Annotated in this window: 61 protein-coding genes and 2 tRNA genes (2 of these 63 cut by a window edge); 34 read left to right on the forward strand and 29 right to left on the reverse strand. The window is 56.1% G+C overall.

Annotated elements, in window-relative coordinates:
- The 6 genes from Poly41_RS08700 to Poly41_RS08725 all read right to left on the reverse strand — a co-directional run.
- A protein-coding gene (locus tag Poly41_RS08700) for a diguanylate cyclase (RefSeq protein WP_231615521.1) crosses the window boundary here: on the reverse strand, window positions 1–1,873 show its 5' portion. It extends 509 nt beyond the left edge of the window; only the first 1,873 of its 2,382 coding nucleotides appear in the window; it begins with the start codon at window positions 1,871–1,873; its stop codon lies beyond the left edge, outside the window.
- Window positions 1,874–2,158: 285 nt separating this feature from the next.
- Complete coding sequence (locus Poly41_RS08705) at window positions 2,159–2,419, reverse strand: hypothetical protein (protein ID WP_146525502.1); 261 nt, start codon at window positions 2,417–2,419, stop codon at window positions 2,159–2,161.
- Window positions 2,420–2,449: 30 nt separating this feature from the next.
- Entirely contained in the window at window positions 2,450–4,618 is a 2,169-nt protein-coding gene (locus tag Poly41_RS08710; RefSeq protein ID WP_197231164.1) for a glycoside hydrolase family 172 protein, read from the reverse strand.
- Between the two features lie 85 nt (window positions 4,619–4,703).
- On the reverse strand, window positions 4,704–5,576 hold the full coding sequence (locus Poly41_RS08715) for a DUF6159 family protein (RefSeq protein WP_231615522.1): 873 nt from the start codon (window positions 5,574–5,576) through the stop codon (window positions 4,704–4,706).
- A gap of 603 nt (window positions 5,577–6,179) precedes the next feature.
- Window positions 6,180–41,036 carry a VCBS domain-containing protein gene (locus tag Poly41_RS08720; RefSeq protein ID WP_197231165.1) on the reverse strand — a complete coding sequence of 11,619 codons (34,857 nt, stop codon included), beginning with the start codon at window positions 41,034–41,036 and terminating at the stop codon, window positions 6,180–6,182.
- Window positions 41,037–41,538: 502 nt separating this feature from the next.
- The gene (locus Poly41_RS08725) at window positions 41,539–42,168 is read right to left on the reverse strand and encodes a transposase (RefSeq protein ID WP_146525505.1); all 630 of its coding nucleotides are present in this window, start codon (window positions 42,166–42,168) and stop codon (window positions 41,539–41,541) included.
- 495 nt (window positions 42,169–42,663) lie between these two features.
- Between Poly41_RS08725 and Poly41_RS08730 the strand changes: the two genes are divergently transcribed.
- On the forward strand, window positions 42,664–43,143 hold the full coding sequence (locus Poly41_RS08730; RefSeq protein ID WP_146525506.1) for a hypothetical protein: 480 nt from the start codon (window positions 42,664–42,666) through the stop codon (window positions 43,141–43,143).
- Window positions 43,140–43,706: an AsmA-like C-terminal region-containing protein gene (locus Poly41_RS08735; protein ID WP_197231166.1), complete on the forward strand. Its 567-nt coding sequence runs from the start codon at window positions 43,140–43,142 to the stop codon at window positions 43,704–43,706. The genes Poly41_RS08730 and Poly41_RS08735 overlap by 4 nt, the downstream gene beginning before the upstream one ends.
- A gap of 228 nt (window positions 43,707–43,934) precedes the next feature.
- Here the strand turns inward: Poly41_RS08735 and Poly41_RS08740 are convergent, their stop codons facing one another.
- Window positions 43,935–44,165, reverse strand: a complete 231-nt coding sequence (locus tag Poly41_RS08740) for a hypothetical protein (protein WP_146525508.1) — start codon at window positions 44,163–44,165, stop codon at window positions 43,935–43,937.
- 1,146 nt (window positions 44,166–45,311) lie between these two features.
- Here Poly41_RS08740 and Poly41_RS08745 point away from each other — a divergent pair.
- Genes Poly41_RS08745 through Poly41_RS08760 form a run of 4 tightly spaced genes read left to right on the forward strand, consistent with a single transcriptional unit; the run spans window position 45,312 to window position 51,748 of the window.
- Entirely contained in the window at window positions 45,312–47,036 is a 1,725-nt protein-coding gene (locus Poly41_RS08745; protein ID WP_197231167.1) for a TolC family protein, read from the forward strand.
- 2 nt (window positions 47,037–47,038) lie between these two features.
- Window positions 47,039–47,983, forward strand: coding sequence for an efflux RND transporter periplasmic adaptor subunit (locus Poly41_RS08750; protein ID WP_146525510.1), 945 nt, complete (start codon window positions 47,039–47,041; stop codon window positions 47,981–47,983).
- Window positions 47,950–49,401: an efflux RND transporter periplasmic adaptor subunit gene (locus Poly41_RS08755; protein WP_146525511.1), complete on the forward strand. Its 1,452-nt coding sequence runs from the start codon at window positions 47,950–47,952 to the stop codon at window positions 49,399–49,401. The genes Poly41_RS08750 and Poly41_RS08755 overlap by 34 nt, the downstream gene beginning before the upstream one ends.
- A gap of 46 nt (window positions 49,402–49,447) precedes the next feature.
- Window positions 49,448–51,748, forward strand: a complete 2,301-nt coding sequence (locus tag Poly41_RS08760) for an HlyD family efflux transporter periplasmic adaptor subunit (protein WP_146525512.1) — start codon at window positions 49,448–49,450, stop codon at window positions 51,746–51,748.
- A 153-nt stretch (window positions 51,749–51,901) separates the two neighbouring features.
- On the opposite strand, the gene cdd is transcribed toward Poly41_RS08760, so the two are convergent.
- Both cdd and Poly41_RS08770 read right to left on the reverse strand, forming a co-directional pair.
- Window positions 51,902–52,321 carry a cytidine deaminase gene (gene cdd / locus Poly41_RS08765; RefSeq protein ID WP_146525513.1) on the reverse strand — a complete coding sequence of 140 codons (420 nt, stop codon included), beginning with the start codon at window positions 52,319–52,321 and terminating at the stop codon, window positions 51,902–51,904.
- 329 nt (window positions 52,322–52,650) lie between these two features.
- Window positions 52,651–53,952, reverse strand: a complete 1,302-nt coding sequence (locus tag Poly41_RS08770; protein ID WP_146525514.1) for a thymidine phosphorylase — start codon at window positions 53,950–53,952, stop codon at window positions 52,651–52,653.
- A 139-nt stretch (window positions 53,953–54,091) separates the two neighbouring features.
- On the opposite strand from Poly41_RS08770, the gene Poly41_RS08775 reads away from it, so the two are divergent.
- Complete coding sequence (locus tag Poly41_RS08775) at window positions 54,092–55,342, forward strand: S1C family serine protease (protein WP_146525515.1); 1,251 nt, start codon at window positions 54,092–54,094, stop codon at window positions 55,340–55,342.
- Between the two features lie 270 nt (window positions 55,343–55,612).
- Here the strand turns inward: Poly41_RS08775 and Poly41_RS08780 are convergent, their stop codons facing one another.
- The 4 genes from Poly41_RS08780 to Poly41_RS08795 form a co-directional block, all read right to left on the reverse strand.
- Entirely contained in the window at window positions 55,613–57,049 is a 1,437-nt protein-coding gene (locus tag Poly41_RS08780; RefSeq protein ID WP_146525516.1) for an ankyrin repeat domain-containing protein, read from the reverse strand.
- A gap of 68 nt (window positions 57,050–57,117) precedes the next feature.
- Window positions 57,118–58,488: a DUF1552 domain-containing protein gene (locus tag Poly41_RS08785; protein ID WP_146525517.1), complete on the reverse strand. Its 1,371-nt coding sequence runs from the start codon at window positions 58,486–58,488 to the stop codon at window positions 57,118–57,120.
- Window positions 58,485–60,866: a DUF1592 domain-containing protein gene (locus Poly41_RS08790; RefSeq protein WP_197231168.1), complete on the reverse strand. Its 2,382-nt coding sequence runs from the start codon at window positions 60,864–60,866 to the stop codon at window positions 58,485–58,487. The genes Poly41_RS08785 and Poly41_RS08790 overlap by 4 nt, the downstream gene beginning before the upstream one ends.
- 172 nt (window positions 60,867–61,038) lie before the next feature.
- Window positions 61,039–62,412, reverse strand: a complete 1,374-nt coding sequence (locus Poly41_RS08795; RefSeq protein WP_146525519.1) for a leucine-rich repeat domain-containing protein — start codon at window positions 62,410–62,412, stop codon at window positions 61,039–61,041.
- Between the two features lie 237 nt (window positions 62,413–62,649).
- On the opposite strand from Poly41_RS08795, the gene Poly41_RS08800 reads away from it, so the two are divergent.
- The 3 genes from Poly41_RS08800 to Poly41_RS08810 all read left to right on the forward strand — a co-directional run bounded on the left by Poly41_RS08800 (window position 62,650) and on the right by Poly41_RS08810 (window position 66,036).
- Window positions 62,650–64,056, forward strand: a complete 1,407-nt coding sequence (locus tag Poly41_RS08800) for a Gfo/Idh/MocA family protein (protein ID WP_146525520.1) — start codon at window positions 62,650–62,652, stop codon at window positions 64,054–64,056.
- Between the two features lie 416 nt (window positions 64,057–64,472).
- Complete coding sequence (locus Poly41_RS08805; RefSeq protein WP_146525521.1) at window positions 64,473–64,685, forward strand: hypothetical protein; 213 nt, start codon at window positions 64,473–64,475, stop codon at window positions 64,683–64,685.
- Window positions 64,686–64,800: 115 nt separating this feature from the next.
- Entirely contained in the window at window positions 64,801–66,036 is a 1,236-nt protein-coding gene (locus Poly41_RS08810) for a DUF1559 family PulG-like putative transporter (protein WP_146525522.1), read from the forward strand.
- Window positions 66,037–66,274: 238 nt separating this feature from the next.
- Here Poly41_RS08810 and Poly41_RS08815 read toward each other — a convergent pair whose 3' ends face one another.
- Window positions 66,275–67,456, reverse strand: a complete 1,182-nt coding sequence (locus Poly41_RS08815) for a serine/threonine protein kinase (RefSeq protein WP_231615523.1) — start codon at window positions 67,454–67,456, stop codon at window positions 66,275–66,277.
- Between the two features lie 332 nt (window positions 67,457–67,788).
- Here Poly41_RS08815 and Poly41_RS08820 point away from each other — a divergent pair, with 332 nt between their 5' ends.
- The 7 genes from Poly41_RS08820 (at window position 67,789) to Poly41_RS08850 (ending at window position 74,348) form a co-directional block, all read left to right on the forward strand.
- Window positions 67,789–68,775, forward strand: coding sequence for a hypothetical protein (locus Poly41_RS08820; RefSeq protein WP_146525523.1), 987 nt, complete (start codon window positions 67,789–67,791; stop codon window positions 68,773–68,775).
- A gap of 192 nt (window positions 68,776–68,967) precedes the next feature.
- Window positions 68,968–69,936 carry an AEC family transporter gene (locus Poly41_RS08825; RefSeq protein ID WP_146525524.1) on the forward strand — a complete coding sequence of 323 codons (969 nt, stop codon included), beginning with the start codon at window positions 68,968–68,970 and terminating at the stop codon, window positions 69,934–69,936.
- A gap of 518 nt (window positions 69,937–70,454) precedes the next feature.
- Window positions 70,455–71,267 carry a DUF6655 family protein gene (locus Poly41_RS08830; RefSeq protein ID WP_146525525.1) on the forward strand — a complete coding sequence of 271 codons (813 nt, stop codon included), beginning with the start codon at window positions 70,455–70,457 and terminating at the stop codon, window positions 71,265–71,267.
- 239 nt (window positions 71,268–71,506) lie between these two features.
- Window positions 71,507–72,241 carry an SDR family oxidoreductase gene (locus tag Poly41_RS08835; RefSeq protein WP_146525526.1) on the forward strand — a complete coding sequence of 245 codons (735 nt, stop codon included), beginning with the start codon at window positions 71,507–71,509 and terminating at the stop codon, window positions 72,239–72,241.
- Window positions 72,242–72,245: 4 nt separating this feature from the next.
- Window positions 72,246–72,992 (forward strand): SMC-Scp complex subunit ScpB, encoded by a 747-nt coding sequence (locus tag Poly41_RS08840; RefSeq protein WP_146525527.1) that lies wholly within the window; start codon window positions 72,246–72,248, stop codon window positions 72,990–72,992.
- Window positions 72,993–73,005: 13 nt separating this feature from the next.
- Window positions 73,006–73,683 carry an HAD family hydrolase gene (locus tag Poly41_RS08845; protein ID WP_146525528.1) on the forward strand — a complete coding sequence of 226 codons (678 nt, stop codon included), beginning with the start codon at window positions 73,006–73,008 and terminating at the stop codon, window positions 73,681–73,683.
- Between the two features lie 395 nt (window positions 73,684–74,078).
- The gene (locus Poly41_RS08850; RefSeq protein ID WP_146525529.1) at window positions 74,079–74,348 is read left to right on the forward strand and encodes a WXG100 family type VII secretion target; all 270 of its coding nucleotides are present in this window, start codon (window positions 74,079–74,081) and stop codon (window positions 74,346–74,348) included.
- Window positions 74,349–74,394: 46 nt separating this feature from the next.
- On the opposite strand, the gene yidC is transcribed toward Poly41_RS08850, so the two are convergent.
- The 4 genes from yidC to Poly41_RS08870 form a co-directional block, all read right to left on the reverse strand.
- Window positions 74,395–76,833 (reverse strand): membrane protein insertase YidC, encoded by a 2,439-nt coding sequence (gene yidC / locus Poly41_RS08855; RefSeq protein WP_146525530.1) that lies wholly within the window; start codon window positions 76,831–76,833, stop codon window positions 74,395–74,397.
- A gap of 313 nt (window positions 76,834–77,146) precedes the next feature.
- Window positions 77,147–78,238: a glycoside hydrolase family protein gene (locus Poly41_RS08860; protein WP_146525531.1), complete on the reverse strand. Its 1,092-nt coding sequence runs from the start codon at window positions 78,236–78,238 to the stop codon at window positions 77,147–77,149.
- A 715-nt stretch (window positions 78,239–78,953) separates the two neighbouring features.
- Complete coding sequence (locus tag Poly41_RS08865) at window positions 78,954–79,850, reverse strand: hypothetical protein (protein ID WP_146525532.1); 897 nt, start codon at window positions 79,848–79,850, stop codon at window positions 78,954–78,956.
- Between the two features lie 138 nt (window positions 79,851–79,988).
- The gene (locus Poly41_RS08870; protein WP_146525533.1) at window positions 79,989–82,121 is read right to left on the reverse strand and encodes a right-handed parallel beta-helix repeat-containing protein; all 2,133 of its coding nucleotides are present in this window, start codon (window positions 82,119–82,121) and stop codon (window positions 79,989–79,991) included.
- 586 nt (window positions 82,122–82,707) lie between these two features.
- On the opposite strand from Poly41_RS08870, the gene Poly41_RS08875 reads away from it, so the two are divergent.
- The 4 genes from Poly41_RS08875 (at window position 82,708) to Poly41_RS08890 (ending at window position 86,337) form a co-directional block, all read left to right on the forward strand.
- Window positions 82,708–83,718: a rhomboid family intramembrane serine protease gene (locus tag Poly41_RS08875; RefSeq protein WP_146525534.1), complete on the forward strand. Its 1,011-nt coding sequence runs from the start codon at window positions 82,708–82,710 to the stop codon at window positions 83,716–83,718.
- A gap of 83 nt (window positions 83,719–83,801) precedes the next feature.
- On the forward strand, window positions 83,802–84,773 hold the full coding sequence (locus tag Poly41_RS08880; protein WP_146525535.1) for a hypothetical protein: 972 nt from the start codon (window positions 83,802–83,804) through the stop codon (window positions 84,771–84,773).
- 45 nt (window positions 84,774–84,818) lie between these two features.
- Window positions 84,819–84,892: transfer RNA gene (locus Poly41_RS08885), tRNA-Thr, on the forward strand.
- Window positions 84,893–85,005: 113 nt separating this feature from the next.
- Window positions 85,006–86,337: a DNA-directed RNA polymerase subunit alpha C-terminal domain-containing protein gene (locus Poly41_RS08890; protein WP_146525536.1), complete on the forward strand. Its 1,332-nt coding sequence runs from the start codon at window positions 85,006–85,008 to the stop codon at window positions 86,335–86,337.
- 87 nt (window positions 86,338–86,424) lie between these two features.
- Here Poly41_RS08890 and Poly41_RS08895 read toward each other — a convergent pair whose 3' ends face one another.
- The 6 genes from Poly41_RS08895 to Poly41_RS08920 all read right to left on the reverse strand — a co-directional run bounded on the left by Poly41_RS08895 (window position 86,425) and on the right by Poly41_RS08920 (window position 95,396).
- Window positions 86,425–87,741, reverse strand: a complete 1,317-nt coding sequence (locus Poly41_RS08895) for a 3-deoxy-D-manno-octulosonic acid transferase (protein WP_146525537.1) — start codon at window positions 87,739–87,741, stop codon at window positions 86,425–86,427.
- 68 nt (window positions 87,742–87,809) lie between these two features.
- Window positions 87,810–91,523 (reverse strand): preprotein translocase subunit SecA, encoded by a 3,714-nt coding sequence (secA, locus tag Poly41_RS08900; protein WP_146525538.1) that lies wholly within the window; start codon window positions 91,521–91,523, stop codon window positions 87,810–87,812.
- Between the two features lie 452 nt (window positions 91,524–91,975).
- Window positions 91,976–92,326 carry a tetratricopeptide repeat protein gene (locus tag Poly41_RS08905; protein WP_146525539.1) on the reverse strand — a complete coding sequence of 117 codons (351 nt, stop codon included), beginning with the start codon at window positions 92,324–92,326 and terminating at the stop codon, window positions 91,976–91,978.
- A 478-nt stretch (window positions 92,327–92,804) separates the two neighbouring features.
- Window positions 92,805–93,596 (reverse strand): metallophosphoesterase family protein, encoded by a 792-nt coding sequence (locus Poly41_RS08910; protein ID WP_146525540.1) that lies wholly within the window; start codon window positions 93,594–93,596, stop codon window positions 92,805–92,807.
- Between the two features lie 39 nt (window positions 93,597–93,635).
- Complete coding sequence (locus Poly41_RS08915; protein ID WP_146525541.1) at window positions 93,636–94,313, reverse strand: YqgE/AlgH family protein; 678 nt, start codon at window positions 94,311–94,313, stop codon at window positions 93,636–93,638.
- A gap of 57 nt (window positions 94,314–94,370) precedes the next feature.
- A complete protein-coding gene (locus Poly41_RS08920; RefSeq protein WP_146525542.1) occupies window positions 94,371–95,396 on the reverse strand; it encodes a ketoacyl-ACP synthase III in 1,026 nt (341 codons plus the stop codon).
- Between the two features lie 295 nt (window positions 95,397–95,691).
- Between Poly41_RS08920 and Poly41_RS08925 the strand changes: the two genes are divergently transcribed.
- From Poly41_RS08925 to Poly41_RS08940, 4 genes are all read left to right on the forward strand, one after another.
- Window positions 95,692–95,764 (forward strand) — tRNA-Gly (locus tag Poly41_RS08925).
- Between the two features lie 314 nt (window positions 95,765–96,078).
- Window positions 96,079–97,575, forward strand: coding sequence for a trigger factor (tig, locus tag Poly41_RS08930; RefSeq protein WP_146525543.1), 1,497 nt, complete (start codon window positions 96,079–96,081; stop codon window positions 97,573–97,575).
- A 192-nt stretch (window positions 97,576–97,767) separates the two neighbouring features.
- The gene (gene eda / locus Poly41_RS08935) at window positions 97,768–98,376 is read left to right on the forward strand and encodes a bifunctional 4-hydroxy-2-oxoglutarate aldolase/2-dehydro-3-deoxy-phosphogluconate aldolase (protein ID WP_146525544.1); all 609 of its coding nucleotides are present in this window, start codon (window positions 97,768–97,770) and stop codon (window positions 98,374–98,376) included.
- Between the two features lie 183 nt (window positions 98,377–98,559).
- The gene (locus Poly41_RS08940) at window positions 98,560–99,663 is read left to right on the forward strand and encodes a sugar kinase (RefSeq protein WP_146525545.1); all 1,104 of its coding nucleotides are present in this window, start codon (window positions 98,560–98,562) and stop codon (window positions 99,661–99,663) included.
- An 87-nt stretch (window positions 99,664–99,750) separates the two neighbouring features.
- Here Poly41_RS08940 and Poly41_RS08945 read toward each other — a convergent pair whose 3' ends face one another.
- Window positions 99,751–100,575 carry a hypothetical protein gene (locus tag Poly41_RS08945; protein ID WP_146525546.1) on the reverse strand — a complete coding sequence of 275 codons (825 nt, stop codon included), beginning with the start codon at window positions 100,573–100,575 and terminating at the stop codon, window positions 99,751–99,753.
- Between the two features lie 144 nt (window positions 100,576–100,719).
- Between Poly41_RS08945 and Poly41_RS08950 the strand changes: the two genes are divergently transcribed.
- Window positions 100,720–100,968, forward strand: a complete 249-nt coding sequence (locus Poly41_RS08950; protein ID WP_146525547.1) for a Trm112 family protein — start codon at window positions 100,720–100,722, stop codon at window positions 100,966–100,968.
- A 91-nt stretch (window positions 100,969–101,059) separates the two neighbouring features.
- Here the strand turns inward: Poly41_RS08950 and Poly41_RS08955 are convergent, their stop codons facing one another.
- Together Poly41_RS08955 and proC are read right to left on the reverse strand one after the other, a co-directional pair.
- A complete protein-coding gene (locus Poly41_RS08955; protein ID WP_146525548.1) occupies window positions 101,060–101,305 on the reverse strand; it encodes a hypothetical protein in 246 nt (81 codons plus the stop codon).
- 37 nt (window positions 101,306–101,342) lie between these two features.
- Entirely contained in the window at window positions 101,343–102,146 is an 804-nt protein-coding gene (gene proC / locus Poly41_RS08960; protein WP_146525805.1) for a pyrroline-5-carboxylate reductase, read from the reverse strand.
- A gap of 186 nt (window positions 102,147–102,332) precedes the next feature.
- On the opposite strand from proC, the gene argB reads away from it, so the two are divergent.
- The 3 genes from argB (at window position 102,333) to argF (ending at window position 105,437) form a co-directional block, all read left to right on the forward strand.
- Window positions 102,333–103,196, forward strand: coding sequence for an acetylglutamate kinase (argB, locus tag Poly41_RS08965; protein WP_146525549.1), 864 nt, complete (start codon window positions 102,333–102,335; stop codon window positions 103,194–103,196).
- A 69-nt stretch (window positions 103,197–103,265) separates the two neighbouring features.
- Window positions 103,266–104,474: an aminotransferase class III-fold pyridoxal phosphate-dependent enzyme gene (locus Poly41_RS08970; protein WP_146525550.1), complete on the forward strand. Its 1,209-nt coding sequence runs from the start codon at window positions 103,266–103,268 to the stop codon at window positions 104,472–104,474.
- A 27-nt stretch (window positions 104,475–104,501) separates the two neighbouring features.
- The gene (gene argF, locus Poly41_RS08975) at window positions 104,502–105,437 is read left to right on the forward strand and encodes an ornithine carbamoyltransferase (RefSeq protein WP_146525551.1); all 936 of its coding nucleotides are present in this window, start codon (window positions 104,502–104,504) and stop codon (window positions 105,435–105,437) included.
- Here argF and Poly41_RS08980 read toward each other — a convergent pair.
- Window positions 105,434–106,513, reverse strand: a complete 1,080-nt coding sequence (locus Poly41_RS08980; protein ID WP_146525552.1) for an acyl-CoA dehydrogenase family protein — start codon at window positions 106,511–106,513, stop codon at window positions 105,434–105,436. The two genes, argF and Poly41_RS08980, sit on opposite strands and share 4 nt — an antisense overlap.
- A gap of 238 nt (window positions 106,514–106,751) precedes the next feature.
- Between Poly41_RS08980 and glgP the strand changes: the two genes are divergently transcribed.
- The 3 genes from glgP to Poly41_RS08995 all read left to right on the forward strand — a co-directional run bounded on the left by glgP (window position 106,752) and on the right by Poly41_RS08995 (window position 110,312).
- Window positions 106,752–108,962 carry an alpha-glucan family phosphorylase gene (gene glgP / locus Poly41_RS08985; protein WP_146525553.1) on the forward strand — a complete coding sequence of 737 codons (2,211 nt, stop codon included), beginning with the start codon at window positions 106,752–106,754 and terminating at the stop codon, window positions 108,960–108,962.
- Between the two features lie 57 nt (window positions 108,963–109,019).
- Window positions 109,020–109,277, forward strand: a complete 258-nt coding sequence (locus Poly41_RS08990; RefSeq protein ID WP_146525554.1) for a YecH family metal-binding protein — start codon at window positions 109,020–109,022, stop codon at window positions 109,275–109,277.
- A 417-nt stretch (window positions 109,278–109,694) separates the two neighbouring features.
- On the forward strand, window positions 109,695–110,312 hold the full coding sequence (locus tag Poly41_RS08995) for a response regulator transcription factor (protein ID WP_197231169.1): 618 nt from the start codon (window positions 109,695–109,697) through the stop codon (window positions 110,310–110,312).
- On the opposite strand, the gene Poly41_RS09000 is transcribed toward Poly41_RS08995, so the two are convergent.
- Window positions 110,271–111,452 carry a PAS domain-containing hybrid sensor histidine kinase/response regulator gene (locus tag Poly41_RS09000; RefSeq protein ID WP_146525556.1) on the reverse strand — a complete coding sequence of 394 codons (1,182 nt, stop codon included), beginning with the start codon at window positions 111,450–111,452 and terminating at the stop codon, window positions 110,271–110,273. The two genes, Poly41_RS08995 and Poly41_RS09000, sit on opposite strands and share 42 nt — an antisense overlap.
- A gap of 275 nt (window positions 111,453–111,727) precedes the next feature.
- On the opposite strand from Poly41_RS09000, the gene Poly41_RS09005 reads away from it, so the two are divergent.
- Complete coding sequence (locus Poly41_RS09005) at window positions 111,728–112,762, forward strand: hypothetical protein (RefSeq protein WP_146525557.1); 1,035 nt, start codon at window positions 111,728–111,730, stop codon at window positions 112,760–112,762.
- A gap of 152 nt (window positions 112,763–112,914) precedes the next feature.
- A protein-coding gene (locus tag Poly41_RS09010; protein ID WP_231615524.1) for a hypothetical protein crosses the window boundary here: on the forward strand, window positions 112,915–115,343 show its 5' portion. It continues 742 nt past the right edge of the window; the window shows 2,429 of its 3,171 coding nt (coding positions 1–2,429); its start codon is at window positions 112,915–112,917; its stop codon lies beyond the right edge, outside the window.

The following is a 115,343-nucleotide window of genomic DNA, read 5'->3' on the forward strand; positions in this document are numbered from 1 at the left end:
GCGTGTGCTCATCGCTCGGGAGTTCGGCGGAGTCCGTCGCGCTGCGACCGAGCAGTTGATGTGCCGAGATGATCGCGGTCAATTCAGGACAATCGAACGCACCGGCAACGATTTCGACGCCAATCCGATCATGTCGGGCCATGACTTCCCATTCTTGCTCGGTCAATGCGCCCGGCTTCAAAAGGATATGGTCGGGAACCCCTACTTTGCCAATGTCGTGCAGCAATGCTGCGATTTCGAGCAGGTAGATTTGTGCTGGATCGAGAGTCAGTGCGGACGCTCGTGCACAGAGGTCTGCAACGCGCCGGCTGTGCTCGGCGGTCTTAGCATCACGGTACGAGAGCGCAGACATCAACGCGGTGACCGCTTGGTACGAGATCTCGAGTCGTTTTGCCTTCTTGGGCATTCGTTGTTCGGACGTGTTCTCGATTTCCGATGCCATGTTGATGTTGTAGGCAATCACGCGGTTTCGGCCTTCGCGTTTTGCTACGTACAAACAAGCGTCTGCTTGATTGATCAGCTCTTGCGTATCGACCGGATTGAATCGCAATTCCGAAACGCCAATGCTGGCGGTGAGCCGCAACTCGGCAGGATCTGCGAAGGTGATGCTGGCGATCGCCTCGCGCGTCCTTTCCGCCTCCGTGATCGCTTGACGCAGACTGAGTCCTGGCAACACGACACAGAATTCCTCGCCGCCGTACCGGCAAACCAATCCATGATGTTGGTGCATGTCACGAATGGTCTTCGAGACGCGGCGCAGGACTTCGTCGCCGACATGATGTCCATAGGTGTCGTTGACGTTTTTGAAATGGTCGTTATCGATCATGATGCATGCCAATGGCGATTCCTCGGCTTTCGCCTCACGCCACAGCTTCTCAAACCGTTCAAAGAACGCACGACGATTTAGGCATCCCGTCAAGGCGTCTTGAGTGGCCAAAATTTCCAGTTCACCGTTTTTGCGTTCGATCTCGTCGCGGCTGCTGCGGAGCATGCCAAGCATTCTTTCGAGTTCTTCGCGGTGTTCTTCGACGTGGGTAACGTCGCGGAAGGTTGCCAAGGCACCTCGCTGTTGATCATCGCCTCCGAGCGGGGCTGCGTTGACCGAGAAGATTCGGTTTCGCCCGTCCGCTAACCGGTACCGCAACATCTGCTCGCTTTGCAACTCGCCATTTTCAATCGCTGCCATCCAGGGATAGACCTCGGGATGTTCGCTGCCCGTCGGCAGCGACCACGCCATTTCGGATGCGCTTTGCAAGGCCAATTCTTCGGAACTCATCCCGACCGTATCGGCAAATGCTCGGTTGGCTAAGACGATGCGTCCCTTCTCGTCGAGTACCAACAACCCTTCCGCCAGCGTATCGAGTGCCTGACGCACACGATCCGGCACCACTTGGGTTTTGCTGAACACGCCCATGATTTTCGCCACAAACAAGGTATACGAGGCAAGTCCTGCGAGTACGAAGAACCCAACCAGCCGATAGATGGAATGTTCGGTGAGCGGTGCTAGCTTGGAGGTCTCTGGCTTGTGAAAACAAAACTCAACGGTGCCCCAAGGACGTCGGTTGAGGGTGATCGGTACCTTGACGATCTCGACCCGTGGCTCAAGTTCGGGGTCCGATGGCCACATCTCTGCGTGGTGGCCGGTGTCGAGTCGAAGGGTGCCCATCTCGCTGCGAAGGCCGATCGACAGCAAGTCCTCATTCCGTTCGACCTGCGTTCGCAGGATCGTGGTCAGGTCGACCCATTGTTGTCGGCGAACGTGCGCAGACGAATTGATCGCAATGGATTCGCACAGCGATTGCCTGCCTTGTAGCTGAATTCTCTCCGTATCGGGCAGCATTCCGAGCCACTGTGCACCCAAAATAAGACTCACGCCCACGCACACCAGTGCAAAAGCAAGTCTTAACGATGCGATGAACTCTCGTAGCAAAACGCGAAGTTCCCGTTGAATTGGGATGCGAAAACGATGGACCCTCCCCAAGGAATAGGGGCTACGCTGAAGTGTTGATCACCACTGAGCGCAAGCGGGTTGAATCAAATTGATAAACCCTGGACCCAAAAAAAGTGATGCCGGATTCTCCGGAAATCCCAGTTGCAAGGATTCTGCTGGCCTCGTTCTTGCATCAATCTCGTTCGATGCTATTTGGAGGAGTTGATGTCAATAGTGTGCCGTCTTCGCACGTTCATGCTGTGCTGATTCGCCCATTGGCGGCGATTCCTTCGTGTCGCGTTCCCTGTCCGTTTTCTTCTCCGGAAAAAGTGCGATGTCATTCCGTAGCCCCGCCCCATCCATTGCCCGCGGTGCCTCCCGATCACGTCGTCGCCTGCGAAGGCGTATCCGTCGATCGGCCATGATTGAAAAGCTCGACAGCCGGATCTGCTTGGCGTCGGAAAGGGATGCGGATGACTGGTTCGCCATGGTCGAGCTTCTTGGCTCAAGCAGTCCGGCCTACTCAGCCGGTTCGAGCAATAGGTAATCGAGCCCGACCATGTGCCGCTTGATGGCTTTGGGGTTCGCGCCAGCAATCGTAAACGACATCTTGTTCGATATTGCGTCGAGCTCAAACGTGCCAAGCACAGTTGGCTCGTTGACCACTCGTGGCGCATACAAGTCATGCGTTCCGCCATCGGAAGTGTTCAGCGAAACTTTCACAATGGCGTAATCGGGAGCGTGTACGAAACCGGCGGTTATTTTGTAGGTTCCCGACTTGGGCGCTGGAAAATCAAGGGTCAAACGATCACCCGCCTTGCCATCGATCCACCAGAGTTGAGCGTCGTTGCTCCAATGGTACCCGCTGATCCTTTGGATTTGGAAGTTCCCTCCTGTCTTCTCAATGACTCTTATCGTTTCTGCCTCGATCGCGCCTTCAACGAAGACAGGCTTCACGATTTGTGAGACGTGGAGAGTTACTTTTCGTGTTGCCGACTCGATATTGGGTTCAACATTGCTCGTGGCATTTGGCATGGCGTACCAGAAGGTGGTTGGAGCGTAATCGACCTTGGTATCACGCCAGTGCCAAAGTTCCATGTCAAACGTGAGCAAACGGTCGAACGGAATCGCATCGAGACTTCGGTATCGACTGTTCACGGAAAAGCCACCGGCCAGGTTTCCGCCACCTTCGGGTTGCGAGTGAAACGGGGCGCTGAACGACTCGGGCCGACACCAAGCATATCCGTAGTAGTCTTCGGTGCCGGTTCCGAAATGGGACGGAAATGCTTCGCCATCGACGTAAATCTTTTCGTCGCCTTCGCCCCACCACGCAGCGGTTCCATTGAACACGGTCAGTGTATCACCAACGTAGATACCGCGGCCCTTGATCGAGATGTAGTTGACATCCCTCGCTCCCTCACGTTTCTCCATCTTCTTGTCAATCCCGGTCGAGATCTCCGAATACTGTCTCCAGCACGTATGAAAGTGCATCGAGTGATCGTCCCACACCCATGGGCCAGCAAGCACCGTGCATCGGTCGATCGTCACCGGTTGATCCCCTAGGTTGTGCACCGTGATTTCGCAAGATTCCCCGAATGGCATCCGCCACCAACAGGTCATCAGTCCGTCCGGGGTAACTTCGGTATACCAAGTCTTGTACGGCTTGACCTGGTAGCCAATGCCAAAGAAATCGCCAACGGGACACCAGACTGTGGACTCGTCATCGAATTTGATTTGCAGCACCGTGCTGCGTAGTGCTTGTGGCAAATCTGCAGCCGACACCTTGAGCGACAATTCGTTGATCGCCGCAGGCCCGTCGAGCGAAATCGTTTCGGTGCCCTCGGGTTGTAGCGTCTTCTTGCTTAGGGTTGTCGTCTTAAGGCCTGCGGCGGTCACCCCCGATTCAAGCAATCGACTTTGAACCGTCTTGATCTTCGCTTGCATTCGTTCGAGCTGGGAGGTATCAAATGTTTCGACCTGGGTGTCTTGGTCGTAGGTTCGATAGTTGATTTGGTAGTAGAGCGCTTCGCCCTTGCGGCCCCCCCGGTCGATCAAAACATCGGCCGAATAGGTGATCTTACAGTGCTTGGCATAGGGAATGGGCAAGTAGAGGTTGTGGCCGCGCTGTGCATACTTTGTTTTTGGCGAGACGCCTTGCGACAGCGGGGCACCGACAAGGCCATGGGTTGCCGCTTCGCCTCCATCGATAAACTCGCTCATCCTACGTTCAAGGGTTGGCGTTTCTTCACCGTCTAAGTACACGCGCAGCGTGCCATCGGAAAACGCCGTGCCACCCGGCCCATGCCAAGTCGCCCAGAAGCGAACCACGGCACCAGGACCTTCCGCATCCAGCAGTACATGTTCGGAACGCCCGTCTTTTTCCTCTGTCCGAATGAACTGGCTTCGATCCCAGTTTGCGAACCAGCCTTCGTCGTCAGCCGAAACCGAATCACGATCATAGCTGCTCGCCTGGCGGCAGCTGTATTTAGCGCCTGGCCAGCGGGCAATCACGCTTCGATCAATCATTTCATCGAGTAGGGAACCGAGGGAGATCGTTGCAGGTTTTTCGGCGGAAGATTCCGCGTTGGAACCGTTAAGGAAGGCAAGAGCGATCAGCGACAGGAATGATAGGTGAGCGAGACGGAGGGGACGGGCGAAGGAGCGAGCGGGTTTCGGGTTGAGGTTCACAGGGGTGCTCCGTGGGCGCGGGTGGGAAACGGTTGGACGGGGGTCATCCATCATACCAAAGTCGTCACTTGTTGTTCACGCGATGCTACGCACGCGAAAACGCACTGCGAAGAGTGGAGGCGTCGAAACCGGTCGGAGCATCGCCACTTGCTCCATACATATAAACGGCCGCCTGGACGATCGCGGACAAGGCGCTTGAAATCAGCGAAACGATCAGGATGCCAATAACGCCGAGGACGACCAGGATTCCACCGACGATGGCGAGGTTTCCGCCGAGCATGATCCCTCCCGTGACAATCAGGACGATGCAGGGGATCATCGCCAAGAAGCAAAAGAAACCGATGCTGCTGTTGCCTGCCAACGCTTCGCCCCAAGAACTTTTTAGAAGTTCACCCGAGCGTTTCACGGCCGCGATGGGCCCGAGACGCTCGATCACCAAAACGGGAACGACAAAGAAGGTTGCTGCCGACCATGCCATGCCAAGAATCGCCGAAACGAACTGGCCCACACGCTCGCTGCGGCTTTCGATCACTCGCAAGATCAGTCCAACCGTCGCACTGACCAATGCCCAACCAGCGATTTGCGGCAATCGAGCCATGGCCGCCGACAGCCCTTCACGGATGGTGGGATCGGCGCCATAGAATCGCTTCACAGCACATGCAATCAACGCACTGTTGAAAAAAACGATCACGAAATAGTTGACGAAGTAGAAGGCGAACAGGATCGCCAAATACAACGGGTTTTGCATTGGATCGCTACTCTGATCGTCTCCGACTCCTGCGCCGACAGCGTTCTGGACCGTGCCCGTTGCCAACAAGGGCACCGCAAACGACGCCATCACCATCAAGCAACCGATGCCACTCAATAGCGGGAACAGCAACAAATGCTTGTCCGTTCTTAAAACGTCCCAACTTTGACGAGCAAGTGAAAACCCGGTAGCAAATCGTTCAAACATCATTCATTCCCGTGTAGAGGTGTCTACAATCTAGTGCTTTGTCAATCTCCAATTATAGGGTTCGAGGGACCGGAGGGCTCGCGTGCTGCCGCTAAAACTTGTAGCGGAACGGCGCGAGCCGTCCGGTCTGACCCTAATTTTTTGCTCATCCGGCGGAAGCGTGCGCAGGAGGTTTTCGAGGCATCTCTCCGGTGTCCAATCATTGCTGGCAGAAGCTATTTTCACTTGTTATTGTGCAGTTGCCGAGAGAAACGGAGTGGAGCTCTGCAGAGGTGCAACTTGACAAGGGATATCCCGGTCGACGGTGCGCCAAGGGTGCTAGCGGTTCCCGGCGGACGACCGTCCGTCGGGGACTCTTTTCTAAGAGATCATTGGACACCGGAGCCATACCTCCAAAAATCCTCGAGTCTGGGTTCCGCGCGCTTCCGTCGGATGAGCCATTTTTAATCGGGACAAAGCACTAGAGCATTTTTGTAAATGATGGGGGAGCTAATCGGAAACGGGGTCAGGTACCAATAGCCAAATGGCCAGCAAGGGTGCTTCGCACGATTGGTACCTGACCCCGTTTCCTTGTGCGCGAGAACCTACGTCCTTCGTAAAAATGCTCTAATCCAAAAATGTATCGACACCGCCGCTTTTCTTGTCGTCCGAGGATCGATACGCGGTTAGCAGTGCCGAGGGGTCGATCATTCGCCACGCCGGTAAGCTGCCGAAGATCGTGGTGAGTAGCACGCCGCCTCGGAGGGCCCACAAGACATAGCCAACGGTTGCAATCCCCGCGGTCGTGCCGACGGCGCCTACTTGCTCGGTACCGAAGAAGCTTGATTCCTCGGAATCGCCATTGTTCTGTGTCCATTCTTGCCAAACGATCGCCTGAGCTAAGTCCATCACAAGCAATCGGTCCATCATTTCAATCTCAGAGGTAACGCTCTGTTTCAACTGCAGTTGAGTCGAGCGTCCCCAAGAGAACGAGTTTGTATTCGCAGTGCTGGTGATGACGTCGTTCGCTCGCTGTTGGGAACCGCCCGAGTCGTCTTGATAATTGCCTTCCTGTTCTTCGCGTTTGATCTTGTCGGCTTGCGACTCCGCAGAATCGATTGAATTGCCCGAATCGGCTGGTCCACCCTGAAGCTTCTGTTTTGAGTCCTCGTGGTCAGCGAGAGGATCGTCCTCCGTGTCGCCATCGTCGCTGCCGGTACCGCTGTCATCTCCATCATCATTGCCATCCTCATCACCGTCGCTGCTTCCGTCATCATCGTGGTCGTCGCCACCATCGCCGTCGTCGCCTCCGCCAACGACGGCGTTTACGGTGATGCTTACGGTTACCACATTACTGTCTAGCGCCCCATCGTTCGCAACGTAGGTAAAGGTGTCGAGTCCAAAGAAGCCGCCGGCGGGAGTGTAAACGAAGCTTCCGTCGGTGAGCGAAACGAGTACACCGTGTTGTGGCCCCGTCACCAAATTGACCTGTAGCGTATCCATGTCGATGTCGCTATCGTTCAACAAGACTCCAGGATTCACCGTCAATGACTCACCCGCATACATCGTGTAAGCGTCGTCGGTTGCGATGGGAGCTTCGTTGACATCGATGACCTGGATCGTAAAGTCAGCAAAGCTCGTCGATCCGTCACTGGAATCGGCCTGTACGGTGATCGTGTGACTCGAGAGGAGCTCATGGTCCAATGTTGCCGCCGTGGTGATCTCGCCCGTGACCGCATCGATCGCGAACGGGCAGTCGGGGCAGAAAACAATCGAATAGGTGATTGCGTTATTGGTTCCGTCTGCATCCACTGCTTGTGCTGTGACACCGACGACGGTGCCGATCGCAGCGTTTTCATTGACTTCATTGGCGGCGCCGTCGGTGTCGATTGCAGGAGTGACGTCGAATTCGTCGAGATCGCCGATGGCAACCGTGAAGGTCTCTTCGTACGAGGCTCCGAGTGTGTCGGCGACACGGACCGTGATTGAGTGACTGCTAGACGATTCGAAATCAAGCCGGCTCGAGTCGGCGACAAGAATGTTGCCTGACGCATCCATGTTGAACCGTCCGCCCGCGTCATTGGTGAGCGAGTAGGTGAAACTGTCACCGGCGTCGACGTCACGGGATGTGATCGATCCAACGAGTTGCCCGTCTGCGAGATTCTCGTCAATAACCATTCCCGTTGCGTCGAGATCGTGTGGGTTGTCGTTTGCTCCGTGGATCGCGATGGTGATCTGCGACGTCGTCGCGATGCCATGCGGGTCGATCATCGTATAGGTGAAGACATCATCGATCGTATCCGAGGCAGTGCGAAGTGCCTCGACGGTTGGATTGGAGTCGTCGATGTGGTACACGTAGCTACCGTCACTGTTGATGGTGATCGCCCCAAAGTTCCCATTGACACTCGTGCCAACGGATCCCGTAGCGCTAGCGGCAGGTCCCGCGATGACCCCAGTTACCTGGTGTGAATCACTCGTGTCGATGTCAGTGTCATTGGAAAGAACATTTCCGACGGCGGGTGTTCCCGCCGTTGCGTTGCCAAGACCACCTGCCTCGTTCGCCGTCCCACTGTCCGTCGTTGCCACCGGACCGTCGTTGGTTCCGGTCACCGTGATCACAACGTTGGCTTGACTGGTTGCACCGTGGTTGTCTTCCACTTCGTAGATGAAGGCGACGTCGCGAGTTTCGCCGAGAGCCAGATCTTGGAAGTCCGCGCCTGGATCGAAGGTGAAGTCGCCGTTCGACTGGACCACCACGCTACCTTCGCTGGTGTTGGTGACCAACGAATAGGTGTGCGTATCGCTCGTGTCCGCATCCGTTTCGCTCAGCGTACCGTTGACAACTGCACCGTCTTCGCTGGCAGTGTTCGTCCCCGCCTGTGCAACCGGTCCGTCGTTCGTTCCGGTCACGGTGATCACGACGTTGGCTTGACTGGTCGCACCATGGTTGTCCTCGACTTGGTAAGTGAAGGTCACATCACGGGTTTCACCGACAGCCAGATCTTGGAAGTCGGCACCAGGATCGAAGGAGTAATCGCCGTTGCCTTGAACGTTGACGCTACCTTCGCTGGTGTTCGTGATCAGCGAATAGGTATGGGTATCGTTCGTATCGGCATCGGTTTCACTCAGCGTCCCGTTGACAACCGCACCGTCTTCGCTGGCAGTATTTGTACCCGATTGTGCCACCGGCCCATCGTTGGTTCCAGTCACCGTGATCACGACGTTGGCTTGACTGGTCGCGCCGTGATTGTCTTCGACTTCGTAAGTGAAGGTCACGTCGCGAGTTTCACCGACAGCCAGATCTTGGAAGTCAGCACCGGGATCGAACGAGTAATCGCCGTTCGACTGAACCGAGACGCCACCTTCGCTGGTGTTGGTGATCAACGAATAGGTATGCGTATCGTTCGTATCGGCATCGGTTTCACTCAGCGTCCCGTTGACAACTGCACCGTCTTCGCTGGCAGTATTCGTACCCGATTGTGCCACCGGCCCATCGTTGGTTCCGGTCACGGTGATCACGGCGTTGGCTTGACTGGTCGCACCATGGTTGTCTTCGACTTGGTAGGTGAAGGTCACATCGCGGGTTTCGCCGAGCGCGAGATCTTGGAAATTGGCGCCGGGATCAAAGGCGTAATCGCCATTGGATTGGACCGTCACGTTGCCCTCGCTGGTGTTGGTGATCAACGAGTAGGTGTGCGTATCGTTCGTGTCCGCATCGGTTTCGCTTAGCGTCCCGTTGACAACCGCGCCATCTTCGCTGGCGGTGTTTGTTCCTGCCTGGGCCACCGGCCCATCGTTGGTTCCGGTCACGGTGATCACGACGTTGGCTTGACTGGTCGCGCCGTGATTGTCTTCGACTTCGTAAGTGAAGGTCACGTCGCGAGTTTCACCGACAGCCAGATCTTGGAAATCGGCGCCGGGATCAAAGGCGTAATCGCCATTGGACTGAACCGAGACGCTACCTTCGCTGGTGTTGGTGATCAACGAATAGGTATGCGTATCGTTCGTATCGGCATCGGTTTCACTCAGCGTCCCGTTGACAACTGCACCATCTTCGTTGGCAGTATTTGTTCCCGCCTGGGCCACCGGCCCATCGTTGGTACCCGTGATCGTGATGGCAACCGTCTCGGTGTCACTTAGCGGTGTTCCACTATCGTCCGTTGCGCTAACGGTGTACGTCAGCACCAAGGTTTCACCAGCGGCTAAGAAGTCGAACGCTTCGCTGCCTGAACTAAAGTCCCAAGTCAACGTGGCGGACGTTTCGGTGTTGTCGAGAACGGTTGTTGGCGCCACCGACAAGAAACCTTCCAACGTCGCAGTGTTCAGCGAGCCCGGCACACTGCCAGATCCTGTTCCGGTGACTGCAACCGAATTCACGGCCGCGATCACGGTGTCGCTCTGATCGACGTCGCTAACGGTGAATGTGCCACTGGTGGAGAGGCCCGCGTCGGTTTCCGTCAGACCCACCGAGGCGGGTCCACCGGTAATGATTGGTGCATTGGCGGCACCTTGAACCGTGATGACTACACTCTGGGTGTCGGTGGCTCCTTGGCTGTCGGTGACCTGAATAGTGTAGGTCAGTGTCAGCGACTCGCCGGGGGCGAGATAGTCAAAGGCTTCACCTCCGGAATTAAAATCCCAAGTCAATTGATCCGCTATCTCGGTTGCATCGAGCACATTGGTGGTCGACGCGAGCATTGCCAAGAGTGCCGTATTGTCGGATCCCAGTCCGTTGGTGGTTCCGCTGGCGACGACGCCCGTGACGGACGATCCAACGACATCCGTTAGGTCTGCATCAAGGACCGAAAGTGTTCCACTACTTGTCAGCGTTCCACTATTCTCGGTCAGCGTTTCCGCTGCGCTGTCACCGGTGTCCACGAACACATCGGGCGTGTCATTGGTACCGGTGATCGTCACCGTTACCGCCGCGGTGTCGCTGAGTGGCGTGCCGTCGTCATCGGTCGCACTGACCGTGTACGTCAACACCAACGTTTCCCCATCGGCCAGGAAATCAAAGGATTCGCTGCCAGAATCGAAATCCCACGTCAATGTGTCGGTCGTTTCACTGCCGTCGAGAATCGCCGCTGGCGAGACCGACAAGAAGGACTCCAGTGTCGCATTGTCTAGCGATCCGGGAACGCTGGAGGATCCCGTTCCAGACACGGCAACGGAATCCACCGCAGCGGTCACGCTATCGCTGTGGTCCAAATCGGTGACCGTCAGCATCCCCGTGCTAGTCAGCCCCGCATCGGTTTCGGTCAGACCAACGGAATCCGGGCCATCGGTGATCTCTGGCGCGTCAGCGGTGCCGTTGATCGTGATCACCACGTTTTGTGTATCGGTCGCACCCTGGCTATCGGTGATTTCGATGGTGTACGTCAGCGTCAGCGATTCACCGGTGGCGAGGTAGTCAAACGATTCGCCACTTGAGTTGAAGGACCAAGTCAGCGTGTCGGTCAGTTCGGTCGCGTCGAGCACGTTCGCCGTCGAGGAAAGCATCGCCAGTAGCGCTGCGTTGTTCGATCCTAGGCCGCTGGTTGTGCCGCCTGCGACCACTCCCGTGACATTCGACGTCACCAAATCAGTCAGATCCAAATCATCGACCGTCAACGTGCCCGTGCTGGCCAGCGTAGTGTTGGTTTCGGTCAGCGTTTCCGCTGCACTGTCACCGGTGTCCACGAACACATCGGGTGTGTCATTGGTACCGGTGATCGTCACGGTCACGTTCTCGGTGTCGCTCAGCGGCGTGCCATCGTCATCGGTGGCACTGACCGTGTAAGTCAACACTAACGTTTCGCCATCGGCTAAGAAATCAAAGGCTTCGCTGCCACTGTCGAAGTTCCAAGTCAACGTGGCGGTGGTCTCCGTGTTGTCGAGAATCGCCGCTGGTGAGACTGACAGGAAGGATTCCAGTGTCGCATTGTCTAGCGATCCGGGAACGCTGGAGGATCCCGTTCCAGACACGGCAACGGAATCTACCGCTGCGGTCACGGTATCGCTTTGGTCCAAGTCGGTGACCGTCAACGTTCCGCCGCTGGTCAGCCCCGCATCGGTTTCGGTCAAGCCAACCGAATCAGGCCCATCGGTGATGACGGGTGCGTCAGCAGTCCCGTTGACCGTGATCACCACGGTTTGCGTATCGGTCGCACCATGGCTATCGGTGACTTCGACAGTGTAGGTCAGCGTCAGTGTTTCGCCGGTCGCGAGGTAGTCAAACGATTCTCCACCCGAGTCGAATCCCCAGTTCATAGTGTCCGTCAGTTCGCTCGCATCAAGCACATTGGCCGTGGAGGAAAGCATTGCTAACAACGCAGCGTTATCCGACCCAAGTCCCGCCGTCGTTCCACCAGCAACGACTCCCGTGACACTGGAGGTCACCAAATCGGTCAGGTCCAGATCATCCACCGTCAACGTGCCGGTGCTGGTCAGCGTGGTGTTGGTTTCGATAAGCGTCTCGGCGGCACTGTCACCGGTGTCCACAAACACATCTGGCGTGTCGTTGCTGCCGGTGATCGTCACGGTCACGTTCTCGGTGTCGCTCAGCGGCGTGCCATCGTCATCGGTCGCACTGATCGTGTAGGTCAACACAAGCGTTTCACCATCGGCGAGGAAGTCGAACGCTTCGCTGCCTGAATCAAAATCCCAAGTCAGCGTGGCGAAGGTTTCCGTGTTGTCGAGGATTGGCGTTGGCGCGACGGACAAGAAAGTCTGCAAGGCGGCATTGTCGAGCGTTCCGGGAACACTGGCGGATCCCGTGCCAGACACGGCAACTGAATCAACGGCGACCGTCACGCTCTCACTTTGATCCAAATCGGTGACCGTCAACGTACCACTGCTGCTTAGTCCCGCATCGGTTTCGGTCAAGCCCACCGAATCAGGCCCATCAGTGATAACGGGCGCGTCGGCGGTGCCATTGATCGTGATCACCACGTTTTGTGTGTCGGTCGCACCTTCGCTGTCAGTGACTTCGATGGTGTAGGTCAGCGTCAGTGTTTCGCCACTAGCGAGGTAGTCAAACGACTCGGCTCCCGAATCAAAACCCCACGTTAGCGTGTCAGTCAATTCGGTGGCGTCGAGCACGTTCGTCGTCGAGGAGAGCATCGCTAACAACGCAGCATTATCCGACCCAATCCCCGTCGTCGTTCCACTCGCAACGACTCCCGTGACGCTCGACGTCACCAAATCGGTCAAGTCCAGATCGTCCACTGTCAACGTGCCGGTGCTGTTCAGCGTTGTGTTCGTTTCAGTCAGTGTCTCAGCGGCACTGTCACCCGTGTCGACAAACACGTCGGGCGAATCATTGGTGCCCGTAATCGTCACCGTGACGGTTTCAGTGTCACTCAGCGGTGTGCCATCGTCATCGGTCGCGCTCACCGTGTAAGTTAGCACCAACGTTTCCCCATCAGCTAGGAAGTCGAACGGTTCGGTTCCCGAGTCGAAGTTCCAGGTCAACGTCGCAGACGTTTCCGTGTTGTCCAGAATTGCCGTGGGGGAGACCGAAAGGAAACTCTCCAACGTTGCATTGTCGAGCAAGCCCGGCACGCTTCCTGAACCCGTCCCGGCTACCGCGACCGAATCGACCGCAGCGGTGACGGTGTCGGTTTGGTCGGCATCGCTGACGGTAAAGGTGCCGGTGGCGGTCAAGCCCGCGTCGGTTTCCGTCAGACCGACCGCGTCGGGTCCGCCGGTAATGATCGGCGCATTGGCGGCTCCCTGAATCGTGAGCACGACGGTTTGTGTGTCGGTCGCGCCCTGACTGTCCTCGACCTCGATCGTGTAAGTCAGCGTTAGCGATTCTCCCGTGGCCAAATATTCAAATGTCTCGGAGCCCGAATCGAAGTCCCAGGTCAATTGATCAAGCGTTTCAGTGGCGTCCAAAACATTGGCGGTCGACGAGAACATCGCCAGCAAGGCCGCGTTGTTCGACCCCAACCCTGCCGTTGTCCCGCTGGCGACCACCCCAGTGATCGATGACGTGACCAAGTCAGTGAGATCGGTGTCGGAAACGGAAAGCGTTCCGGTGCTGGTCAACGTGGATCCGTCTTCGGCGAGTGTTTCAGCGGCGCTGTCACCGGTGTCGACAAACACATCGGGCGAATCGTTGGTGCCCGTGATCGTGACGGTGACCGTTTCGGTGTCACTCAGCGGCGTGCCATTGTCGTCGGTGGCGCTCACCGTGTACGTCAGGACCAGTGTCTCGCCGTCGGCCAAGAAGTCAAACGCTTCGCTACCGGAATCAAAATCCCAAGTTAATGCCGCGTTGGTTTCGGTGTTGTCCAGGATCGCCGTTGGAGAAACGGATAAATACGATCGCAACGTCGTATTGTCGAGCGATCCCGGGATGCTGGAAGATCCGGTTCCGGTGATTACGACCGAATCCACCGCTGCGGTGACGTTGTCACTCACATCGACGTCACTGACGGTCAATGTGCCACTGCTGGTCAAGCCCGCATCGGTTTCAGTTAGACCGACGGAATCAGGGCCGTCGGTGATGATCGGAGAGTCGTTGGTGCCGTTGATGGTGATCGTCACGTCTTGCGTGTCGGTCGCACCGGCGATGTCGGTGACCGTGATCGTGTAGGTCAGCGTGAGCGACTGGCCATCGGCAAGGTAGTCGAAAGATTCGCTGGCCGAGTTGAAGGCCCATGTCAACGTGTCCGACTGTTCGGTGTTGTCCAGGACGTTGGCGGCGGACGTCAGCATGGCCAGTAGTGCAGCGTTATTGCTACCTAGTCCGGTGGTATTGCCGCTGGCCACAACACCGCTGACTGCGGATGTCACCGTATCGGATAGGTCCAGATCCGTGACGGTGAGTGTCCCACTCGTGGTGAGCGTCATGTCGGTTTCGGTGATCGATTCGTCGGCACTGTCGCCGGCCTGAACGGAGATGACCGGCTCGTCGTTGCTTCCTTCAATCGTGACGGTAATTTGAGTGGTAGACGTGGCACCGTCTGCATCGATGGTCGTGTAGGTAAAGACGTCATCGATCGTCTCGGATGAGTTGCGAAGTGCTTCGACGGTTGCATTAGCGTTGTCGACCGTGTACGTGTAGTTGCCATTCGCATCGATGTTGATGCTGCCATAGTTTCCGGTGACGTCGGAGCCGACGTTGCCGCTGGCTGATCCCGCTACTCCCGCCACGACGCCATCCACGTTCTTGGAATCGCCCGCATCGACATCGGTGTCGTTGGTCAACACGTTGCCGTTTGGGTTCGTTCCAGAGGTGCCATTGGCAACTCCGCCCGCTTCGGTGGCTGTTGCCGTGTCGAAGTTTGCGACGGGCGTGTCGTTGGCACCGCGAATGGTCAGCGTGATCTGCGTTGTCGACGAAAGTCCGGCGGCATCCTCGGTCGTGTACGAGAAAACTTCGCTGAGCGTGTCGCTGGACGTTCGTAGGGCTTCGACGGCGGCGTTGGATTCGTCGATGACGTAGGTGTACGAACCGTCGGACTGAATCGTGATCGAGCCGTAGCTACCCGCAACCGCCGTACCCGCACCGCCGGCGGCTGAAGCCTGCACTCCAACGGCGACGCCAGTGACGGTGTGGGTGTCACCGGAATCGACTGGATTGTCGTTGGTCAGCACGTTGCCGGTTGCATTGTTGCCGGTGGTTCCGTTGGCAACGCCGCCGGATTCGTCGGCTGTGCCTGCGTCGGAAATGGCAACGGGTGCGTCGTTGGCACCTTCGATGGTCACGGTCACCTGTGTCGACGTTTCGGCGCCCGACGTGTCCTGGACCGTATACGTGAAGACGTCGGTGAGCGTGTCGCCGGAATTCAGCAACGCTTGAACGGCCGAGTTGCTGTTGTCGACGGTGTAGGTTGCCGAGCCGTCAGAAGCAATCTGAATGCTGCCATACAACCCCGCGACGCTTGATCCGACGCTACCGGATGCTGACGAGACAGTCCCCGCCGCGACGCCCGAAACCGTCTTGGTGTCACCCGCATCCACGTCGGTATCGTTGGCAAGCACGTTCGTGGTCGGATCGGTTCCTGCGGTTCCGTTGGCAGTTCCGCCAGCCTCGGTGGCCGTCATCGTGTCGGCGGTTGCCACGATCGCGTCGTTGGACCCCCGAACGGTGACGTCGAGCTGGGTGGTCGACGTTAGCCCGTCGGTGTCTTCAAAAGTATAAGTGAAGGTGTCGGTCAAAGATTGACCGCTCGTCCGCAATGCTTGCACCGTGGCGTTGTTGTTATCGACGGTGTAAACGTACGAACCGTCCGATTGGATCGTGATCGAGCCGTAGTTGCCGGAAACCGCCGTGCCTACATCGTTGGCGGCTGAAGCCTGGACTCCAACCGCGACGCCAACGATGGTCATGGTGTCGCCGGAATCGACATCCGTATCGTTGGAGAGCACATTGCCGCTGGGGTTAGTACCCGCGGTGCCGTTGCCGACGCCACCAGCCTCGAACGCAGTCGCCGTATCGACAACTGCGACCGGCGTATCGTTGCCCCCTTGAATCGTGATCACGACTTGAGTGGTGCTCTGTGATCCGGCCGTGTCGGTGACCGTGTAGGAGTACGTTTCCGTTAATGTGTCGGACGTGGTTCGCAGGGCTTGGACAGCGGCGAGCGATTCATTAATCGTGTACGTGTAGCTTCCGTCGTTGTTGATGACGATGCTGCCGTAGTTACCTGCGACCGATGCACCGACGCTTCCCGAAGTCGATGGTTGGACACCAAGCTGAACACCGACAACGGTTTTCGTGTCGCCCGAATCCACATCCGTGTCGTTGGTGACCAGATTGCCCGTCGCATCGCTGCCGGCGGTGCCGTTGTTCAGACCGCTGGATTCGACGGCGGTGCCGACGTCAGCGATGGCGATGATGGCATCGTTTTGGCCGTCGACGGTAATGGTCAACTGGGTCGTGGAAGTATTGCTGGCATTGTCTTCCATCGTGTACGTGAAGACGTCGGTCACGTGATCGCCGGAAGTCCGTAGTGCTTCAACGGCCGGATTGGTGTTGTCCAGCGTGTAGGTGAAGTCGCCGTTGGCGTCGATCACGACACTTCCGTACGTACCGACGACGGTCGTTCCCACATCGCCGGATGCGGTTGGGGTCGTACCAGCATCGACCCCGATGACGGTCTTGCCATCATTGGACGAATCGTTGGTCAAGACGTTGCCCGAGGGATTGGTTCCCGGCGTCGCGTTGGCGACTCCGCCGGATTCCACCGACGTGTCCATATCGGCTTCGGCAACAGGCAAGTCCGTCCGTCCGTCGATCGTGATCACGATTTGAGTGGTGGACTGCAGTCCCGCCGTGTCCGACATCGTGTACGAGAACGTCTCGGTCAAACTCTGGCCGTCCAGAAGACCATCCACTGCCGCGTTGTTGTTATCAACCGTGTAGGTGTAACTGCCGTCCGAATTGATCGTGATTTCGCCGTAGTTTCCGGTGACCGTGCTACCCACGTTACCGGTCGTCGACGTTTGCACGCCCGCATCAACGCCAACGACGGTCTTCGTGTCGCCAGCGTCCACGTCGGTGTCGTTGATCAGAACATTGCCGGTCGGATCGGTGCCCGAGATATTGTTATTGATCCCCGAGGCTTCGATGGCGGCCGCCGTATTGGCGACGGCGACAGGAGCGTCGTTCTGACCGGTGATCGTGATGGTGACCTCCGCAGTCGAGTCGGCACCGGCGGCGTCGGTCATTGTGTACGTAAAGACTTCGCTCAGTGTGTCGCTAACCGTTCGCAAAGCTTGGACGGCGGCGTTGTTTTCGTCGACCACAAAGGTGGCGTTTCCGGAGGCGTCGATGGTGAGCGTTCCATAGGTTCCCGCGACGCCGGAACCGACGTTTCCAGATGCGACCGATTGAGATCCCGATTCGACACCGATGACGGTTTGAGCCTCGCCACTGTCGATGTCGGTATCATTGGCCAGGACGTTTCCCGTTCCGTTGGAACCCGCTGTTGCATTGGACACTCCACCGGATTCGACGGCGGTCAGGTTATCATCCACAGCGCCGGGATCGTCGTTTTGGCCCTGGATCGTGACCGTGATCTGAGTCGACGAAGTTAATCCGTCGGTGTCGGTCATCGTGTACGTGAAAACGTCATCGAGCGTGTCGCCGGATGTTCGCAGGGCTTGGACGGCTGCGTTGTTATTGTCGACGATGTAGCTGTACGATCCGTTTGAATTAATTGTTATCGCACCATAGGTTCCGGTGACGCCTGCGCCGATATTTCCGGCGGCTGAAGCCTGGACTCCAACCACAACCCCGGTAACGGTCTTGGTGTCGCCCGCGTCCACGTCCGTGTCGTTGGTCAAGACGTTCCCGGTCGGATTGGTGCCGGCGTCGGCATTGGCCAGCCCACCGGCCTCCACTGCGATTGCATTGTCAGTCACCGCGATGGGTGCATCGTTCTGACCGTCGATCGTGACAACAATCTGAGTCGACGAAGTGGCACCGCCGTTATCGGTGACGGTGTAGGTGAAGGTGTCCGTGATCGTGTCGCTGCTAGTTCGCAGTGCCTGAACAATCGCGTTGGTTTCATCGACAACGTAGGTGTAGCTGCCGTCCGCGTTGATTATGATGGCACCGTAGGTTCCCGTGACCGATGTTGCCACGTCGGTGTTCGCCGAAGCAACGGTTCCCGCCGCAACCCCCGTCACGTTCAGCGTATCGCCAGGGTCGATTTCCGTATCATTGGCCAGCACGTTGCCGCTTGCGCCCGAACCAGCGGTCGCGTTGGCAACACCACCGGCTTCGCTCGCCGCGCCGGTGTCGGCGACAGCAATCACGGCGTCATTGACGGCAGTGACCACAATGGTTGCGGTCGCCTCCTCGGTGGAGAACTCGTTCACTCCGCCCTGCAATCCCGTCGGATCCACCAGACTGGGCGAACCGAAGCTGGAACCGCTAGATGTGGTTTGATCCCAGCCGATGAAGCCAAAGGTGGCTGTTTCACCGTCAATTGTGTCGGGGGAATAGCGAACTTGGCTTGTCGAAGTCAGCAACAATGCATTGATGGTGGAAACCGATCCAAAGTCAGTCCAATTGGTTCCGTCGGTCGAGTATTGCCAAGTTCCGTTGCCCGTCGTTGAGGTGACAGCCAAGCCAGAAAGTGGGGAGGCGTCGATGTCGTTGCCACCGGCGCTGGCGAAGATCGACGCGACACTACTGGCGACGGAGATCGTGTCTTCGTTCGTCCCCGCAAGATCGACGTTGGATCCGTCGGTGAGTGTCGGCGCATCGTTGACCGGATTGACGGTCAAGCGGAAGGTCGAATCTACCGATTGGCCGTAGGGATCGGTGGCTCGGATCGTAATGTCCGCAAATCCATTCTCATTGGCTGCGTGGGTGAAGGTGTAGGTCTTGGAAGTGTTGTCATACGAAACACCCGAGAACAACGCGGCGTTGGTGTTACCGATGACGGAGTAAGTCAGGTCACTGTCCGCATGTTCGCTGTCGGAAAACGCAGCGGACAGATCGATCACCGTCGGTACCGCATCCTCATCAACGGTCATATCGCCGATCAAGCCGGTCGGGTCCGTGTTCAAGAAAACGTCGACCGCACCCGTGGGAGTGTCGTAGTGGTCGTACGCCGTGAAGCCGACTCCATCGTTAATCAGCGTGATCGTATTCCAGGTGCCGGTCACGCTGGTGGAGGTCAACAGATCGTCCAGCATCCCACCGACAGTCATGCCGTTGAGATCCAGTGCGAGTTCAGAGGTCGCGTCAAGCGTCAAGTTGCCACCTACCGCGATGGACTCATAGATGCTCGTGGAACTTGCCGCTAATGAAACGGCGCCACTATTCTGGACGGTCAAATCGTTGGTGATGGTTCCGTTACCCTCGACGGTACCTCCATCAACGACCACATCACCGGCCGTGGTGATTGTTTGGCCGCTGAGATCAAGCGTTCCCGCTTGGACGGTCACGTTTTGGCCGGATCCGTTGAGGACGAGGTCATCGGCTAGAAAAACGACCCCCGTCCCCTTATTGATCGTGATGTCACCATCGGACAGATCGTCACCCGAGATGGTCTGGGTGCCCGTGCCGTTGAGTGTCAATCGAGCATCGCCGCTGACACTGGTATCAGACGACGTGACGTTGCCCGCGACTCGAATTTCGCCGACATTCAAGGCGTTGACGCTGGTGATCGTCAAGTCGCCGCCCACGTTCAAGACACCGGAGATGTTTTTGCTGTAACTGGAATCAAAGATGACATCGTCGAAGTTGATCGACGACGCAGTGATGGTTCCCGAGTTGTTGCCGAACGTGATGGCGTGGGTCAGGTCAGCGACGCTGCCGGCGATGTGATTCAAAATTCCGTTGATGGTCAGGTCGCTGCCGAAGGTCAGCGTGCCCGACGCTTTGTTGATCGTTAGGTGTTCGGCTTTGGCACTGCTGTTGCTCGCCAAGACCGTCTGGTTGCCGGTTCCGTCAGCAATGATCATCGTCGTGCCGCTGTAACTGTCATCGCTGTAGGTGATGTCGCCTGCAACCGTGATCTGTCCGCCGTTCAGCGTGCCCGCATTGGTGAACGTGAAGTTACCGTCGACGTCCAGCGTTCCGACGATAACGCGTGATCCCGCGACGGTACTGTTCAAGATCACATCGTCAAACGTCGTCGAACCTGCGTCGATGGTGGTGTTGTGACCTTGGAACTCGACGGTTTGTCCGTTGGTGTCCCATCCGCCGGATGTGTACGTGAAGTTGCCGCCAAGCTCGATGTCGTCGAGCAGTTGAACGGTGCCGAAGGCTTTGTTGATGACCAGGTTGCCCAGTTCGCCGGCACCGCCACCGGTCGAAATCATTTGGTCGGCGGTTCCATCGATCGTCAGTACGCTGGTGCCCGACCAAACGCTGTCGATCGTCGTGATGTTGCCTGCTGCGGTCACACCGGCACCGTTGATCGTGACGGCGTTGGTGTAAGTCAGGTCGCCGTCGATGTCGAGGCCGCCGATGATGGTGACGGTGTTCAAGTTGTTGAATTCGAAATCGTCAAACGTGATTCCCGACGCGTCAACGGTTTGGGCAGACGTTCCGGATACGCTGACTTCGTGGCCATCGAAATTGACCGACCCTTGGTTGTGCGTGAAATCGCCAGCGAAGGAAAGGTCGCTCAGGAGAGTCAGCGTGCCGACGTGATCGATCTCGATGTTGTCGATCTGTGCCGACGTTTGCAGGCTTCGATCGCCCGTGCCATCAAAGTACAGCGTCGAACCGATCGCGCTTAGCGTACCGCCAGAATGGATGAAGTCATCGGCCAAATTCATCACGCTGCCATCGATCGACAGCGTCCCGCCGGTGACGTTGACCAATCCGTCCATGTCGACGGTTTGTCCGTTTGTGTCGACGGTTCCGTCAGCAACGGTCAAGTCACCCGAGTTGTCAAGCATTCGTTCGAACGAGAGCGTCCCGGTGTATCCCGAGTTGACTTGAATTTCGCTGATCGCTCCGGCAAACGAGGCGTCCAGCGTGGAGTCCTTGGCGCTGGTCGCATCGAACACCACGATGTCGTCGGCTTCGGGAACCAAGTCATGATTCCAATTGTCTGCATCGGTCCAATCGTTGGTCACGCCGCCGCCGTCCCAAACGAACGTACTCTGTCCAGGAGTGACGGTAATTGCGACCGTCGTTGAATCCGTCAACGAACCATCGTCGACCAATACCGCCAACGTCGCAGCGCCGTTGTAACCGCCTTCTGAATCGTAAGTCAGACCGTCCAGAGCCGCATCGATGTCCGCCACGCTACCACTGAATTGAAGTGTTCCGTCACTTCCGTCGCTGTCGATCAGGGTCAGGCCGGTGGTCTGAGCCAGTGCGATCGTCGCGTGATCCGCGGTCAGCGTCACGGTCAAGTTGTCGCCATCGACGTCGTTGGTGTCGATCAGCCCAGCACCACTGGTGTTGAAGGTCAACGAACCACTCTCGGCAACCGTTGCGTTCGCCGGGCCGGTGACCTCGGGAGCGTCGTTGATATCCGTGACCGTCACGGCGATGTCTTGCGTATCGGTACCGCCGTATCCGTCAGAAACCTGAACCGTCACATCGTAGACGTTGTCGGCTCCCGAATCCGTGGCAACCTCATAGTTCGGTGCCGTGTTGAAAGTCAACACGCCGGCCGAGGTGATGGTGAAGTTCGCCGCATCCGCCCCGCCGATGATCGAATAGGACAGCGTCTGTGCCGGAAGATCTGCATCGGACGCGGTTACGGTCGTTACGGCCGTTGTGTTTTCAGTCACACTGATTGACGCGTCCGTGTTACCGCCATCACTAGTAATCGTTGGATCTGTATTCGGATTGCCAAACTCCAGGCGACTGTCCATGGTCGTGGCGTCGTATGCGAACCACACGCTGTCGCCAGAGGCCCCCGACACGACTAACTTGACCCCAAGATGGTGTCCCGCCACGACTGAATAATTGACGGTGCCAAAGTCAATTGTTTTTTGCTCCCAAGCGAATCCGTCACCCCAGCTGCTGTCGCTGACCGAACCGGATGCGATAACGGTCCCGCCGGATTCCGTTGTCGCGGTCGAAAGGTCCATCAGGTACGCTGTGACCGTGGCGTTCTTGCCCTGTGCGACATCGGTCGTCTGGGCCGGATTCATCCCGTCCTTGATGTCGCTCCAGAAGATCAACTGAACCGGATCGTTTGCGATATTGACCGCTCCCGAGACTACCCAAGTATGGTGTTTGGTATCGTCTGTTTCATTGGCCCCACTTCCTCCTTTGTCGACTACCAGCCCTTTGTAAGAATCACGGCCCGGATCGAAATTGCTGAGACTCGTGTCGACTGGTGCCGTCGTCGACAAATCAGAGAACGGCGGAGTGGTGTCACCTTTTAGGTAGAGCGTCGTTTGGTCAGCGTCGTTCGTGACAGTGACCGCGATGTCTTGTGAATCAGTGAGCGTGCCGTCGCTGACCTGGACCGTGACTTCATACACATTGTCGCCACTGGCATCGGACGGGAACTCAAAATCGGGCGCAGCAAGGAAGGTTAGTATTCCTGTGGAACCGTCAATCGAGAACCGTGTCGCATCGGCGCCTCCGATGACACTGTAAACGGGGACGCCTCCATCAGGATCGCTGGAAGTTACCGTGGTCACGGTGGTCGTGTTTTCCGAGATTGACACGGTGGCCGTGGGGCCACCCGCGTTGCTCGTAATCTCCGGTGCATCATTGACTCCGGTGATCGTCACGGCGACTGTTTCGGTGTCACTTTGGGGCGTCCCATCATCATCCGTTGCACTGACGGTGTAGGTCAGGATCAGCGTTTCGCCGTTTGCCAGGAAATCAAACGACTCACTTCCGCTATCAAAGTCCCAGGTCAGCGTGTTGGTGCTTTGCGTTCCATCCAGAACGGTTATTGGGCTGACCGTTAGAAAGCTTCGTAGCGTGGCATTGTTGAGCGATCCCGGGACGCTTGCCGCACCCGTTCCGCTCAGCGACACCGAGTCGACCGCTGCGGTGACGTTTTCGCTCTGGTCCAAATCGGTGACGGTCAATGTACCCGTGCTGGTCAGGCCCGCATCGGTTTCGGTCAGTCCAACCGAGTCCGGTCCGCCGGTAATGACCGGCGCGTCGTTGGTGCCATTGATGGTGATCACGATATTTTGGGTGTCGGTCGCCCCTTGACTATCGGTGACGGTGATCGTGTAGGTCAGCGTCAGCGATTCACCGACGGCCAAGTAATCGAATGACTCACTAGAGGAGTTGAAGTTCCAAATCAGCGTGTCGGTGATTTCGCTGCCGTCGAGCACGTTGGCGGTGGAGGTTAACATCGAAAGCAATGCCGTATTGTCGGACGCTAGTCCCGTGGTGGTCCCACCGGCGACGACGCTGCTAACGGTCGACGTGACGGAGTCAGACAAGTCGAGATCGCCCACGGTCAGGGTGCCGCTGCTCGTGAGCGTGCTGTCGGTTTCGGTGATCGATTCCGCGGCACTGCCACCACCAATTGTCACGTCAGGTGTGTCGTTGGTGCCGTTGATGGTGATCACGACATTTTGGGTGTCGGTCGCTCCCTGGCTGTCCGTGACGGTGATGGTGTAAGTCAGCGTCAAGGATTCACCAGCGGCTAGATAATCAAACGCTTCACTGGCGGAATTGAAATCCCAGGTCAATTGGTCGACGGTTTCAGACCCGTCGAGGACCGTCGCTGTTGATGTCAACATCGCGAGCAGTGCCGCGTTGTCGGACGCCAGCCCGGTAGTTGTTCCGCTGGACACGACGCTGCTGACGGTCGATGTCACGGTGTCGGAGAGGTTGAGGTCGGTGACGGTAAGCGTTCCCGTGGTGCTGAGCGTGGTGTCGGCTTCGGTTAACGCCTCGGCGGCGCTATCACCGGATTCGATGGTGATCACGGGCAGGTCGTTGGCCCCGGTGATCGTGATGGTGACCTCTTGAGTGTCGGTGGCTCCTTGGCTGTCGGTGATGGTGATCGTGTAGGTCAGCGTCAAGGATTCGCCATCGGCCAAGTAGTCAAACGACTCGCTGCCCGAGTTGAAGTTCCACGTCAGCGTGTCGGTCAATTCGCTGGCGTCCAGGACATTGGTGGTCGAGGACAGCATGGCCAGTAGTGCCGCGTTGTTCGATCCAAGTCCCGTCGTCGTTCCGCTAGCGACAACGCCCGTAACGTCGGAAGTCACCAAGTCGGTCAAGTCCGAATCACTCACCGTCAGTGTGCCGCTGCTGGTCAGCGTTGTGTTCGTCTCGGTTAGTGATTTGGCAGCGCTATCGCCGCCACCGACGCTGATATCGGGCGTGTCATTCGTCCCGGTAATCGTGATGGTCACCGTTTCGGTATCCGACAGCGGCGTGCCGGCATCGTCAGTGGCACTGAGGGTGTAAGTCAGAATCAACGTCTCGCCATCAGCCAAGAAATCAAACGCTTCCGCGCCGCTATTGAAATCCCAAGTCAACGTGTCGCTGGTCTCGGTGCCGTCCAATATCGCCACTGGAGAAACCGTTAAAAAGCCTTGCAGAGTCGCGTTGTCTAGTCCTGCGGGAAGGCTGCCCGATCCGGTGCCACTGACCGCGACCGAATCCACCGAGGCAGTGACGTTGTCGGTGACGTCTTGATCGCTGACGGTGAACGTACCACTTCCGATCTGTCCGGAGTCCGTTTCGGTCAGGCCCAATGTATCGGGACCACCGGTGATGATCGGCGCGTCGTTGAGGTCATTGACGTTGACGGTTAGATCTTCCTCATAGAACAAACCGTCCGCATCGGTCGTGCGAACGCGGACGACATACGAGCTCTGCGATTCACGATCAAGCACTCCATCGGTCAAGATCAGCGAATCGCCGCTGATCGAAAACACCGCTTGATCGGCTCCACCCACCACCGTGTACGTGAACGTGTCGCCCGCGTCGGCATCCGTCGTCGATAGCGAACCCAAGTTGTGACCGCCCGACGTATCGGTATGCTCGTCGACTGCGAACGAGTTCGGTGCGATGTCCGACGGCGTGACATTCACATCGTATTCGTTACCGAATTCCGATGTGCCGATGCCCGTCATCGTTGCCGTGGCGACAATTTTGTCCGTGTGAACAATGCCGGTAACGGTGAGCGTGCCCGAGAAATTCCCGCTGGCGTCGGTCGTTAGGAAGCCGAGGTATCGCTCGCCTTCGCCGCCGCCATCGCTTTCAAAGAACTCGATGCGGGCGCCGGCGAAGTCCGAATCATTCGCCGCCGAACCGACGTAGCCCGAAAGCGTCAAATCGCTGCCGACCAGATTGGCGATTTCGATGATCGGATGGTCGATCAATTGGTTGGCACTGGTCGGCGTCAACGCTCCGTCATTCGTATTTTGTCCGTCGCCAAAGGCGGTTGTAAACGTGGTGTCCGCGTCGATGTCGATGCCGATGCCCGCGTTGGCGTAGATTGAGTTTTGCGTGAAGGTGTTATTTGTCGGATTTCCGCCTGCGTTCGTTAACAGGATGCCGGCTCCGCCGTCGCCACCAGATCCGGTGGTGCCGGAGATGATGTTTTTGGAGATTGTGTTGCCGCTGGTGTCCGCACCAAGTCCGATGCCGGCGGTGACCGCATTAACGATCGTGTTGTTTTCGATCAGGTTATTGCTGGCCGCGTACCACAGTTCGATGCCTTTGCCGTTGTAGGGCACCACGGTGGAGAGAATCGCGACATCGTGAACGTAGTTGCCACGAACCGTCGCATTGGCCGTGTCCACGGTGATTGCATCGCCCGCCGAGTGTGTTCCCCCGACAAACGCCACTTCGTTGTTTTCGAACAGGATCGCGCTGCTGTTTCCGTTGGCATCGCCGTTGAAACGAAGTCCGGAACCGTCGACGAAACCGATGTAGTTATTGCTAATACTGGCAGCACCATCGATTGCCATTCCTCGGAATCCACTGGTCGCTCCGGGGTCGGACCCGTCCGCATTGGCGCCGATGACCGTTCGCTGGATCGTGGCGTCACCGCCGGTGAAAACATTCTCGCTAACGCGAATCGTGGCACCACTTCCGGATTGCCCCGTCAACGCGAGGTCACTGACGATCGCACCGTCCGCGTCGATGTCGATTCCGTAGACGGCTCCGCCAAAGTCGACTTGCAGTTCTTGGCGCTGAACCGCGTCTAGCGTCAGGCCATCAACACCGACCGTGGTGGACACATTGACGTTTCCAACATTGCTGTCCAGCACGGTTGTGCCATCGGAAGAATCAAAAGCGGTTCCATCAATGGTGGTTTGGGCATCGGTCAGCATGGTAAGCGGGGTGGCCAATGAAATGGTCCACCAATCACCGCTGCCGCTGGTCGAATTCGTCGCCACGCCAGGAACGAACCGCATCGCGTTGGCACCGCTGATTGTGTTGGCGTTGTCAACGAACTGACGAAGCGAACCTTGGACGCTGCGGTTTTCTCCACCGACGTCGTCGCCATCGCGAACACCCGTGACGACGTTGAAGCTGAAACCGCTGTCGATGTTCGAGGCGTCGCTGCCAGCCACGGTGACTCGGGTGACATGTTCGGCGGTGAGCAGGGAAGATGCGTCATCGGATACGTCGGCGGTACGTCCGCCGAAGAGGGAACCGGCCCCAGGCTGGAAGCCTAGGCCACTGGCGGCCCCGGCGACCCCGTAGGTTTGCTCGGCCCAAACATCGGTCTGAGAAAAGCCGCTGTTGAGTCCTGCACTCGACGTGATCGTGCGAGAGTCGACGACGACAAAGTAGGTATCATCCAGCAAACTCGTAAACGAGTAGAAACCGCCCACATCTGTGGATGTGGTTGCGAACAACGTGTCGCCTGCTGAAATAACGTTGTCATCGTCGGCGTCTTGGTACAGATACACCGTCGTGCCAGCAGCACCGACGGCATCGGCAAGACTTGAGTCTCCGTTGACATCCTCAAAGATGTTTCCTTCGATTCGGTACGCATCCGTCACATCGATCGTGATAGTATTCGCGGTCGGATCGGTGTCGACTCCCGGCGAACCGCCGTCGTCGCGCACTTGGAAGTCGAACGTGGCGTAGGCAGTGCTGCTTTCACCCGCGATTGGCTGGAACTTAAACCGGCCTGCCGCGATATCGGTGACTGTCACCACTTGGCTTATCGATACGGCTTCTCCTGCGTCAATGACGCCATCATTATCCGCATCAACGTAAAGCGTTCCGCTGGTCGCCAACGTGTTGATCACAACCGATTGAAAACTATCGCCATCGACATCGCTGAAACCGAAATCGCTTTGGTTGAAGACGTAATCGCTATCTCGCAGTGTTGAAACCGTTGTGTCACTTCCGCTGGGGGCGTCGTTAAGGTCGGTGACGGTGATCCTAGCGACGGCTGCTTCGTCGCTGAACGCTGTGGTTCCGCCCGTCGAAGCAGCATTCACCTTGGTACCTGCGGTTGAGTTGTCGCTTTGATCCCAAGCAACGAAGGTCAGATTACCCTGCTCGCCACCGATACCATCTGGCTCATAGCGAATCAGATCAGAATCGCGAAGCACCAGCGCCGAGACCGCCGATACGGTACCCATGTTGCTCCAAGTCGATCCGCCATTGGTCGAGAACTGCCAAGTCCCGCTGCTGGCACTGATCGCACGAATCGCGATTCCCTCGGCTACGGATGGTCCATCTGGATCACTGATGTCAAAGCCCGCACCCGAGGCGATGATCGAGGCAACCGTTTGACCCGAGTTGCTCGTCTGGTCTTCCGTGATGGAATTGAGAGTGTAGAGTCCCGCCCCATCGTCGAGTAGCGGTGCGTCATTCTCGGCGACGATGTTGATTTCTGCTGTCGGAGCACTGTCATTTCTTACCGCTTGGATTTCCGTTGCATTGAGCGCTCGGTCGTAGATTCGGAAATCATCCAACACTCCGTCGTGTTCCTGAGCTGCAGTGTCCGACGAAAGGTATAACGAATGATTGCCCGTGATCGTGCCGGCCTTGACGTCTTGGTCCATTTGCACGCCGTCGACATAGAGCGTGAATGTATTGCCGCTCCGGGTGACCGCGATGTGAGCCCATTCGCCGACGGTAAACACGTTGTTTGCGACGGAGGTAGGGCCGGCAGACTGATGGTACCAAAACAAATCGTCTCCGTACTGGTTGAGCATCCAACCATCGGTTTGCCAGGTCCCGTCGCCATATTCCGCGATTCGACGTGTGCCAGCAGTGACACTGCCGGGTTTATTCCACAACGTGATCGTGAAATCACCGTCTGGTTTGAAGTCGTCGCTGTAGGGGATCTCGACATAGCCGCCCGTGTCCCCGAAATCGAGAGCATGACCGGATTCCCCTGTCACCCAATCGGTACCTGGATCCATGTTATTCAGCGTTCCGTCGTTACCGTTACCCGATAGATCATGCAGTGTATCGCCAGTGGCTTCGTCAAAGTTCCAATAGCCGACCAGTCCAGACGGGCCACCTGGCCCCCAACTCACGTGCTCGCTATCGGTCGTGCCGTCGTTGGTGACAAACGTAAGCGCCCGAGCGGTCGTATCGGGCGAATCGGAAGTGTTTTCGTAAGTTACCGTTCTGAGTACTTTCTCGTAATTGGCAGCGCTATCGGCTCCAGTCAAACTCAGCACACCGGTTCCGCTGTCGTAGCTGGCCGTGATGGAGGTGCCGGTCGTATCAGCGGCCAACAACTCGGCCGTTCCATCCAGTTGGTTCACAATCGTGATCGTTAGCGAAGCCAGATCTTCAAGATCAGCGTCGTAGACCGTGGCATCGACAAAATCAGACACCAACACCGGTCCGCCACCTTCGGTGAAGGTTGTGACGTAGTGGTTGTCGCTAGCGCCAGAACTATCGTTGGAGTCCAAGTCGATGACCGGGGCATCGTTCACCTCTGACACGACGATATTGCCGGTCGTTGTTTGGCTGGAATATGCCGTTGTTCCACCATTGGATGAAGCATCACCGTAAGATAGCACCGCGTTGGTCGACGGCGATGGTCCGCTGGTGCGGTCCCAACCACGGAACGTGAAGGTTGCCGTTTCGCCGGAATTACCATCAGGCAGGTATCGTAGATTGCTGGCAGATTCCAGGTGCAAGGCGTTGGCCTCGGAGAGGCCGGAAATATTCACCCACATTGAACCGTCAGTGGAATATTGCCAATTCCCGTTGCCAGTCACCCCCGTGATCGCCAGCCCGCTTTGGGAACCGGTATCAGCGTCGGCGTAGCCGCTGGTGGAAAGCAAGGTGGTGATCGGCAATGTGGCCGATGGTGTGTCTTCGTCGGTGCCAAACAGATTCACGACCGAATTGCCAAGTGTGGGCGCGTCGTTGACAGCGGTGACTTCGACGGTACTGGTTTGTACCACGCTGGTGTCATCGCCATCGTCGATGGTCCAACTGATGGTTCGATCTGTGGTTGACGGGGCGTCCGAAGTGTTTTCGAAGGTAACACTGCGCAGCGCTGCTTCGTACTCGGCGACCGTTGCGGTTCCCGATAGCGTCAGCGTGTCACCACTAAACACGCCGGTGATGCCATTCTGGTTGGTGAATCCCAATACATCAGCGCCGGATTGGAATCCGCTTGAAATCTGGATCGTTGCACCCTCCAGATCCGTGTCGTCCAAGTCCACCAGCGAAATATTTGAGTGCAACGTGGTTGCAGGATCATTCTCGGTGTAGGCAAGCGTATCACCATAGGAAGCAAATCCGTGGGATGTGGTCACGTTCGCTGCCGACATGCCGCCCATCGTTCCGTGATGTCCGTTGCCACTGTCGTCGGTGACACCGTCTGATCCCGTCGCCGCGCCAGTGAACGAATAGCTTGCCACCAAGTTGCTGCGAGAACCAGAAAGCGATTCATGCATCGAGGCTTTGACTTCGTCGGCAGTCAGGGCATCATTCCAGATTCGCACCTCATCCATCATTCCATCGAAGCGATAGCTCGTATTGAGCGGCCACCCCGAGATTCTCGCATTCGATGTCGCAAAAGCAGCTGCATCATTTGGCGATCCCAAACGTTGCGTCATGACTTGCTCGACGCCATCGATGATCAAACGGCTGCCCGTAACGCTGCCGTTGTGAAAGACGGCGGCGACGTGGTGCCACCCCGAGCTTAGGCCTGCGCTACTGATACCGTACAAGTCGCCTGACGCCGTGTTGAATCCAAAATGTCCACCATTGATCCATAGGTCATAGGACCCGAATCCGAAAGGCATCACACTATCGGTGCCATCCCAGTTCATCCAAAATTCGACAGTGACTTCGGTGCCGGCGTCAGTATTAACTGGCAATCCGGATAAGGTGATCGTGTCATCGCCGCTTTCGACGTTGATGACTTCGTTGCCTGGATCATCCAAATCCGACCCGGTCACCACGACCGCCGGATCGTTGATTGCGTTGATTGTTACAAGCGAAGCTGTCGCGTTAGTCGTGGTGTCGTTCACTCCATCCAGATCCGAGTCAGACGCCGTTTGCAGAGTGACGACACGAACCGCGCCGCCGGGCTCGTCGCTGGCATTGTCGTAGGCGATCGTGTCGACCAAGGCATTCGCGTCGGTGGACGAGATACCGCCTGACTTCGTAATCGTCACGGTCGCCGTTGTCGCGGCAGTCGAGACATTGACCTGATATCCATTTGCGATTGTTGTGGCCGAGAACGGATCCGTCAGCTTGACTTCTTGACCATCGATAACCAATCGTTCATCGTCACCGTTGGCCAGTCCATCAACCGTGAAAACGAGTGACGAGATCAGCTCGCCCGCCTCGACGGGATCGATCGACGCGCTGCTGAACAGTCCAACCGCTCCGCCGTTCTCGTTCCAGGTGGGAGAGTCCCCCGTCACACTGACTGCGGGTGCGTCGTCTACTTCATGCACCTTGATGACCAGCGTTTCGGCTGCCGAATCATCATCACCGTCATTCGCCACCAAAGTCAGCGTACGGTCGGACGTGTCGGGATCGTCGCTGTTGTTGTCGAAGGTGATTTCGGCAATCGCGTCCTTATAGTCCTGGAAGGTGACCGAACTCGCCGTGTCGCTGGTTAGCGTCAGCGTGATGCTGCCATCGGAACTGAGGTTTCCCGCCGGGATGCGGGACACGGAAATGCCCAACGCGTTGATTGCTGATTCGTTGACGTTCAGGATGTCACCGACCCGGCCATCGGTCAGCGTGACGGTCAGGGATTCAACGAAGGAATCATCAGGGTCCGTGATCACAAAATCGCTGTCCGAGATCGCGATCGGCCCGCCGTCTTCGGTAAAGACCGTCGTTCCCTGATTTGTTTGGATCGTGAAATCGCTGACGTTCAGTTGGTTGCCGGTTCCTGTGTAATTTGCCAATATCAGCGGCGCGATGTAGGCGGTGCCGTGACGGAACAGGGTCTGACTGAGTGCACCGGAATCGTATCCGCCCCCAAGTGTGACCGTATAGTCGGTTTCCGTTGTGGGAATCCCCGCATTGGAAACCAGTGGATATTGATAGGTGCCGCCGCTGGGCGACATGTTCCGAACTGCTTCCCCGGCTAGTAGGGTTGGCCCCGCCCATGCGGATCGCAATGTGATCACGTTTCCAACGATCGCATCTTGATCCCACAGATCGAATTCGAGATTGCGCGTGTACGTGTAGTCGGCATAGGTCTCGCCCAGACTATTGGTGTAGCCATACCATGCTATCGAACGATCGTTCGCCGTTGCTCCTTCGTACCAACCGGTTGTATCGCTGAGCACGATTTGAGTCGCGCCGGTGACCAAGTCGACCGCTAGTGTTGTGTCGACCGCCGCCGCGTACTTTCCGGTGTGCTGCGACATGATTTGGTCACCGTCAATGTCGTAGCTATAGAATCCGAGGTATTGTTTTTCGGCGGGATCATAGTTTCCACCAACGCCGTCGCCCGAAGATGCGGTCACCGAAACGTCATAGGTCTGGCTTGGATCGATCGCGATCCAGTTATCCGAACCATAGTTGACCTTGCCAATGTCCGTGCGAGATGACGAGCCGCCGAAATCACCAATGAATTCACCAAAGCCAGTTTGGATTTCCGGCGCATCGTTGACGGCGTTGACCGTCATATTCACGGTTCCCGCGTCCAGGTGCCCGTCGGTGTCGCGAATCGTGTAGTCGAAGCTATCGGCACCGTTGAAGTTGGTGCCGCCCGAGTAGGTAACTGTGCCGTCGCCATTGTTCGTGACCGTACCGCCGTTCGCGGTGGTGATCGACTGGTCAAAGACTTTCATTTCGACGGCATGGACGTTCATGCTACCCTGCCCGGAAGCCGAGCCAATTCCCCAGGCCAATCCTGTTTTTGTGCTGGTTTCTCCTTGCCAGTTGCCGTCATCCCGCCGCACGCCATCGACCAAAAACGCCGCCTTGGATGTCACCGAGTCATAGACAATTTCGAATTGGTGGTATTCGTCGGTTCCTGTTCCACCCGAGGTGACCGTAATATACTGATTGCCAAGATCGTCAATCAGTTCGACGACCAGATCGCCACTGGCGTCCAAGTCGAAATAGGCCAACATTCGTGTCGTGCCGTTTCCGTACCGTAAGAACGTTGTCCGCGTGTCGCTAAAGTCATCAACCATCCGTAGTTCCGCACTCACGGACCAACCGTTCGCATCCGCCAGGGCGGCGTCCGCCGGTGTCAATTCTTGCCTGTACGAGGTATAGACTGCCGATTCGCTGGTGTCTGAAATATTCCAGCCGTTTTGTCCCGTTGCTCCGTCTGGTGAGACGCTGCCTGCCGTCAAATTTCCCGTATTTGGATCGCCATCTTCGGTATCTTCAAACGTCCACTGGCCTCCAGCCACCGATGTAGGGTCGGGAGCGGAACCGGAGTCACCAGCGTCGTAGCTGGCAATGACTCGCTCAAAGCCGAGTACGGTCAGCGTGTCATTCTCAGGGTCGGTATCGTTACCGAGGACATCGACGACAACGGAACCATCTTCGTCAACACTGCGTGTATCGTCGACGCCGATCGGTGCCGTGTTGAGACCGTCGATGGTCACTTCCGCGGTGGCGGTATCGGACTGGCCGTTTCCATCACTGATCGTGTAGGTGAATGTGTCAGTGGCTGATTGTGCCACATCGAGATAGTCGAATTGACCGTTGGGATCATACAGAAAGCTGCCATCCGAATTCAGCGTCAGCAATGCTCCTGATGCCAGCGAAAACTGACTACCGACATTGACGCCAGACCCGTTGACTTCAGTGACCGTCAGTGTGTCGCCGTTGGCGTCTTGATCGTTGGCGACGACGCCCTCGATCGCGGCAACGTTCAGAACCGCATTCTCATTGGTCAAATACTCTTCGCTACTAGGATCGGACAGGTCTTGAATCTGTAGCGGTGTCAGCGCCTTGTCAAAGACGGCCACTTCGTCAATGCGTCCGTCAAATCGCCCATATCCATCGGCGTTGGCTCCGATCGACACTGCCCTGGTCGATGTGGCAACCGCGCCACCGACAGAGTGGGTTGCCGATCCGACGAGTAGACCATTCAAGTAGATCTTCATCTCGCCGGTTGCCGCGTCGTAGGTCGCCGCCGCATGGTGCCAGGAACCCGTGGTCAATTCCCCAGAACTAGCTATCAATGTGTCGGTGGTTCCACCTGCGTTCACACGCAATCGCAAACGTTCTTCACCGGCGACATTGACCGCCGCCAGCATCCAATCGTGATCGGCTTCCGCATTGGTGATCGATTTGGAGAGAATTCGAGCATCGGTGGTATCGAAATCATCAGCGTTGAACCACGCGGACATCGTGAGCCCCGTGCCGGACACATTGAAATCCCCCAGATTGACTTGACTGCTTGTTCCGTTGAATTCGGCTGCGGTATCGTTGTCATCAACAACACCGGTCGCTCCCAGCGTCGTATTGACATAGGTGCCATCATTAGCCCCCGTTTCGTCCGTCGCGGTCGTGCCCGTCGACTCGCCCAATCGCCAATATCCAATCGGAGAGAGACCGAGCGTGTTACTGGCGTATTGACTTGGGTCGTTCACCGCAATGGGCGCACTGTTGACGCCAAAGATTGTGATGGTCCCTACCGCCGTATCGATCTCTCCGTTGCCGTCATCCACCGTATAGGTGAAAGTCTCCGTTGCGGATTGTCCGACAACAAGGTGGTCGAAGGCCCCGTTGGGATCGTAAACCAAGTCGCCAAGTGATCCGACAGTCAGTTTCGCGCCGGAAGCCAAGGTGAACTGGGAATCCACGTTTGCACCGCTGCCATTGACTTGGGTGACCGTTAGTGCGTTGAGGTCATTGCTGAGAATGCCGCTGGCCGCGGCAATGTTGATCTGTGTGTTGGGATCGGTGCTGAAGAGAGTCCATTGCGGTCCGGCGGTGCCTGATCCGCCGTCGACGAACGTGCCGTTGTTGGTGCCGGCGGAATCGATGGTCGTTGATCCCGATCCTTCGTTGAATTGCCAGTTGCCAAGAAGTCCGGTTTGGGGCGATAGTACCTGATTGAGGTTGGTCTGGATCTCTGTTTGGGTACGCGCGGTATCCCAAATTCGGACATCGTCAATTTGCCCGTTGAAATACTGTCCGGTCGGCGAATTTTCCCGACTGCCAATACGGAAAGTGTCTTTGTCCGCGTGCGAGTCGCCGATGTTGCCTGACCCGTTGTAAACCTCGACCACTACACCGTTGACGTAGGTAGTGATCACGCCGTTGTCGTTGGAAACGGCCAAGTGGGACCACTGATTCAGTGGGATAACGTATCCGGTGTTATGCCATGTCCAGCCTGGGTTTGTGTTGGTGATCGCCCAACGTAGCGTACCGGTGTCGCTGATCCCAATCTCATATTCGCCCTCTCGATTCAGAACAATTGAACCGGACGTTGCATTGTAAGCAGCGGGATTGACCCACGCCTCCATCGTCATCGATGTCCCAGTGATCTCCAATTGCGTTCCACTTCCAACGTCAACGTAGTCATCCACGCCGTCAAAAGTCAAACTGGCTCTATCATCGACCGCAAACAGACCAGCGACATCGTTGACCGCGATTGCCATCACTTCACTGTACGAATTGCCCGCAGCATCCGTGACTTCAATCGTGATATTGTGCGACGTATCGATCTCGAAATCCAATTGAGACCCATCGGCAACGGTCACTTCACCCGTGTTCGTATCGATTGTAAATCGACCGTTCGCATCGTTCGTGATGGTGAAAGTGAAATTGCTGAGTACTTCAGACGCATCCCATTCAATGACGACGTCCGGAGTACCGGGGATTCCATCCGTATCGCCCCAGGTTCCGTCAACATTCCATAAGAACGCGTAGTCGTGCGTTGCGATGTTGTTGGGTTCCGTGCCGGACCAGTTGGAGTAGGCGCCATTTTGAGCGTTTCCCGAAGAATCACCCAACCAGAATAGATCGCCAGCCTCAGTGCCGTCATACCAGCGGTATTCTCCCTCAACAATCGCATCGGAAGCACCCAGCCAAAGGTAGTCATTCGCGTCGGTGGCAAACTGATACACCAGCTGCTGCTCGTAATCAGAACGGATTGTCACCAACTGGCCATTGACGCCATTAAGTGAGGATCCCGTGGCAATCGTCAGCGCGGAAGTCCAATCGGTATCCGCGTCGACATAGCGATAAAACTTGCCGGTCGCTGCGTCGTAGGAGAGCGTTGCATCGTTGTTGAGAATGGTTGAGACGGCGTCGGGGATTTCAATGACCCGGATGTCGCCAACGACCGCCGCTGCATCACCTGATTCCAATGACTCGAACGCCAGCGTCGTGCTCGTGCTGTCAGCTGTGAAAATCATGCTGCGATGATTCCACAGCATGTTGGTGTACGACCAGCTTGTGTTCTTTTCAGCAACGAAGTCTTCAGATTGTCCGCCTGCCGAGACTCGATACGCCAAGGATGGATCGGAACCCCAGTCGCCCGACTCGACGAACACAACCTGATAAGACTTACCCACCTCAGTAGTCAGGTCTTGCGAGAGCAGCCCAGGAATCGTGCCCGCTAGCTCGACGGACCAACCACCCATCGGCGTGCCATCCCAATAGGTATCAACCAGAACCAGCTCGTCAGTGACATCCCAATCGCCAATCGTTTGACCATCGGTATAGAGTAGCCAGGCTGTTGGGTTGGCTGCGTTGAGGAATCGTCCATCGCTGACGATGTCGTTGTGAACATCAGGATCGGTTGGCACCACGTACCCGACGCTAGTTCCATCGGCACTGTTTTCGTTGATGTTCAAATCGCCGATGGGCGTGCTGGCAGCGAAACCGCCACCGCTCGCATGACCGATGCTCAGGTTGTTGCCGCCGACGACATCGACCACTTCGCTGGATCCGTTAAAGCCGTCCATTTGCCAGTTCGCGACCAGCCCGCTGGGCAAACTCCCAGCATCAAACTTCTGCTGATGGTTCAGTGCGATCTCGTCAGCCGATCTGACTTCGTTCCAAATGCGGACGTCGTACAGCGTTCCGGAGAACACGTCGATGGTATTGAAGCCTCCCAACACAGTGTCTTGATCTTGACCAAATACGAGTTCACCCGTTCCGGTCAGTGATTGGCCGGTTTGGTAACCTGTAAACGACTCGACCAGATCGCCATCGACATAAAAGGTGACTGTGCCGTTCGTGGCGTCCCAGCCAACGGCAACATGATGTAGCTCGCCATCAAATAGCTCTGCATAGGAACCCGTGGTGCTTTGAATGGGCGATCCGGTTGAGCTGGCTGCAAACCAGATGCGACCGTCACTTTTCAGCAGCAACGCCAACTCTTCGTCATTGCTTCCGTCGGCGTAGGACAGCAACGGCGTGAGGTCGGTGCCAGGTGTACTGACTGCGAAGGACGTTTCAATCGTCACGCTTGTCAAGCCGTCAAGGATGGCACCGCCATTATCGGCCACCAGGTACGCATCGTTGCCGCCGTCGGCGTTTAACTCGATCCCACTGGAAAGATTGGTGGGGGCGTTATCTGACTCGGCCAAATCATTCAGCGAAACCGTGAAGGCTTCTTCGTACCAGTTGCCGTCAACGTCGATCACTCGCACCATAAGGCTATGAGAGGCATTTGTTTCGTAGTCGAGCAGTGAGCCATCGGCGACTGTGATCTGACCCGTGTCGGTATCGATGGAAAACGCACCGGCCACCGTTTGCGTTTGAATCGCGTAGGTCAACGCTTGCGTCGCATCGAGCACCGCGTCGGCGTCCCACTCGATGATGTAGTTATGCGGAGATCCCGTTGTGCCGGCGTCGTACCATTGCCCGGATGTGGAATCGAGTCGGATGGCGTCCTCGGCTGCGCCGACGTCATTGGGTTGGCTACCCGAAACCCAGTTTGCGTACTCGCCGGTGCGATATCCATCGATCGCTCCATCCCAGAACTTGTCGGCTTCCGCACCGCCCTCAATCCACCGCCACTCGCCTTCGGTGGTTGCGTCGGTACCACCAAGCCAGACACTGCCGCCTCCGGTCTCCGTGTTTGCCAAATTCGTGACGAATTCGTTCTCTGCCGCAGAGCGAATTGCGGCAAGCTGGCCATTGATGCCGTTCAATCCCGTCGATTCAGCACTCGTTTTGGCCACGCTCCAATCAATGGCCCCTGCGACGACCTTGTAGAATTTGCCTGTTTCGGCGCTGTACCGCAGATCGGAGTCGGCAGCCAGCAACGCTGCGATCTGGGCTTCGCGTTCGGCATCGATTCCCAAAACGCTTCCGACGACGGTTTCTGCGATGCTGTTCTCGTCCAAAGAAAATGTCAGCGTGGCTTCGCTTGACGTGAATCCGCTGATCGCGGTGTGTTTGACCGTCAAGTTATTTCCGCTGACCGACTCGGTAATGACTCCGTCGGACGACAGATTGTCAAAGTTCCACTGGGCAAGCATCCCGGTCTCATCGTGAGGCAATGCGGACCGGTAGGACGCTTGCACTTCCGTTGCCGTTCGCACATCCGCGAAGACCCTCGCGTTATACAGGGTTCCACCAAACTCTTGAGCGGGTGAGAATCCACCTTCCACTGAATCTTGTTCCTGCCCAAACAGAAGCGCGCCACCCGAACCGAGAGTCGTTCCGGTGGCCAATCCGGTACCGCTGTCGATCAAGACGCCATCGTGAAAAATTTGCCAGTTTCCAGCGGTGTTGTCCCATGTAAACGACAGCGACTGACGCTGCCCGTCGGCTAGCGTTGAATAGTCAAAGCCGCTTGATGTCACCAATCCACCATTGAGGTAGATCTGCAGATCGGTGCCGACACCGTAGAGGAGAAAACTATTGGCGTTCCCCGATGTCGCGTAAGAGAGAATCGCCACGTTGGAAAAGTTGGTGGTCGCAAACTGGACCTCCGCCGTGAATTCTGTTCGACCACCAAGAATCGCACCGCCATCGTCGGCCAGCAGATAGATGTCGTCACCGCCGTCATCGTTGAAGGACACTCCACCAAGATCGGTCACAGTGGTCACCAGATCGCTGGGCACCGGGTCGACCGGCGCAGCGACGGCGTCGTACACGAACGTAAAGGGGCGAACCACGGTTGTTTCGCCGGTGTTGGTTGAGACTTCGTTGTCAGTACCCCAGGCGGATCCATCCCAGGCGATGTAGTGCAGGTCGCTGTCACTGTCCAACGCCGAAAACATCAGCGAGTCTGACAGAGGATCCGATGCCAACATCATGGAATTCGCATAGGCACCAATATTGGGCATGCTCAGTTCGCCCGACCAGCCGCCGCCACTGGTCCAAGTCTGGTAGCGAGGCGTGGTCGCAGCCTCGGAATAGACAGCCATCAAATCACCCGATTGGCTCTCGAATCCAACGGCGACGTCTTGCGAGTTTCCTGTCCAGGCAGCGGTGCTGGCCAGCAGTGTGTCGCCCCAGGCGTTACCATCCCACACGGCGAACGCGATTTGATTCTGTGATCCGCCCGCAACGACCCCGATGGCGATCCGATCACTTGTGGCATCCGAAGCGATCGTCGTGAAGTTGACGTCGGTTTCCGAGAAATTATTGGGCAGCGCGAGCGTTTGAGCGCCACTCCAAGTGCTACCATTCCAGATTTGAAAATTTAGGTCGTTGAAGTTGTTGGTCCCATCATAGACGACCATTGCATGGCCACTCTGGCTCTCGAAGGCAACAGCGATCTCATCCCCGTCGCCTACCGTGGCCGTATCGAGAACCACGGTGTTCCCCCAACTCGATCCGTCCCACACAGCGGCCCACTCATCGGTGGCGTCATCGCTGACGACCAATACGATTTCATTGCTCGTTGGGTTTGCCTCCAGTCGTATGTTTTGAGCGACCCCTGCGTCGGGCGCGGTAACCGTCTGCTCAGCGGACCACGATGTCCCGTCCCAGATGCGGTAGGAGACACTTGCAGTCCCACCATCGCCATTGTTCCAGACGAGCATCGCATCACCGCTCGAACTCTCGTAGACCACGTCGAAGCTTTGGTCGGTGGTACTGGCGCTAAAGTCAAGTGAGAAAGGGAGCGCGGCCCAAGTCGAACCGTCCCAAATTTCTCCCTTAATAAATCCGGATGTATCGACACCAACAACAATGATTTCGTCACGCGTTGGTGCCTCGGCTGCCTCAATCATCCTCAACTGCCCGATGTTTGCCGAGTCGCCCGCACCCAGAAAACCAGTTCCGTTCCATTCGTTGAAGTTCGGAGTTGAGTCACCCGAGTCTCTCCAGATCGCCGTGCCGGACGGCGGCGAAGTCAACTCAGCCACATCGGTTGCTGTCAGCGCACGATCATAGAAACGGACGTCATCGATCAATCCCGTGAATTCACCGCCTACGCCACCAGAATTGTAAGCACCGATCGTGATCGACGTTGCACTGCTGACGTCGTCAAAATACGCAGTGGTGTCAGTCGTACTCGAGTACGAAACCGCCCCACCGGTCAGTTCGACCCCGTCAATGTAGATGGAATTGCCCGATCCGTTGGTGGCGACTGCAACGTGGTGCCAGTTTCCATCGTTGATCGACGCGGTTGACGTTGCTCGAACGACGGACGCGTTGGCGACGTTGACGCTCCAAATTAGCTTTCCATTGTCGATCCACAAGGAAGCGAAATTCGACGCAGTTCCATCATTGATGTCCAAGATCGTATTAAAACCTGTGTCGGAAGTGTTGACCCACGCCGATATCGTTCCTTCCGTCTGGGGCGCATAACTGGCGATGGAGGTCGTTAGGTCGACGTAGTCACCCGTGCCATCGAGTGTCAGTTTTCCGTCACCGATTTGGTTGGTCCCTGACGTGGTATCGATCGATGCGTCGCCCTGGAGCGAACCGTCATTCGAATTCCCGCTACTGTCGGTCGCACCCGAACCGGAATCAAACGTATAGTGACCCTCAAGTCCTGTGGTGATATCGAGTGTCCCTCGCCACGAAGCTTGCGCTATGTAGCCGAAGGCGACATCCGTATCGACGTCGCCAACGGAATACTCCAAAATCCAGTCACCGCCGAGATCTTCATGCCCTGTCGCATCATCACTGGCGGCCACATCGGCGTTGGTGACCAGCGCAATCATGTCGATCAGGTCCTGGCCCGCCTCGGTCGACGCCAGATCACAACCGTAGATCAGAATGTCGCCGTCGGCGTCGAGTGCATGCCCCCACGAGGCGATTTCGCCGGCGTAGCCGGGGGCTTCTTCGACATCGAGCCGTGCATTGCCAAGTGTGATCCCTTCACCGTCACCGTGGCTGATAATATGAATCGCATCAATGCCGTTGAGTGATTCGAGCGCACGCGTGATCTGGTCAATTCCGTTGGAATCACCATCGAGATGAAACACAGCCCACTGCGTGTGAGCATCTGAATCCGCTCGCAGTCCGTCGAGCAGCGTGTCGGCATCGTCAACCTTTCCGTCAATGAAGACCACTTCTAACGGTTGTGCCGGATCGTGGGGCGGAGCGTCGACGAAGTCATGACTCAAACTGGCATCGGATGGGTGCGCAGCGGTAGCGTCGGGTCCAGTTTCAAAGACGTTCGTATCGAGTACTTCGCCATCCGCATCGGCGAAATCGGCCATCAGCGACGCTGCGAGATCCGCATCGATATCCGTAGAACCGTCAAGTCCGTCAAGACCCTCCCCGCTAAGCAGGATTCGGTCTTCGAGTGGGTAGAAGTCGAATTCGCGACTCATGTTTCCGTGCCTATCATCCGTGAGGCGTTCGTCTTTTCCTAATCGTTGGATCGCCCCGAGTGCGCAGAGTCCGCGCAGAACAATCCACCGCATATAGTCGCCAAGATCGACCGATGACTCAGAGCATTGACGAAAGAAGTCGGGTCACGAGGTTTGTAGGGATTGCGCTGGAGTCGTAGCCTTCAGGCGATCTGCGGTATGAGTTGGAGTCGTAGCCTTTAGGCGATCTGCGGTAGGAGTTGGAGTCGTAGCCTTTAGGCGATTGCGGTTGGAGTAGCTTGTTCGGACGGGCGGCTAAAGCCTGAACTCCAACGTGCGCTGGAGTCGTAGCCTTTAGGCGATTGCGGCTGGAGTTGGAGTCGTAGCCTTTAGGCGATTGCGGTTGGTGTAGCTTGTTCGGTCAGGCGGCTAAAGCCTGAACTCCAACGTGCGCTGGAGTGGTAGCCTTTAGGCGATCTGCGGGATGCGCTTGGGCGGCTAAAGCCTGAACTCCAACGAAGACTCACAAATCCGCTGGATCCCAATCCTTTCCGAAATCGTATATTGGATACCTATTCCAAATCTGCAATGCCTTCTCTCGTCCGATTCGCTCTAGGTATTCGGTGGCACTACAGTATGGCCAATCGGTCCATTTGTCGACGTAACCGTGATGGACAGCGTTGTGCAAAACGTAGTTCATCGAAGCGTAGTAGTGGCCTTGCGATTTCATCGCGGTCTCAGCCGCGTTACACCATACTTTGCGCCCGCGAGCACCTTCTTCTCCATTCCAGAAAAATGAATTCCGACCGTGCAATTTCCCAAGCGATTGCAGCACGTCGAGGATGCTCGGTGCATCCACCAACGCATGATAGTGATTTGGCAGCACCGTCCAGGCAAACACTTGGTGACATTCATCATCCAGCAGCTGAACGAGCTCTCTCTCAAACGCCTGGATCCTTGCCGGAGACCTTCCAATGATGTGCTTGTGTTCATAACAAGCCGCGGTGATCAGATAGTACGATGTCGAGTTGTTCTCGAAGTGCGCGAGACTGTGGACAGGAAGATCATGTGCAATTCGATCCGCGAGCACCTCCGCACGCTGGTCGGACGTCATCTGTCGCCATCGGTACATCGAACCACGATCGCGAGACATCGTGAGTCACCTTGTAGAGTGTTGCTGCCAAGTACTTTTAGGATAGCAAAGATCCAGGCTGCTTGCCCGGACGGGCGGCTAAAGCCTGAACTCCAACGCGCTGGAGTCGTAGCCTTTAGGCGATTTGCGGGATGCGTTGGAGTCGTAGCCTTTAGGCGATTTGCGATCGGGGCAGGTTGCTCGGACGGGCGGCTGAAGCCTGAACTCCAACGTGCGCTGGAGTCGTAGCCTTTAGGCGATTTGCGGGATGCGTTGGAGTCGTAGCCTTTAGGCGATTTTCGGGATGCGCTTGGGCGGCTGAAGCCTGAACTCCAACGTGCGCTCGATTCGTGACCTACACGTCACGACCGCTCACCGGATCCAACGTTGACATCAGAACACTCGTTTTCGTAGATGCTCTCATCGAGCGAGCCGTTTGATCACGAATTCACGAGAGAGCGATAAAGGATGGAGCCGCGAAAGAAGAGACAACGTGGCTGGATTCGATCGATCGCGATGATGCTTGTCGTTTGCGCCTGCGCGAAAAACTGGATCGCCACGGAACTGGCCCAGTTCGTTGCCAAAACGGTGACCGGTTGCGAAGTGAATATCGAATCCATTCAATTGGGATTCGCTAGCATTGTCGTTGATTCGATTGACGTCCGCGAACCTGCGGATACCACTCTGCGTCAAATAACGCTTAAGCGAGCCGAAATCGATCTATCGCTTTGGAACGGTTTTCGACATGGAAAATGGGCGAGCCGGGTCCTTGTTAGCGAGCCCACTCTGCATTTGCGATTTGATTGCGACGGTAAACTTGTCAGCCAATTCCCAAAATCGGAGGGTGAATCCGAAACATCCGTCTCCGTCCCCTTCCACCTGTTGATGGTCAACGACGCTCGTGTCGTCGTTCATCAAACGGATAGACGGCCATTCCACATACGGGGTCGGTTCAGTGGCGTACGCACGATGCCCGCGTTGATGTCGGCAAGTTGACGCGTCCGAGGTCAGCCGGAGCGGGTGTGATCGATGGAAGTCTGCGGCTTCACGCTCGTCGAGCCCGCTCGATCAACGACTTCGCTGGCCGTTTTGAGGCGACGCTGTCGAAGGCAAAGGCACCGCAAATCCCCGTCTTGAGCGACCTGACTCAGCTGTCGAGCGTCGCTTTCTCAGGGGCCGAGGGCGATGGCACGATTCAAGGACGAATTGGCGGGGGATTGATTCACATTGACCCGTTTTTGCTTTCGGCGTCGAACACCCAGGTGCTGGTCACGGGGACGACGACGATCGGCGGGCGATTGGATATGGAAGTTACCGCGACGACCGGGCAAGAGGGGCCGGCGGATCAGTTGCTGAGCTTAATGGATTCGCCATTGATGCTAGCCGTTCCTGCGCCCGTGGCGCTGATCGCCAAGGCAAACGACGCGTTGCGGGACCGAGTGATTCACGTTGATGTTGGTGGAACGGCATCCAGTCCCGTGATTCGGCTGAATCCGGGAAAACACTTGGACAAAAAGCGATTCAGTTTTTTCTGGAACCGACCTACCTGTCTGGTTTGAAGAAGAACACGCTCGAACTGAACAAAACCTACTAGTGGACCGTCAAGGACAAAGCTGCGAGTTGACCCGTAGTGGACTTCGCCAGAAGTCCCTGAGAACATTTGAGTTGCGGATTTCTGGCGAAATCCACTACCCTAAAATCTAATGCTGACGGTCCACGAGTACCCAAGAAACGAAGGATAGAATTGTGAGACGGATTCAACCGCAGCGGTGATCCAAGTCTCGGTGTCATTGCTGCTCGTGTGCGCGGTGTGCAGCGGATGCTCGACACTCGCCTCGCTTGGTTTGCCATTGCCCGCCGGCGGGCATCGATTGCTGTCGGATGCAACGGAGGTGCGTCAGCAAGTTGGACACCAGCATCCAGCAAATCGGATCCTCCCCTTCGGGTACATTGACCTCTTCGCACAGCACCACGTTGACGCGGACGCTCGGGGGTAGATCCTTCGAGCCAACGAACACTTTCCTTCTCGGAGATGGGGGTACTGCGTCGCTTGTCCGATTTTTGCGAAGGTGTAAGCTTGCTGAGGCTCTAACGCACATAGGTTTTTTGGCTCATCCGGCGGAAGCGTGCGCAGGAGGTTTTCGAGGCATCTCTCCGATGTCCCATCATTGCTGGCAGGAGCTATTTTCACTTGTTATCGTACAGTTGCCGGGAGAAACGGAGTCGAGCTCTGCAGAGGTGCAACTTGACAAGGGATATCCCGGTCGACGGTGCGCTAAGGGTGCTACCGTTTCCCGGCGGACGACCGACCGTCGGGGACTCTTTTCTAAGAGATCATTGGACACCGGAGCCATACCTCCAAAAAACCTTGAGTCTGGGTTCCGCGCGCTTCGGTCGGATGAGCCGGTTTTTTGACCGAGGAGTCCGAGAGCCACCGCACCCATGAACCGCACCTCCGTGCAACAGGCTTTCCCATGTTCGCAGCACCAGCGCGAACCGCAAGGCAACAATCATTCGCAGCGGTTTGTCGAAAGTCCAGAGCGAAATCTCGTCACCTACCCCGCAGATGTATTAGACACCACCCGAGATACGCGGTACAACGAGCCGCGCAGCGGGAGGAGGTGGTTGGATACCTAAACATTGATTTAGTTACAACTTAAGAACTGCACGACCTCGAAGCGGGAGAGTGAAATCCGAAAGTTCTTCTTCGAAGGTCCCTCGCGGTAAACAGAGTGCCGCTACTTATAAATTGCACGTTCCCTGCGACCGTTTGATCACTCGGTGTCCGAATGTTCCGTTTAGCGTGATCGTATGGGCAGCATCGATTAACGACTCCACTTATGGGGGAGTCCGGCGTTTTCGACGCTGTCCTTGCAACGGTTGCGGCGCCATCGGCCGATGCAATGATTAAGCGGACTTTGCGCAAGGTCCGCATTCGTTTATCGCACGCCGGCTAATCTGGGATGCGTTTGAGAAGCCCCACTCTATTGACGGCATATATGCTAGCGATCGTTGCTTTTGCAGCGACCGCTAGCATTGCGCCATCATCCAAAGGGCAAACGCCAGCGACGGCAGGGCAAGCTTCAACGCCCCAAAATGTAGCGAGCGAGGCGTACGGAGGGGGAGATTTCCAATGGTGGAACGCGTCGATTTCGGGGCCAATCATGCCCCAGCCACATTTTGTTTCCTTTGATCTCAACACGGTTTTACTCGATACCTTGGCACATAGCCCGAGGATCCAAAGCGTTTCTTATCGGACGAGCATGGCCTTAGAAAAGGTGATTCAACAAGATTCGGCGTTTGATTCCACCTTGCTATTTGAGACCCGTGGCTCGCGAACGAATGACCCGGTCGGCAATACGTTGACCACCGGTGGTCCAAGCCGCTTGATTCAAGACTCGGTTGCCGCCAGTGCCTCGGTTCAGCGGACGACCCGCGCCGGTACCGTTATGGACCTGTCACAGGAACTTGGGACGCTGGACAGCAACAGTCTGTTCTTCGATCCCACCAACCAGGGCAACTCGCGGCTAAGCATCGGCTTGTCGCGTCCGCTCTTCGCAAGTGGCGGGCAAGTTTATACCGAGCGTCTATTGACTCAGGCTCGAATCGATTCGCGAGTTTCCTGGCAAGACATGCGGAGCGAGGTTGAGAAACGCATCGCCGAGGTGATTGTTGCCTATTGGAGTTTGTATGAGCTTCGATGTCACTTTTTGCAGCAGCAACAATTGATTGAGCGCGGCCGAGAAGTGGAACGAGTGATCGAGGGACGCAGCGACTTTGATTCCAGTCGCATTGAGATGGCGAAGGTTCGCGGGCGTTTGGCTCGCCGCGAGGATCAAGTGATCTCAGCGGAAGCGATGGTTCGTCGGCAACAGGCCCGATTAGCCGCCTTGGTGGGAAGCCCCGAGTTGGTTCTCGCGGAAAGCCGGTTGGAAATGATTCCGACCGATCCTCCCCTTGCTGCTCCTTTTCCGTGGACGTTACGGGATGCGGTCCAGCGAGGTTTGGAAAGTCGGCCGGAAATACGTGCGGCGGCTCATGAGCTTGAATCGGCCGCATTGGCCTTGCAAATCAGCCGCAATCAGTTGTTGCCACAGTTGAATGCCGTTGTCGATGGTTACTTGGCGGGACTCAATGGAGACTACGACTTCTTCCAATCGTTTGGTGATCAGTTCTCGAACTTCCAACCAGGGGTCAGTGCGGGGCTCGAGTACGAATTGCCTCGTGGACGCCGATACGCACGATCGCGGTACCGAGAATCGATGTTTTGGTATCGCCAAAAAAGCGAGGAATTACGCGAAGCAATGCAGACCACACGGAGCGAAATCGAGACGGCGTTGATTCGCGTTGAAACCGCGATCCAGCGTCAACAAACGCGGCGGCAGCTGGTCGAAGCGGCCATCGAAGAAGAAACGATTCTGACGCAGCGATGGTTGATGGTGGGCGGTGATGGTTCACGTGTTGGTTTGGTGCTGGAAAATCTGCTTGACGCACAGCAGCGACGCGCGGATGCCGAGCGAGAATGGGTCTCCACACAGGTCCAGTATCTCGTTGCCTTGGTCGAGTTGCAGCAAGCCATGGGAACCTTACTGACTCACGAGGAAATCCAATTCTCGCGATGCGATCATGGCAATCAGATCAGTGCATTTCAGGTTCCCGTTTCCGAAGCATTGTCTGCATTTCCCGATCGAACCGACACCGATTCGGACCGCGGTCATTTGCTGCATCCCTCCTATCCCCATCCGTCGCGAACAGCGGAGGGGGTGGAGTTGCCGGCACCGGTTCCCGTGCCAACTCGGGCCTTGATTCTCGATGCTGGATTGATTGAACAACCAAGCGAATTGGGTGAGTCCCAACTCACGGATAACTACTTGGAAGAGGCGTATTGAGCATGAATCTATTGAATCATTGGACACCGCTAGGCTTTGCGATGCGACAAGCGTGCTGTTTTGGCATGTTGATGGTCTGTGCGGTCGGTGCCACAGAAAACACGCACGCTCAAGCGGTCAGGCGATCCGCGCAGCGGATGCTTGTCTACGATGGTTTCACCGAGCCCGATTGCGACGTCATGGTCGCGGCCGTCGATGTCGGGCTGCTTCGTGAAATGTTGGTCGAGGTTGGTGATGTTGTTGAGCAAGGCCAGTTGATTGCGAGTCTCGATGACGACCTTCAACGCAGCGCGGTCCAGATCGCACGGTTGCAAGCAGAGATGAAAGGGAACCTCGATGCGACGGCGGCAGAATTGTCGTTACAACAATCGCGTGCCGTGATCCTGCGTGAACTGCAGCAAAAAGACATGGCTCGACCGGATGAGCTTCGCCGGGCTGAGGCCGACCTTGAAATCTCGCAAGCAAGAGACTTGACGGCTCGCGAGCAAGCAGCATTACGATTGTTGGAACTGCAGCGATATGAGTTGCAACTTGAGCGACGCCAAATTCGATCTCCAAAGCGAGGCGTGATCTCGCACCTGTATCGCGAACCGGGCGAGTATGTCTCACCGAGTGATGCCGTGATCGCGAGATTGCTGGTGATCGACAAATTGATTGGTGTCTTCAACGTTCCCGCAGAGGAGATTGGGATGATTCGAGTGGGATCGCCCGGACGCGTCTACTTGCGCAGCACCGGATCAACCATCGCAACTCAGATCCAATCGATCGCGCCAGATATCGATGGTGAAAGCGGAACCGTTCAGATTCGGGTGGAACTTGACAATTCAAGTCACTCACTCCGTGCGGGTGATCGTTGCACTTTGAGTATCTCGCCGGATGCCCAACCCTCCGTTTCGCTGGTGCCAACACCCGCATGGCTTTCAAATCAGGAGACACGATCTCGGTGAGCACGTATCCGAGGACCGATTCGTTTAACACCGACTCGATGCTGCACGTCTCGCTTACCGGCAACATGGGGCCGTCGGTCGCTGCTGCGCCAAAGCCGTCGACGGCCCCTGCGCGATGCTCAACGCAACCCAGCGGGATTCCGCTCCGATCTGCGGCAACGACCGATCACCAACCACCCGAGCAATTGGCAAAACTGTTCGAGGTCATCCGCGCAGTTGCCGTGGCGGAGACTCGAACGGATGCAGTTCAAACGCTCACTCAAGAAATCTCGAGACGATTTCCCGACTCAACGGTGCGCTGTGGATTGGGAGATTCGAAGCTCCGGCGGCTCTATGATCAGCGGTTGGGGTGGCTTGCACCGGAAAGCGGACCTCGAGAGCAGGCCGCCAAGCAGTGGCCCGATTTAGCGGACCGACCGGCAGGAGTTTTTCGGAAGGATTCGGCGATCGTCCTCTGCCTTCCCCAGGGTGATTCGTCCCAGCAATGTGTGGTTTGGGTACATCCGGTGGCAGCGAAGGACGTCTTTTCCCAGTGGCTGCAAACGGTTGCTGGCACGGTCGCCATGGTTTTTTGGAGTCGTCCGAATCGAGTGGCTCCCAAGGCGATCCGGAATCTGACACGCCGCACGTTAGCGGTCGCTGGCGTGGTGGTGCTGGCCTTCAGTCTGTTGGCGTTCTGGCCGGTTCATTATCGAGTCGCTTGCCTGGCCCGAGTGCAGCCTTTGGAGCAGCGTCTCGTCGCAGCCCCCTTCGAAGCCGTTTTATTGTCGGCCGTTGTGAAGCCGGGGCAGACGGTCAGGGTGGGCGAGGTCTTAGCCAGCCTCGATGGCAGGCCATTGCGGCTTGAGCGAGAGGCGATTGAGTCGGAGATCCAGCAAGTCTGCAAGGAGCATGACACCGCACTCGCAACCGGACGGATCGCAGACGCGCAGCAAGCAAAGCTCCGTGAACGTCAATTGAGCCGTACCTTTGAGCTGATCTCGGATCGCTTGAATCGATTGGATGTGGTGAGCCCGATCGATGGAGTCGTCATCAGTGGCGAATTGAAGCAATACGTTGGTGCTCCGTTGGAACTCGGCCAGACGCTATTTGAAATATCGCCGATGCAGAAGGTTGCGATCGAAGTGGAGATACCGGCACACGAAATTGGCTATGTCAAAACGCACGCGGCCACCCGAGTTCGGTTCGCTGCAATCGGTGGCCCATCGATGCAATTGGAGCTAGACGACCTGTATCCCTCTGCGGAAATTCGCGACGATGAAAACGTCTTCATCGGTCGGATCGAAGTCGACAATGAAGACGGGAAGTTGAGACCGGGTATGCAGGGCGATGCAACGACCTTTGGTCCCGTGCGCCCCTGGATTTGGAGTTGGGTGAGAGGAAAAGTGGAAAGGGTTTTGTGGTGGATCGGGTACTAACGGAGATTCCAGTCAGAAAGGTTGAGGCATTGCTGCAGCAGAGATCATGAATCCCACTCCTTCAACAACCGTCAAACTTGATCGTGACGTCCGATTCTCAACTCGCGAGATCGGCGGACGAACCGCTTACGTTGCGCATCACCAAGCGACGGGGAAGTTCTATCAGTTTGGGCCTGAGGAATACCGGGTCGCGACATTGTTGGATGGGATCCACGGTGTCACGGACGTTCATGCCGTCGTGGTTGCGGATGGAATCGATTGGTCGGCCGAAGATGTTGCGCGGTTCATTGCTCAACTGATGCGCTGCAACCTTGCTGTGGTTGCGAGCGAACCGGTCACGGCGACCCAAAGGGCATCGACGGCGGAATCCGGTGCAATCGATAGGCCTGCGTCGTTGGCCCCCTGTCAAACCGACGAAACTCAAACGGATCGTTCCAAGGAATGCCCCTCGGCGACTTGCTTCACCGCACGCGACGAGCGGCCGACCGCTTCGATTCCTCCAACTCCCGGGCCGGTGGAGCCGTCTCCTCCTCCGGCGCCAGCGGCGGCTGTGAGCGGATTGCAGAGAACACTAGGCTATTTGCCGTTGCTGATCAGCCAACGGATCCCGCTGTTTTATGGCGACTGGCTTGCGACCAAATTGGAGCGACGATTGGGTCGGTTGTTCTCACCCCTCGGCGCTGCGATTTGGGGGGGATGCGTCGCGAGTGGGTTGATGGTTGTTTATGGACACTGGCACTCGTTTGCAGCCGAAATGCGGCATTTGTTTGATCCGCATCTATGGCCAATCATGATCTTGATTTGGTGCTTCGCGAAGATGGTCCACGAAGCAGGGCATGCGATCTGTGCCAAGCATCATGGTGTCTACGTGGGTCGTGTGGGGATCATGTTCTTTTTTCTTGCCCCTTTGGCATACGTCGATGTGACCGATGCATGGCGTTTAAAGAGCCGATTTCAACGAGTGCAGATAGCACTCGGAGGCGTCTATTTGGAATTGGCAATGGCTTCGGTTGCCGCGTGGACATGGTGGATGATGCCAGAGGGCTATCTGAAACATCTGGCTGCACAGTTCTTTTTGATTTCTGGTCCTGCAACGTTGCTTGTCAATGCCAACCCTCTCCTGCGACTTGACGGATACTATGTCGTGTCCGATCTAACGGAGATCCCCAACCTGCGAATGCATGGCCGTCGTGATCTCACCGGCTTTTTGCAGTGGATGCTTTTGGGGATACCTCAAAGTCGATCGCTGATGGTTGGATGGCGGCGGAGCTTTGCATCGGCACATGCTGCGTGCAGCGTTTTGTTTCAGATCGTATGGATGAGCGGACTGATCTTAGGCGTGGCGATGTGGGCCAAAGGATTGGGGATCTTGTTGGCGGTTGCTGCACTCTTGATGTGGTTTGTTCTACCGGCAATGCAATGGATCTACAAGGTTTGGCGGTTGGCGCCTGCCGAGCGTTTTGGGCTGAATCGTTATCGAAGTCGGTTGTTGTTCTACGCAACGTTAATCGTCAGCGTCCTTCCAAACTTAAGTACCAGTAACTCACCGCTGGACCGCAGAGTTCCGGTGGTTGTCCGGTTTCAAGACGAGCAAGTCGCGCGGTCCCCGAGCGATGCGTTTGTCGAGAGCGTCTACATCCACCGTGGTCAGCATGTCGAGAAAGGGACGGTGCTGGTTCAGCTCACGGATCCCGATTTGGTGATTCGTCGCGACAAAATAGCAGATGAAGCGGAGCTAGCAGAAATGCAAGCGGTACAATTTCGTCGCCAAGGGCAATTGTCCAAAGCGGCAGCCTTTACGGAAAACGCTGATTCGTTGTCTCGCCAGCTGCAGGAACTTGACGACCAAGTCGCGCAGTTGACGGTGATCGCGGCTCGCGACGGCTATGTCGTTGGCAAGCAGATCGATACGCTGCCGGGACGCTTTGTTTCGCAAGGCTTCGAGTTGCTTCGTGTCTCGGACCCCAACGAAAAGGAGCTCTTGGCAGCCATTCCCGAAGACGACCTTGACGCGTATCAGCACGCCGCCGCGAAGGGTTTGGCGACAACGGTTCGGTTGCGGGGAGGTCAGTCGATCAAGGCGACCCCAGCGTCGCTGCGTCCGCGTGCGTTTCGCAGCCTGATTCATCCCGCCTTTGCCGCGACCTCGGGTGGCCCCTTGGCGGTTGAGCCAGCACCGAATGAGACAAACCAAGTTCGACTCGTCCAACCCCATCTGGAAAGCATCACCCAACTCGACCCCATCACAAGTGGGGAAGTCCGCGCCGGCCAGATCGGTACTCTGACTATTCCCGACACTCGGCCGCTGTTGTCGCGGTTTTATGATGCCATGAACCAACGACCATGACCCCTGTAACCCCTTGTATGCAATCAGCTTACACCGATTGACTAAAAAACAGACTGCGCAGGTTGGAGTCGTAGGCTTAAGCCGATTCAGCAAGGATCCAGCACGCAATCGGCTAAAGCCTACCACTCCAACGAATCATCCGGGCTAGCCTTCCTAGGGATGTGATGGCAATCGCGATCCGTCGAATGCGTCGGGCAACAATTGGGCAAGACGCAGCACGCGGTGAGTACCATCGATGACGTCGGTGACAATCACAGGCAAGTCGCTGCTGAATTCCATCAAGAATTGTCGGCAGGCACCACAGGGCGTGACACCTCCGACACTGGCGACTGCGATCGCACGCCAGTTTCGATATCCCGCCGCGATCGCCGAGGCCACCGCGACCCGCTCGGCACACAAACACATCGAATAGCTGGCGTTCTCAACATTGCAGCCCACGATGATGACATCGTCATCCATCAGCAGCGCCGCACCGACGTAGAAATGGCTGTGAGGCGCGTACGCTTGGTCGCGCACCATGGTTGCGGCATGAGTCAGTCGTTCAATGTCTCTTGGCTTCAGTAACTCTGCCATCGCGATTGCTCAATTCATTAGACGAGTGGACCGTCAAGGTAAAAACTGCGAGTTGGGACGTAGTGGACTTCGCCAGAAGTCCTTTCGAACATTTGAGTTACGGATTTCTGGCGAAATCCACTACCCTAAATTTTAATGATGACGGTCCACTCGTGTGTTCGTTGACCGCCAAATTTGGATAAACCACTTTGGTTAGAAAGGGTGCCAGGACCCCAAAATACGCCCCCCCTTTCCGAGGACAAGCTAAGACGGGACCTGAACAAAGCACTCGTGCAAAAGGGACAGGGGGAAAAGCCATTCCGCAGCATCCAGCCGCCGCCCTCATTGTATCAAATCGACTTGCCGGTGTGAGTGTTGAGCCTTTCTAAAATGAGGGGATTCGCATGGATCTCATTGGGCCCCACATGGATCGCCTGGCGCAACGCTTCCACGTGATCTGAGCGAGTGGCGTGGGGGGCATAAACGCTCAAAAGGGGTTGGGAACGCTCGGTTCTGTCACCAATTCTGGCGTGGATTCGCACGCCCACGTCGGCGCGAATCTTGTCATCGGCTCGCTTCCTCCCTGCTCCCATTTCAACCAAGATCTGTCCGATCTTCTCGCAGTCGATCTTCTCGACCCATCCATTCGCCTCCGCCTCGATCGTTTCGTGCGGCGCCAGCGGAAGCGGAAAGCGATCGATTCCTCCTTGTGCCCGGACTATCTGCTCGAATCGTTCTCTCGCACTTCCCGAATCCAGGTGTTGGTTGAGACGCTCAATGGCTTTGTCTCGTTGCGGAAGGACTTGCGCTGCGATCAGTACGTTGGCGCAAAGTTCAATCGTCAACTCGCGAACCTCGCTGGGGCCCTTCCCCTCGAGCACCGCGACCGCTTCATTCACTTCGATCGCATTGCCGACCGCTTCGCCGAGAGGTTGGTCCATGTCGGAGACAATGGCGGTAGTTGGCATGTTCGATTCGCAACCGACTTGGATGATCGTGTTGGCCAGTTCCTTAGCCTGGCTTGCGGTCTTCATAAAGGCAGCCGATCCCACTTTGACATCCATCACCAAGGCATCGAGCCGCGCGGCAATTTTCTTGCTAAGAATACTGGCGGTGATCAGCGGAATGGACTCGACGGTGCCGGTGACATCGCGAATGGCATACAAGCGTCGATCCGCCGGAGCAATCTCGTCGCTGGCACCACAGATGAATGCGCCGACCCGGCGAAGGATTTTATTGGATTGTTCGGTCGAGAGTTGAGTCTGGAATCCCTCGATCGCTTCAAGCTTATCAAGCGTGCCTCCGGTCAATCCAAGGCCTCGGCCGCTGATCATGGGCACATCCACGTCGAAGGTCGCCAGCAGCGGCGCCAGGACCAGTGAAATTTTGTCGCCGAGCCCGCCTGTGCTGTGTTTGTCGATTCGCGGGCGGTCGCTTGTTCGGGGCAAACGGTTGCCGGATTCCACCATGGCGGCGGTCAGATAACGAGTCTCCGCAGCATCCATCCCTTGAATACAAATTGCCATCGCAAGAGCGGACATTTGATAGTCGGCGACCGAGCCCGAGCAAAATCCATCGATCAGAAAGTAGATTTCTTGTTCGTTGAGAACTTGACCCTCTCGTTTTTTTGCCAATAGTGATGCAGGAATCATCGCGAACCGATCCTTGAGAAAACGGGTTGCCATGGACTGAACATACCATCGCTTCACTCGTTATATTGGATTTTGCTTGACAGGGCATCCGCAATCCGATGGCGACACCGATCGCTTTCTTCTACTGAAAAGAACTGATATGAACCGAAGTCTTCCTTGCTTTCCTCCGACCGCGCTGTTGCTCTGTCTGTTACCTCTGCTTTTCGTCTCCACCGTGGCTCGGGCAGACGAACTCGGCGCGGAGGGTTTGGATCAGGAAAGCGCCCAAGATATCCAGGCTGGACCCCGTGCGCTGTCCCGAGCGTTTCGGTTGGCTGCACGGCAAGCCACCCCGTCGGTCGTGACGGTTTACTCCTACGGCCAAAATGTCGAATCCGATGGCCAGCAAGAGGCAGCGGATGCCGACACCGATCAACCAGGACCGACGCCACCGCCTCGGGAAAACGTCGATGGCGACTCGTTGCAATTGACGGGACTTGGCTCGGGGGTGATTGTCGACCCCAGTGGTTTGATCATCACCAATAACCATGTGATTACCGGGGCGAAGAAGGTCGTGGTTCAATTGGCGGACGAAACCGAGATTGAAGCGAGCGAAGTGCACGGCGACCCGGATAGCGACATCGCCATCGTTCGCATTGAACGGGAGCAACCATTTCAAGCAGCCGGGCTCGCGGACAGCGACAGGGTGGAAATTGGAGATTGGGTCCTGGCGATCGGCAGTCCCTTTCGACTCGAGGCGACCGTCAGTGCAGGGATCATCAGTGCCAAGAATCGAACGCTGGTGCGAATTCGTCGAGGACGGTTGTTGCAAACCGATGCCGCAATCAATCCGGGGAATTCAGGGGGCCCGCTTGTGGACTTGGATGGCAAAGCCATTGCGATCAGTACGGCAATCGCGACCCGAAGCGGTGGCTATCAAGGCATCGGATTTGCCATTCCGATCAACCAAGCCAAGTGGATTGCGGATGAATTGGACCACCATGGAAGGGTTCGCCGCGCAGCGATCGGGATCGTGCTTGCGGAACTGAATCCAAAGAATGCAAAGATCTTCAAACTTCCCGTTGGTTTAGGGGTCGTTGCCTACCAGGTGATCGAAGGATCGGCAGCCGATCGCGCCGGACTAAAACCGCTCGATGTGATTTTGGAGTTCGCCGGTGAGCGAGTTCGCAAGCCAAGCACGTTGCAAGAAGTCGTCGAGCGGAAACCGGTCGGTTCAACTCAAGAGGTGAAGATCTATCGCAGGGGCGAAGAGATCGTGTTGACGGTGGAACTTGCGACGCTTGAGGACCCAACGCTGGGGGGCGAGAAGGAAGCTGAGGGTGAGGAAGAGAAAGCTAGCGAAGAGGCTGGCACTGACGAAGACGAGGATGCCGCTGCTTTGGAGGAATGAAGTGCTGTTGGAGTTCACGCTTCAGCATGCGACCGAGCAAGCCCCCAACCGAAGTCGCTTAAAGGCTACGACTCCAGCGCGTTGGAGTTCAGGCTTTAGCCGCCCGAGTGAGCAAGCATCCCCAACCGCAGTCGCCTAAAGGCTACGACTCCAGCGCGTCGGAGTTCAGGCTCTAGCCGCCGGATCGAGCATGGGTTAGAGAAGTTGCCGTCGTGTCGCTTCACGCTGCGATCCATGAAGACGACTTGATCCGAGAGCATCGAGTCGATTCTATGGCGACGTTTTCAGGGCCAATTCCAGCGCGGTGACGGTTTCAGGCGATGGTTTAAACGAGCCAGGCCGATGGCCTTGGGCGATCATCACCGGCGTCCAGCCCGATTGGTTCTTGTGATTCCAAGTGTCCGGATCGGCGCCGTGGGCAGCCAAGTAGGTCACGACGGCGGGGAAGTTGCGATAGGCGGCTCCATGCATGGCCGTCTCTTGGTTGGCATCGACGGTGTTCACGTCCGCCCCGCAAGAAATCAAGAACTCCAATGCCTGAAGCACCTCTCTCTCCGTGCCCGCTTCCTCGCCGACCGCCCGTACGCCAACGCCTGCTGCGGCCATCAGCGGAGTGCAGCCCTCGACATTGCCAAGGATCGGGTCGGCACCGAGCTCGAACAGCACGTGCATCAGCGGCAGATCGGCGGTTTTGGCGGCCCACAACATCGGTGTGGCTCCGCGAGGGTTCAGCACCGCCCGTCCACCTTTGCCGGATTCGAGTTTCCGGTTGACGTCCGCACCGGCATCGACCAATGCCCGCACAAACTGCAAATCGGTGATGTTTCCTGAGCCTCTTGGAGGCGGGTCACCATCGGGGTTGTCGCCGCGGTTCGGCTTGCGAACCCAAGTGAGGACATGCAGCGGTGTGAACCCGCTACGTTGGTCGTTCGGATCGGCCCCGTAGCCGATCAGCTGCATGGCCAATTCAAAATGGCCGCTCTCGACTGCCAGAATCAAAGCGGAGGTTCCCGCTCGCGGTGCACGCTCACCAGACTTTGTGGCGGGTAGGGCTGCATTGACGTCGACTCCTGCTTCGATGAGACGATCGACAATTTTCGGGTGGCCATCGCGAGCGGCAAACATCAAGGCAGTGAAGCCACCTTTGCTGGTTGCCGCTGGATCCGCACCTTCGGTCAACAGTGCATCGACGGCAGCAAAGTTGCCGTGCGCGGCTGCCCACATGATCGCCGTTTGCCCGCGTCGTTCGGTCGCCTCCAGTTCCGCTCCGTGTGAGCGTAACAACTTGATCGATACAGGATTGTCACATTTTGACGCAAGCATCAGCGGTGTCACGCCACCGGTTTGAGTCGCGTTCGCATCAGCGGACGCTTCCAGTAATGTGCCGACGAGTTTGGCATTGCCGGCCGAACAAGCAATCGATAACGGAGTGATGTCGTATCGAGTGGTTGCATTGACATTCGCACCCGCTTCGATCAACTGTCGGGTTGTGGTGACGTTTTGGTGAAAGACGGACCAATGGATCGCGGTCATCCCATCGGGTTGCGGATCGCTGGGGGAATGGCCTTGGGAGATCAGGTCCGAGACACGTTGCCACTGCTGCGATTGTGCTGCATCGGCGATCGGCGATGAATCCTCCGCGCGAACGACCGAAACGCAGATCGCGAAGGTTGTGGCGAGGAGGCGAAGGTGAATGGCGAGATTCATAGGGCGGTTGTCGAGACGTCTTCGAAAAGAGCAAAGGTCGGGTGGATGGAATCGCAGCGCCGCGTGGCCTAGACCGACAAGGGTTCGAACAACTCGGATGCCGTTCCATCGCTGTCCGCGAACGAATCCATTTCAACCCCGACTTTGTTCAGCAGGGTTAAGTGAAGATTCGCCAACGGTGTGGGGGATGGATAACGAATGTGGCGGCCTCCTTGCATGTTGCCTGCGGCTCCGCCAGCAACCAAAATCGGAAGATCGGTATGATCGTGGGCATCGGAATCGCCCATCCCGCTGCCATACAGGTACAGCGAATGGTCCAACAAGGATCCGTTCCCTTCGGGCGTCGCCGCCATCTTCTCCAAAAACTCTGCAAACAGCGACACATGGAATTGGTTGATCTTGGCAATCTTTTCGAGCTTCTCGGGATTCTTGCCATGGTGCGACACGGGATGATGCGGCTCAGGGACCCCGATTTCCGGATACGACCGAGTGCTGGCTTCGCGAGCCAATTGGAAGGACACGATTCGCGTGATGTCGCCTTGGAATGCCAATAGCTGTAAATCAAACATCAATCGTGCATGGTCGGCATAGGCGGCGGGGACACCCACCGGTCGATCCAAGTCGGGCAGCGGATTGTCAGCAACGTTTGCCTCGGCTTGTTGAATCCGTTGCTCGACTTGGCGAACGCTGTCAAAGTAATCATCGACCTTGTTGCGATCTTTTGCACCGAGTTGCTTCTTGAACCGTTGCATCTCTTCGGCGACGGCATCAAGCAGACTGGATCGTCGCCGCAGTGCCGCACGACGCTGCATGGGCGAGCCCCCTTCGCCGAAAAGACTCTCAAACACGATTCGCGGGTGAGCTTCCGACGGCAACGGTGTCGTCGGTGAGGACCAGGAGAGGTTGTTTTGATAGGCACATGCGTATCCATTGTCACATTGACCCACGTTATTCAGCAGGTCCATGGCCAATTCCAACGAAGCCAATTGAGTTTGGCTCCCGAAGTGTTTGGCGGCGATCTGGTCAACGGTCACGCCAAGCTCGTAGTCGGAGCTCTCGGTACGTTTCGCTCGTGCTGCACTCAAGAACGCGGCGTTGGACGTCGCGTGAGATCCGGGATAGGCGTTGCGCAGCTCCATCCCGGTCACGACCGTCACTTGATCTTTGACATTTTCCAGCGGCTGCAATGTGAACGGCAGAGAACCAAGGGAGTCGTTGCTGGGCGGGTCCGACGAATCATGCTCCGGTGTCCACTGACGTGGATTGAATCCCATCGGAATGTAGACATACCCTAGTCGGCGCAACTTCGAAGCGTCCGCGGCCGTTTCGGCCAATGCGGTGTTTGCGGGAATCATCGCATCGAGTAAAGGCAACGAAAACGCGACGCCAGCGCCTCGCAAAAGCGTTCGCCGCGAGAGGGCGTTTTGGTTGAACGTCATTCGGAAATCCTCAATTGAAAAGGGGGACTCAATACGATGCCGGTGAGAAGTGATGAGAAACGGTATTCGTCCTCGGCTGCACGTCGAACGATTTGACGCACAGCGGGCCCGTCCGAGGATTCGACGCCGCGGCCGAGCGCGAAGGTGAGCAGTTTTTCGGTCAGTGCGCTAATGAAAACGTCGGGGCGCGAGAGGATGCCCGCTTCTAATTCGGAAACGTCTGCCACGCTGGTTCCGTCCGGCATGGCACCCGACGCGTCAACGCCTTGGCCGTCTTCGAAGATCCGCCAACGACCGACCGCATCATAGTTCTCCAGTGCAAAACCGACCGGGTCCATCAAGTTGTGGCAGGCGGCGCAGGCTGGGTTTTCTCGATGTAACGTCAGCCGCTCACGGACGGTCAAACGTTCTGCCGCAGCCTTGTCTTGCAAACTGGGCACGTTCGGTGGTGGTGGCGGCGGCGGTGTGCCGAGGATGTTCTTCAGGATCCAATTGCCGCGAAGGGTCGGTGAGGTTCGGGTCGCGTAGGATGTCACCGCCAAAATACTGGCGTGTCGCAAAATACCGCCACGGTGCTGTGCGTCCGTGACCGTGACGGGCCGAAAATGGCTGCCGATGACTCCGGGGATTCCATAATGCCTCGCTAACCGCTCATTCAAAAAGGTCGTGTCGGTGCGAATCAACTCCAACACGCTGCGGTCGTCTCGGATCAACGATTCAAACAGCAACTCGGTTTCACGACGCATCGCAGTGCGAAGATTGTCATCGAAGTCAGGAAACTTTCGCATGTCCGGTCGCACGGAATCCAAGTTTCGCAGATACAACCACTGAGCCGCAAAATTTTCGACCAAGGACTGTGACCGCTCATCCTTCAACATTCGTTGAACCTGCGACACCAGCACTTCATCCTGATGAAGCGTGCCAGCTTCTGCCAAATCCAAGAGAGCCTGATCCGGAAGGCTGCTCCACAGAAAAAAAGAGAGTCGAGACGCCAACGTCAGGTCCGAGATGCGATAGACCTCGCCCGCTTCAATTCCGCTCGGATCGGATTCCGCACGCAATAAGAAATGTGGGTTCACCAAGATGGCCGTCAGCGCCGCTTCGATGCCGGCCTCGAAACCATCGGTATCGTTGCGTTGTCGAAAGAATCGCATCGGCACGAGCATGTCGTCTTCGGTGACGGGGCGTCGATACGCTAAGCGAATCAAGGGAGCCAAGATCTTTCTTGCACAAGCATCGGGTTCGGCGTCCGTTTGGGGGCGGCAAGAAAACAGACGCTGTCGACTGGGGGTCTCGCCTCGGCCTTCCGATTCAAAGGGTCCGACAATCGACACTTCGAACAATGCCGGGGTCTGGCGAGGATGACGATGGCGATTGAAGCTGGCATCGAAAGGTTGTCGCTTGATTTCGGAAAGCGAAGCAAACTTCTGGGGAAAGGTGACGCCGATTTGGTGCGGACCCGCCGTGACACGGAAGCGTTTCTTTAGGTGGGCCTCCACCAGCGTATCGTCTTTGCCGTATCCCTTGCCTTCAGGTGGCTTGACGGTGAATCGATGCTGCAAATCGCGATCAATCAGAAAATCAATGTCGTGAGGTTCACGCAATCCTTCGACGTTTTCATCGCGATCACGCGTCAAGCGTAGTTGAATTTCATACTCGCCCGTGACGGGGAAGTGGTGCTGGATCAGCGTGCCACCGCGTGTTCCAAGCGGTAGACCGTCGACGTGCGATTCTTGTGACCGATCCGCAGGCAGGCGGATCGTGGTTCCACCGGGGCTGAGGCCGGTGCCACCGACGGCCAATCGGCTGATCTTCTCTGCTGCCGACAAATAGCGATTGAGCAAAACGGGTGGCAGGTCGCCTACGGTGACGTTATCAAAACCATGTCCCGACTGATCGGGTGGCAGCAACGATTCGACATCGACGTCGAGCGCCAGCAAATCTCGGATCGCAGCTCGATACTCGGCTCGATTGAGTCGCCGGATCGAATCGGTCCGGCCCGGGGTAGGATGACGGGCGACCGCATCGTCGAGTACCGACTCGATGGTCGAAAGAACCTTGTCGTAGTCCGCTTCGTCTGGCTTCGAGTAGTCCGCAGGCGGCATCTGGCGAGCACGGAGCCGCTTGACGACCTTGTCCCAGACGTCGGAATCGGCACGACTCGATGGCAGCGATGCGGCAACCGCTGCGACGTCCAGACCTTCGAGTACCAAGCCCGATTCCGGATCGTCGGTGCTGTGACAATCAATGCAGTACGATTCAACAAACGTGCTGACGGCACGATGCCGGCCCGCCGACGTAGCGAGATCGTCTGCGTAACCTGGCAACGAAAGGGTCGGAATCGCGGCGACGATCAGGATCGAGGTGAGATGTTTCATGCCCCCCATTGTAATGGCAAATGCACGATGCTGCACGCAACAGCGTGAAGCTGCCAGCAACCCAATTGTTGGCATGCATGCATCTGCCTGCCTCGAAACCACCCTGTGATCCGCCGACCCCATCCTGTTCTGCTGAAAAAAGGAACGCGTCAGCTTCCTGCACGATTGCGGATCATTCGAATTCGATCACGTTCAAGTCGGCTCGTTTTTCGGCCAACTCGTCGATCACATCGAACCCGATGGACGTGTTTGCGACGTTGAGGTATTTCAGCTTGGGCAGCTCTGCGAGTTTGCGGAAACTATCGTCGCTCAATTGAGTTCCAGCGACGTTGAGGTTTTCGAGGTTCTCAAGCTTCATCAAGGCGTCGATCGATTCGTCACTGATATCCGTACTCTTCAAATTCAATTCAGTCAGCTGTTTCAGATTGCCGAATTCCTTGACAACTTCGTCATCGGTCTTGGTTTCCCACAAACCAACGTAGGTCAAGTCCTTTAATCCACCGATCAGTTTCAATCCATCGGTACTCAGTAATCGGCATTCGGCCAAGTCTAAGAAGGCGACGCCTGGCCACGACGCGATGACCTTCATCCCGTCATCATCGATCGAAGAGTCACGCAGTTCCAGGCGATTTAGGTTTTTGAGATTTGCGATCGCCTTGAATCCTACGCCGGTGACATCGGTGCCGCGAATGCGGAGGCGAGTCAGCTTCGACAGCCCTGCCAACTCTTTCATCCCATCGTCATTGATTTTTGTATAGTCCAATTGAATCGACTGCAACGTCGGCATCCCGCCAAGAACGATCAACGATTCGTTGCTGATCGAGGTGCAGTAGTTGGCATTAAACGATTTCAACGGCAAACCGGCCAACTTGGCGACACCGTCGTCGGTGACCTTGGATTTTTCAACCTGAATATCGGCAAGCGTTTTGATCTTGGAAAGCTCATCGAGTGCTTCATCCTGCACGTTGGTGTTGCGCAAATCGATCGCTCGCAATTTGCCAAGCGATGACAACTTGGCAAGGCCGTCTTTTGACACACTCGTACGACGTAGGAATAACGCTTCGAGGCTTCCGAGTTTTCCTGCTGAATCGAGTGATTTGTCGGTGATGGCTGAATCGGTAAGGTCAAGTCGTTTGAGTTTCGACCATCCTTCGATGACCGACAGCCCTTCGTCCGTAACACCGGGGCCGGTGAACCTCGCAATTTCGACATTGGGCAAGCCTGCAAGGTGCGGCAACGTGTCGGCCATGCTGGTGCCATCGGCAAGCCCTTCGCTCGCAACGGCCAATTCGACCACATTGCCTGCGACATTCTTCTTCAACAAGTACCCCGCCTCGGTCAAGGCGGCGACGTCCTCGGGTGAATCGGGCGTAACGGCTGGCTGGGCGGGTACGGTTTCCACGCTCGATTCAGGGATCGGCACAACGCAAGTGGAGTCTTCTCGGGCGCATCCGATCCAAGACAATGTGGAAAGCCAAAGGGTGACCGCAAGCGTTCGGGTGCAATGGCGGCGATCGATCGCGAACGTGGTAACAATAGAGGCCATGGTGGGTCGATACTCCAAAGAGTCGGTGGGATAGCGAAATCGGAACCGAAAGGTTAAGCCCTTGCTCAAATTCTGGCAAGAAACCACTTCCGTCATTCATCCCAAACCGCATCAGAATGAAGAAGGCAGGATTGTTGTCCCTCGACCGCCCCCTTGGTATCCTGGAAGGGCGGTTTTGCGAACCTTTTCAAAATCCCACCTCCGTTTTTCCTACCTAAACCTTTCGAAGGACATTTGATGAGCAGAAAAAGTACACGGCGAACCTTCCTTGGCCAAACCACAGCGATCGGCGCTGGTGTTGGTTTCTGGTCCGGGACCTCCATGATCAGCCGCGGTGAAGATTCGGCGCTGCAAGGTTTGTCCGCAGCATGCATTGGCGTCGGCGGCAAAGGCGGTAGCGATACCAGCCACATCGGCGATCAAGGCGTTGCGATTGTCGGTTTGTGTGACGTCGATGGCGGAACCTTGACCAAGAAGGGACGCGAGTATCCCGACGCGAAGCAGTTTAACGACTTCCGCGAAATGCTCGACCAACTGGGTGACAAGGTTGATATCGTTACCGTCAGCACCCCCGATCACACGCATACCGCTGCTGCGATTCGTGCGATGCGTATGAAAAAGCATATCTATTGCCAAAAGCCCATGACTTGGTCCATTCGCGAAGCGCGGATGATGCGAGAAACGGCTGCCGAAATGGGTGTGATCACTCAGATGGGTAACCAAGGAACGGCCGAAGACGGTTTGCGTGAGTCGGTTGAGATCATTCAAAGTGGTGGCATCGGCGATGTGGCCGAAGTCCACATTTGGTCCAACCGACCGATCTGGCCGCAAGGCAAGGGGCGCCCAGACGGTGAAGATCCCATTCCCGAGGACTTGAACTGGGATGCCTGGATCGGCCCAGCTCCGATGCGTCCGTTCAAGAAAGGCGAATACCATTCGTTCAATTGGCGTGGTTGGTGTGACTTTGGCACCGGTGCCCTCGGCGATATGGCGTGCCATACGACGAACATGCCTGTCATGGCATTGAAGTTGTGGGACCCGATCGCAGTCACCGCGGTAAGGAATCCTGGGATTGTGGAAGGCGAAACCTATCCCGCAAGTTCGGCTTTGATGTTCGAATTCCCTGAGCGAGAAGGATTGCCCGCCTGTAAGTTCTACTGGTACGACGGTGGCGAGCTTCCACCGGATGAAATCATCAGCCAACTTCCCGCGTCCTTCCAAAAACGCATGGCGGATCAGAAAGAAGGTGGTCGCAAAACCAGTGGTGCAGTGGTCGTTGGTAGCAAAGGTTTGTTGTTCTCACCTGATGATTACGGCGCGAAGCATTACTTGTTGCCCGAAGATGACTTCGCCGACTACAAGATGCCTGCGCAAACGTTGCCGCGGATTCCATTCAAAGCGGGTGGTGACGAGCGACACAAATGGGAATTCGTCAGCACGGTCAAGGGCGAGTACGAACCTGGCACGTTGTCCAACTTCGGTTACGCTGGCCGTTTGACCGAAACGATTCTCGTCGGGAACCTGGCATTGCGTGCCGGCGAAGGCAAGCGAATCGAATGGAACGCGAAGGAGCTGATGAGTCCGAACGTTCCGGAAATCAACCAGTTCGTACAACGCGAATATCGTGAAGGCTGGGAAGTCTAGTCCCGCGGATTTCTCTGCCGAATCACCGTCAAGCGATAAGCCGAGTCTCTTTCACCAAGAGGCTCGGCTTTTTTTGTTTGGCCAACCGCTGGCCGTCACGTGAAATCGCGACCCCTTGATAGTGGTTGTCGGGAATAGCTTAGGATAGGGGTGGCTCGATTTCCAGAAGGCGTTCTGAGATGATTCAATGATAGAGGCTGGTCATTGGTGTACAATTAATGGTAGTTCCTATAAAAAGCTGTGTTCGTTGTTGCGGACGGTCCTCCCTTGCGGACGAGTGTTCTGGGAGTGGTTCGGGGCGGTTGTTCTCTCGCCGTTGCTTCCAAACCTGGAAGCGGCGCAAAATCTTCATTTGGTTCTGACCACGACACGCTTTGTTGTTTTTCATAATCTTAATTTCTTTTGGAGTCTTCAAAATGCCCAAATCGATTCGTTCTGCAGCCAGTCTTTTCTGTCTTTTTCTCGCTGTGGGTTTGGTAGTGGGTTGTGGTAGCGACGATGCAGGACCGCATTCGACTACCAACGAAATTCAGTCCTACCTGGAAGAGAATCCTGATGTCGTCATGACTGCTGACGACGAGCCACCGAGCGAAGAAGAGCAGTACCGGATGAGTGATGCGATGGAGTGAACGTTCGCATCCTGAACGGATTGATCAAGTTCCATGGAATGATGTGTTTCTTGAAGCATCATTTGAGGGTGGTTCTGTTTTTGTTTTTTTTTGATTTTAGTGAGAGGTTTTCGAAATGAGTCTTAGAAAAGAACGCAGCGCATTTACGCTCGTTGAGTTGTTGGTGGTGATCGCCATCATCGGCGTGCTGGTCGGGCTGTTGCTTCCCGCGGTGCAGGCAGCGAGAGAGGCTGCACGTCGGATGAGTTGCAGTAACAACGTCAAACAGATCGGATTGGGATTTCACAACTATCACTCCGCATTCCGCCAGCTGCCGGTTCATCGAGGTGGAACCTCTTTGGTATTTGGGAACAATGATCCGCAGTCGCGTGTTCCGACCACCATGGGCGGGCAATATGGTGGCAACAACATTAACAACTTGAGCACCTTGGTGCCGCTGACGCCGTTCATCGAGCAACAAGCCATTTGGGAACAAATTAGTAACCGTTTTGCGGTAACGGACCCTGTGGCGGCAGCAGGAACTTATTTTTTCAGTCCTATGGGGCCCAACCCGGACATCAATCTGACGCAGCAAGGAACGTATCGATACGATCCTTGGATGACCGATATCGCGACTTACCGATGCCCGAGCGATCCGGGAAGCGGTTTGCCTGGCCAGGGGCGTACCAATTACGGCGTGTGCGTTGGCGATGCGTTGGGACTGCAGAATGACGGGGGGATCAATCAGAATGGAACGGTCAACGCGACGCGCTTGCCTCGTGCCAAAACCAGTTGCCGTGGGATGTTCTTTTCACGAAATGTGATGCGATTCCGAGACGTGATCGACGGGCTTTCCAATACGATCATGGGCGGCGAATTCAATACGGATCTCGGGGATTCCGATGTAACAACCCGGGCGGTCAATGGAAGTAGCGGCGGGAGTATCATTAACGATCCGTCCCGATGCGAGAACTTTGTTGATCCGACACGCCCTCAAAATTGGGATCCAACCGCCCCGTTTAGCGGAAGTGATCAAGTGCAACGAGGTCTGAAGTGGGCGAGTGGCTACACCATCCATAGTGGAATCACCACGATTCTTCCACCGAATTCGCCTATCTGTACCCACGGTGCTGGGACTTGGCGAGAGACGGGTGCCGCGCCGAGTAGTCGACACCAGGGCGGTGCTCACATTTTGATGGGCGATGGCGCCGTAAAGTTCATTACGGACTCGATCGAAGCTGGCAACAAGAACGCTGGCAACATCTGGTGGGGAGCAACTGGCGCTCGTGCACCCGGGAGACCCAGTCCCTATGGTTTATGGGGAGCATTGGGAACGCGTGCCCTTCGTGAAACCATTGAGGGTGATTTCTAAGAGTATCCACTCCGTCTGTTAGGCGTTGACTTGGCGACAACGCCGGCTGATCGAACCGTTTGTCTTATCAAACGTGTTCGCTGGGCCGAGCGTGATGGGGAATGGCGATATCGCGTGTCTTGCGTTGACTTTCAGCCGACGAGAAAAGCAAAACACCAACGGTGACCAACAGCGATGCCGCAATGGCAGCGGCAGAAAGACAAACCAGCCGATTGCGTTGATAGGTCTTCAGCAGTTTTTAACCAAACGAGGGTGGTCTGGCTTCGACCGTTTCATTGTTCAGATGACGCTCGACGTCGTCAGCAAGACCGCTGGCCGAATCGTATCGGCGTCCGCGGTCCTTTTCCAGCGTTTTCATCACGATCCAGTCGAGTTCTCCCCGAAACAGTTTGGTCAGCGAATCGGGTTTCGTGCAACGATGATTGGCGACGCAGGTAGCTGTGTCCGCATCCAAAATCTGGATCGCATTGGAGGGGCGCATCGGTTCGAGTTCAAGGATAATCCGCCGCATCTCATCGAGTCCCGCTTTGCGAATTTGCTCCAAAGTGAACGGCGTACGACCCGTCAGCAGTTCGTACAAGAGCACGCCGAGTGAATAGATATCGCTGCGCGTGTCGACATCCAAGCCGCTCGCCTCAGCTAGTTCAGGGCTCATGTATTGAGGTGTACCGATGACTTGTCCATACCCGGTGAACATGGTGCGTTCTGTCAACGGCTGGTTGATCGCATTGGCGACACCGAAATCAATTACCTTGGGGACCGGTTTTCCATCATGCAGCGTCACCAGCACATTGCTGGGCTTGATGTCGCGGTGAATCACGCCTTTTTGATGAGCGTGATGAATGGCGCGGCAGACGGACGCAAACAGCTCTAGCCGTTCGTCGGTCGACAGATTGTTGGTGTCCGCATACTTCGTAATCGTCACGCCCCTAACCAATTCCATGACGAAATAGGGTCGCCCTGTCACGGTTTGTCCTGCATCGAGAACCTTAGCGATGTTCGGGTGATCCATGATCGCGAGAGCCTGACGCTCCGCCTGGAACCGCGAAACCACTTCCTTGGTATCCATCCCTGGCTTGATGACCTTCAATGCCACCTTTCGCCGTACCGGACTGGTCTGCTGGGCCATGAAAACCTCACCGAAGCCGCCCTCGCCGATCCGTTGCAACAGTTCGTAGGGTCCAATCTTGTCGCCGGCAGCTTCGCTCAGCAGCGTCGCAGACGTTCCCTCTAATCCCGGTGGTGAGCCGACAGGAAAGCTTTCGTGCTCTTCGTCCGATTCCAGCTTCGCAACCAATCGTTCATAAAGCGGATGGTCATTGCCACTCACTCGCTTTAGGTAGGCTTCCCGAGCACAAGGGTCAGCCACGGCGCGGGCAATAAGAAACAGGTCATCTTCGCTGGGCATTGGATGATTCATCGCGGATATTCCCTTGGGCTCCTGTTTAGACTTCCAAGGGTCAATGCGTTAAAACGGCGAAAACGACCCGGAAAAATACTGCAATCTATCGATCTTTTTTTCTTTTCGAGATTCAGCCAGCCGCGAGTGAAGGCCTTGTTGGCATCGGCGGTGGACCATGTTCTGGTGAAGGTGGCTACCCGCTTCGGATCTCTCAGGGTTATTCATTGAGGGAAGAGTACAACGAGAAATGGAATAATCCGAAGATTGATCAGGCTATTTCAGGCGGTTTGTCGCATTGAACGATGGACGCGTTCGATCTCCCCTCTCAAAAAGAAAATGGAACCAAGATCATGAGAAATCGCATTATTGTAACCTTGGCATTCACTGCCCTCGCGGTCGGATTCACTTCACCGGCTCAGGCTGATCAGCCGAAAATCGGAACCTACCTTGTTGGTGATTGGTCGATGGCTGGTCAGATCGACGGCGAGAAGTTTACCGGCAAAATGGCCGTCGGCCGTTTGGCCGATGGCCAAAGTCTTCTCTATGAGTGGTCGGGCAAAGTAAATGGGATCGTCACACAGGGCACCCTGCTCGGAGGCATCGATCCCGGATCAGGAAAGGTGGTCGAGCACGCCTTCGCCGAGTCGAATCATTTCACCAACACCTACGACAAGGTTCTCGAGGACGAGTTGGGCAAAGCGACCGGCAAGCGCGTCGGTACGGTCAACGGCAAACCCTTTGCTGGGGACATCGTCGTGGATCGAACCTCTCACGATCGCTTTACCTATACGGTCAGCTCAAACGGCAACGTCACGGTTCATTTCGTGTTTGAACGCATCGGTAAGGTTGGCCCGGATTATGAAACGCTGAAAGCGATGGAGTTCTTTATTGGTGACTGGGAAGCGACCACCACCGTCCAAGAGGACGGGCTCGACCTTGGTGACTTGTATCAGCCTGGCGCAACCGAGAATCGGTATGAAACTTGGTACTGGATAGAAGACAAGAATTATATCGGAGTTAAGTTTGGTGGAGAAATTGATGGCAAGGAAGCGCACACTGGGTTTGAGATGGTCGGTGTGGATCCAAAGTCAGGAAAAGTCGTTCATTGGCTGTTTAGCAAGCTGGGTGGATCAGGTACGGGGACCTGGAAGATTGGGCCGAAGGAACTTCGGTTGAATTGGAACTACCGAACTGCAGCTGGGAACTTCCTCAAGGGAGTCGCTTACCACAAGGTCGTTGATGAGGACACCTACACATGGCAGATTCGGGACATGACCGAGGATGGTAAAAAGCTCGCAGACACCCCTGTCGTTACCCTTCATCGGGTCAAGAAATAGCGTTGCGATTTGGAGGTCGTGATGTGGAATGGGTGATGTTTGCAGCCCATGCCTCCTCCGGCATGGGCCGTCGCCTCCACGGACGTGCACTCTCAATAGCGGAGATTTTTGGGTTCGGGGTGGCAAAACCACACGATTATCGGTCTACTGCTGCCTTCTCCTGACTCTGGACTCCACTGCTACACGGCAACAATGCTTTCCGATCTCTGGCCCATTATCGCGAGCGTCTTGGGCGTCTTTTTGGTCATAGGGGTTGGAGCGTTCTGCCGCCAAATGGGTTGGCTGACGCGCGAATCCGATTCCTCGCTCGCGAATTTGACCGCAAAAGTCTTGCTACCCTCACTGTTTGCGGACCGGATTCTCAACAGTGAGCAATTGCATCAATTTTCGTCCGCGTGGTTCCCTCCCGTTTTTGGGTTTTGTTTTACCACGCTTGGATTCTTGATCAGTCTGTTGATCGCGAAGCGGTTTGGGCATTGGATTGGGCTCGATACGGATGCCAAGCAGCGCACGTTTGCCCTTTGTGTTGGCATCTGCAACTACGGATACATCCCGTTGCCGTTGGCGTTTCGTTTCTATCCCGACGCCGTGGTTGAATTGATCTTACATAACGTCGGAGTCGACATGGCGCTGTGGAGTGTCGGGATCGCCGTGATTGGCGGCGCGACGACGTGGCGGCGCGCTGTTTTGACGGCTCCGATGATCGCAGTCGTAACGACGTCGGTCATCCGATACCTCGGCATCGATCAAATGATCCCCAGTTCTTTTCTGGGGGCGGTGAGTATGTTGGGCAGTTGTTCGATTCCAATGGGCTTGATGTTGAGTGGCGCAATCATCGTTGATAATCTGCAAAAAATCGAGTGGGCCGATTCGATGCGAGTGGTTTGCTGTGCGATCGGGATTCGTCAATTGCTGCTACCGCTCTTGATGTTGGCCATCCTTACGGTGCTGACCCTGTTCACTCCGCTGGTCAGCCACGACATGAAGTTGGTCGTGATGCTAGAGGCGGCCATGCCGGCCGCCGTCTTCCCCATTGTGCTGGTTCGGTTGTACCACCGCGACACGTCGACGGCGCTGCGAGTCGTCTTGCCCACCTCGTTGGCTGGATTGGTGCTTGTTCCGCTCTGGCTGGGGATCAGCAAATGGTGGTTGGGCGTTTAGTGCTGGATAGCGTTCAAAGCGACGCTTCTCGATACCGAGGAAGCACGGTTTCCTGAAAACCCGCCGGCACGAAAGTCGCTGCACTCCGCTGCAATGCAAAGCGGGGCACGGCTTGCATTGTATGCAAAGTGCAGCGACTTCAGTCCCGCAATGGGGTTCCTGCGTTTGATACGGCACGCACGATTGAATCTGCGAGGTGGACCTGCCAAGAGCCCGCGAGAAACAACACTGAGAAACAAAGGACCAAATGGAACACATGTTCCAAGGTCATCGGTGTACATCTAAGTCAATTTGATACCGTTTGTCTACCCATATTTCCCAGTAAATTCAAAGAGGGTGCTTTGCGTGGGAGGCGTAGCTCACGAGGATTGGGTGCAATTGGTCGGCTATGCGTCTATTCACCTGTTCATTGATCCTATGTGTGAGGGGGGGCCGAATTAGCTTGAATGGTCGCAAGCGTTTGCGATTGAGACAGCTGCGGAGGGGGCCGATCAATTCGGTGCCATCTCCGAGTCGTCATGAAGGCAATTTGGGTCACTTATCTGATAGGGTTCTTTTCGATGGTATCAAAACACAAACGAGGCGGGCATCGGCAATGGTTGGTGATGGTTGTTGTGGGGAGTGCGTCGATTCTTAGCAGTGGTTGCGCGACGACGACGACGTCGAACACCTCGCGAACCGGGACGGAGCAATTATTGATCTCCGCGGCGATTGACCGCGCATTTTCGAACGTCCATTTCACCGACCTAGCCGGGTACCGGGTGTTTATCGACCAGCAATACCTCGACTCGGTCGATAAGGGCTACTTGGTCGGGACGCTGCGGCACAAGGTGCTCGAATCGGGTGGCCAGATTGTTGCGGCGATCGACAAGGCCGATGTGGTGCTCGAACCTCGCAGTGGTGGCATTGGCACCGACTCTCAGGAGAGTTTTGTAGGGATCCCCTCACTGGGAGTGCCTGGGTTGCCGATCGAGATACCCGAGATCAAGATCGCTTCGCGAGCGACTCAGATGGGAACCGCCAAGATTGGTCTGCTTTGTTACGACGCAAAGACCGGGATGACGCTTGGCGGCGGTGGCGATGCGACAGCACTGACACACAACAACGACACTTATGTCCTCGGTGTTGGGCCGTTCCGAAGCGGTTCCGTTTTAGATCAGCGGGAAACGGCGGTTGGCTACAATGGCGTTGGCGGCAGTTTTCTATCGATGGGCAAAAGCGTTGCCACGGCGAGGCCGATTAAGATGATCGATCGAAAAATCCCCGAAGCACCGTTCACCCCTGCAACTCAAATCGCTGAACTGCCATCACTCGAATCGAGCACCCGGTAGACGCCGTTGGGCTATCGAGATGATTTCTCTCTTCTGCACCAGGGGACGTCAGCGGCACGTAGGACAATCGCCAATCATTTGTTACGATTCTTGGGCGGCAACGCCGTAATTTGCGAGCCGCCGTTCGGCGGCAAATGGTCGCATCTCTACAAGAATTCGGACGATAACGGGTGTCGTTTGTCTCCGACGGAGACGATCATCCGAAACAGCCGATTCACAACAAATGGTAGGCGTATCCAGTGACAAGTTTAGCGGGGAAAGTGGTTGCGATCACGGGCGGCGGAACGGGAATCGGTGCCGGGATCGCCTCGGGACTCGCACGTGCCGGTTGTCGCGTGACGGTGGGGGGACGTCGCATCGAACCGCTTCAGCGATTGGCGGAATCGATTGCTGGTGATCCCCCGATTCGCACGTGTGTGCTTGATGTCGCGGATGCCGACAGCGTCGATCGTTTTTTTGCTTCGATTGAGCAGCGCGATGGCGACGTTGATATCCTCGTCAACAGTGCTGGTATCAATATCCTGAATCGGACCATGGCGGAAATGGAGCCTTCGGATTGGGAACGTGTCTTGCAAATCAACGCAACCGGAGCCTACCGGTGTATGCATGCGGTGCTGCCGTCGATGCGTCGCCGGCAAGATGGCATGATCGTCAATATCTCATCGGTTGCAGGCAAGCGAGCGATCGCACTTGGGGGAGTCGTTTATTGCGCCAGCAAGTTTGCAATGACGGCGCTCGGAACGGCCGTCTCGAACGAAGTGCGCAACGAAGGGGTGCGGGTCACGAACGTCTACCCGGGGGAAGTGAACACACCGATCTTGGACAACCGGCCGGTGAAAGTGACGGCCGAGCACAAGGCTTCGATTTTGCAGCCCGAGGATATTGCTGCGATGGTCGTGGCGATTTGCTCGCTTCCGCCCCGAGCTCATGTGCCTGAAATCGTGATCAAACCGACCACGCAAGAATGGGTGTGAGCGAATGAGTGACGAAGCGAACGAAGACGAGCGGGAATCCGAGGAAGAGCTTTCGCTCGATGACCTTGGAGCCGCTTACGCCCGCGCAGCCGCGAAGCACGACCCCGAGGCGTTTCGAGCGAGCGAGACCGATGGCGAAGCGGACGATGGCGACGCGTCTTCGGTCGAACAAGATGACGATGAGCTGATCGATCCGATTGCGGAAGACGAGTTGGTGACTCCGGAAGCCATTATTGAAGGAGCACTTTTTGTTGGCCATCCCGAAAACAGGTTATTTACTGCCGAACGATTGGCTTCGTTGATGCGAGAGGTTTCTGCTCAAGAAGTGGTCGAATTGATTGAGAGGTTGAACGAATCGTACCGGGACGCTGGGCAATCGTTGCGAATTGTGCAACATGACGGCGGCTATCGGATGACGATTTCGCCTGACGTCGAGGATGTCCGACGCTCCTTTGTTGGCAAGGTTCGAGAAGCACGGTTGTCACAGGGAGCGATCGAGGCGTTGGCCTTGGTCGCCTACCAGCCGGGAATCACGGCCCAAAAGGTTCAAGATCAACGCGGTCGGGATTGTGGTCCGCTCTTGAATCAACTGGTTCGTCGGCAGCTGCTGCATCTCGTGCGAAAGCCGCCTGAAACGGGTGGTAAGCCGGTTCCCCATTACTACCCCACCGAACGGTTCTTGACCCTGTTCGAACTCGAATCGTTGGGAGATTTGCCGCAAGTCGAAGAAGGGCTTCGCGGTGTGACCTAGGCAAAAACGAAACATGAACGCTTCAAGATTAAACTCCGCCAATCCGGTTCTCGGCATCGCATTGGACATGGACGGATTGCTATTTGATACCGAGCGGTTGTATTGGCAAGTCGGCGACGAACTGCTGAAACGCCGCGGGTATCGCTTTAGCCAAGAGCTGCAAACGCGGATGATGGGACGAGTGGGCGTTGCCGCGATGCAGCAGATGATCGAGATGCATCAATTGCCGATCGCTGCGGATCGTCTGCTTTGCGAATCCGACGAAATCTACAGTGGGTTGATCGCCGATGGCGTACCGCCGATGCCAGGATTGAACCGGTGGATCGATCGGTTGATCGCGTCGGGATTGCCATTTGGGTTGGCCACCAGCAGCAGTCAGAAACATGTCGATGTGATTTTGGGTACGGTTGCATGGAGCGATGCGTTGGCATTCGTTCTGAGCGGCGACGATGTGACCCATGGCAAGCCGCATCCCGAAATGTACTTGGCAGCGGCTCAGCGCATGCAGATTGTTCCGCAGCAGATGCTCGTGCTCGAAGACAGCGGCAACGGTTGTGCCGCGGCCGTCGCGGCGGGAGCACAAACGGTGGCGATTCCGAACGAAAATACTCGTGAGCAAACGTTTGATGGAGCAGTCCTGATCGCCGATTCACTCAACGATCCGAGGCTGTGGGATCTGCTTCCTGGGTAGTCAGTTCCTGCTTTGGCATTTGGCCTTTGAACTCGATGGGTTCCTGTGAATCGGCTTGGATGACAATTCACTCTCAGCCGTCATCGGTATAAAACGGTCCATGAAGCGGCCACCCGACACCAAATCGTTCCAGGCTTCGGGGCGGGGTGTCGTTGTTTTGTGCTGCCGCAGGTATTGTTGTAGGTTCTTGCTATTGAACACAATTGCGATTCAAACGAATCGCCAATCGGCAAGCTAGTGGACCGTCAAGGTTAAAACTGCGAGTTGGGACGTAGTGGACTTCGCCAGAAGTCCCTAAGAACATTTGAGTTACGGATTTCTGGCGAAATCCACTACGCTGAAAATTGAGTTGCCGCAGACCACTAGTGACATTCTTCCTTACACGGAGTTCCAATATGAACCAAGCCGTCGTGGATCCTGAGCAGTTGAGACAATTTGCAGCATCGCTGCACCGGTTTTCGGAAGAAATGAAACAGAGTACGACGGCGCTGGGATCACAAATGAACCAACTGGAACAGACTTGGCGTGATGAGCAGCAGCGCAAGTTTGCCGAAGAGTTCACCATGCAGATGAGGCAATTGTCACGCTTGATCCAAGCAACGGAACAGCATGTGCCCTATCTGATGCGAAAAGCCGAGCAAATCGATGCCTATTTGGGACGCTGATTCCCGCGGTTGAACCGCCAAAACCCCCAATCGCGTCGGTCCGAGGCTACGATCGTTTCTTGCCCCCGTCGGGACGGCGGCGTTTGTTGGGCCGTTCCGCTTTCGGTTCCGGTTTGTTCACAGAGTCGCGAATGCGATCGGCCAGCGTCGGCTTCTTTTTCTGGGTGGGTACGGCAACGCCGTCAACGGTGTTATCCAGATTGAAGTGTTTGCCCTTGGGAAGTGTCTTTTTCACGAGCACGCGCTCACAGATTCCCCACAGACTGCTGGTGATAAAATACAAACACAAGCCGGCTGGCACCCGGAAGAAGAAAAGCCCCATCATCAAGGTCATGATGTTCATCATCTTCTGCGTCATGGCCGTCTGTTCGTCCGTCGCTGGAGGCATGAACAGTTTTTGCTGCAGCAAAAACAAGCCGACGACGATCACGGGCAAAATATTGAAGTAGGGACCCAACCAGCCCGTTCCTCGACCTGAAAGGTATTCCCAAAGCCAATCGCCCCAGTAGGTCAGCATGTCGGGGCCAGCGAGGTTGGACGCCCACTCGGTCATCGACGAAAGGGTCTTTTGGCGAAGTTCGATATCGACCGACAAGGCTCGGTAAAGTCCGATGAAAATCGGCAACTGCATGAACATCGGCAAGCAACCGGCCATCGGGTTGAATCCAACTCGATGCTGAAGCTCTCGCTGAGCCTTCAGCCGGCCTTCCATGTCGTCCTTGTACTGCTCGGAAATCTTCTTTAGCTCGGGTGCAAGTTCTTGCATCCGCTGCGCATTCACGGCCGCTTTACGGCTGAGGGGGAACATCAGACCACGAACCAGCACCGTCAACAGGATGATGGCGATCGCGTAGTTGCCGATCACGCCTCCGATGAAATGCAGCAGCCCTGACAAGAACTTTGCAAACAGTGCGAACCAACCATAATAGATGACGTCCCCGAGACCGTAGGGTTCGACGATGTCGGCGTCCTTGGGGCCGGCGTACATTCGCAGTTCCTGGCGAATCGCTGCTCCTGGAGCCACGGTTGCCACGTTGCTGGTGAGATAAAACGAGGTGTTGACGGCGCGTTCTTTGTGCCGCTCGATTTTGTCAGCGTCCGCGACAATCTCGGCCGTGGCGCGGCGAAAATCACTAAATACTTCCTCACCCGATGGTGGTAGGTAGGCTGCGACAAAGTACTGAGCATCGACACCGATGTACTTCAACGCTTGTGAGGCTTCACCGGTATCGGGTGCGAAAATCGTTTGGTCTGCGTCCTCGGGTGTCTTTTTCGCTCGCTTCAATAGGTTGTAACCGCTGATCAACTCATGACCATCGGCAACGTTCTTGTAGACAATGTCGCGAGCTGCGGCACCGCTGAAGTTGGGGCTGATCTTGTTGCTGTACCACCACCCTTCGAGCGTCAATCCGTTTGGGCCAGACAATCGATAAGCCAAATCATGGGGCTCGGTGCCTTTGTTACGAACCTCAAGCGCCATGTCGATGACATAGCTCGATTCGGGCAAACGGTACGAGCGGACCAGTTCCACCGCTTCGCCGTTTGCTTTTGCCAGTTCATCGGCTGTCAACGTCAGCGAGAACGTCAATTCATCCGTGCCAGGCACTGCGTCTGTGGGGCCAGGCTTTTCCTCGATCGACCACACCATCTGTGCCGGATCGGCTACGCCTGTGATCGATCGTTTGCCAACGTCGATTTTCTTTTTGTTGATTTGCGCCAGCGTCATCAAGCAGGACAGCCGCGTCAGATTGCCCTTGATTTGATCCGCGCCGCCATCGCGAGCAAGCCGGATCAGATCGAGCGGGTGCTGGCTGAGCTTTGCGGACAAGACGAGCTCGGCGGGCTGTGATTCGGAATCGGATTTCCGCAGAACGGTGATGTCGACCGTGTCACCGGGCTCGGTCTTGATTAGTGCAGCGTCGATTTGTTCCCGAAAAGCGATTGGCTTGCCGTTGACCGTGGTGATCACGTCACCGACTTGGATACCCGCGGTCGCACCGGGAGTTCCCGGCCCAACGACATTGACGGTCACACCGTCTACGACGGCAGCAGACGTACCAGCGAAATATCCCAAATAACCGTGGCGAACATCCACTCGGCGATACTTCAACTGGTTCGATTTGGCTTCTCGCTCGGTCAGCTCAATCCGCTCGACGGCTCCACCGCGGCTGTTAAGCGTCATCAACATAAAGTGCCCGCTGGCGGGATCCATCGATCCCAGCGTTGCCCATCGAGGTGTTTCGGTCCGCTCCGTGCCGCCCGGTAGAGCCTCTTGCACCGCAGATTCGTCCTCAGAATTCGCGATCTCTTCCTCATTTTCCTCGGTTTTGTCTTGCTCGACCGCAGCATCTTCTACCTCGGCAACCTCCGCAGCGGCGTTCGGTTGCACCGCTGGCGGAGGTGGCAATAGAAGCGATCGCAGCGTGAAGTAGACGAAAAAGAACGCCGTCGAAGTGATGATGAAGGTGAGTAGACGCCGTTCCACAGTGATTCCAAGAGAGTGAGGGCAGATGCAGTTCTAGAGGGGGGATTCTGACAGCGGATGGAAATCTTGGGAAAATGTCCCTGAAAACCAGCTTTTGGGCCACAACACCCGGTACTAGAAATGGCTTAGATTCGATTCTAACAAACCGTGCAAACCGTGCAATCTGTGGCGGAAAATAACAAGTTATGTCAGTACTTGGGCCGTTTCAGGTACTACCCAAAACTACACCTTCGCAATACCCCAAGACTCGCCCGAACACAGAGTCTTACCCCTGAGCTAGGATAGGTCGACGATCGCGGAACAACCGCCGGGATCAGTCGTGTGAAGTCGGGAGGGTTGTCGTCTTCAAAGGGATATGCACATTGAACGCATGCTCTCTGTCCTTGTCCGCCGCACAAAACAGAACATGGGGCTCGCCATTTCTCAGCCAGAGCTGAGGCCGTTCCAGATGGGCGACCCTCTCGGTCTCTCCGCCCTCCCAGTGGATCTCCAGCTTTGAGACCAGCGGATGCTTGGCTGGCGACCAGTCGATGCCGTCCTCTGAACGAAACAGTGCGAGCGACTGCCCCGCCCCAGTGAACGCCCCCTTCATGTCTTTGACAATCGCCCACACGAAGCCGTCTTCCACCCAGATGAATGGATCTTCGGCGGGGAATGCGTCTCCCTCGGCCGTGAAGATCGGATCCGGATGCTTGGAGAATGGGCCCGTCGGCGAATCCGAAGTGGCTGCCAGATGGACCACCGGTCCGCCCCAGGGGAGTTCGCGTTTCCTACCTACCGCCTTGTAAACCATCAGGTACTTTCCATCCGGTCTCCGGCAGATGGATGGGTTGCTTGTCAGGAGCGCATCGTGCGATTCTGTGTCGGGGCCGACGTCGATCAAGGGCGCATCGCACCGTCTCCATGGCCCGTTTGGATGATCGGCCACGGCGACGCCGATCCGCTGATTGTTCCTGTGCGTCCAGTTCAGCCCCGTCATCGTCTGCCCGTCGCCCGTGTTGCCCATGTAATAGAGGTAGTATTTCCCCTCAAATGCATGCACGGTCGGATTGTGCGTGCACAACCCGTCCCAGAAGGACTTCCCACGAGTGGGAAACGCCACATCAACGTGCGTGTACGGCCCCAGAGGATCGATCGAAGTAGCGTGCGCAATTTCCGAGTGCGTTACCCACGCGTTGTGCCCCAACTCTTTTGCCCAGCGACTATAGAAGAGGTGGCATACGCCAGCTTCGTCCTGAACCATACTGGCGCCCCAGATGAAGAAGTCCGGATCCCTGAACCTCGCCGTTTCCGGAACAGGCGTCATTCTCTCATGGAAGGGGGCCTCGGCGAGGCACGCTCCGGTCGAAGCCAAGATGGCCCCGAGCATACAGGTCGCTAGCATTACAAAGTGTGTTCTGTGCATGAGATGATTCCTGTTGCGCGTTTCGTGGCTACCTGCTAGTGTTTTGTCAATCTTTAATTTGGCTCATCCGACGGAAGCGCGCGGACCCCAGACTCAAGGTTTTTCGGAGGTATGGCTCCGGTGTCCAATGATCTCTTAGAAAAGAGTCCCCGACGGTCGGTCGACCGCCGGGAACCGATAGCACCCTTGGCGCACCGTCGACCGGGATATCCCTTGTCAAGTTGCACCTCTGCAGAGCTCGACTCCGTTTCTCCCGGCAACTGCACGATAACAAGTGAAAATAGCTCCTGCCAGCGATGATTGGACACCGGAGAGCTGCCTCGAAAACCTCCCGCGCACGCTTCCGCCGGATGAGCCTTTCATTTTAGGGTTCGAGGGACCGGAGGGCTCGCGCCCAATACCGCTAAAACTTGTAGCGGAACGGCGCGAGCGGGCCGGTCTCACCCTAATTTTTAATCTGGACCACGCACTAGGCCTCAATCGCCTCTTCACCCTCCGAGGAGGTCGTGCAGTTTTTAAGTTGTTGATTGAAAAAGACTTACAAGATTTACCTCTCCCTCTGGGAGAGGTCGAGCCTAAGCGAGGGAGAGGGAAAACGGGCTGCGATGACAACATGAAATTCCAGCACTGTTTCTATACCGGCCCTCCCCCTCGCTGCGCTCGACCCCTCCCGCTGCGCGGGCAGGGGTGGTTGGATACCTAAACACTTCAGCAGTCACAACTTAAAAACTGCACGACCTCCGAGGAGAGAGTGTTGCTGTAGAGGTTCTTTCGAAATAAGGATCTCCGTAAAGTGGGACTCTACTTTGTGCGGACACCCTCCCCAATGGTAGTTTCCGAAGGTCGGCAACACTCGTGATTTGGGCCTGTCCTGATAGAACGTCGCGCCTTTCAGCTCGAGCATCGTCGTCATATCTTCCGTTGCGAGGTCTTCACGATGCCGGGCCATCTTCGCGAGTATTTTTCCGTCGCGCACATCGGGATTGTACTGGAAGTACATCCGGTACCACTGGCCCCGCTCGACTTCAAATCGATCCGAAAGAACGAACTTGTTTTCCCCGTAATCCGCGGTGAGCACGGTGACGTATCCAAACTTGCCATCTTTGGCTTCAGGCGTGTCGTGTGCGTAGCTGTAAAGGTGTGTGGCGACTCCTCCCTGCCAGAATTGGAAGAACAGAGTGCGCCAGTACCTCGCATCTTCCTTATCGAACTCGGAGCCCGGCTCCGGCGTCGGGGCAGGCGTCGCGAACTTCACAAGGAAGGTCACGTAGATAGTGTCTCCGACTCGGATCAGTTCGGCGTCCTTCTTGCCGTTGAGGTTGCCGTAGTCGTAGATGTCGAAGTGCAGCTTCTTGCTGTAAGCGCCGTTGTCGAGATCCTCTCGTGTCGGAAGCGACTTGAAGATGAAACTGCCAACGTTGATGCCAGAGATCTTCGTCTCCTTCGAAATGCTAAACCGATTGTATTCATCGTGGCCCTTTTGAGAGACCTTGAACTTCGTATCGCCGGACTCGACGAGGTTGATCGCTCCCACGCGGCCTTTGTAATTGCAGTTCAACGGGCTGATGTAGCGAGCCGGCGCGGTCGTTTGAGCGACAGCATGTGTTGTCAAGGTTAGTGTAAGTACGAGGGAAAGCAATACGACCCTCAATGGACTGTCCTTTCGGTTTGAGCATTGTTCGAGACGTGGAAAACGTCCGGAATCACGCATTGTCTGGATTCGGGGCCTTGTTTGCATAGCCCAGTTGTCCTACTCTCGATCGAGCACGTCGTAACGCGAGGCGTTCGCACTTGGTTTCCAGCCCGACATCTCCTGACGATAATCCGGTACGGTCGCGCGGAAGTCGTTGGTGTGAAGGCCGATCCGTTCGACGGGAATCGGCTCGAAATCCTCGACGTCCGAGTAGACGATCGCATCCAACTGCAAGGCGAAGTTCATTCTCGCCTGATCGACGAAGCCCGGATCCTTTTCATAGGTCTTCAGATCCGGGACGCCGTGGCTATCGCCGCATGCGACCGCGATATTCCCCCGCAGAATGGAGCCCTCCCCGGCGGTGACCGTGTAGCCCGTCTTGCAGTCGACCGCGATGTTGCTCGAAACATCGACACGGTTCTTCGTGAAATTCTTGATCAGGAATCCGCACCCCCGTTTAGCCTCTTTTGCGGGATCGGAAGGCCCAAGTCGATAGGCGATATTTCCGTAGACATGGGCGTGATCGGCCACGTTGTCATAATAGATGCCGTCGCCTTCTGGAGAGCTGTGCATGAAGTTGAAGCGGAACGTGTTGTTCCCGATGCCGTTGGGCTTGGAATAGCTGTAGAACGCGCCCATGTCGTTCGAGACGAGCGCGAACTGGAAGACCTCGTTGTACTCAAATACGTTGTCAAAACTGTTGAACAGTACTCCGGCGTGTGGGCAATGGTGAATGGCGTTGTTGCGCACGACCATGCCTACCGCGTCCATGACCCGGCTTCCTCCGCCTCCCCCACGGAAGCCGACGTTGACGCCGGGTGCGTAGACACGCTCAATTTCGCCAAAGTGGTGGATGTCACAGTTCTCGACAAGATGTCCCGCCGGCACGCGCGGCGTGGCCTTGGTGTCTCCGCCGGACAGCCAGACTCCGCCGGCACCTATGGCGTAGAGGTCGCAACTCTCGACGACGTGGTTTGAACCACCCTGAACGACGATTCCGTACTTGGCCACGTTTCGGACAGTGCAGCCGCGAACAGCGTTTGAGGCCCCATCGACAATGCGAACGCCATCTCCAAGCGTGCCCTCGACGATCAGGCCTCTCAGTTCGATATCGTGAGTTCCCCGGAGTTCGATAATCGGCGCATCGGCGTCCGAGATCAAAATGTCGGCGCCCGCGAGCGATTCGGGGGGATAGAAGAAGAGCTTCTGCTCCTGGAAATCGATCGCCCACTCGCCCGGTTGGTCGACTGCTTCGACCAGGTTCATGACCCAGTAGATCTCGGCGCCCGATCCATTGGGACGATGGTACTTGCTGCCGATTCCATTTGATACGGGAACCGCTAGCGTAACCGTCTGAGATTCCGTGTCGATCGCGGCGACCCTTACGGTTTCGTTTTGCCACACGACGCGCCAATACCCTTTGATCCACACGCCCCGGTCGAGGACCTTGGCCCACATCGCATGGGCATCCGCGTGTTCCGCTCGGTGCTCGAAGACGCCGGCGCGGGGGCCTTTTTCGCTCTCCAGGGCGAGTCTTTGCTCCGGCGATCCGCCATAGTAATTTCTCCAACTGCCGGACTTCTCTTGCCCTCCGCCATTGATGACAACGCGTTTCACCGTCATAGCGCCGTGCTCGTTCGGGTATCGCGAAATCGGCATGCGTCTGCTATCGAGGAAGAGTTCGAAGATGCCGCCATTGTCCGTGAACTTGTCCGGATAGCGCGCCGTGTGCTTAATTCCTAAGGCCTTGAGATCGAGCATGTAAACCTTGCCCCGCGCCGGCTCGGGAATTCGCGCCAGCAAATCGGGATCATCGACAAGCGTGAACGCCTCGGTATTCACCACGGTCCCGCCGATCAGCCTCGCGGCGTTCCCTTTTGCACGGTAGATCACGGGGTGCTCAGGCACGCCGGAATCCCGCTCTTCAAGCGTGAATGCGTCATCCCTTCGATATACGCCGTCATGAAGCCAGACTGTGCATCTGGCCTTGCCCGCGAGGCCGGAGTTCCGAATGCCGTCGCGTGCGCGTTCAAGGGTGGCGAAAGGCTTAGCCTCCGTGCCCGGATTCTTGTCGTCGCCGTTCGTGGCCACGTGGAAGTCTATCGGCCCCGCGGCCTCCAGGAGCGGCGCTGCGCCAAGAAGAAGCAGTCCTACTGCGACCGCAACGAATAGGTGCTGTTGGTTTCTCACGTGTGATCCTGCTTGATTCAAGATTCATTTGATGGGCGCTTATTCCAATGTCCTTCTCACGTTCTCCCCACGCAAGGTCACCTTGGGATGTTTGACTACGGCGCGAACGGAATAGGAACCGGCTTCCGGCGTGGGCATGGTAACGTCGAAGTCAGCTTGGGAAGACAGGAGTAGAGAGAGGCCTCGCTTGTCCCTCGCTCGGTGCATGAAGGATTCGTCTGGGAATCGAATCCCGGGTGGATCGTAGCCGGAATCGAAAGACTTCGGTTCTTTAATTCTGTCACAACGCTTGCCAGTCCAGCAACGGAAGTGATCCCGTGCCTGTTCCTGAATGGACAACGCCGCTGAGTCCGAGAATGCTCGGAAAATGACTGGAAAATGACTGAATGTCGCCCACAAGGTGCCGCTGTCCAGCTAACGCATCTTCAACTTGAGTGTTGTCGTATGGGGGCCAGCCTGTGTCACGTCCATTCGGAGTCGAGCCCGAAAGCGTTGACTCCAACCTTCCGGGTTCCCGCTTTCACCGTTACCCTACCGTTCTAAAAAACAGGCCCATTTTCTCGGTTCCTTCTACGGTCATTTTGTCATGCGCCGAATCGGCACTCTCTCTAACGAAGCTTTGGCACAGCGTTTTTGCGATTTTTTGGTGACGCTTGCGATTGATGCGGCGACCGATTCGAGTAGCGCTGAGGACGGGGCGCCGTGGGATATCTGGATTCGCGACGAAAAGGACGTGGAGCAAGCACGCGAGGAACTTGTTTCATTTGAGGCGTCCCCAGATGCGGAACGCTACAACGTGAAAATGCAAGCGGCGACGCTGCGGAACAAGCAAGTCGAAGAGCAGCAGCGGCGAATTGCCGAGCAGCGAAAACTGCATCGAAAAATGCCCGCGACCACGGGAGCGAGTGGAATGGCAGCCAATTTCCCAGGACGCCAGCAAAAGATCCCCGTTACGATTGCGGTCATCGCAATCTCCGTCGTCGCGGGCTACCTGTCCTATTTCGGGCGTCCCCGAGTGTCGCAGGACCCAACGAAACTAACCACCGGCGAGAACGTCTATTACACGCTTTCGTTTGTGGATGATCGTGAGTACGCCGAAACGGGCGATCCGTTTGCGTCGATCCGAAAGGGGCAACTTTGGCGATTGGTCACCCCGATGTTCTTGCATGGCAGCACGATGCATTTGGCGTTCAATATGATCATGCTGTTCATGCTCGGATCTGCAATTGAACGATTGCAGGGCAGCGTGTTCTTTGGGGTCTTGTTGATTGCGACTCAGATTGCAGGGATGATGTTGCAAGTGATGTTACCTGGAGCTGAATCGTTGCCCGAATTCTTGCATGCGATGGCCGGGACGCCGCGCGCGATCGGGGCGTCGGGGGCGGTGTTTGGCTTGTTCGGCTACCTTTGGATTCGGCCGACACTCGATCCGTCGTATCCGATCCACATGCCACCATCGAATGTTATGCTGATGCTCGGTTGGTTGGTCTTGTGCATGACCGGAATGGTCGGCAATATCGCCAATGGAGCCCACTTGGGTGGTTTGTTAGCAGGGATGGCAGCAGCCTACTTTGTCGCACCTCGAGATCGTGTATAACGAGATCGTGTAGAACGAGATCGTGTAGAACCTTCGTTTGTCTTGATTAGCCGTCAATTTCCTCTTGAAATGATTTGCTTGCCGTGACTGAGTCCATGATTCGACCGTTTTGTAACGTCGATTTGCCACGGCTGGTCGATGTTTGGATCCAGCATTGGTCTTGTATCGGGATCTCGCCTCCGGTTTCGATGGCGACCATTGAGCAGGCCATTTTGGCAAGAACCTTCTTCGATCCCAACAATTTGATCGTTGCCGAATCCGAGGGCGAAGTCCGCGCCTGGTGTCATTTCGCGGTGGATGGCACCGGATCCGAGAAGGCGGGATCCGAGAAGGCGGGGCGAATTCGATCCATTTGTTTTTCACCCGATGGTGGTTTGGACGTTTGCGATTCGCTGCTGACCGCCGTCGAACGGGCCATCGGCTCCCTTGGGGCGGAAATCGTCACCGTGGGGTTGGTTCGGGATGGTCACGACGGCTACGCCGGCTTGCCCCCGATCGGCCATGGCATTGGAATCCCTGCAGCCGATTCGCGAACGTCGTCGTTGTTGTCACGTCGATCCTATAATCGTGACCATTCGATTTCGCGAATGGTTGTCAACACAAGCCCCTACCGTCCACCGGTCAGCAGAGACGCGCTGCAACTTCGGCGAACGACGCGTATCGAGAGCCATCGACGAATTCCAACCGAACCTCGTTTGGCCTCGGCGATGTCTCATTTTGATATCGAACGGCACCAAACGATCGACCATCGGACCGATGAGATTCTGTCGATGATCGAGTTTTGGTCGAGTGATGTTGAGGCCCAGGTGATGAATTGTGACAACGCGATTCTCGATCTTTCACTGCTGAAGCAGCCAGATCAATTGAGCATCGCGGAAAGCTATCTGATTGGAAGCGTGATTCAGAGGATGGCGGATCGAAGGGTTTATACGGTTGAAACGGCAGTCGACAGTAGCCAGCAGACGTTGATCCGCCAGCTCGAAGCACTGCAATTCCGGAATTTTGAGCAAGGATACCAGTGGACCAAAAAGGTGCCTCTTGACGAAAAACCGTAGGATCGCATATTTTCTTAGGGCGCGTTCTTATTCGGAACGGATTTTGCCGGCGTAGCTTCAATTGGCAGAGCATCGCATTCGTAATGCGAGGGTTGTGGGTTCAAATCCCACCGCTGGCTTTCGGGGAGGACCCCCCGCTAGAGAAAACAACCGTTTTCTCCAGCCCTTGAACTTTCTTTGCAGCGGTGCTGACGGTTTCGAGCACCCGTTTGTGTCCAGGAGACAACTCTCGATGAATGAAATCGAACTCGATATGGTCGATTTAAAAGAGATGGTGTTGGCGAACAACTCGTTTGGGCCATCCGATGTCGCGTCCATTCGAGCGGCGATTACCGAGAATTACGGTCATTTCGGCGAACTTCGTGATGCCGTTAACGAAATGGAAGAACAGGAAGCACGCAGTCCTGCGGCGCAGACCAAATTGGGTGTCTGCCTGTTCCTGCTGGGCAAGTTCCGCAATTCGCTCAACACGCTGCAAAAGGCAGACGGCAGCGCAATGGCACTGTTCTACACCGGCCGGGCCCATTTTGAACTCGGCCATTTCGAAGAAGCGATCGAAGCGTACGAGCAATCGCAGAAATCCGGTTACAACGATGATGATTGCAAGATCCGGATCGCCGAATCGCATCGTTACGCTGGACGAACCGATAAAGCGCTCGAAATTCTGGATAATATTTTCGGACCTTCCGAGCAAACATCCGAGTACATGTACCAACGTGCAGCTACCGTTGCCTTGGTCGGAGGTCGGCTGGAGGAAGCGCTGGCGTTGTACCAACGAGCGGTCAACACGGACGAAAACCACGCCGGGGCCTTATTCGGTTTGGCGCTCGAAAACGAGCGTCTCGGCAATGACGAAGAGGCCTTGAGGCTCTACGAGCGTGCCGTGAAAGCCTTCCCGACTGGCATTGGGGCTTTGATCAACCTGGGTTTGATCTACGAAGACAATAACCAATTTGATAAGGCTCAAGCGTGCTATCGGAGGATTCTGGAATCATACCCCGATCACCCGCAAACGAACCTTTACCTGAAAGATGCGGCGGCAACCGGCAACTTGTTGTACGACGAGGAGGCCCAGCGACGAAATGACCGCTTGGCTCAAACGTTGAACATGCCCGTCGCTAACTTCGAATTGAGTGTTCGAAGTCGCAATTGCCTTCAAAAAATGGGCATCGACACGATTGGCGATTTGACGCGAACCAGCGAAGCGGAATTGCTGAGCAGCAAGAATTTTGGCGAAACGAGTCTCTACGAGATTCGCGAAATGTTAACCAGCAAAGGGTTGTCGCTCGGTCAATTCGCGCACGAAAAGAAGAGCAGCGATCCACCAATCGACACCAGCCACATGTCGGCCGACGAGCAAGCGTTCTTAGAGCGTCCTATTTCGGATCTGAATCTCTCGGTGCGAGCCAGGAAGTGTATGGCACGTTTGCAGCTCAACACGATCGGTGAGCTGTTGAGAAAGACGGGTGACGAGATGCTTGAGTGCAAGAACTTTGGCGTCACGAGCCTGAACGAAGTCCGTGAAAAGCTGACCGATCTTGGCCTCAAGCTTCGTGGTGACTGAGCCAGCCGATTTGGGCAGGGTGGACGTTGCGGGAATCCCGAATTTGCACAAATCCCTGGGTTTCGATTGGCTCTCGTTCGGATGGCTCTAAGCTGCTCGAAAATGGGTATCGTCGCTTTGCAGCGTCGCTTCGATTGAGGCGAGCGTCCGCTCTTTCGCCCCTTGGTGCTGGCCGATGACACGTCGTGCGTTCCGGCCGAGGCAATCTGCTGCGGGGATGTCGTCTAAGCAGCGAGTGACGAATTGTCGCAATTCCGATTCGTCTGCGACGCGGGCTGCGCCACCTTCGGCCACCAATTGATTGGCGATTTCTTTAAAATTTCGTGTGTCTGGCCCAAACGAAACCGCGCTGCCGTAACCGGCTGGTTCCAGCATGTTTTGACCGCCTCGGTCCCCAAAGCTGCCGCCAACGGTCGCAATCTGGCTCACGCCCCACCAGTGTCGAAGCTCGCCGATGGTATCAACCAACACGACGGTGTCCGATTCCCAGCTGCTTTGGTTCCGTGATTTTCCGGTCGAGCGGCGATGGACCTTCAGTCCCGATTGCTCGACTAACTTAGCGACCGCATCGAATCGTTCCACGTGTCTGGGTACCAACACCAAACGCAATTGGTGATGGGATGACCGCAGCGATTGGTAAACGCGAATCACCATGGCTTCTTCGCCTGGGCCGGTGCTGCCACCGACCCAAACCCGGTTCCAGGGGTCAACGCCAGCCCATTGTTGTCGCGATTGCACCTCGACCGTATCGCGGCTCGTAGGTGCATCATCAAACTTGATCGATCCGGTCACCTCAAGGCGATCTGGGTTGGAGCCGCATTTCAGGAAACGGGATGCTGTCGCTTCGTTTTGACAGCCGACCCAGGACAAGCGGGCGAACGTTCGTCGTGTGAACGCGCCGAAGCGTTGGTATCGGTTTGCACTCGATTCACTCAGCCGTGCGTTGATGACCATCACAGGGCATCCGTGATCACGAGTCATGCGAATCAGATTGGGCCAAAGCTCGAGCTCCGCCAACAGCAGCAACTGCGGATTGAGATTTCGAATCGCCCTTGCCACTGCCCAGGAGAAATCGAGAGGGCAGAAGAAGACTCGCTGGGCGCCAAACAGCCGAATAGCCAGGTCGTAGCCGGTATCGGTCGATGTGCTGATCAGGACAGGTGTATCAGGGTGTTGTTGTTGCAGTCGCATTGCGACGCCACGAACCAGATTGACTTCGCCGACACTGACGGCATGGATCCAAATGCAACGTTTGCCAGCGGAGAGGTTTCGCGCATGAGATGCCGACAAGCCAAGGACCTTCTCACGGACGCCACGCCGGTAGCGACCATGCCTGACCATGCGGTACAGGACCACTGGCGAAACCAGAAGCAGGGCAGCAAAGTAGATCAAATTTGCGAACATCGGAATCCTTTCCTAGCCAATCCTTCAGCTATCAGCCCGAAGCGAAACGCTGAGGGTTGGCAACTGAGCTAAACCACACGTCCACGTTTTCTCATGCAGCATGATTTGTACTTTTTTCCGCTGCCGCAGGGACAGGGATCATTTCGGCCGATTCGCGGGGCATCATGGCGTATCGGGTCCGGCTTTGCATCTTCACCGCGATTGCTTTGCTGCGCCGCCTGCTGAGCGGGCGTGTTGGATTCATTCGCCGTCGCCGCCCCCGACGCATGAGGATCATCGTGCCGCGTTGCGGCGTCCACCCATGTGCTTCGGATAAAGGCGTCGTTGAAGGATTCCATCCGGAAAATCAAATCGGTCACCCGTTCGCCAATCGACTCCCACATGGAATCGAATAATCGCATGCCTTCGCGTTTGTATTCGACTTTGGGGTCCAATTGAGCGTAGCCCTTCAATCCGACGCTGCTGCGCAAATGGTCCATGGTCAACAGGTGGTTCTTCCAGGCTTCATCAACAATGCTGAGCAAGATCTGGCGTTCCATACGCCGCATCTCGGGATAGAACCGATCGTCGACAGCACCGTCAACGGCTAGCTTCAACTCGCTACGATTCATTCGCGACAAGTCCGATTTGTCCGCTCGATGACTCAATTCGGCTTGCAGCCACTCGATCAAGGCATCCAAACTGCCATTCTTTCCACTTGCCAAAATCGCTGTCGTCTCTGGGTCCGCTTTACCAAACAGCTCGTCCACCTTGGTTTCGGCAACGCTGTATTTTTGTTCGGCTGCATCACCCGTTTTGCGACTAAACTCGACCAACTGAGCCTTCAAGTCATCTCGGTTGAGTCGAACATCATCGGGATTCAGTTCAGCGCCGAACCGATGGTTGACCCAATCGACTAAACCTTCGCGGTCGAGCGATACCTGTGCTCCCTGCTTCTCGGTGAACCGAGAGATGCCGGTCAAAACGGGATATTCGGCTTCTTTTCGTGTGTAAGCCTGCTCGGCTCGTTGCATCAGTGCGTCGGCGACAACACGATAATCGTCGACGTCACGAAACTCGTCTGGCGTGGTTTCGATACCAAACTTATGTCGCATCCATGCACAAAGCGTGCGTAGGCCATAGTCGGTGTCGAGCAGGGGTTCGCCGTCACTCAAATCAACCTTGTTGATCTTTTCATGTGACTTCTTGATGAGTTCCTCTACCAATTCATCGCGATTCATCGATTTCAATTGGTGTTCTTGATAATTGGTCGCCAATCGAGTGTTGGACCAATTGGTCATGGCTTTCCAGTTCCATTCTTCTTCCATCCCCGCCGGCAAATTCTCTTCGACGATTTCTTCAACCGTCACCTCTGCCGCTCGTTCTGCCTGGTCGATCGAATAGGACTTGGCCATGTCGAAGTCCATATTCAAGAAGTCACGAGCTTCCAATTGGCAATCGAGTTGGCCTCCTGCGAATGCCGCAAACGAATCGACTCCGTAATTGGGTTCCATGAACGTTTCGACGTACTTGTCGATTTGAGCCCGAATCAAGTCGAGGATCATGTTGCGTGAACTGTGACCATCGAGCAGGTTTTGACGATAGCGGTAAACGCGTTTTCGCTGCTCGTCCATCACCTCGTCGTAGTCGAGTAGGCTTTTGCGTATTTCGTAATTGCGTTCTTCGACCTTCTTTTGAGCCGCGGCGATTCGCCGAGTGACCAGCGAGGATTCGATGGCTTCGCCCTCTTGCATGCCAAGTCTTTCCATCATGCTCTTGACGAAATCACCTGCGAAAATCCGCATCAAGTCGTCCTCCAGCGATAGGAAGAACCGGCTCGAGCCTGGATCGCCTTGTCGACCACAACGACCTCGAAGCTGTAGGTCGATGCGTCTCGATTCGTGTCGTTCGGTGCCAATCACATACAACCCGGCAAGGTCGCGAACGACATCCCCTTCGGCACTCATCTTTTCCTGTTCGTCGATCTCTTTGACCAATGCGTTCCACTCGTCATCCGGCACTTCCAGCCGCGTCGGGTACTTGTGTTGCAGTTGAGCCCACGCCATCGTTTCGGGATTCCCGCCCAGCACGATGTCGGTACCGCGGCCTGCCATGTTGGTTGCAATCGTCACGGCGTTAACACGACCGGCTTGAGAAACAATGTCCGCTTCACGGCCGTGATTTTTCGCGTTCAGGACGTCATGTTTGATTCCACGCCGTTCAAGCAGCGCTGACAATCGTTCACTCTTTTCGATGCTGACCGTTCCAATCAATACCGGGCGTCCCGCGTGTTCGACCTTGGTGATCTTGCTGGTTGGAACTTTTTCGGCGTGTTTCTCACCCTTCTGAAGGATGCTCACTTCGGTTTCATCTTCGCTTTGGATTTTCCCCCAAATCTCACTGCCGTCCTTTAGCGTCAGCACATCCCATTTGTTCGTCCGCTCGACCTCGTCGGCCAGTGCCTTGTACTTGTCCTTTTCGGTCAAGTAGATCAAATCAGGGTGCTCGATCCGTTTCATTTCCCGGTTGGTAGGGATCGCGACCACATCCAACCCGTAGATCTTCATGAACTCGGTCGATTCGGTCATGGCAGTCCCCGTCATCCCCGCCAACTTCTTGTACATCTTGAAGATGTTCTGCAGCGACGCGGTTGCAAACGTTTGCGTTTCCTGTTTGATCGGGACGCCTTCCTTCGCTTCGACCGCTTGGTGCAACCCGTCACTCCATTGGCGGCCTTCCATCAACCGTCCCGTGAACTCGTCGACAATGATGATTTGGCGATCTTTGATGACGTAGTTGACGTCCAGTTTGTAGAGGAAATGAGCTTTGAGCGCGTTGTCGATCAAGTGAGGCCATTCCATGTTGCCTGCGGTATAGAAGCTTTCCACGCCTGCTAGTTTCTCGGCTTCACGCACCCCTTCGTCACTGAGCGTGACGTTGTGTTGTTTTTCGTCGACCTTAAAGTGTTCTTCCTTGCGCAATTGACGAGCCACGCGATCGGCTTCGGCATATCGCCCCAGGTCCAAGTCGGCGGGGCCGCTGATGATCAACGGCGTTCTCGCTTCATCAATCAGGATATTGTCGACTTCGTCGATGATCGCAAAGTTCAGTGGCCCTTGGCACTGTTGCGCCTCACTGGGATAACGATTGTCGCCCTTTGCCGCCGGTCGCATGTTGTCACGGAGGTAGTCGAATCCGAATTCGTTGTTGGTGCCGTAGGTGATATCGCATGCGTAGGCGGCCTGCTTTTCTCCGGTCGACATCCCTGATTGGATCGCATTAACGGTCAGCCCCAAGTTCATGTAGAGCGGCGCCATCCATTCCATGTCACGGCGAGCCAAGTAATCATTTACCGTGACGACATGGACCCCTTTGCCTTCGAGCGCGTTCAAGTAGGCTGGCAATGTCGCGACGAGTGTCTTCCCTTCCCCGGTGACCATTTCAGCGATTCCTCCGCTGTGAAGCACCATGCCACCGACGAATTGAACGTCGTAATGACGCATCCCAAGGTACCGTTTGCCACCTTCGCGGCAAACGGCGAACGCTTCATCGAGGATGTTATCGAGCGTCTCACCGTCACGAAGTCGTTGGCGGAAAATCTCCGTCTGCTCCCGCAACTGCTCGTCCGTCATCGCCTCGTATTTCGGCTCTAACTCACCGATCTTCTCCGCACGCTGCTGCAATTTGGATACTTGGCGAGCGTTCGCAGACCCGAAGATCGAAGTGATCCCACGTTCGACCGCTCCGAAAAAGCCGCCAAAAATGACACCGAGAATATCAAAAAGTCGTTCAAAGAATGACATGGTTTCAGTCGTTGAAAATACGTATGCGGGCAGACGCATCGATTGCGTCAAAATGGCACGTTGGCAGGGTTTCGCAACCGATACGGCAAATTGAGGGCCGTGGTGGGTGGACCACAGCCGAATCGCGACCGCTTGCGACGGTTTTCCACCACAAAATCGCCTCTTGCATCGTCCAGGCCAAGACTTGGGGGGTTAGCTGTAGTGGATCTGGTGAGAGAACCCTAAAGGAAAAGAATCCCCTAACAAGATCCACCACAGCATAACGAAGGGTTGATGATGTGCTACCTAAATGCTTTTAAGACGGCAAGTTACGGGTTTGGCGAAGATGGGTCAACTGTGATTGTCTTTTTGGCTAAACAAGTTGGGGTAGCGAAGCGGTGGGACGGCACCGCAAAGCAAGGAACATCGCATCTCCCCCCCCTAAAAAAACGATCCAGGGATCCACAATCTTGTTAGCGCCCTTCTAGCATCCTTGCTCGGCCCATCGCGTCTTCGGCCGCTGTGATGTATTGCTGGTCTTGCGTCCCGGCCCACGCGCGTTGGTACGTCACACTTAAGGCGGTGAAGTTGAACGCATCTTCGGGCTCAAGTTCGCAGGCCTTCTCACCATGTTTGATTGCCAGGTCGTGTTGCCCGGTTTTGGTGTAGACGCGGGCGAGCGCCAAGTGGCCGAGCACGAACGTTTCGTCCTCACCAACGATTTCGTTCAATCCCGCAATGGCCTCCTCGAATTTTTCGCCATCGATTAGCTTTTCGACTTCGTTGTATTGGGTGTAGATGTCAGACACAGATTGTTTCTCCATCGCAAAGGGAGCGAAAGTTGGTTTCGGTTTGTCGATTGAGTCGTTTCAGAACGAGCGGAATGTTTCGGTCTGCTTTCATTCCGTGAAACAACGCAAAAAACGCTATTTTTGCGGAACGAAGGGTGACACTTGTTTCCCGCTTGGTCCCCTAGCGATTGGCTGAGGGCGTACTTCCTACCCAAGGCGGGCGCATGCGGCAAAGGGTGAAACGAATGCGTGATCCGATTGATCCCAATCGGCAAGCCCGATAGGGAAGCGGGACGACTCGTGAATCCCGATGGTTGTAGCATTTCCACCTAGCTTGCGCCAGTCCCGGTGCTTGGTGCGCAAATCGCGTGTCCTTCAATGCCGCTGGTGGACCGTCAAGTTTAAAACTGCGAGTGGAGACGCAGTGGACTTCGCCAGAAGTCGCTCAGAATACCTGAGCTACGGATTTCTGGCGAAATCCACTACCCTAATATTTGATGCTGACAGTCCACTAACTCTGTTCCGGCGAGAAATCGTTGGTTTGTCGTTTCTCGCTTTCAAGCGTCGAGGGCTCTTCCGCGTGCGTCGGCCTGTTAAGCCACCTCCGCACGATGCGAGTGGCGGCGGCACAGCGATCCATCAGGATTTTGGCAGGGGTCCGCCGAACATGCCCATGCCGATCGACTTGGATCATGTCGCTCGAATCCGTCTGTAAGGCCGTCAAGTACCCGCCACCGAAACAATAGGTGTCGATACAAACCAGGTATCCCAAGTCAAGGATTTCACCGCCCGCTTGTGGCGTGTGGCCGACGAACACGCGTTTGCCACTTTGGTGAGGTGGCGGGTAGGGGAAATCAAGATGTGCCCAGTACCGGGCTGCGTCCTCTTGCCGAGCCATCGGGCAATCTGCAACGTAGTTGGCGTGGACGAAAATGAACTGATCGGTTTCGTAATGAGGCCGCAGTGACCGGAAAAAACGCAGGTGCGATTCGGGGATCTTTTCCAGCGAACCACCATAGCTGGCAATCGTGGCTTGACCACCGCTTTGTTGCCAAATCGATTGGTCCAATCCCGCCGAGACGACACCCATCAGCATCAGTTCGTGGTTTCCACGCAGCGCGACGACCCGGCATCGTTGCTGCAGTTCGATAATCTGTTCAACGACATCCTTTGTGTCGGGGCCCCGATCGATGTAGTCTCCAAGAAAGATGAGTTCATCATCGGGGCACGGCTCGATGGCTTCGATCAGCGACCGAATCGCTTTGCCACATCCATGAATGTCACCGATCACGTACTGCCGCATGAACTTCCTTTCCTCTCGAGTACCCTTGCTAAGACTCGTTTAGTTTAAGTTGGGGTCACCGAAGCGGACGCCGGGAGCCATCGAGTTGAGGATGTCGTGTCCACAGCGTTTGACGGCGATTTCCCAAACATTATCGGCATCTCCAAACAGAATGTCGGGATCGACTTGTCCAATCAGCCAGCCCCCCACTCGCAATTCTTCGTCCAATTGTCCTGGCCCCCAGCCGCTGTAGTTTGCCACGAAGCGAACTTTTGCATCACGACGATGCAACAGGATTCTCAGATGGTCGTCGTCGCCCGTGATCCATGCTGGGGGGGTCCCCAAGTCGATCGACATGCTACCGAACGGATCGGCAGGATGATTCTGGATCGTAAACTTGGCTCCCGCCGTCGTCGATTCATTAGGCCCCAATTCATCGTCCGGATCAAAGCCGACCGGGCCACAGGGTTCGCCAACGCCCGCCAGATCGTGCAGTGCCAACAATGGCCCTTCGACTGGGCCGCCGCGATAAATGAAATCGTCGTCACGCGGCTGTCCACCTTTGGTGGTGCTCATTTCAACCAAATCGCGAAACCGGCGCTGTGTCGGCCGGTTGATTGCCAATCCAAACGCTCCCTCGACGTCGTGGCGAATAACAAAAATCACCGATCGCATGAAATTACCATCACTCAAATAGGGTGATGCGATCAGCAAACGGCCGGATGCGTTTTCGGACATGACTCTATGTTCCCCCTGGTCGTGCGTCACGTTTCAGCTGTGCGACGATCGTGAATCTCAGCGAGTGGCTGCTGTCACGGTCTCGGCTGAGGCATCGCGCCATAGGCAACCCGCCCATGACAATCCTACGCCGAAGCCGATCAACATGTTAGTCGACTCGGCTCGAAGATCACCACGACGGCGGAGCCGATCGATCAAAATCGGCAGGGTACACGAAACCGTATTGCCAACATCCGCCAATTCAATTGGGATCCGTTCGGGGGCGACACCCATGCGGTTGCCCAGCTGATCCAGCATCTTCCAGGTCGCTTGGTGCATCAGGTAGCGGTCGATATCGGAATCGTGAAGTCCGTTGGCTTCGAGGATCTCGTTAATCAATCGCGGTACCGCTTCGACGGTGAAATTGATCAGGCTTGGCCCATCCATGTACAGTCGGCTTTTCCAGCGTTTGCGGTGTCGCGGCTTGATTGCATGCTCAGCGGGACGGCTGCCGCCATCGCTGACCAGTAGCATGTCGCCGCCGCTGCCATCGCTGCCGAATTGGAATCCCCACAAACTGGGGTTTTCACCCGCAGTCAACAAGGTCGCTGCCGCGGCATCCCCAAAGATGGTTCGCAAGCTGCGGTCATCAGGGTCGATGTATTTGCTGTACGTTTCCGCCGTCAACAACAGGATGTTCTTGGCCACGCCGCTTTGGATCAGACCATCCGCGACCGCAGATCCATAAACGAAGCCGCTGCAGCCGAGGTTGAAATCAAGGGCGCCGCAACGCGTTGGCAAGCCGAGGCGGTCTTGGATCAAGCAGCTCGTCGTCGGCAAGGGGTAATCGGGGGTCTGGGTGCAGAACAGCAAAAAGTCAATTTTACTGCGGTCAATTTTGTGTTCGCTGATCAGCTTCTCCGCTGCGGCGACCGCCAAATCGCTTGCCGTCTCGTCGGGTTCGGCAATGTGACGCTGGCGAATTCCCGTCTTTTCCTCGATAAGCTTGAGGTCCCAATTTGGAAAATTCGCTTGCAAGGCTTCGTTGGTTTCCACTCTCGAAGGCAAGTGGATAGCGATGGGGCCAATTTGAGCGTGCGGCACGGGAAAGATCCATTCATGGCCGGAGAGAATATTTGGTCTGTTTTCAGCGAGAGACAGAATACAGCTGAGAGCCTGAGGGCGGAAGTGAGGAAAGTGAGGAAGGGTTTGGCTCGTGATCTGGGTCGACTCTCTTGAAATGCTTCCTGTTTCGCTTGCCGAACGGGGCGCCCGGCAAGCCGCCCGGCTTCACGCGACAAAGCACGAGCTCGCACCGTTGCACTGCTCGAAAAATTTCCTCAGGTAGACCTTGCAAACTTTTTCGGCACTCGATAATCTCTCGCGTATTGAGAGTTTTGCGGCTGTAGCTCAGTTGGCAGAGCACAACGTTGCCAACGTTGTTGTCGTGGGTTCGAATCCCATCAGCCGCTCTTTTTCTTTCATCTCTCTGTTCTCGCTCGTCACGCTGACGACTTGCTGTCCCGGTCGCTTGCTGCGTTTCCTCGCGTCGCTCGGGTCTCGTTCGGCTGTCCCACGCCATGGGTGAACGGTTCGACATGAAGTCCCGCACTCGCGTCGCTGCCCGCTTCCCAACCCGGCGGGGGTGACGTTAAACTATCGGACTTGCACCCAACACGTTCGGGGCAAAATGTTCGGGGATGGTGAAATCGCTTGTCGATTTGTTTACCGATCCCCGGTTCCCTGCTCCCATGATCAAGCTGAAAGACGAGAGGCTTTACACAGGATGTCCACCTCCACTGAGTCCGAGACAACCCAAGTCCCAGAAGAAAAGAAACCCGTTCAGCTCGAAGCGAAGGTTGAAAGCCCGAGTGCTTGCCTGCGTGAGGTGATCGTGACGATCCCGCACGCAGAAGTCGAGCGATATTTGAAAGATGCGTACGACGAGATCGTGCCCGAAGCCAGCGTTGCGGGTTTCCGTGCCGGTCGCGCACCGCGAAAGCTGGTCGAGAAGCAATTCCGCGATCGCGTTCGAGAGCAAGTCAAAGGGACGCTGTTGATGGATTCGCTGGCCCAGGTCAGCGAGAATGAGAATTTTTCGGCGATCGGCGAGCCTGATTTCGATTTTGAATCGATCGAGTTGCCCGAAGAAGGAGACTTCAAGTACCAATTCAGTATCGAGGTTCGTCCTGATTTTGAGACGCCAACCTGGAAAGGTCTCGAGCTTTCCAAGCCCGTCGAAGAAATTTCCGACGACGACGTTCAAGAGTCGCTCGAGCGAGTGTTGGGACGATACGCAACCTTGGAAGCGACGGATGAGGCGGCGGAACTCGGCGACAAGTTGGTGGTCACCATCAAGTTTTCCGATGAAGGGAAATTCTTGTCGCAGATCGAGGAAGAACGCATCACGTTCTGCAAGCGGCTCAGTTTGTCGGATGGCGTGATCGAGGATTTCGGTACGTTGATGAAGGATGTCACCGAAGGCGAAACCCGCACGGGCAAGGTCAAGGTCAGCGAAGGGGCCAGTATCGAAGCGATGCGTGGCAAAGAGATCGACGCCGAGATTACCGTGATCGAGGTGCTCAAGAGTGAATTGCCGAAGTTGACGGAATCGTTCTTGGAAGAGTTGGGTGATTTTGAATCCGAGCAGGAATTACGTGGCTTCGTTCGCGACTCGCTGACGCGACAAGCAGATTACCGAACCCAACAATCGCTGCGTGAGTCGGTGGTTGAGAAATTGGCGGGAAGCGCCGACTTCGAACTTCCTGAGTCCTTGGTGCAGCGTCAAACGCAGCGAGAATTGCAGCGGAAGGTTCTGGAGCTGCGGCGCAGCGGCTTTGACGAAGACAACATTCGTCGCTTCGTGAATGCGTCACGTCAAAATGCGAAAGCTTCAACCGAAGCAGCACTTCGCGAACACTTCATTCTCGAGAAAATTGCCGAGGAGGAGAATGTGGATGCGGAAGCTGGCGATTACGATGCGGAAATCGCGTTGATCGCTCAGCAAAGCGACATGGCAGAACGGAAGGTTCGCGCTCGACTGGAAAAGAGTGGCCAAATGGATGCGATTCGCAACCAAATCGTGGAACGAAAAGTCATTGAGATGATCGTGGAAGCGGCCAAGGTTAGCGAAGAAAAGGTTGAGAAGTCGGGCGGCGATGAAGACGACGAATTCGCCGTCTACCACAGTGTGCTGGCGACACGTGAAGAGGCTTCGATCCCCGAAGCCAAGTACGAAGACAATACGCCTAAGGCGGCGGAAAAGGAAACGGAAAAGGACTGATCCCTCGGTTCCTCGAATGCGAAGGGAAGTCATCTTTGGCTTCCCTTTTTTCGTAAAGCGGTACTGCTGCAATGGGCGAACTGCTGGGGCGGATCACGTTCGTCTGCTACCGTGGGTCCCAGGAACTGTTCCTGATCCCCCTCCCTTGCCGCGACCATTGATGTTCCTTTCCGGTAGCCCAAAGTAACCACCATGATCGATCAACTTACGAAACTTCGTATCATTCCCGTTGTCGCAATCGAATCCTCACTCGATGCAGAGCCGCTCGCCGACGCGCTCTGCGAAGGTGGGTTGCCGGTTGCTGAGATCACGCTGCGTACCGATGCAGGAATCGGCGCCATCGCAGCGCTTTCGAGACGCCAGGATTTTCTGGTCGGAGCGGGAACCGTTCACAGTGTGGAGCAAGCCAAACGGGTTGCGGATGCGGGGGCGAAGTTTATCGTTTCACCTGGCTTCAACCCCAAGACCGTCCAGTGGTGTTTGGATCATCAGATGCCAATCTTCCCAGGCACGTCGAGTCCAACCGATTTGGAGATGGCCTTGGAGTTCGGGCTGTCGGTCGTCAAGTTTTTCCCTGCCGAACAAATCGGCGGCGTCAAGATGGTCAAGGCCTTGGCGAGTCCCTACGGCGATCTTCGTTTTATCCCAACCGGCGGGATTCACGCTGGAAACTTAAGCGACTACCTCAACCTGCCCTCGGTGATTGCTTGTGGTGGCAGTTGGATGGTGAAGTCCAATTGGCTAACGGAAGGTCGTTTTGAAGAAATCAAGCGAATGACCGCCGAAGCCGTCGCGCTGTAGTCGCTTGATGGACATGCTTGAAGCAGAAAAAGAGAACGAGTGGACCGTCAAGGTTAAAACTGCGATTTGGGACGTAGTGGGCTTCGCCAGAAGTCCCTCAGGACATTTGAGTTACGGATTTCTGGCGAAATCCACTACCCTAAAATTTAATGATGACGGTCCACTAGGAACGAGGTGCTTGAAATGAGTCAACCGCTTTCGATAAAAGCTGCGGATCGTTGCCAGTTCGATCTGGTGTCGCTCGGTGAGGTGATGATCCGGCTCGATCCCGGCGAAACACGTATCCGCACGGCCCGGCAATTCCATGTTTGGGAAGGTGGCGGCGAGTACAACGTGGCCCGTGGATTGCGTCGCTGCTTTGGACTGCGAACGGGATTGGTCAGTGCTTTCGCAGACAATGAAATTGGTCGCCTTGCCGAAGATCTAATCTTGCAGGGCGGAGTCGACATGAGTTTCGTCAAATGGATGCCTTACGATGGCTTGGGACGCACCATTCGCAATGGACTGAACTTTACCGAACGAGGCTTTGGGATTCGTGGCGCCGTGGGGTGCTCGGATCGCGGTTTGACCGCCGCCAGCCAATTGAAGGCGGGCGATGTCGACTGGGAACTTCTGTTCGGGGAATTGGGGGTTCGCTGGTTTCACACCGGCGGGATCTACGCCGCATTGAGCGATTCAACTCCTGAAGTCGTGATTGAAGCGGTCCAGTGTGCAAAGAAGCATGGCACAGTCGTCAGCTACGACTTGAATTATCGGCCCTCGCTGTGGAAGGGGATTGGCGGCCATGCGAAAGCTCAGCAAGTGAACCGCGAAATTGCGAAGTGCGTCGATGTGATGATCGGCAATGAAGAGGATTTCACTGCCTGCTTGGGTTTGGACGTCGAAGGAGTCGACGAGAACATTCGCGGAATTGATGTGGGGTCGTTCAAGCGGATGATTGAAAAGGCGGTTGCCGAGTTTCCCAATTTCTTGGCAACCGGAACGACGCTACGAGAAGTCCACACGGCGACGGTCAACGATTGGAGTGCAATCGTGTGGTACGACGGCAAGTTCTATGAGTCGAACGATTATCCAAAACTGGAAATCATGGACCGGGTCGGCGGTGGCGACAGTTTCGCGAGCGGATTGATCTACGGATTTCTGAACACGGGCGATCCAGCAAAGGCCGTCAACTACGGTGCCGCCCACGGTGCGCTGGCAATGACCACGCCTGGTGACACGACCATGGTCACCGTTGAAGAAGTCGAAAAAATCATTGCGGGCGGTGGAGCGAGAGTGGTCCGCTAGCCACGTTGGAGTCGTAGGCTTTAGCCGATTCGGCAAGGATCCAGCACGCAATCGGCTAAAGCCTACCACTCCAACGAATCATCCGGGCTAGCGCCAAAGGGGCAGCGAAGGAAGCGTTGCGATTCCGGCTCCGCTGCTTGCCGGTGTTAACGGCTGGTTGTACCCACCCGAGGTTGGGGACAATTCGCTGGCGGGAAGCCCCGATTGGCTAGGGGACCGGCGGGGAGGATCGCTAGCGATTTGACCGACCGTCGACGCTGCGATGCGCGGCGGTGCAAAGGTCGGTGGGGTTTGGGCAACCGAGGTTGCCAAAGGTGCGATTGGGGTATTCGGATCGAGAGGGCGCAGCCGCGATGCGATCATCGATTGTGCATCGTCCGCAGGCGATGCCACTCGGCCGACTGCGACCAGTTCGGTCTTTTGTTCTCGTTGCCATCGTACCATTTTCCGCGGGATTTCGATCGTTCGCTTTTCCGCAACCCACTCGGTGCGGCTGTTGGTTCGCTGGATCACCTCGTTGCAGCTTTCCCAGCGAGTCCGTGGAACGTGATGGTACGCCACCGCGGGTGGTTTGAAGGGATTCCAGCGGCCTTCCATGCGCGGTTCCCAATTGTATTCGACGACAGGCCTTAGAATGGTTCGCGATTCAGGTCGTGTCTCGGTCACCGTTTGCGGCCGCAGGATCGTTTGTTCCTGTTTCTCGACTTTCGTTTCCACAATGGGTCGGTCAATCGTTTTGGTGCGTTGTTCGTATACGATTCCCGTTTCGGGATCGGTTACGTAGCCGCTTGGCGTCTGCGCCAACGCGGTGGTGCCAGAATACGCGATCGTGGAAATCGTGGCGCAAGTGGCAAGTTTGGCAAAATAGTGGAACCTTGGTTTTGCGTACCACGAGCGAACTCGAGTATCCATAGCAACCCCTCGCCGATGAGCAGAAACGCGAAAAGAATGGTAGTCTTTTGACCCAGATCAAGTGGTCGTTAATGCGATGACTCGATCAACCGAACACTATGATCTGTTTTCGGAAATTTGACCGCGCGACTATGAGCTCAATTAATGATTGACCCAACTTTACTCGCGATCTTGCGGTGTCCACTCACTGGGCAACCGCTCCATGAGGCGGAGAATTCCCTCATTAACCGCATCAATGAGGAAATCGGGAAGGGAGAAATTCGGGATGCATTGGACCAGCGAATCACCGTCCCTATCGATTCAGGGTTGCGGATCGACGGCGGCAAAACCGTCTATCCGATCCGAGCTGGCATCGTCTGCATGGTCGCTGACGAAGCGATCGTGTTGGAGTGAGGTCGCACCGTGGACGCCAGGAGGCGATTCGTGGTGCCAGCGACGGTTGAGGCATGACGAACGCGTCCTTTCCTGCATCCATTGCCAGTCACTACCAATCGCTATCCTCACCACGCTCTTCGCCACGTGGATCACTGCACCAGCGCGATAGCGATTCGACGCAAGCATCACGTTCGGTCGCATTGGTCCACAATGAGTCATCGACGTCCAACCGGACTTCGTAGTCACCTTCATGCATGCAATCGGGTTCGCCGCAAAAATGGGGCACGTCACTGATCCAAACAATTCGGTACAGCGGCACATATTTGTCGTCGATTTTGACAATCGGTGAATCCATCGGCTTGTTTCGTGGGGGGAGTGAAAGGGGCGAACGATCAACCAAGCTCGCGGCTGCGCTCGGCAGAGGCAATGACTGCATCCATCAGACCGGCGCGCAGCCTATTCTGTTCCAGGCTTCGCAAACCAGCAATGGTCGTCCCCCCCGGACTGGCCACGGCGTCTTTTAATTCGGCGGGATGCCGGCCCGTTTCGGCGATCATCTTGGCAGTCCCCAAAACCGTTTGCGTTGCGAGTTTTGTTGCCAAATCCCGGGGCAAGCCAGCAAAAACGCCTCCATCGGCCAAGCCTTCGATCATCAAGCAGACGTAGGCTGGCCCTGAACCGCTTAACCCGGTCACCGCATCCATTTGGCCTTCATCGACCTCGACCGCCATTCCGACACTGCCGAGTGCCGAATCGATCCAACTTCTATCCTCGCTGGTGACGCTTTGTCCGCAACAATACGCGGACGCGCCCTCGCCAACCAGACAGGGGGTGTTTGGCATCACTCGGATGATGCGGTTGTGGCAAATCAGGTCACATAGGGTGTTCATTCGGATTCCAGCCGCGATGGAAATGACCAATTTCCCGTCCCAGGCGTTCGGGCTTTGTTTGGCTACTTTGCTAATCATGGCCGGTTTGACAGCCAATAAAACGAGGTCAGCCGATGGGATGGCTGTCTTTAAGTCCTCTGTGACATGGACTTTAGGTCGATTCTCCTGCCACCAATTTCGGCTGGTCTTGCTCGGTTCGACGACTTGGGCTGCTGATTCGGGGATCACACCGTTGTCCAGCATGCCGCACAGCAGTGCACGCCCCATTTGTCCGCCGCCGACGACTACTAGACGCTGGTATTCCATTCGATTTCCTGAAAGATGCTTGGTTTCACACGATCTTGTCATCATCTCAATTGACCCCCTGGGGAGCCACCCTTAAATTGATCGGTTTTTCCGTTGCTGGAAAGACCACTCGTTTTTTTCCTGCCCAACGGCCCCCCCAGCCCTTGTTGCCTCGAGAAGCGGGCAAAGTTTTTTGGAGACCGAAGCGTGGAAGAAGCGATTGCCAAAGCGAATACACTCATCGAAGCGATGGGATGGATCCGCCAATTTCGCGGGACCACCACGGTGATCAAACTGGGCGGCAGCGTGCTGGAGGATGAGTTAGCACTGATGCACATTTTGTTAGATGTGATCTTTATGGAATCGGTCGGAATGCGTCCCGTTTTGGTCCATGGTGGCGGAAAGGCGATCAACCGCGCCTTGGCGGAATCGGGAATCGAGCCGAACTTCAAACGTGGCCGTCGTGTCACGGATGATGCGACGCTGAAGGTGGTTGAGAAGGTCTTAGCCGGTGACTTGAACGTTCATTTAACTCAAGAAATCGAGCGGTTCGGTGGTCGAGCGATGAACTTGTCGTTCCTCACCACCAATGTTCTGTTTGGCCAGAAATTGGAGTCGCCCGAGGACGAGGATTTGGGGTTTGTTGGTGAGGTCACACGAGTCGATCGGAATGTGATCGAAGGGTTGACGTACACGGATCAAGTCCCTGTGATGCCGTCGATGTGCGAAGGTCCGGATGGGCAACATTACAATGTCAACGCGGATACGGCGGCCATGGCGGTCGCACAGGCATTGGGGGCTGAAAAGTTGGTGTTTTTATCCGACGTGAACGGCGTTCGCCGCGACAAAGACGATCCCGACACGATCATTCACTCCCTTTCGTCTGACGAAGCAAGAGAGCTGATTCGGTCCGGTGTGATTGAATCGGGGATGATCCCGAAAGTCGAAGCCTGTTTGGAAACCCTTGGCCGCGGTGTCAAGAAGGTCCACATCATCGACGGCCGATTGCGTCATTCGTTGCTTTTAGAGATCTACACGACGAGCGGTGTCGGTACCGAGATTCACCTGTAGTGAGATCCATGGGTCGTCATAAGTCGCGTCGCCTAACTCATCGGGGCTTTGTCCCGAAAACCAATCACCATGGCAAATATGGACGATTCCGAGATTCCACTGACTGACGTCCTGATCGAGCCCTCGGGTCGCAGTGCGGTGCGCCACAGTGCGATCCGTCGCGAGGATGTCGATGGGCGAGAGATCATCGATGCGCTGGCAGGCCGCGCGAGTGTGTTGGGCTTCGCAGACCCCTATGTTGCCGAGGCGATTCGTCAGGTTGCGAACGGCTATCTCGGCGATGCGTCGGCGTTAGATTGCGACGGCCATGATCTCGCCCCCCTGGCCGAGAAGATTCGCAGCATGCTTTCCAGCGAAACCGAGGGTGTCTCTGCGATGGCCGAGTCGGTCTGGATCTATCCCTCCGCAGAGGATGCGATGGAAGCGATGATCGGCGGTTCTCGGGCACGTGGCGGCGGTGCAAGGTATCGAACGCTCTCGCTGGTTGGCAGTGATCACGGTCGCACCGCGATGTGCCGATCCGCCAGCGGGCGGCCGGAGTTGCACGCCGATTTTGGACCGATGTTGGCGGGTTTTGACCATGTTGCAGCCAACGACATCGCGTCGCTACGATCAGCGGTGGATGAATCGACGGCGGCTGTCTTGCTGTCGCCGCTTGACCTGTGTGATGCTGCTCGGCCTCGAGATCACGACTATTTAGCGGCGGTCCGCCAACTGTGTGACGAACACGATCTGCTGTTGTTGATCGACGAATCAAGACTTTGCATCGGATCCTCCGGCCGATTGTTGACGTACACCTCGATCAGCGACATTGTCGCCGATGCCGTTGTGGTTTCCGGCGGCTTGTTCGGCGGGTTGCCTGGCGGATTGCTGCTTGCGGGACCGCGATGGACGGACAGCCCCGTTGCCAACACGCGGCTCTATCCGCTTCAAACAGCGGTTGCGACCGCAACGCTCGAGCGTGTCGCCGAACTGGGGTGGTTAGAAGCCTCGGGCGAAGACACATCCGCGTTTCCGGTTGCTGTTGCCGAGACGATTGCTGGATTCGAATTCATTCGTGACCTGCATGCGACGGGAACGACGGTCGGGATCGAAACCGACTTGGCGGCGATCGATTTGGTGCAAGCTGCTGCATCAGTCGGCTTGCGAATCGAAGCGGCTGGAGAGACATCCATCAAAATGCAATTGCCGTTAGGGATGGATGCAGACGACCGTGAGGAGTTGCTAGCGCGACTGACACGGACCATGAGTGCAATGGAATTGATTACTGAAAACTAGTTAGACGCGACCAATGAGGCCGTTGCCATGCAACACCTACTGACCCTTTTTGATATCCAGCCGGATCAGCTTGAGCGGATCCTTGACACCTCGCTTTCGCTAAAGAACCGGCTTGCCGTTGGAGATCGCCCGCCAATCTTGCAACGCCAAGTGCTTGCGCTTCTGTTTCAGAAACCAAGTTTGCGGACTCGTGTCAGCTTCGAAACGGGGATGGCGCAGCTTGGGGGATCGAGTCTGTTTCTTGGTGAGGAGGTGGGTTGGGGAAAGCGTGAATCGGCATCCGATTTTACTCAAGTGCTCGGTCAATTCGTCGATGCCGTCGTTTGTCGGGCGAAGAAGCATGAACATGTTGAGTCGTTGGCAACGTACAACGCGATGCCCGTGATCAATGGGTTGACCGATTTGTGTCATCCTTGTCAGGCGATGGCGGATGTGTTGACCCTCCGCGAGTCACTGGGCGACTATCGAGGCAAGCATTTGGTGTTTGTCGGTGATGGAAACAATGTGGCCCAGTCATTAGCGTTAATCGCGGCCATGTTGGATATGCGGTTCACGTTGGCATCACCAGCAGGTTTTGAGATGGATGCCGATTGGCTCGATCGAGTCGCAAAAAAGTACCCGCAAGCCAAGATTGAGCAAGTGTCCGATCCGGACAAGGCGGTATCTAGCGCTGATGCGATCTACACGGACGTTTGGACGAGCATGGGGCAAGAAGCCGAAATGGCGATGCGCCGCGAAGTGTTTGCTCCCTACCAGGTGAACCAAGCCTTGATGGCGAAGGCACCGGCACATACTCGAGTGCTGCACTGTTTGCCAGCTGTTCGTGGCGAAGAGATTACCAACGAGGTGATCGATAGTGACCAAAGTGACATCATCATGCAGGCAGGCAATCGAATGCATGCCCAGAAGGGGCTGTTGGTGTGGCTATTGAACCGTGAATGGATTGATTTGAACGTCGGTTAGCCGATTCCCGCCAATTCACACAGGTGTGCTTGGGCGACCGGTTGTGGGCAGCTCCAGACCAAGAAGAACATGGCTTCTCGGCACCAGCGCCCAACATGATGGCCTGCGATGTACCCGGCGCCTTTGGCGGCGGTCAGAGCCGCTTGGGTGGACCCCAGCACCAATCGATTTGCCCGGCCACGGATGTCAGCCAAATCACAGTTTGCGTCACCATCGACCGCGGAAAAAAGATCGTCTTGCAATTTTAGAACCGAGGCATGGAGTTCTTCAGCGGCTGGTTTCAAATCGGGACGCTTCTCCGATTCATCGAGTAGGTATTGAATGGCCGCATGCGACAAGCCAATTGCCAGCGTTGATGTCTGAAGACCGCCGGTGCTGCCCCCTGAACCGGTTTTCATCACGTTTTCGATGGGCCCGGCGAGCAGCATGGATGAGTCGATTTGCACATCATTGAACTCGAGCCGATCGGTGCAACTGGCCGACAACGCCATCAATTCGGTTCCTGGAAACGGAGTGATGCCATCGAGCGATCGAGGGACCGCTGCCAAAATTTCGCGGCCGTCTTCCATGGCCGCACCGATGACGTAGACGTCGGCATGGGGCACGCCGGTCACCCAAGGCGACATGCCGCGAAGCACGAACCCCGAGCCGCTTTCTTTGGCCAGCAAAGCGGGGCAAGCTAAATGCCGTCGGCTGGTTGTCAAATGGCTAATTCCCACCGTCCCGAACGCGACGCCAGAAACCAGTTTCTCAAGCCATCGCGATGCAGGAGCTGGGTTCGCACTGCCAGCGATGCGACGAACCGCTCCCATCAACTGAGTCAAGATGAAGGTGGTCGTCAAATCCGCCTGAGCCAAACGGAGGTAGCCGATCGTTTGCTCTCGCTCGGTCCAGCCAAACCCGCCCGATTGCGGAGGGAGGAACCAGCGATAGACGCCCGCCTTTGCACAGCAGGCAAGTGATTCGGAGGGCCAATCGCTCACCCTTTTCCAGCGGCTGGCGGATGCCCAAAGCTGCTCGCACAGTTGGTCCATCGAACGGCTTGTTGGCGAGGTTACCTGAGGGATTGTGGACATGGGGGTTCTGGGTGCTTTGCGGGGTTGGATTTCGTTGTGCAGCAGTGCTCACGAAACTCACAAGATGCGTTATCTTGAAGGCGGAGCGATCCGGCGATGCGACCGACCGTCCTCTACTATCGCGAAACCTCGCTCGATTCGCAAACCCGGGTTCGATTTGGACACGCGAATTGCGACGTGCTGTTATTATCTTTCGTTTCGTTTTCGTCACCGACTCACGATAACCGACCCTTGCGACATGAGCCAAATCCAATCTCCAGCGACGACGAATAGCGCCACCCCCCTGCTGACTCGTGACCAGTTGGACCAACAAGGTCGCGAAACCTATCGGAAACTCTGGGAGCTTGCAAACAACTTATGGTGGAGTTGGCATCCCGAGTGTGATCAGCTTTTTCGCGATATGGACCCCATTCGGTGGCGGCAAGTCGACCACAACCCCATCGCACTGCTACGCGAAATGACTCCCGAGCATTTGGCGGCTCGAGCAACGGAGTTGGTGCTGCATAGCCGTATCAACTATGCGTACCGCCGTTTGCAGGAATACCTGCATGATTCGCAGACATGGGCATCGACCCATGCGGGCGTACTCGGTGCGAAACCGGTGGCATACTTCTCGGCGGAGTTTGGGATTCACGAATCGGTGCCGATTTACAGCGGTGGGCTTGGCGTTTTAGCGGGAGACCACATCAAGAGTGCATCAGGATTGGGCGTTCCCTTGGTCGCGATTGGGTTGTTTTACGCGCAAGGCTACTTTCGCCAATATCTCAACGACGAAGGCTACCAGGGCGAGGATTACCTCGACACAAAGATTGAGAATCTCCCCATGCAGCCCGCGCTGACGGCCGCGGGCAAACCGATAACGGTGGCCATTGAAACGCGAAAAGGCCAACTGCTGGCAAAGGTTTGGCTCATGCACGTCGGCCGCGTCCGGTTGTACTTGCTCGATTGCAATGTCGAAGGCAACAAACCCGAGGACCGTGAATTGACCAGCCGTCTGTACGGTGGCGATCAACGCACGCGAATCCGTCAGGAATTGGTGCTTGGGGTGGGCGGGGTCAAGGCGCTGCACGCGCTTGGCATCGATCCCGGCGTCTACCATCTCAACGAAGGCCATTCGGCCTTTGGTGCGCTGGAAGTGGTCAACCGTTTGATGCAAGATGACGGCATGTCCTTTTCCGACGCCGTTCGACAGACTTCGCGAATGACCTGTTTCACAACCCATACGCCCGTGCCAGCCGGACACGATCGTTTCCCGTCGGAATTGGTCGAAGAGCACCTTGGCCCGCTCCGCGACTCGCTCGGTATCAGTGAACGCGAATTGTTGGCCCTCGGTCGTGTCGATCCGGGCAACGCGGAAGAAACGTTCTGCATGACCGTGATCGGTTTCAAGATGAGCCGCTATTGCAACGCCGTCAGCAACCTGCATGGCGTCGTGTCCAGGCGGATGTGGGCACACATGTGGCCGCAACGGAATGAGGAAGAGGTGCCCATCGGGCATATCACCAACGGTGTTCATGTTCCGTCATGGTTGGCGGGGCAAATGGCCCAGTTGTACGACAAGCATTTTCCCGCCGATTGGAAGCAACGCATTCAAGAACCAAGTGTTTGGCAATCGATTCACCAGGTCGATCCTGGTGAGCTTTGGGAGACGCACAATGCGCTGAAGAATAACTTATTGACGTTCGTCCGTCGCCGAGTCAGTCGGCAATGTCGACGCCGCGGCGAATCGGACGAGTCGGTTGAGGAAGCTCGCCGCGTGCTCGACCCACAGACGTTGACGATCGGGTTTGGACGACGCTTCGCGACGTACAAGCGAGCCAACTTGTTGTTCAGCCAGATCGACCGGATTGCGGCGTTGATGAGTGATCCCGAACGACCGATTCAGCTGATTTACGCGGGCAAGGCACATCCGAAAGACGAGCCCGGCAAGCGGTTTATCCAGGAAATTGCAAACCTGCGGCATGATCCGCGTTTTAAAGGTCGCGTTGCATTCGTCGAAGATTATGACATCAACGTTTGTCGGCACCTGATTCAAGGGGTCGATGTTTGGCTCAATAATCCACGTCGGCCACTCGAAGCGAGCGGCACGAGCGGACAGAAAGTCGTGCTCAATGGTGGGTTAAACTGTAGCATCCTCGATGGATGGTGGGCCGAAGCCTATAACGGGGTCAACGGGTTTGCGATTGGACAAGGTCATCATCATGTCAACGACCAAATTACGGACGCCCGCGATGCCAAGGCCCTTTACGATACGATCGAAAACCATGTGCTCCCGATCTACTACAACCGGGATGCCGACGGGTTACCGAAACAGTGGATTCAGCGAATGATGCATAGCATCAGCACCTTGGCGTGGCGATTCAGCAGTCACCGCATGGTTGCGGATTACACCGAACGAGGCTACTTGTATGCTGCGGGTGGCGTCACGTGTGAGATGCGTTATCGTTAGTGCAACGTCACTTTTTCTTCTCCGGTTCTCTTCTCTCTTCAAAATCAAAGTCACTCGATGAGCAACGATCGCCAAGAAAACCAGGTCCACGGTCATGATGTGATGCACATGATGGTCGCGTCGGGCAAAACCTATACGAAGGAAATGCTCCGTGGTGAGATTCTCGAGCGATTTGGCGAACAAACGCGTTTCTATACCTGTTCCGCGAGCAACATGACGGCTGATGAGCTGATCCTATTCTTGGAAGGCAAAGGTAAATTTGACTCCCAAGAAGATGGCTTCACCACGTCACCATCGAGTATCTGTGACCACTAGCGCATCATCCCGTCTTGCTTTTGAGACCGTTCGAAAACAACTGGACATGTGTCCTTGTCCTGATCGCTTATGGCGGAATAGACCCAGTTGGGATGTTGAAATCATCGTGTTTTGACGCGTTTGCGCCGCGTCAATGGACGTTTGGCGTCCGATATTAACGGTGGGACGCGGTTGTAAAAAGCATTTGGGGCAAATGCTTTAACGAGTCGGGTGCCATTGGGAACAACCCCTGTGTGGCTGCTCGTTTGGGCAGGCTCGATTCACGATCAGTGGCTGTACCTTCGAAAGCCGATCCACGCTCAAACTTGATCGTGGGTCGGTTTTTTGCGTTATCGCCATCTTAGGGTGATGGTTTTAACACTGCGTGGCTTGGATCGCCTACAATGGCAGGTCAGACTCGCAAAAAATGGTGAAATCATGATGGATGAACAACGGGTTGTTTGTATTGTCGATGACGAGCCTGCGGTTCTCGATATCGTGAAACGCATGATTGAATCGGGTGGGTATCGATGTCGCTGTTTTGCATCGGCCCTCGATTTGATTGCGGTGTTAGATCCGAGCATCGATTGTGTTGTGACCGATTTAAAGATGCCTGAGATGGATGGTGCCGAGCTGCTCGAGAAACTGCGAGAGCTCGATCGGTTGTTGCCCGTCATTGTGTTGACGGGGCATGCCGATGTTTCGACTGCGGTACGTTTGATGCAGCAAGGCGCGGTGTCGCTTGTTGAAAAACCGTTTGACGCACAGCAAATGCTGGCAGCTGTGGACCAAGCGATCCACGGTAGCATCGATTTGCAGTCGCGCCGGAAGCAAGCGAACGATGCAAGGATCAGGCTGGAATCCTTGAGTGACGATGAGCGTGAAGTGCTGCGTGAAATGATCGCCGGGGTTCCCAACAAAGAGATCGTCGCGAAGTTGCAAGTGAGCTCGCGAACGCTCGATCGACGCCGTCATCATATCTTGCAAACGATGCAAACGGATTCGGTCGCGGAGTTAGCAACGGTTATTGCCCGGCACGACTTGCTCGATCAATGAGGGGCTCGCCAACGGCAGATAAACTTGCATGATGGCCCCGTCCTCGCAGGCGGTTGCGTGCGCCCGCCCGCCGTGTTGTTCGACGATGCCATGCACGACGGCCAACCCCAACCCGATCCCCTGGCCGACTTGCTTGGTCGTGTAGAAGGGTTCAAACATTTTCTCAGCGAACTCTTGCGGAAACCCGCAGCCATGATCGCGGATGGACACACACGCGTACCCCAAGCATTGAGGTTCGAGTTGCAGGCCAGGTGTTGGTTCCGCGAGCACCGTTTCCGTACGAATGCAAATCGTCCCGCCAGAGGGCATTGCATCGTTTGCATTTGCGACCAGGTTAAAGAGAATCTGTTCGAACTGAGTCGGGTCGATTCGCACCAAGATGGCAGCCGGGTGTAGCTGGACTTCTAATTTCGTTTGATCGCCTACCATTCGTTTGAGCAGATTGCGAGCATCGCGAATGCTTTGATTGAGATCAATCGTCACGGGCAACGAGCTTTCACGACGACTGAATGCCAGCAATTGCTTGGTCAGTGCCGATGCACGCTGTCCCGCATCCTGGATCGCGTGAATCGACGCCTGAGTGGGTTCGTCGAGATCGGACCGCGAGACCAATTCACCACATTCGCCGAGAATGATCATCAGCAGATTATTGAAATCGTGTGCGACCCCGCCTGCCAAACGCCCGATCGCCTCCATTTTCTGCGACTGCCAGATCCGTTCACGCTGCTCGATGAATTCGTTTTCGGCGTCTTTTAAATGCTGGATGTCGGTCGTTGTTCCGTACCAGCACTCGATTTCGCCGTTGGCGCCGCGTACCGGTACACTTCGCGTCAAGAACCATCGGTAGTCGCCCGAAACGGTTCGTATGCGATGCTCACGCTCGAACACTTCGCCGCTGACTACGCACTCGTCCCACAGCCGTTCGCTCGACCTGAGGTCATCGGGGTGGATCAGATTCTCGGGGGCGCCGATTGTCGATTCGCCAAACAGCTCCGCACCGTTCTTGTTGCGATAGCGAATGACGCCCGCGTGGTCCGCGATCCACACGACTTGTGGCATCGAATCGGCCAGGTGCTGAAGTCGCGATGCGTTCGAGTGCAGCATCGAATAGAACGGTGTTTGCTTGTCGGTTTCGTTCATAGCATCCCAACGAGGGTCAAAGGGCCATTGCCATTTTTTTTCTATTTCGTCTCAAGCTGTGTTTGTGCTAGGAGTGGGTTATCGGGATCGCACCGATCGTGAGGAAGTCATCTTTTTCGCGATACGAGCGATCCCACGGTTTCGGATCTCAGTTTGTTCCTCGACGGGAAAAAGGCAAAATGCTTTCTCTTTCGCGTTTTTCATTTGTGCTCTGCGTCAGTTTGTGTGCCGCTCCTTTCGCAACGATTCAGGCTGGGCCACCGAGTTTTCTCCGCATGTTCCGTTCCTCGTCAGATGTCGAGGCGGACGCATCGGCCGATTATGGGCTATCCGAAGAGGACGGACCATGGATGATTTTGGCGTCCACCTGCGTGGGCGAAGGATCGAAAGCAAGGGCCGAGCGATTGGCGTTGGAAATTCGCCGGGAACTCGGATTGCCGGCCTACATTTATCGCGAACGATTTGATTTTACGGGGCGAGTCAACAAGCCCAACCTAACAGAACGATATCTTCGACACGCGAATTCTTACCAATATGAAGCCTATGCGGTATTGGTGGGAGAATACGATCGGGTCGAGAACGAGAACATTGAACGTGATTTGCATACCTTGAAAACGGCTCGTTTGCCGGTTTTTGAGGATAAAGAGGAAGTGGAGAAAGAGACCAGCGGTACGAACCCCGTGACTGCGGTGCAGGCGATGAGCCAAAAGCTGTTGGCATTTCGAAAAGACAAAACCCTCGGAGCGATGGCGGGCGCGTTTGTCACACGCAACCCGCTGTTGCCAGCGGAGTATTTTGATGCTCCGACGGTCGATTCGTTTGTCAGCCAGTTGAACGAGGACAAGGAGTACAGCTTGTTGTCCTGCAAGGGAAAATACACCGTTGTGGTTGCCACCTTCGCCGGGCTGGGAACGATCGTCGATGGCAAGAAGGAAAAGGACTTCGTGCCAAGCATGAAGCGGATGGATCGCTATGCCGCAGACGCGGACAAAATGGTCAAGAAACTTCGGGCGGATGGTGTAGAAGCGTACCAGTACCACGACCGGACCCGGTCGCTCGTCACCGTGGGCAGTTTTGAAACGCTCGGTCGCGAATTGCCCGATCGCCGCTTCGAATACACTCCGGAAATCCGTCAAACCGTGGAAAAATACCGTGCGTTCAATCCGCGAGTTGCCCGTCAGGTGCCAGGCAAAACAGGAATTGCCGTCAATCATGCCGCCTTGATTCCGTTCGATATCAACCCCGCGCCGATTGCAGTTCCGCGAGTGTCCAAACGCAGCCTCTACAACGGCGTGTTGGGGATGCGTTAGGCCCTCACATACGGCAAAACTGGCATATTCGCCTTCGTGTCGCGGAAAAAATTCGACGCCCGTCGGTCCGGATCCTACGATAGAGGAAAACTCACCTGCCTGAGTGTTACGGGCGGTGTACTCTGTGGCAATCGTACGATGGGCAGCCTCCCTTGGTCGACCTGAATCCCCTTTTCGGAAGAACGCTGCGAAACTTGGTGTTTCGTAACGTCGAATGTCTTGCTTCTCTGCTCAGCCTTCATCCTGCGGTTTTCCGACTCGTTGTGCTGGTGACCCTGTTGTTGGGCGGAAGGTTGGCCACGCTGCCGCCCCTCTCTGCGCAAAGTGGTTTTGGCAGCTTCGGCACGCTTGGTGGTGTTGAACCGGTCCGGCAGTATCCTTCGCAGGCCTACATCTACGCGCTCGATATCTACCGTTCGGGCGATTTGGAAGACGCGGCGAAAGGATTTGAGGCGGCGCTCAATCAGACTCGCGTGGATATTAATGGTCACTGGATCGACGCCATTCCCGTCTATGCCATGCTCGGAGAGTGTTACTGGCAACTCGGCAACATCCCTCGCTGTCGTGAATATACTGATCTGGCAATGCAGCTTGCGATCAGGCATCGCGGCTGGCTGAAACGTGTGGATTGGGAATCGACGGTTCGCCAGGGAGTTCGCACGTCGCCACCTCAATGGCTGTGGCCCGAAGCAGCCGCGATCAAGCGAATCCCCGTTTCCGACAAAATTCAAATGGCTTCGGGCCAGCAACTCACCGAGCAATCGCTGCGGCAAGGTGGCGTGATCGAGGAATTGAACATTCGTTCGATGGATGTGGTTGAGATCATGCGAGGGATGGCAATTGCATCCTATCGCAAACGGATCCTGATGGGCCCGCTCTCTTCGCAGGATCCGTTGGCAGCTGAGGCAGCGGACACGGTCAATCTCGGTGGGATTCGCCAGCCGGTGGGTCAGGCAATCATGGACTGCACGTTGGCTTCCGCTCGTTTTGCGACCTTCGACGACAAGCGAGCGCTTCAGGAGGCTTTGAGGTCGACGACGTATGGGGGTGGCGTTCACCCTTTGTCGGCCATTTCGTTACTGGTGCAAGCGTCGGCGCTAGCAGAGTCAGAGAACGCCGCAGGATCCTTGGCCGCCTCGTTGGCGTGTGTCCACGCGGCTGCAGCGCTGGAACAACCCGAATGGATTGGTGAAGCATTGCAGTTGGCTGCGGGGGTTGCGAATCCGAGCGAAGCGGCAGCGGTGCGAATGCTGGCCGAGCGAGTGGCGAGTGCACTGGTGCGCAGGTCGCGGCTTGCGGCATTGCACGGTTTTGTCGCCGCAGCCGATGCCGCAGTGACCGCTGGCGACCTGGATTCCGCGACCTTGCTGATCGGACACGCCAAAACGTTAGCGGATCGCCGCGATGTGTTGCAGCCGCGACTGCGAGCTTACGGAAGTTACGTCGCAGCACGGTTGGCGGCCGCTCGAGGCGATGCATTCGGTTTTGGACAAACCACCGCCGTGGATCAATCGTTCGACCAAATGCGAACCTTTGCGTTTGGTAACAAAATCGGCAACCAACTTATGGTTTCGATGCCGAGTGTTTACCAGGTGAACTTGATCAGCCAAGCGGTTGGCACGCGGATTGGCGACGCCACGAGTGATGATCTGTTGCAGCAATATAGCGGCGACCCGTCGATGGCACGATGGCGAAGAGACCCGGTCGATGCGTTAGCCTTCTTGATGATTGATCGGTCGGCGGCTCGCAACGCCCGATTGGCGATGGCGACAACCACGACGGATGGTGCAAAGGTGCTGGCACGTATCGACGATGTGTTGGCGGGGCGATTCGCCGGTTCGCTACCGATCAATGGTCGGATCGCCGACATTCGGGCATTGGTCCGAACGGAGGACGAGTTTCTGAAAGATGCGGTCCGTCAATTTCGGGACAACGCCTTCGCTCCGATCGCCAGACTTCGCCAACAGGTTTTGGCGGCCCGGATTCCAGCCGGTGGCAACGTGGACGCCGGATCATTGTCGGTCGCCGGTTTACAGCAAGAATCATTGGCCAGCTATATCGCGTTGAGCCGTTTGTCGATTCCACGTTTGGTACCACCGCGTTTGGATGAATCCTCGCCGGTCGGAGATTTGCCGGCGCGGACTGCGATGGTGACATTCCTTGTCTCCAACAATCAGATCCAGACGACCTTTACCGTCGGCGGGCAAACCGAAACATGGACGTCGAATGTCGCTGCCCGAATGCCTGCCTCGATCGCAACCGTGCTGCGAGCCATCGGTGTCGGCAGGTCTCGCGGTTCGAGGTTGCAGGAGGATTCGCAATGGAAAGCGGAGGCAGCCAAGCTGGCCCAACAATTGTTCCCGGACCCGGCGTTGTTGACGGACGAACGATTCGATCACTTGATTGTCGTCCCCGATGGACCGCTTTGGTATTTGCCGTTTGAGTTGTTGCCGATCGAGGGTGAGGCATCGTCGCTGCTGGGTGACCGCGTGACCGTTCGTTATGCTGCAACGCCTGGGTTGGCAATCCGTCCCACGTCAAAACCCTCGGAGAATCAAAACATCGGTTTGTTCGCAAGTCG

Origin of the sequence: Novipirellula artificiosorum (assembly GCF_007860135.1) — a bacterium.
Lineage (GTDB): Bacteria > Planctomycetota > Planctomycetia > Pirellulales > Pirellulaceae > Novipirellula_A > Novipirellula_A artificiosorum.

Coding starts and splice junctions, on each gene's coding strand:
- Poly41_RS08705 (WP_146525502.1), bottom strand. CDS start 2,419: ATGGCGAACCAGTCATCCGCATCCCTTTCCGACGCCAAGCAGATCCGG.
- Poly41_RS08715 (WP_231615522.1), bottom strand. CDS start 5,576: ATGATGTTTGAACGATTTGCTACCGGGTTTTCACTTGCTCGTCAAAGT.
- Poly41_RS08720 (WP_197231165.1), bottom strand. CDS start 41,036: ATGAGTCGCGAATTCGACTTCTACCCACTCGAAGACCGAATCCTGCTT.
- Poly41_RS08725 (WP_146525505.1), bottom strand. CDS start 42,168: ATGTCTCGCGATCGTGGTTCGATGTACCGATGGCGACAGATGACGTCC.
- Poly41_RS08730 (WP_146525506.1), top strand. CDS start 42,664: ATGATGCTTGTCGTTTGCGCCTGCGCGAAAAACTGGATCGCCACGGAA.
- Poly41_RS08745 (WP_197231167.1), top strand. CDS start 45,312: ATGCCCCAGCCACATTTTGTTTCCTTTGATCTCAACACGGTTTTACTC.
- Poly41_RS08750 (WP_146525510.1), top strand. CDS start 47,039: ATGAATCTATTGAATCATTGGACACCGCTAGGCTTTGCGATGCGACAA.
- Poly41_RS08755 (WP_146525511.1), top strand. CDS start 47,950: ATGGCTTTCAAATCAGGAGACACGATCTCGGTGAGCACGTATCCGAGG.
- Poly41_RS08760 (WP_146525512.1), top strand. CDS start 49,448: ATGAATCCCACTCCTTCAACAACCGTCAAACTTGATCGTGACGTCCGA.
- cdd (WP_146525513.1), bottom strand. CDS start 52,321: ATGGCAGAGTTACTGAAGCCAAGAGACATTGAACGACTGACTCATGCC.
- Poly41_RS08770 (WP_146525514.1), bottom strand. CDS start 53,952: ATGATTCCTGCATCACTATTGGCAAAAAAACGAGAGGGTCAAGTTCTC.
- Poly41_RS08775 (WP_146525515.1), top strand. CDS start 54,092: ATGAACCGAAGTCTTCCTTGCTTTCCTCCGACCGCGCTGTTGCTCTGT.
- Poly41_RS08780 (WP_146525516.1), bottom strand. CDS start 57,049: ATGAATCTCGCCATTCACCTTCGCCTCCTCGCCACAACCTTCGCGATC.
- Poly41_RS08785 (WP_146525517.1), bottom strand. CDS start 58,488: ATGACGTTCAACCAAAACGCCCTCTCGCGGCGAACGCTTTTGCGAGGC.
- Poly41_RS08790 (WP_197231168.1), bottom strand. CDS start 60,866: ATGAAACATCTCACCTCGATCCTGATCGTCGCCGCGATTCCGACCCTT.
- Poly41_RS08795 (WP_146525519.1), bottom strand. CDS start 62,412: ATGGCCTCTATTGTTACCACGTTCGCGATCGATCGCCGCCATTGCACC.
- Poly41_RS08800 (WP_146525520.1), top strand. CDS start 62,650: ATGAGCAGAAAAAGTACACGGCGAACCTTCCTTGGCCAAACCACAGCG.
- Poly41_RS08805 (WP_146525521.1), top strand. CDS start 64,473: ATGCCCAAATCGATTCGTTCTGCAGCCAGTCTTTTCTGTCTTTTTCTC.
- Poly41_RS08810 (WP_146525522.1), top strand. CDS start 64,801: ATGAGTCTTAGAAAAGAACGCAGCGCATTTACGCTCGTTGAGTTGTTG.
- Poly41_RS08815 (WP_231615523.1), bottom strand. CDS start 67,456: ATGAATCATCCAATGCCCAGCGAAGATGACCTGTTTCTTATTGCCCGC.
- Poly41_RS08820 (WP_146525523.1), top strand. CDS start 67,789: ATGAGAAATCGCATTATTGTAACCTTGGCATTCACTGCCCTCGCGGTC.
- Poly41_RS08825 (WP_146525524.1), top strand. CDS start 68,968: ATGCTTTCCGATCTCTGGCCCATTATCGCGAGCGTCTTGGGCGTCTTT.
- Poly41_RS08830 (WP_146525525.1), top strand. CDS start 70,455: ATGAAGGCAATTTGGGTCACTTATCTGATAGGGTTCTTTTCGATGGTA.
- Poly41_RS08840 (WP_146525527.1), top strand. CDS start 72,246: ATGAGTGACGAAGCGAACGAAGACGAGCGGGAATCCGAGGAAGAGCTT.
- Poly41_RS08845 (WP_146525528.1), top strand. CDS start 73,006: ATGAACGCTTCAAGATTAAACTCCGCCAATCCGGTTCTCGGCATCGCA.
- Poly41_RS08850 (WP_146525529.1), top strand. CDS start 74,079: ATGAACCAAGCCGTCGTGGATCCTGAGCAGTTGAGACAATTTGCAGCA.
- Poly41_RS08860 (WP_146525531.1), bottom strand. CDS start 78,238: ATGCACAGAACACACTTTGTAATGCTAGCGACCTGTATGCTCGGGGCC.
- Poly41_RS08875 (WP_146525534.1), top strand. CDS start 82,708: ATGCGCCGAATCGGCACTCTCTCTAACGAAGCTTTGGCACAGCGTTTT.
- Poly41_RS08890 (WP_146525536.1), top strand. CDS start 85,006: ATGAATGAAATCGAACTCGATATGGTCGATTTAAAAGAGATGGTGTTG.
- Poly41_RS08895 (WP_146525537.1), bottom strand. CDS start 87,741: ATGTTCGCAAATTTGATCTACTTTGCTGCCCTGCTTCTGGTTTCGCCA.
- secA (WP_146525538.1), bottom strand. CDS start 91,523: ATGTCATTCTTTGAACGACTTTTTGATATTCTCGGTGTCATTTTTGGC.
- Poly41_RS08905 (WP_146525539.1), bottom strand. CDS start 92,326: ATGGAGAAACAATCTGTGTCTGACATCTACACCCAATACAACGAAGTC.
- Poly41_RS08910 (WP_146525540.1), bottom strand. CDS start 93,596: ATGCGGCAGTACGTGATCGGTGACATTCATGGATGTGGCAAAGCGATT.
- Poly41_RS08915 (WP_146525541.1), bottom strand. CDS start 94,313: ATGTCCGAAAACGCATCCGGCCGTTTGCTGATCGCATCACCCTATTTG.
- tig (WP_146525543.1), top strand. CDS start 96,079: ATGTCCACCTCCACTGAGTCCGAGACAACCCAAGTCCCAGAAGAAAAG.
- eda (WP_146525544.1), top strand. CDS start 97,768: ATGATCGATCAACTTACGAAACTTCGTATCATTCCCGTTGTCGCAATC.
- Poly41_RS08940 (WP_146525545.1), top strand. CDS start 98,560: ATGAGTCAACCGCTTTCGATAAAAGCTGCGGATCGTTGCCAGTTCGAT.
- Poly41_RS08945 (WP_146525546.1), bottom strand. CDS start 100,575: ATGGATACTCGAGTTCGCTCGTGGTACGCAAAACCAAGGTTCCACTAT.
- Poly41_RS08950 (WP_146525547.1), top strand. CDS start 100,720: ATGATTGACCCAACTTTACTCGCGATCTTGCGGTGTCCACTCACTGGG.
- Poly41_RS08955 (WP_146525548.1), bottom strand. CDS start 101,305: ATGGATTCACCGATTGTCAAAATCGACGACAAATATGTGCCGCTGTAC.
- proC (WP_146525805.1), bottom strand. CDS start 102,146: ATGGAATACCAGCGTCTAGTAGTCGTCGGCGGCGGACAAATGGGGCGT.
- Poly41_RS08970 (WP_146525550.1), top strand. CDS start 103,266: ATGGCAAATATGGACGATTCCGAGATTCCACTGACTGACGTCCTGATC.
- argF (WP_146525551.1), top strand. CDS start 104,502: ATGCAACACCTACTGACCCTTTTTGATATCCAGCCGGATCAGCTTGAG.
- Poly41_RS08980 (WP_146525552.1), bottom strand. CDS start 106,513: ATGTCCACAATCCCTCAGGTAACCTCGCCAACAAGCCGTTCGATGGAC.
- glgP (WP_146525553.1), top strand. CDS start 106,752: ATGAGCCAAATCCAATCTCCAGCGACGACGAATAGCGCCACCCCCCTG.
- Poly41_RS08990 (WP_146525554.1), top strand. CDS start 109,020: ATGAGCAACGATCGCCAAGAAAACCAGGTCCACGGTCATGATGTGATG.
- Poly41_RS08995 (WP_197231169.1), top strand. CDS start 109,695: ATGATGGATGAACAACGGGTTGTTTGTATTGTCGATGACGAGCCTGCG.
- Poly41_RS09000 (WP_146525556.1), bottom strand. CDS start 111,452: ATGAACGAAACCGACAAGCAAACACCGTTCTATTCGATGCTGCACTCG.
- Poly41_RS09005 (WP_146525557.1), top strand. CDS start 111,728: ATGTTCCGTTCCTCGTCAGATGTCGAGGCGGACGCATCGGCCGATTAT.